109 protein-coding genes and 1 riboswitch (2 of these 110 cut by a window edge) are annotated in these 112,474 nt (G+C 60.3%); of the genes, 55 read left to right on the forward strand and 54 right to left on the reverse strand.

The genetic code is table 11. The features are described 5' to 3' along the window. From fba to tkt, 6 genes are all read right to left on the reverse strand, one after another. Window positions 1-851, reverse strand: the 5' portion of a protein-coding gene (gene fba / locus ACZ0A4_RS21915) for a class II fructose-bisphosphate aldolase (RefSeq protein WP_008081027.1). 214 nt of this gene lie to the left of the window's left edge; the window shows 851 of its 1,065 coding nt (coding positions 1-851); the start codon lies at window positions 849-851; its stop codon lies beyond the left edge, outside the window. A gap of 270 nt (window positions 852-1,121) precedes the next feature. Next, entirely contained in the window at window positions 1,122-1,454 is a 333-nt protein-coding gene (locus ACZ0A4_RS21920) for an MliC family protein (protein ID WP_463576351.1), read from the reverse strand. 57 nt (window positions 1,455-1,511) lie between these two features. After that, window positions 1,512-1,733 carry a hypothetical protein gene (locus ACZ0A4_RS21925; RefSeq protein ID WP_007913756.1) on the reverse strand — a complete coding sequence of 74 codons (222 nt, stop codon included), beginning with the start codon at window positions 1,731-1,733 and terminating at the stop codon, window positions 1,512-1,514. 34 nt (window positions 1,734-1,767) lie between these two features. Next, on the reverse strand, window positions 1,768-2,931 hold the full coding sequence (locus tag ACZ0A4_RS21930; RefSeq protein ID WP_463576352.1) for a phosphoglycerate kinase: 1,164 nt from the start codon (window positions 2,929-2,931) through the stop codon (window positions 1,768-1,770). A 12-nt stretch (window positions 2,932-2,943) separates the two neighbouring features. Then, window positions 2,944-3,996 carry an erythrose-4-phosphate dehydrogenase gene (gene epd / locus ACZ0A4_RS21935; RefSeq protein WP_463576353.1) on the reverse strand — a complete coding sequence of 351 codons (1,053 nt, stop codon included), beginning with the start codon at window positions 3,994-3,996 and terminating at the stop codon, window positions 2,944-2,946. A 178-nt stretch (window positions 3,997-4,174) separates the two neighbouring features. Further along, window positions 4,175-6,172, reverse strand: a complete 1,998-nt coding sequence (tkt, locus tag ACZ0A4_RS21940) for a transketolase (RefSeq protein WP_463576354.1) — start codon at window positions 6,170-6,172, stop codon at window positions 4,175-4,177. Between the two features lie 259 nt (window positions 6,173-6,431). On the opposite strand from tkt, the gene ACZ0A4_RS21945 reads away from it, so the two are divergent. From ACZ0A4_RS21945 to ACZ0A4_RS21960, 4 genes are all read left to right on the forward strand, one after another. Then, entirely contained in the window at window positions 6,432-7,427 is a 996-nt protein-coding gene (locus tag ACZ0A4_RS21945; protein WP_463576355.1) for an ArsR/SmtB family transcription factor, read from the forward strand. An 18-nt stretch (window positions 7,428-7,445) separates the two neighbouring features. Beyond that, window positions 7,446-8,636, forward strand: coding sequence for a methionine adenosyltransferase (metK, locus tag ACZ0A4_RS21950; RefSeq protein ID WP_016987231.1), 1,191 nt, complete (start codon window positions 7,446-7,448; stop codon window positions 8,634-8,636). Between the two features lie 259 nt (window positions 8,637-8,895). Further along, the gene (gene ligB, locus ACZ0A4_RS21955) at window positions 8,896-10,572 is read left to right on the forward strand and encodes an NAD-dependent DNA ligase LigB (RefSeq protein ID WP_463576356.1); all 1,677 of its coding nucleotides are present in this window, start codon (window positions 8,896-8,898) and stop codon (window positions 10,570-10,572) included. A 97-nt stretch (window positions 10,573-10,669) separates the two neighbouring features. Next, window positions 10,670-11,065, forward strand: coding sequence for a DUF1090 domain-containing protein (locus ACZ0A4_RS21960; RefSeq protein WP_397483951.1), 396 nt, complete (start codon window positions 10,670-10,672; stop codon window positions 11,063-11,065). 78 nt (window positions 11,066-11,143) lie between these two features. Here ACZ0A4_RS21960 and ACZ0A4_RS21965 read toward each other — a convergent pair whose 3' ends face one another. Continuing rightward, window positions 11,144-11,593, reverse strand: a complete 450-nt coding sequence (locus tag ACZ0A4_RS21965; protein ID WP_463576357.1) for a c-type cytochrome — start codon at window positions 11,591-11,593, stop codon at window positions 11,144-11,146. 128 nt (window positions 11,594-11,721) lie between these two features. Between ACZ0A4_RS21965 and mltA the strand changes: the two genes are divergently transcribed. Further along, window positions 11,722-12,900 (forward strand): murein transglycosylase A, encoded by a 1,179-nt coding sequence (gene mltA / locus ACZ0A4_RS21970; protein WP_463576358.1) that lies wholly within the window; start codon window positions 11,722-11,724, stop codon window positions 12,898-12,900. Window positions 12,901-13,021: 121 nt separating this feature from the next. Here mltA and ACZ0A4_RS21975 read toward each other — a convergent pair whose 3' ends face one another. After that, window positions 13,022-13,405: an MAPEG family protein gene (locus ACZ0A4_RS21975; RefSeq protein ID WP_141126215.1), complete on the reverse strand. Its 384-nt coding sequence runs from the start codon at window positions 13,403-13,405 to the stop codon at window positions 13,022-13,024. 39 nt (window positions 13,406-13,444) lie between these two features. After that, window positions 13,445-14,278, reverse strand: a complete 834-nt coding sequence (locus tag ACZ0A4_RS21980) for an EamA family transporter (protein WP_463576359.1) — start codon at window positions 14,276-14,278, stop codon at window positions 13,445-13,447. Window positions 14,279-14,529: 251 nt separating this feature from the next. Here ACZ0A4_RS21980 and ACZ0A4_RS21985 point away from each other — a divergent pair, with 251 nt between their 5' ends. Together ACZ0A4_RS21985 and ACZ0A4_RS21990 are read left to right on the forward strand one after the other, a co-directional pair. After that, a complete protein-coding gene (locus ACZ0A4_RS21985; RefSeq protein ID WP_463576360.1) occupies window positions 14,530-15,699 on the forward strand; it encodes an MFS transporter in 1,170 nt (389 codons plus the stop codon). A 288-nt stretch (window positions 15,700-15,987) separates the two neighbouring features. After that, window positions 15,988-17,250, forward strand: a complete 1,263-nt coding sequence (locus ACZ0A4_RS21990) for a cation:proton antiporter (protein WP_463576361.1) — start codon at window positions 15,988-15,990, stop codon at window positions 17,248-17,250. A gap of 31 nt (window positions 17,251-17,281) precedes the next feature. Here the strand turns inward: ACZ0A4_RS21990 and ACZ0A4_RS21995 are convergent, their stop codons facing one another. Next, window positions 17,282-18,145 (reverse strand): LysR family transcriptional regulator, encoded by an 864-nt coding sequence (locus ACZ0A4_RS21995; RefSeq protein ID WP_463576362.1) that lies wholly within the window; start codon window positions 18,143-18,145, stop codon window positions 17,282-17,284. 91 nt (window positions 18,146-18,236) lie between these two features. Here ACZ0A4_RS21995 and ACZ0A4_RS22000 point away from each other — a divergent pair, with 91 nt between their 5' ends. Continuing rightward, window positions 18,237-18,650: a VOC family protein gene (locus tag ACZ0A4_RS22000; RefSeq protein ID WP_463576363.1), complete on the forward strand. Its 414-nt coding sequence runs from the start codon at window positions 18,237-18,239 to the stop codon at window positions 18,648-18,650. A 77-nt stretch (window positions 18,651-18,727) separates the two neighbouring features. After that, window positions 18,728-19,978 carry a cation:dicarboxylate symporter family transporter gene (locus ACZ0A4_RS22005; RefSeq protein WP_463577613.1) on the forward strand — a complete coding sequence of 417 codons (1,251 nt, stop codon included), beginning with the start codon at window positions 18,728-18,730 and terminating at the stop codon, window positions 19,976-19,978. 2 nt (window positions 19,979-19,980) lie between these two features. Here ACZ0A4_RS22005 and ACZ0A4_RS22010 read toward each other — a convergent pair whose 3' ends face one another. Together ACZ0A4_RS22010 and ACZ0A4_RS22015 are read right to left on the reverse strand one after the other, a co-directional pair. Beyond that, window positions 19,981-20,877, reverse strand: a complete 897-nt coding sequence (locus ACZ0A4_RS22010; protein ID WP_463576364.1) for a formate/nitrite transporter family protein — start codon at window positions 20,875-20,877, stop codon at window positions 19,981-19,983. Window positions 20,878-21,051: 174 nt separating this feature from the next. Continuing rightward, the gene (locus ACZ0A4_RS22015) at window positions 21,052-21,459 is read right to left on the reverse strand and encodes an acyl-CoA thioesterase (protein WP_016984776.1); all 408 of its coding nucleotides are present in this window, start codon (window positions 21,457-21,459) and stop codon (window positions 21,052-21,054) included. 198 nt (window positions 21,460-21,657) lie between these two features. Beyond that, window positions 21,658-21,757, forward strand: a riboswitch (S-adenosyl-L-homocysteine riboswitch). A gap of 23 nt (window positions 21,758-21,780) precedes the next feature. Between ACZ0A4_RS22015 and ahcY the strand changes: the two genes are divergently transcribed. From ahcY to ACZ0A4_RS22035, 4 genes are all read left to right on the forward strand, one after another. Then, the gene (gene ahcY, locus ACZ0A4_RS22020) at window positions 21,781-23,190 is read left to right on the forward strand and encodes an adenosylhomocysteinase (RefSeq protein WP_463576365.1); all 1,410 of its coding nucleotides are present in this window, start codon (window positions 21,781-21,783) and stop codon (window positions 23,188-23,190) included. Window positions 23,191-23,381: 191 nt separating this feature from the next. Next, the gene (gene metF / locus ACZ0A4_RS22025) at window positions 23,382-24,227 is read left to right on the forward strand and encodes a methylenetetrahydrofolate reductase [NAD(P)H] (RefSeq protein WP_463576366.1); all 846 of its coding nucleotides are present in this window, start codon (window positions 23,382-23,384) and stop codon (window positions 24,225-24,227) included. 193 nt (window positions 24,228-24,420) lie between these two features. Continuing rightward, on the forward strand, window positions 24,421-25,233 hold the full coding sequence (locus tag ACZ0A4_RS22030) for a substrate-binding periplasmic protein (protein ID WP_463576367.1): 813 nt from the start codon (window positions 24,421-24,423) through the stop codon (window positions 25,231-25,233). A 222-nt stretch (window positions 25,234-25,455) separates the two neighbouring features. Continuing rightward, window positions 25,456-27,342, forward strand: a complete 1,887-nt coding sequence (locus ACZ0A4_RS22035) for a DEAD/DEAH box helicase (RefSeq protein ID WP_034153634.1) — start codon at window positions 25,456-25,458, stop codon at window positions 27,340-27,342. Between the two features lie 254 nt (window positions 27,343-27,596). On the opposite strand, the gene ACZ0A4_RS22040 is transcribed toward ACZ0A4_RS22035, so the two are convergent. Both ACZ0A4_RS22040 and ACZ0A4_RS22045 read right to left on the reverse strand, forming a co-directional pair. Next, window positions 27,597-28,172: a YceI family protein gene (locus tag ACZ0A4_RS22040; protein WP_007913714.1), complete on the reverse strand. Its 576-nt coding sequence runs from the start codon at window positions 28,170-28,172 to the stop codon at window positions 27,597-27,599. A gap of 31 nt (window positions 28,173-28,203) precedes the next feature. Beyond that, window positions 28,204-28,755: a cytochrome b gene (locus ACZ0A4_RS22045; protein ID WP_007913713.1), complete on the reverse strand. Its 552-nt coding sequence runs from the start codon at window positions 28,753-28,755 to the stop codon at window positions 28,204-28,206. A gap of 323 nt (window positions 28,756-29,078) precedes the next feature. On the opposite strand from ACZ0A4_RS22045, the gene ACZ0A4_RS22050 reads away from it, so the two are divergent. Continuing rightward, window positions 29,079-29,576 (forward strand): hypothetical protein, encoded by a 498-nt coding sequence (locus ACZ0A4_RS22050; RefSeq protein WP_463576368.1) that lies wholly within the window; start codon window positions 29,079-29,081, stop codon window positions 29,574-29,576. A gap of 371 nt (window positions 29,577-29,947) precedes the next feature. On the opposite strand, the gene ACZ0A4_RS22055 is transcribed toward ACZ0A4_RS22050, so the two are convergent. Beyond that, on the reverse strand, window positions 29,948-31,717 hold the full coding sequence (locus tag ACZ0A4_RS22055) for a flavin monoamine oxidase family protein (protein ID WP_463576369.1): 1,770 nt from the start codon (window positions 31,715-31,717) through the stop codon (window positions 29,948-29,950). Between the two features lie 223 nt (window positions 31,718-31,940). Here ACZ0A4_RS22055 and ACZ0A4_RS22060 point away from each other — a divergent pair, with 223 nt between their 5' ends. Continuing rightward, complete coding sequence (locus ACZ0A4_RS22060; protein WP_463576370.1) at window positions 31,941-33,347, forward strand: adenosylmethionine--8-amino-7-oxononanoate transaminase; 1,407 nt, start codon at window positions 31,941-31,943, stop codon at window positions 33,345-33,347. Between the two features lie 143 nt (window positions 33,348-33,490). Beyond that, on the forward strand, window positions 33,491-34,210 hold the full coding sequence (locus tag ACZ0A4_RS22065) for a 16S rRNA (uracil(1498)-N(3))-methyltransferase (protein ID WP_077574885.1): 720 nt from the start codon (window positions 33,491-33,493) through the stop codon (window positions 34,208-34,210). A gap of 50 nt (window positions 34,211-34,260) precedes the next feature. Here the strand turns inward: ACZ0A4_RS22065 and trhA are convergent, their stop codons facing one another. Continuing rightward, window positions 34,261-34,878: a PAQR family membrane homeostasis protein TrhA gene (gene trhA, locus ACZ0A4_RS22070; protein WP_047596560.1), complete on the reverse strand. Its 618-nt coding sequence runs from the start codon at window positions 34,876-34,878 to the stop codon at window positions 34,261-34,263. A gap of 142 nt (window positions 34,879-35,020) precedes the next feature. Here trhA and ACZ0A4_RS22075 point away from each other — a divergent pair, with 142 nt between their 5' ends. Next, window positions 35,021-35,941, forward strand: a complete 921-nt coding sequence (locus tag ACZ0A4_RS22075; RefSeq protein ID WP_034153639.1) for a LysR family transcriptional regulator — start codon at window positions 35,021-35,023, stop codon at window positions 35,939-35,941. A 213-nt stretch (window positions 35,942-36,154) separates the two neighbouring features. On the opposite strand, the gene madM is transcribed toward ACZ0A4_RS22075, so the two are convergent. The 16 genes from madM to pilG form a co-directional block, all read right to left on the reverse strand. Continuing rightward, window positions 36,155-36,919 carry a malonate transporter subunit MadM gene (gene madM, locus ACZ0A4_RS22080; RefSeq protein ID WP_016984761.1) on the reverse strand — a complete coding sequence of 255 codons (765 nt, stop codon included), beginning with the start codon at window positions 36,917-36,919 and terminating at the stop codon, window positions 36,155-36,157. 5 nt (window positions 36,920-36,924) lie between these two features. Next, on the reverse strand, window positions 36,925-37,317 hold the full coding sequence (gene madL, locus ACZ0A4_RS22085) for a malonate transporter subunit MadL (RefSeq protein ID WP_016984760.1): 393 nt from the start codon (window positions 37,315-37,317) through the stop codon (window positions 36,925-36,927). A gap of 65 nt (window positions 37,318-37,382) precedes the next feature. Continuing rightward, complete coding sequence (gene mdcH, locus ACZ0A4_RS22090) at window positions 37,383-38,303, reverse strand: malonate decarboxylase subunit epsilon (protein ID WP_463576371.1); 921 nt, start codon at window positions 38,301-38,303, stop codon at window positions 37,383-37,385. Further along, entirely contained in the window at window positions 38,300-38,920 is a 621-nt protein-coding gene (locus tag ACZ0A4_RS22095) for a malonate decarboxylase holo-ACP synthase (RefSeq protein ID WP_463576372.1), read from the reverse strand. Before ACZ0A4_RS22095 ends, mdcH begins: the two co-directional genes overlap by 4 nt. Continuing rightward, a complete protein-coding gene (gene mdcE / locus ACZ0A4_RS22100; RefSeq protein WP_463576373.1) occupies window positions 38,914-39,699 on the reverse strand; it encodes a biotin-independent malonate decarboxylase subunit gamma in 786 nt (261 codons plus the stop codon). Before mdcE ends, ACZ0A4_RS22095 begins: the two co-directional genes overlap by 7 nt. After that, on the reverse strand, window positions 39,696-40,547 hold the full coding sequence (locus ACZ0A4_RS22105; RefSeq protein WP_463576374.1) for a biotin-independent malonate decarboxylase subunit beta: 852 nt from the start codon (window positions 40,545-40,547) through the stop codon (window positions 39,696-39,698). Before ACZ0A4_RS22105 ends, mdcE begins: the two co-directional genes overlap by 4 nt. Beyond that, window positions 40,540-40,839, reverse strand: coding sequence for a malonate decarboxylase subunit delta (locus ACZ0A4_RS22110; RefSeq protein WP_007913697.1), 300 nt, complete (start codon window positions 40,837-40,839; stop codon window positions 40,540-40,542). Before ACZ0A4_RS22110 ends, ACZ0A4_RS22105 begins: the two co-directional genes overlap by 8 nt. Then, a complete protein-coding gene (locus ACZ0A4_RS22115) occupies window positions 40,839-41,711 on the reverse strand; it encodes a triphosphoribosyl-dephospho-CoA synthase (RefSeq protein WP_463576375.1) in 873 nt (290 codons plus the stop codon). The genes ACZ0A4_RS22110 and ACZ0A4_RS22115 overlap by 1 nt, the downstream gene beginning before the upstream one ends. Beyond that, window positions 41,711-43,381, reverse strand: a complete 1,671-nt coding sequence (gene mdcA, locus ACZ0A4_RS22120; protein ID WP_007913685.1) for a malonate decarboxylase subunit alpha — start codon at window positions 43,379-43,381, stop codon at window positions 41,711-41,713. The genes ACZ0A4_RS22115 and mdcA overlap by 1 nt, the downstream gene beginning before the upstream one ends. 297 nt (window positions 43,382-43,678) lie before the next feature. Beyond that, window positions 43,679-44,044: a DUF6124 family protein gene (locus tag ACZ0A4_RS22125; protein ID WP_463576376.1), complete on the reverse strand. Its 366-nt coding sequence runs from the start codon at window positions 44,042-44,044 to the stop codon at window positions 43,679-43,681. Between the two features lie 532 nt (window positions 44,045-44,576). Next, window positions 44,577-45,047, reverse strand: a complete 471-nt coding sequence (locus ACZ0A4_RS22130; RefSeq protein ID WP_463576377.1) for a chemotaxis protein CheW — start codon at window positions 45,045-45,047, stop codon at window positions 44,577-44,579. Further along, window positions 45,040-50,937 carry a hybrid sensor histidine kinase/response regulator gene (locus ACZ0A4_RS22135; RefSeq protein WP_463576378.1) on the reverse strand — a complete coding sequence of 1,966 codons (5,898 nt, stop codon included), beginning with the start codon at window positions 50,935-50,937 and terminating at the stop codon, window positions 45,040-45,042. The genes ACZ0A4_RS22130 and ACZ0A4_RS22135 overlap by 8 nt, the downstream gene beginning before the upstream one ends. An 11-nt stretch (window positions 50,938-50,948) precedes the next feature. Then, window positions 50,949-52,997, reverse strand: a complete 2,049-nt coding sequence (locus ACZ0A4_RS22140; protein WP_463576379.1) for a methyl-accepting chemotaxis protein — start codon at window positions 52,995-52,997, stop codon at window positions 50,949-50,951. A 154-nt stretch (window positions 52,998-53,151) separates the two neighbouring features. Further along, window positions 53,152-53,691 carry a chemotaxis protein CheW gene (locus ACZ0A4_RS22145; protein WP_064116258.1) on the reverse strand — a complete coding sequence of 180 codons (540 nt, stop codon included), beginning with the start codon at window positions 53,689-53,691 and terminating at the stop codon, window positions 53,152-53,154. Between the two features lie 10 nt (window positions 53,692-53,701). After that, window positions 53,702-54,067 (reverse strand): twitching motility response regulator PilH, encoded by a 366-nt coding sequence (gene pilH / locus ACZ0A4_RS22150; RefSeq protein WP_007913674.1) that lies wholly within the window; start codon window positions 54,065-54,067, stop codon window positions 53,702-53,704. Between the two features lie 60 nt (window positions 54,068-54,127). Next, window positions 54,128-54,532, reverse strand: coding sequence for a twitching motility response regulator PilG (gene pilG / locus ACZ0A4_RS22155; protein ID WP_007913673.1), 405 nt, complete (start codon window positions 54,530-54,532; stop codon window positions 54,128-54,130). Window positions 54,533-54,757: 225 nt separating this feature from the next. Between pilG and gshB the strand changes: the two genes are divergently transcribed. From gshB to ACZ0A4_RS22190, 7 genes are all read left to right on the forward strand, one after another. Further along, a complete protein-coding gene (gene gshB, locus ACZ0A4_RS22160) occupies window positions 54,758-55,729 on the forward strand; it encodes a glutathione synthase (RefSeq protein WP_158953390.1) in 972 nt (323 codons plus the stop codon). A gap of 107 nt (window positions 55,730-55,836) precedes the next feature. After that, on the forward strand, window positions 55,837-56,736 hold the full coding sequence (locus tag ACZ0A4_RS22165) for an energy transducer TonB (protein ID WP_038358807.1): 900 nt from the start codon (window positions 55,837-55,839) through the stop codon (window positions 56,734-56,736). A 172-nt stretch (window positions 56,737-56,908) separates the two neighbouring features. Then, a complete protein-coding gene (locus ACZ0A4_RS22170) occupies window positions 56,909-57,481 on the forward strand; it encodes a YqgE/AlgH family protein (RefSeq protein WP_463576380.1) in 573 nt (190 codons plus the stop codon). Then, complete coding sequence (ruvX, locus tag ACZ0A4_RS22175) at window positions 57,481-57,918, forward strand: Holliday junction resolvase RuvX (protein WP_064589634.1); 438 nt, start codon at window positions 57,481-57,483, stop codon at window positions 57,916-57,918. The genes ACZ0A4_RS22170 and ruvX overlap by 1 nt, the downstream gene beginning before the upstream one ends. 81 nt (window positions 57,919-57,999) lie before the next feature. Beyond that, window positions 58,000-58,506: a bifunctional pyr operon transcriptional regulator/uracil phosphoribosyltransferase PyrR gene (pyrR, locus tag ACZ0A4_RS22180; RefSeq protein WP_463576381.1), complete on the forward strand. Its 507-nt coding sequence runs from the start codon at window positions 58,000-58,002 to the stop codon at window positions 58,504-58,506. 27 nt (window positions 58,507-58,533) lie between these two features. Further along, window positions 58,534-59,538, forward strand: coding sequence for an aspartate carbamoyltransferase catalytic subunit (locus tag ACZ0A4_RS22185; protein ID WP_007913665.1), 1,005 nt, complete (start codon window positions 58,534-58,536; stop codon window positions 59,536-59,538). Then, window positions 59,535-60,806 (forward strand): dihydroorotase, encoded by a 1,272-nt coding sequence (locus tag ACZ0A4_RS22190; RefSeq protein ID WP_463576382.1) that lies wholly within the window; start codon window positions 59,535-59,537, stop codon window positions 60,804-60,806. Before ACZ0A4_RS22185 ends, ACZ0A4_RS22190 begins: the two co-directional genes overlap by 4 nt. A gap of 94 nt (window positions 60,807-60,900) precedes the next feature. Here the strand turns inward: ACZ0A4_RS22190 and ACZ0A4_RS22195 are convergent, their stop codons facing one another. Further along, complete coding sequence (locus ACZ0A4_RS22195) at window positions 60,901-61,332, reverse strand: NINE protein (RefSeq protein WP_463576383.1); 432 nt, start codon at window positions 61,330-61,332, stop codon at window positions 60,901-60,903. Between the two features lie 248 nt (window positions 61,333-61,580). On the opposite strand from ACZ0A4_RS22195, the gene ACZ0A4_RS22200 reads away from it, so the two are divergent. Then, a complete protein-coding gene (locus ACZ0A4_RS22200; protein WP_016985978.1) occupies window positions 61,581-62,198 on the forward strand; it encodes a C40 family peptidase in 618 nt (205 codons plus the stop codon). A gap of 131 nt (window positions 62,199-62,329) precedes the next feature. Here the strand turns inward: ACZ0A4_RS22200 and ACZ0A4_RS22205 are convergent, their stop codons facing one another. Continuing rightward, window positions 62,330-63,364: a type IV pilus twitching motility protein PilT gene (locus ACZ0A4_RS22205; RefSeq protein WP_007953348.1), complete on the reverse strand. Its 1,035-nt coding sequence runs from the start codon at window positions 63,362-63,364 to the stop codon at window positions 62,330-62,332. A 56-nt stretch (window positions 63,365-63,420) separates the two neighbouring features. Here ACZ0A4_RS22205 and ACZ0A4_RS22210 point away from each other — a divergent pair, with 56 nt between their 5' ends. The 10 genes from ACZ0A4_RS22210 (at window position 63,421) to ACZ0A4_RS22255 (ending at window position 70,441) form a co-directional block, all read left to right on the forward strand. Beyond that, window positions 63,421-64,107 (forward strand): YggS family pyridoxal phosphate-dependent enzyme, encoded by a 687-nt coding sequence (locus ACZ0A4_RS22210; protein WP_463576384.1) that lies wholly within the window; start codon window positions 63,421-63,423, stop codon window positions 64,105-64,107. Between the two features lie 23 nt (window positions 64,108-64,130). After that, window positions 64,131-64,949, forward strand: a complete 819-nt coding sequence (gene proC / locus ACZ0A4_RS22215; RefSeq protein ID WP_463576385.1) for a pyrroline-5-carboxylate reductase — start codon at window positions 64,131-64,133, stop codon at window positions 64,947-64,949. Window positions 64,950-64,959: 10 nt separating this feature from the next. Next, window positions 64,960-65,550 carry a YggT family protein gene (locus ACZ0A4_RS22220; RefSeq protein ID WP_129395902.1) on the forward strand — a complete coding sequence of 197 codons (591 nt, stop codon included), beginning with the start codon at window positions 64,960-64,962 and terminating at the stop codon, window positions 65,548-65,550. Beyond that, window positions 65,547-65,843 (forward strand): DUF167 domain-containing protein, encoded by a 297-nt coding sequence (locus ACZ0A4_RS22225; RefSeq protein WP_405122716.1) that lies wholly within the window; start codon window positions 65,547-65,549, stop codon window positions 65,841-65,843. The genes ACZ0A4_RS22220 and ACZ0A4_RS22225 overlap by 4 nt, the downstream gene beginning before the upstream one ends. Window positions 65,844-66,071: 228 nt before the next feature. Next, window positions 66,072-67,211 carry a homoserine O-succinyltransferase MetX gene (gene metX, locus ACZ0A4_RS22230; RefSeq protein WP_038358832.1) on the forward strand — a complete coding sequence of 380 codons (1,140 nt, stop codon included), beginning with the start codon at window positions 66,072-66,074 and terminating at the stop codon, window positions 67,209-67,211. A gap of 7 nt (window positions 67,212-67,218) precedes the next feature. Continuing rightward, window positions 67,219-67,839 carry a methionine biosynthesis protein MetW gene (gene metW / locus ACZ0A4_RS22235; RefSeq protein ID WP_102901332.1) on the forward strand — a complete coding sequence of 207 codons (621 nt, stop codon included), beginning with the start codon at window positions 67,219-67,221 and terminating at the stop codon, window positions 67,837-67,839. Between the two features lie 26 nt (window positions 67,840-67,865). Then, entirely contained in the window at window positions 67,866-68,300 is a 435-nt protein-coding gene (locus tag ACZ0A4_RS22240; RefSeq protein WP_463576386.1) for a DUF4426 domain-containing protein, read from the forward strand. After that, window positions 68,297-68,893 (forward strand): RdgB/HAM1 family non-canonical purine NTP pyrophosphatase, encoded by a 597-nt coding sequence (gene rdgB / locus ACZ0A4_RS22245; RefSeq protein WP_008083802.1) that lies wholly within the window; start codon window positions 68,297-68,299, stop codon window positions 68,891-68,893. Before ACZ0A4_RS22240 ends, rdgB begins: the two co-directional genes overlap by 4 nt. Continuing rightward, window positions 68,890-70,095: a radical SAM family heme chaperone HemW gene (gene hemW / locus ACZ0A4_RS22250; protein ID WP_463576387.1), complete on the forward strand. Its 1,206-nt coding sequence runs from the start codon at window positions 68,890-68,892 to the stop codon at window positions 70,093-70,095. Before rdgB ends, hemW begins: the two co-directional genes overlap by 4 nt. Window positions 70,096-70,117: 22 nt before the next feature. After that, a complete protein-coding gene (locus ACZ0A4_RS22255) occupies window positions 70,118-70,441 on the forward strand; it encodes a DUF3392 domain-containing protein (RefSeq protein ID WP_127930116.1) in 324 nt (107 codons plus the stop codon). A 130-nt stretch (window positions 70,442-70,571) separates the two neighbouring features. Here the strand turns inward: ACZ0A4_RS22255 and trmB are convergent, their stop codons facing one another. From trmB to ACZ0A4_RS22275, 4 genes are all read right to left on the reverse strand, one after another. Continuing rightward, a complete protein-coding gene (gene trmB / locus ACZ0A4_RS22260; protein WP_201231625.1) occupies window positions 70,572-71,297 on the reverse strand; it encodes a tRNA (guanosine(46)-N7)-methyltransferase TrmB in 726 nt (241 codons plus the stop codon). 9 nt (window positions 71,298-71,306) lie between these two features. Beyond that, window positions 71,307-72,101, reverse strand: a complete 795-nt coding sequence (locus tag ACZ0A4_RS22265) for a thiazole synthase (protein ID WP_007913621.1) — start codon at window positions 72,099-72,101, stop codon at window positions 71,307-71,309. Window positions 72,102-72,161: 60 nt separating this feature from the next. Then, entirely contained in the window at window positions 72,162-72,362 is a 201-nt protein-coding gene (gene thiS, locus ACZ0A4_RS22270; protein ID WP_122604433.1) for a sulfur carrier protein ThiS, read from the reverse strand. 71 nt (window positions 72,363-72,433) lie between these two features. After that, complete coding sequence (locus ACZ0A4_RS22275) at window positions 72,434-72,814, reverse strand: DUF423 domain-containing protein (RefSeq protein WP_463576388.1); 381 nt, start codon at window positions 72,812-72,814, stop codon at window positions 72,434-72,436. Between the two features lie 74 nt (window positions 72,815-72,888). On the opposite strand from ACZ0A4_RS22275, the gene mtgA reads away from it, so the two are divergent. Continuing rightward, window positions 72,889-73,611, forward strand: coding sequence for a monofunctional biosynthetic peptidoglycan transglycosylase (gene mtgA / locus ACZ0A4_RS22280; protein WP_016983236.1), 723 nt, complete (start codon window positions 72,889-72,891; stop codon window positions 73,609-73,611). Between the two features lie 202 nt (window positions 73,612-73,813). Here mtgA and rpoH read toward each other — a convergent pair whose 3' ends face one another. From rpoH to ftsY, 4 genes are all read right to left on the reverse strand, one after another. Beyond that, complete coding sequence (rpoH, locus tag ACZ0A4_RS22285) at window positions 73,814-74,668, reverse strand: RNA polymerase sigma factor RpoH (protein WP_007913617.1); 855 nt, start codon at window positions 74,666-74,668, stop codon at window positions 73,814-73,816. Between the two features lie 115 nt (window positions 74,669-74,783). Further along, window positions 74,784-75,809 carry a permease-like cell division protein FtsX gene (gene ftsX, locus ACZ0A4_RS22290; protein WP_077574909.1) on the reverse strand — a complete coding sequence of 342 codons (1,026 nt, stop codon included), beginning with the start codon at window positions 75,807-75,809 and terminating at the stop codon, window positions 74,784-74,786. Beyond that, complete coding sequence (gene ftsE / locus ACZ0A4_RS22295; RefSeq protein WP_008065082.1) at window positions 75,806-76,477, reverse strand: cell division ATP-binding protein FtsE; 672 nt, start codon at window positions 76,475-76,477, stop codon at window positions 75,806-75,808. Before ftsE ends, ftsX begins: the two co-directional genes overlap by 4 nt. Next, window positions 76,474-78,018: a signal recognition particle-docking protein FtsY gene (ftsY, locus tag ACZ0A4_RS22300; protein ID WP_463576389.1), complete on the reverse strand. Its 1,545-nt coding sequence runs from the start codon at window positions 78,016-78,018 to the stop codon at window positions 76,474-76,476. The genes ftsE and ftsY overlap by 4 nt, the downstream gene beginning before the upstream one ends. A 345-nt stretch (window positions 78,019-78,363) precedes the next feature. Between ftsY and ACZ0A4_RS22305 the strand changes: the two genes are divergently transcribed. From ACZ0A4_RS22305 to ACZ0A4_RS22325, 5 genes are all read left to right on the forward strand, one after another. Then, window positions 78,364-79,719, forward strand: a complete 1,356-nt coding sequence (locus ACZ0A4_RS22305) for a M16 family metallopeptidase (RefSeq protein WP_463576390.1) — start codon at window positions 78,364-78,366, stop codon at window positions 79,717-79,719. Then, window positions 79,712-81,199 (forward strand): M16 family metallopeptidase, encoded by a 1,488-nt coding sequence (locus tag ACZ0A4_RS22310; RefSeq protein WP_463576391.1) that lies wholly within the window; start codon window positions 79,712-79,714, stop codon window positions 81,197-81,199. Before ACZ0A4_RS22305 ends, ACZ0A4_RS22310 begins: the two co-directional genes overlap by 8 nt. Beyond that, entirely contained in the window at window positions 81,199-81,813 is a 615-nt protein-coding gene (gene rsmD, locus ACZ0A4_RS22315) for a 16S rRNA (guanine(966)-N(2))-methyltransferase RsmD (protein WP_077574913.1), read from the forward strand. Before ACZ0A4_RS22310 ends, rsmD begins: the two co-directional genes overlap by 1 nt. A gap of 63 nt (window positions 81,814-81,876) precedes the next feature. Then, window positions 81,877-82,872, forward strand: a complete 996-nt coding sequence (locus ACZ0A4_RS22320) for a hydrolase (RefSeq protein ID WP_463576392.1) — start codon at window positions 81,877-81,879, stop codon at window positions 82,870-82,872. Next, complete coding sequence (locus tag ACZ0A4_RS22325) at window positions 82,869-83,711, forward strand: AraC family transcriptional regulator (protein WP_463576393.1); 843 nt, start codon at window positions 82,869-82,871, stop codon at window positions 83,709-83,711. Before ACZ0A4_RS22320 ends, ACZ0A4_RS22325 begins: the two co-directional genes overlap by 4 nt. A gap of 101 nt (window positions 83,712-83,812) precedes the next feature. On the opposite strand, the gene ACZ0A4_RS22330 is transcribed toward ACZ0A4_RS22325, so the two are convergent. Then, on the reverse strand, window positions 83,813-84,667 hold the full coding sequence (locus tag ACZ0A4_RS22330; protein ID WP_463576394.1) for a sulfurtransferase: 855 nt from the start codon (window positions 84,665-84,667) through the stop codon (window positions 83,813-83,815). A gap of 32 nt (window positions 84,668-84,699) precedes the next feature. After that, a complete protein-coding gene (locus ACZ0A4_RS22335) occupies window positions 84,700-85,371 on the reverse strand; it encodes a TetR/AcrR family transcriptional regulator (protein WP_007913599.1) in 672 nt (223 codons plus the stop codon). Window positions 85,372-85,499: 128 nt separating this feature from the next. Here ACZ0A4_RS22335 and ACZ0A4_RS22340 point away from each other — a divergent pair, with 128 nt between their 5' ends. The 5 genes from ACZ0A4_RS22340 to ACZ0A4_RS22360 all read left to right on the forward strand — a co-directional run bounded on the left by ACZ0A4_RS22340 (window position 85,500) and on the right by ACZ0A4_RS22360 (window position 90,238). Then, a complete protein-coding gene (locus tag ACZ0A4_RS22340) occupies window positions 85,500-86,948 on the forward strand; it encodes a coniferyl aldehyde dehydrogenase (protein ID WP_463577614.1) in 1,449 nt (482 codons plus the stop codon). Between the two features lie 29 nt (window positions 86,949-86,977). Beyond that, window positions 86,978-87,523, forward strand: a complete 546-nt coding sequence (locus tag ACZ0A4_RS22345; protein ID WP_463576395.1) for a twin-arginine translocation pathway signal protein — start codon at window positions 86,978-86,980, stop codon at window positions 87,521-87,523. A 131-nt stretch (window positions 87,524-87,654) separates the two neighbouring features. Next, window positions 87,655-89,250: a GMC family oxidoreductase gene (locus ACZ0A4_RS22350; protein WP_463576396.1), complete on the forward strand. Its 1,596-nt coding sequence runs from the start codon at window positions 87,655-87,657 to the stop codon at window positions 89,248-89,250. A 115-nt stretch (window positions 89,251-89,365) separates the two neighbouring features. Then, complete coding sequence (gene coaD, locus ACZ0A4_RS22355; protein WP_003229157.1) at window positions 89,366-89,845, forward strand: pantetheine-phosphate adenylyltransferase; 480 nt, start codon at window positions 89,366-89,368, stop codon at window positions 89,843-89,845. 141 nt (window positions 89,846-89,986) lie between these two features. Next, on the forward strand, window positions 89,987-90,238 hold the full coding sequence (locus tag ACZ0A4_RS22360) for a YfhL family 4Fe-4S dicluster ferredoxin (protein WP_038358877.1): 252 nt from the start codon (window positions 89,987-89,989) through the stop codon (window positions 90,236-90,238). A gap of 125 nt (window positions 90,239-90,363) precedes the next feature. Here ACZ0A4_RS22360 and ACZ0A4_RS22365 read toward each other — a convergent pair whose 3' ends face one another. The 3 genes from ACZ0A4_RS22365 to ACZ0A4_RS22375 form a co-directional block, all read right to left on the reverse strand. Beyond that, complete coding sequence (locus ACZ0A4_RS22365; protein ID WP_463576397.1) at window positions 90,364-90,687, reverse strand: multidrug transporter; 324 nt, start codon at window positions 90,685-90,687, stop codon at window positions 90,364-90,366. Between the two features lie 69 nt (window positions 90,688-90,756). Continuing rightward, window positions 90,757-91,569: a bifunctional DNA-formamidopyrimidine glycosylase/DNA-(apurinic or apyrimidinic site) lyase gene (gene mutM / locus ACZ0A4_RS22370; RefSeq protein ID WP_463576398.1), complete on the reverse strand. Its 813-nt coding sequence runs from the start codon at window positions 91,567-91,569 to the stop codon at window positions 90,757-90,759. Window positions 91,570-91,581: 12 nt separating this feature from the next. Then, window positions 91,582-92,394, reverse strand: coding sequence for an HDOD domain-containing protein (locus ACZ0A4_RS22375; protein WP_171057243.1), 813 nt, complete (start codon window positions 92,392-92,394; stop codon window positions 91,582-91,584). 229 nt (window positions 92,395-92,623) lie between these two features. Between ACZ0A4_RS22375 and ACZ0A4_RS22380 the strand changes: the two genes are divergently transcribed. The 6 genes from ACZ0A4_RS22380 to ilvD all read left to right on the forward strand — a co-directional run bounded on the left by ACZ0A4_RS22380 (window position 92,624) and on the right by ilvD (window position 100,341). Then, a complete protein-coding gene (locus ACZ0A4_RS22380) occupies window positions 92,624-93,163 on the forward strand; it encodes a type 1 glutamine amidotransferase domain-containing protein (RefSeq protein ID WP_463576399.1) in 540 nt (179 codons plus the stop codon). A gap of 162 nt (window positions 93,164-93,325) precedes the next feature. After that, window positions 93,326-94,522 carry a class I SAM-dependent rRNA methyltransferase gene (locus ACZ0A4_RS22385; RefSeq protein ID WP_141126271.1) on the forward strand — a complete coding sequence of 399 codons (1,197 nt, stop codon included), beginning with the start codon at window positions 93,326-93,328 and terminating at the stop codon, window positions 94,520-94,522. 436 nt (window positions 94,523-94,958) lie between these two features. Next, the gene (locus ACZ0A4_RS22390; RefSeq protein ID WP_463576400.1) at window positions 94,959-96,032 is read left to right on the forward strand and encodes a SagB family peptide dehydrogenase; all 1,074 of its coding nucleotides are present in this window, start codon (window positions 94,959-94,961) and stop codon (window positions 96,030-96,032) included. After that, a complete protein-coding gene (locus ACZ0A4_RS22395; RefSeq protein WP_463576401.1) occupies window positions 96,029-97,006 on the forward strand; it encodes a diiron oxygenase in 978 nt (325 codons plus the stop codon). The genes ACZ0A4_RS22390 and ACZ0A4_RS22395 overlap by 4 nt, the downstream gene beginning before the upstream one ends. Next, window positions 96,999-98,231, forward strand: coding sequence for a multidrug effflux MFS transporter (locus ACZ0A4_RS22400; RefSeq protein WP_463576402.1), 1,233 nt, complete (start codon window positions 96,999-97,001; stop codon window positions 98,229-98,231). Before ACZ0A4_RS22395 ends, ACZ0A4_RS22400 begins: the two co-directional genes overlap by 8 nt. A gap of 268 nt (window positions 98,232-98,499) precedes the next feature. Beyond that, on the forward strand, window positions 98,500-100,341 hold the full coding sequence (gene ilvD / locus ACZ0A4_RS22405; RefSeq protein WP_463399664.1) for a dihydroxy-acid dehydratase: 1,842 nt from the start codon (window positions 98,500-98,502) through the stop codon (window positions 100,339-100,341). 193 nt (window positions 100,342-100,534) lie between these two features. Here the strand turns inward: ilvD and ACZ0A4_RS22410 are convergent, their stop codons facing one another. Continuing rightward, window positions 100,535-101,596: an HAD family hydrolase gene (locus ACZ0A4_RS22410; protein WP_463399663.1), complete on the reverse strand. Its 1,062-nt coding sequence runs from the start codon at window positions 101,594-101,596 to the stop codon at window positions 100,535-100,537. Between the two features lie 241 nt (window positions 101,597-101,837). On the opposite strand from ACZ0A4_RS22410, the gene ACZ0A4_RS22415 reads away from it, so the two are divergent. Further along, window positions 101,838-103,229, forward strand: coding sequence for an L-cystine transporter (locus ACZ0A4_RS22415; protein ID WP_116028425.1), 1,392 nt, complete (start codon window positions 101,838-101,840; stop codon window positions 103,227-103,229). A gap of 120 nt (window positions 103,230-103,349) precedes the next feature. On the opposite strand, the gene ACZ0A4_RS22420 is transcribed toward ACZ0A4_RS22415, so the two are convergent. After that, complete coding sequence (locus tag ACZ0A4_RS22420; RefSeq protein WP_463576403.1) at window positions 103,350-103,862, reverse strand: dihydrofolate reductase; 513 nt, start codon at window positions 103,860-103,862, stop codon at window positions 103,350-103,352. Between the two features lie 85 nt (window positions 103,863-103,947). Between ACZ0A4_RS22420 and ACZ0A4_RS22425 the strand changes: the two genes are divergently transcribed. Both ACZ0A4_RS22425 and ACZ0A4_RS22430 read left to right on the forward strand, forming a co-directional pair. Next, entirely contained in the window at window positions 103,948-105,321 is a 1,374-nt protein-coding gene (locus ACZ0A4_RS22425; protein WP_463576404.1) for a DUF2868 domain-containing protein, read from the forward strand. After that, window positions 105,314-106,699 (forward strand): GTPase/DUF3482 domain-containing protein, encoded by a 1,386-nt coding sequence (locus ACZ0A4_RS22430; protein WP_463576405.1) that lies wholly within the window; start codon window positions 105,314-105,316, stop codon window positions 106,697-106,699. Before ACZ0A4_RS22425 ends, ACZ0A4_RS22430 begins: the two co-directional genes overlap by 8 nt. 161 nt (window positions 106,700-106,860) lie before the next feature. Here ACZ0A4_RS22430 and ACZ0A4_RS22435 read toward each other — a convergent pair whose 3' ends face one another. The 5 genes from ACZ0A4_RS22435 to ACZ0A4_RS22455 all read right to left on the reverse strand — a co-directional run. Beyond that, window positions 106,861-107,421 (reverse strand): phosphonate degradation HD-domain oxygenase, encoded by a 561-nt coding sequence (locus ACZ0A4_RS22435; protein ID WP_463576406.1) that lies wholly within the window; start codon window positions 107,419-107,421, stop codon window positions 106,861-106,863. After that, a complete protein-coding gene (locus ACZ0A4_RS22440; protein WP_463576407.1) occupies window positions 107,421-108,554 on the reverse strand; it encodes a TIGR03364 family FAD-dependent oxidoreductase in 1,134 nt (377 codons plus the stop codon). Before ACZ0A4_RS22440 ends, ACZ0A4_RS22435 begins: the two co-directional genes overlap by 1 nt. Window positions 108,555-108,697: 143 nt before the next feature. Continuing rightward, complete coding sequence (locus ACZ0A4_RS22445) at window positions 108,698-109,723, reverse strand: putative 2-aminoethylphosphonate ABC transporter substrate-binding protein (RefSeq protein ID WP_463576408.1); 1,026 nt, start codon at window positions 109,721-109,723, stop codon at window positions 108,698-108,700. Window positions 109,724-109,759: 36 nt separating this feature from the next. Continuing rightward, complete coding sequence (locus ACZ0A4_RS22450; RefSeq protein ID WP_463576409.1) at window positions 109,760-111,484, reverse strand: putative 2-aminoethylphosphonate ABC transporter permease subunit; 1,725 nt, start codon at window positions 111,482-111,484, stop codon at window positions 109,760-109,762. Next, window positions 111,484-112,474, reverse strand: the 3' portion of a protein-coding gene (locus ACZ0A4_RS22455) for a putative 2-aminoethylphosphonate ABC transporter ATP-binding protein (RefSeq protein WP_463576410.1). It continues 86 nt past the right edge of the window; the window shows 991 of its 1,077 coding nt (coding positions 87-1,077); its start codon lies beyond the right edge, outside the window; it ends in the stop codon at window positions 111,484-111,486. The genes ACZ0A4_RS22450 and ACZ0A4_RS22455 overlap by 1 nt, the downstream gene beginning before the upstream one ends.

Below are 112,474 nucleotides of genomic sequence, written 5' to 3' on the forward strand. Positions count from 1 at the left end.
GACGCCAGACGCAGGTCAGTGTCGATGTTGACCTTGCGCACGCCGTGCTTGATGCCTTCGACGATTTCTTCAACCGGTACGCCGTAGGTTTCTTTGATGTCGCCACCGTACTGGTTGATGATCGCCAGCCACTCTTGTGGCACCGAGGACGAACCGTGCATCACCAGGTGGGTGTTAGGGATGCGCTTGTGGATTTCCTTGATTCGGTCGATCGCCAGCACGTCGCCGGTCGGTGGCTTGGTGAACTTGTAGGCGCCGTGGCTGGTGCCAATGGCGATGGCCAAGGCATCGACCTGAGTGCGTTTGACGAAGTCAGCGGCTTCTTCCGGGTCGGTCAGCATTTGGCTGTGATCCAGAACGCCTTCGGCGCCGATGCCGTCTTCTTCACCGGCCATGCCGGTTTCCAGCGAACCCAGGCAGCCCAGCTCGCCTTCTACCGATACGCCGCAGGCGTGAGCCATGGCCACGGTTTGTTGGGTGACGCGGACGTTGTAGTCGTAGTCGGTCGGGGTCTTGCCGTCTTCGCCCAGCGAGCCGTCCATCATTACCGAGCTGAAGCCCAGTTGAATCGAGCGCTGGCAGACGTCAGGGCTGGTGCCGTGGTCCTGGTGCATGCACACCGGGATGTGCGGGAACTCTTCGATCGCGGCGAGGATCAGGTGACGCAGGAAAGGCGCGCCGGCGTATTTGCGAGCGCCGGCCGAAGCCTGGACGATCACCGGGGAGTCAGTCTTGTCAGCGGCTTCCATGATGGCGCGCATCTGCTCAAGGTTGTTGACGTTGAAAGCTGGAACGCCGTAGCCGAATTCGGCTGCGTGGTCCAACATCTGGCGCATGCTGATAAGTGCCATTGTGTGTGTCTCTCCCGGTTGAGGGTCGTTAATCGTGCCAGCCTGCCGGAGCGGCGGCGGCTATTCAAGTGATTGCAGATCGGGGGTTGAGGCCCGGTCTGGTGATTCGATAAAGCAAATTCTTCGGAACTGAGCAGAACCCTGTGGGAGCGAGCTTGCTCGCGAATGCATTTCAACAGTCAACATTGATGCAAGCTGATCCGCCGCTTTCGCGAGCAAGCTCGCTCCCACAGTTGGATCTGTTTCCACATTGGGCCTGCGGTGTTGCAATTATTCAGCCTTGCAGCCGCGGCCGATCAGGTCATTGGTGGCGACCCAGTACACCAGGCCTTCGTCACCCTTGACGTGAAACGCCAGCATGCCGTCGCTGTACAGCGTGCCCGAGGCGCCCGGCTCTTCTTTCAGGCGATAGACCTGATCACCGCCACCCAGTCGAACGTCGACTTCCTTCTGGCTGGCATCGGCGTAACGCCACAGCACTTTGGCCTGGCTGTCGCAGGTCCAGGTGGTCCAGTTGTCCGCCGGGGCAGACGACTGAAACAGGTTCAACTGCGCGCAACCGCCCAACAATGCCAACGCCGCAATGGCGATCAAGCCTTTCATCCGTGTTCCTCGACTGACGGCGCACGCCGCCAGCCCTGAGTTAAAGAGTCAGACCCGTCAAGGACAACCATGTTCCTTGGCCGGGGTTTGCGTCTCGTATTTGTCCAGACCGTCCGGCCCCGAACGCTTGTTCAGCACCGGGTTGGTTTCGGCCTGCCAGTCGGCCTGATAGCAGCCCTTCTGCGACTCGCTCGGCGCCGGCGTGGCTTCGGCCTTCGGGTTACTCCCGCAGGCCGCCAGCGTACCGGTCAGCAACAACAGCGCTAACGACTTGACCATGTAAACACTCCTTTGCCTGGCCAAACGGGCGGCCTCAGGCCTTGGCCCGGCTTTCCAGGACTTCAACGGCTGGCAGCGCTTTGCCCTCGACGAATTCAAGGAACGCGCCACCACCGGTGGAAATGTAGGAGATTTGCTCAGCCACGCCATATTTATCGATCGCGGCCAAGGTGTCGCCACCGCCAGCGATGGAGAACGCCGAGCTTTCCGCGATGGCCTGAGCCAGCACTTTGGTGCCGTTGCCGAACTGGTCGAATTCGAACACGCCGACCGGACCGTTCCAAAGAATGGTTTTCGACGATTTCAGCAGTTCAGCGAAGTTGGCTGCAGTTTGCGGACCGATGTCCAGAATCATGTCGTCAGCCGCGACGTCAGCGATCAGCTTGACGGTGGCTTCTGCGGTCTCGGCGAATTCCTTGGCAACCACCACGTCAACCGGCAGCGGCACGCTGACTTTGGCGGCGATAGCGCGGGCGGTGTCGAGCAGATCCGGTTCGTACAGCGACTTGCCAACCGGGTGACCGGCCGCCGCGAGGAAGGTGTTGGCGATGCCGCCGCCGACGATCAGTTGATTGCAGATCTGGCTCAGGCTGTTCAGCACGTCGAGTTTGGTCGAGACCTTGGAGCCAGCAACAATGGCAGCCATTGGCTGAGCCGGTGCGCCAAGGGCTTTGCCCAATGCATCCAGTTCAGCGGCCAACAGCGGACCTGCAGCAGCGACTTTGGCGAACTTGGCCACGCCGTGGGTCGAACCCTCGGCACGGTGAGCGGTGCCGAAAGCGTCCATCACGAACACGTCGCACAGCGCCGCGTATTGCTGGGCCAGTTCGTCAGCGTTCTTTTTCTCGCCTTTGTTGAAGCGCACGTTTTCGAACAGCACGATGTCGCCGGCCTTGACGTCAACGCCGCCCAGGTAATCAGCCACCAGCGGCACTTCACGACCCAGCGCCTTGCTCAGGTAGTCAGCGACTGGCTTGAGGCTGTTCTCGGCGGAGAACTCGCCTTCGGTCGGACGGCCAAGGTGCGAGCAGACCATCACGGCCGCGCCTTTTTCCAGGGCCAGCTTGATGGTCGGCAGCGAAGCCAGGATACGCGCATCGCTGGTGACAACACCGTCCTTGACTGGGACGTTGAGGTCTTCGCGGATCAATACGCGCTTACCTTGCAGATCGAGGTCGGACATCTTCAACACGGTCATGGGTCGCACTTCCTACGGTTTTTTTGAAGTTGCTGTTTGCAGATAGTGTTCTGCAACGTCCAGCATTCGGTTGGCAAAACCCCACTCGTTGTCGAACCAGGCCAGGATGTTCACCAGTTTGGGGCCGGAAACACGGGTCTGACTGGCATCGACGATGGCCGAATGTGGGTCATGGTTGAAATCACAGCTGGCGTGCGGCAACTCGGTATAGGCCAACAGGCCTTTGAGCGGGCCACTGGAGGCGGCCTCGCGCAGGATCCGGTTGACCTCATTGGCGTCAGTCGCGGTGGCGGTCTGCATCGTGATGTCGAGGCAGGACACGTTGACCGTCGGCACGCGTACGGCTTTGGCCTGAATTCGCCCGGCAAGTTCCGGCAGCAGGCGCTCGATACCGCGCGCCAGACCAGTGGACACCGGAATCACCGACTGGAACGCCGAACGGGTGCGCCGCAAGTCTTCGTGGTGATAGGCGTCAATCACCGGCTGATCGTTCATCGCCGAGTGAATGGTGGTGATCGACACGTAATCGAGGCCGATCGCCTTGTCGAGCAGACGCAACAACGGCACACCGCAATTGGTCGTGCAGGAGGCGTTGGACACCAGCAGTTCGTCGCCGGTCAGGCAATCCTGATTGACGCCGTAAACGATGGTGGCGTCGACATCCGCCTCGCTGGCCATCGGCTGCGAGAACAACACCCGTGGCGCGCCGGCGTCGAGAAAGCGCTGGCCGTCTTCGCGGGTGTTGTAGGCACCGGAGCATTCCAGCACCAGATCGACGCCCAGCGACGCCCAATCGATGCCTTCGGGGGTGGCACTGCGCAGGACCTTCACGCAGTTGCCATTAATATGCAGACAATCGCCGTCTACTCGCACTTCGCCCGGAAAACGGCCGTGGGTGGAGTCGAAGCGTGTCAGGTATTCGATGCTGGCCATGTCCGCCAGATCGTTGATCGCGACAATTTCAAACCCGGCTTTTTCGCCTCGCTCAAACAACGCACGCAAGACGCAACGACCAATCCGGCCGTAGCCGTTGAGTGCAACTTTGTAGGGACGCGGTTGAGGCATGGGGTTCTCGATAGTACGCAGGCAGACGCAATGTTTGTTGCAACACAACCCTTGTGGGAGCTGGCTTGCCAGCGATAGCGTCCGTTCAGACAACTTTTATGTTGAAGCTGATGACCCTATCGCTGGCAAGCCAGCTCCCACAGGGATTGCGGTGACCCTGAGGCCACCGCGCTGTGCCTTAGTCTTCCAGCAGTTCTTCAGCCTGACCCAGGATGTTTTCCAGGGTGAAGCCGAACTCTTCGAACAGTGCCGAAGCCGGAGCCGATTCGCCGTAAGTGGTCATGCCGATTACGCGACCTTCCAGACCCACGTACTTGAACCAGAAGTCGGCGTGCGCCGCTTCGATCGCGATACGCGCGCTGACCTGCAACGGCAGCACGGCTTGCTTGTAGCCAGCGTCCTGAGCGTCGAACACGCTGGTGCACGGCATGGAAACCACGCGAACCTTGCGGCCCTGCTCGGTCAGTTTGTCGTACGCCTGAACCGCCAGACCCACTTCCGAACCGGTCGAAATCAGGATCAGCTCAGGCTCGCCTGCGCAGTCCTTCAGCACGTAACCGCCACGGCTGATGTCGGCAATCTGGCCGGCATCGCGTTCCTGGTGTTGCAGGTTCTGACGCGAGAAGATCAGCGCCGATGGGCCGTCCTTGCGCTCCAGCGCGTTTTTCCAGGCCACGGCCGATTCAACGGCATCGGCTGGACGCCAGGTGTCGAGGTTCGGTGTGGTACGCAGGCTGGTCAGTTGTTCGATCGGCTGGTGCGTCGGGCCGTCTTCGCCCAGACCGATGGAGTCGTGGGTGTAGACGTGGATCACTTGCTTCTTCATCAGCGCCGACATGCGCACGGCGTTGCGGGCGTACTCCATGAACATCAGGAAGGTCGCGCCGTAAGGCACCAGGCCGCCGTGCAGGGTCACGCCGTTCATGATTGCGGTCATGCCGAATTCACGCACGCCGTAGTACATGTAGTTGCCGCTGGCGTCTTCAGCGCTGACGCCCTTGCAACCTTTCCACAGGGTCAGGTTGGAACCGGCCAGGTCAGCGGAGCCGCCAAGCAGTTCCGGCAGCAGCGGGCCGAACGCGTTCAGGGTGTTCTGGCTGGCTTTACGGCTGGCGATGGTTTCGCCTTTGGCCGCGACTTCGGCGATATAAGCCGAGGCTTTTTCCGAGAAGTCAGCTGGCAGCTCACCGCTCAAACGACGAACGAGTTCGTTGGCTTCGGTCGGGAACGCAGCGGAGTAGGCAGCGAAACGCTGATCCCACTCGGCTTCGGCCGCGCGACCTTTTTCCTTGGCATCCCACTCGGCATAGATGTCGGCCGGGATTTCGAACGGGCCGTGGTTCCAGTTCAGCGCCTGACGGGTCAGCGCGATTTCCGCCTCACCCAATGGGGCACCGTGGCAGTCTTCTTTGCCCTGCTTGTTTGGCGAGCCGAAACCGATGGTGGTCTTGCAGCAGATCAGGGTCGGCAGCGGGCTCTTGCGAGCGGTCTCAATGGCAGTCTTGATCTCTTCCGGATCATGACCGTCAACGTTGCGGATCACTTGCCAGTTGTAGGCTTCGAAACGCTTCGGGGTGTCATCGGTGAACCAGCCTTCGACTTCGCCGTCGATGGAGATGCCGTTGTCATCGTAGAAAGCAATCAGCTTGCCCAGACCCAGCGTACCGGCCAGGGACGCGACTTCGTGGGAAATGCCTTCCATCATGCAGCCATCACCCAGGAATACGTAGGTGTGGTGGTCGACGATGTTGTGGTTCGGGCGGTTGAACTGCGCTGCCAGAACTTTTTCTGCCAGAGCGAAACCGACGGCGTTAGCCAGACCCTGACCCAGCGGGCCGGTGGTGGTTTCAACGCCCGGGGTGTAACCGAATTCCGGGTGGCCAGGGGTGCGGCTGTGCAGTTGACGGAACTGCTTGAGGTCGTCGATCGACAGGTCGTAACCGGTCAGGTGCAGCAGCGAGTAGATCAACATCGAGCCGTGGCCGTTGGACAGCACGAAGCGGTCACGGTCAGCGAACGATGGATTGCTCGGGTTGTGCTTGAGGTAGTCGCGCCAAAGCACTTCGGCGATATCTGCCATACCCATAGGGGCACCGGGATGGCCGCTGTTGGCTTTTTGCACGGCATCCATGCTGAGGGCACGAATGGCGTTGGCACGCTCACGACGGCTAGGCATCGCTGATCTCCTGGGTTCTGGTAAGTCGAAACGGAAAAAAGGAGGGCATTTTCCCTCACCGGGGCGCCTCGGGGCAATGACAGATAGTCATCGGGGGGCGTTTTTCCAATGGATAGCGGCGCTTTCTGTTGGTGAAACCTTTCCGCTACTCGTTTGTAGAGTTAACCGTCTCGTGAGAAGTGCCATTTATCGAGCAATATCAAAACATTTTGATATTGACCTTGCGATGAATTGCCCCCCTCTCTAGACTGCCAGCCCTATGAACTTACGCGTGCCTTCCATTCGCCATGACGATTGCGACGAGCTGGCGGCCCTGTGCAAGGCCGGCGGTGATCCGTTGCGGCTGAATGTCTTGCGCGCGCTGGCCAACGATTCGTTTGGTGTATTGGAGCTGGCGCAAATTTTTGGCATGGGCCAGTCCGGCATGAGTCATCACCTCAAGGTACTGGCACAAGCCGACCTGGTGGCGACACGCCGCGAAGGCAACGCGATTTTCTATCGCCGCGCCCTGCCCCACACCGAACTGCTCGGCGGCAAGCTGCACGCGGCGTTGTTAGAAGAAGTCGACAACCTGGCACTGCCTGGCGACGTGCAAGCGCGCATCGAGCAGGTTCACGGCCAACGTGCCGCCGCCAGCCAGGACTTTTTCGCCCGGGTGGCAGAGAAATTCCGTGCCCAGCAAGACTTGATCGCAGGCCTGCCGCAGTACCGTGACAGCGTGCTGGCCCTGCTCGACAAACTGAACTTCAATGGTGCAGCCACGGCCATTGAAGTCGGCCCCGGCGATGGTGCTTTTCTGCCGGAACTGGCGCGGCGCTTCGGCACCGTAACCGCGCTGGACAACAGCCCGGCGATGCTCGAACTGGCGCGTCAGGTATGTGAACGTGAACAGCTGGCTAACGTCAGCCTGCAATTGGCCGATGCATTGAATGGCACAAGCCTCAAGGCCGATTGCGTGGTACTGAACATGGTGTTGCACCATTTCGCCGCGCCGGCCGATGCGCTCAAGCACATGGCCGACCTGCTGCAACCGGGCGGTAGCCTGCTCGTGACAGAGTTATGTAGCCACAACCAGAGTTGGGCCAGGGAGGCCTGCGGTGATCTCTGGTTGGGGTTTGAACAGGACGATTTGGCCCGTTGGGCCACCGCTGCGGGACTCGTTCCCGGGGAAAGCCTCTATGTAGGCTTACGTAATGGTTTCCAGATCCAGGTCCGCCATTTTCAGCGACCGGCTGGCGACACTCACCATCGGTAAATTCAGGAAAACATCGAGATGAGCGAATACTCCCTCTTCACCTCCGAGTCCGTGTCCGAAGGGCATCCGGACAAAATCGCCGACCAGATTTCCGATGCGGTGCTGGACGCCATCATTACCCAGGACAAACACGCACGCGTTGCCGTGGAAACTCTGGTCAAGACTGGCGTGGCCATCGTTGCCGGTGAAGTCACCACCAGCGCTTGGGTCGATCTGGAAGAGATCGTGCGTAACGTGATTCTCGACATCGGCTACAACAGCTCCGACGTCGGCTTCGACGGCGCGACCTGCGGCGTGATGAACATCATCGGCAAGCAATCCCCGGACATCAACCAGGGTGTTGACCGTGCCAAGCCTGAAGATCAGGGCGCCGGCGACCAAGGCCTGATGTTCGGCTACGCCAGCAACGAAACCGACGTTTTGATGCCAGCACCGATCACCTTCTCGCACCAACTGGTGCAGCGCCAGGCCGAAGCCCGTAAATCGGGTCTGCTGCCTTGGCTGCGTCCGGACGCCAAGTCGCAAGTGACTTGCCGCTACGAAGGCGGCAAGGTTGTCGGTATCGACGCCGTTGTTCTGTCGACCCAGCACAACCCTGAAGTGTCGTACAAAGACCTGCGCGAAGGCGTGATGGAGCTGATCGTCAAGCACGTGCTGCCTGCCGAACTGCTGAGCAAAGACACCCAGTTCCACATCAACCCGACCGGCCAGTTCATCATTGGCGGCCCGGTAGGTGACTGCGGTCTGACCGGTCGCAAGATCATCGTCGACAGCTACGGCGGCATGGCCCGTCACGGCGGCGGCGCGTTCTCCGGCAAGGATCCATCGAAGGTTGACCGTTCGGCTGCCTACGCTGGCCGTTACGTTGCCAAGAACATCGTCGCGGCCGGCCTGGCCGAGCGTTGCGAGATTCAGGTTTCCTACGCGATCGGTGTGGCTCAGCCTACGTCGATCTCGCTGAACACCTTCGGCACCGGCAAGATCAGCGATGACAAGATCGTCAAACTGGTGCGTGAAGTGTTCGACCTGCGTCCATACGCAATCACCACCATGCTCGACTTGCTGCACCCGATGTACCAGGAAACTGCAGCGTACGGCCACTTCGGTCGCACGCCAGAGACCAAGACCGTTGGCGAAGACACCTTCACCACGTTCACCTGGGAAAAAACCGACCGCGCCGACGCTCTGCGTTCCGCTGCTGGCCTGTAAGACTTCCCCGCGGTACAAAAAAGCCCCGCACGGTTCGCGCCGTGCGGGGCTTTTTCATGCCGGCATCAAAGAGTTCAACTCAGAACGTTCAGGTCGATGCACATTCAACAAACCACTCGGTCAGTCCCCTCTCCCTCAGGGAGAGGTTTAGGGTGAGGGGCTTCTTTACTGCACAGAAACAAGCCGCAAAACACCCATCCGACAGTATAAATATCTTCGCCTAACCTTCTATCATTCCCCCTGAGCAAGGACGCTCACGATGCTTGCCACGCTGCGCCTGCTGTCTGTTTTTCTCCTGGCCTGTACGACCCTCAACGCCCACGCCGATTGCCCGAAATGGCCGGCCACTCAAGCAAAAAGCGAAATCGCCGCCCTGCAAAAACAGATCGACCAATGGGACGACGCCTATCACCGCGAAGGTCGTTCACTGATTGCCGATGAGCTCTACGATCAATCGCGCACACGCCTGAACGAATGGCGAGAGTGTTTCAAATTGCCCTCGCCAGCCGATCCCTTGCGCACAGCCTCGGGCTCGATCGCCCACCCCATCGCCCATACCGGCCTGGATAAACTGCATAAGGCCGAGGCGGTGGAAACGTGGCTGCGCGATCGCAAGGATGTCTGGGTACAGCCCAAAGTCGACGGCGTCGCGGTGACGCTGATTTATCGCGCAGGCGTTCTGCATCAGGCCATCAGTCGTGGTAACGGCGTTCGTGGCCAAGACTGGACGGCATCGTCACAGAAGATTGGCGCGATCCCTAAACGCCTTTCACAACCAGTGGATCTGCTGGTGCAAGGTGAACTCTACTGGCGCTTGAACGAACACGTGCAAGCTCGAACCGGCAGCGTCAACGCCCGCGCGACCGTGGCAGGTGTGATGGGAAGAAAATCCTTGGAGGCCGAACGCGCCGCCGGCATCGGACTGTTCGTCTGGGACTGGCCGCAAGAATCCTTGGACTTGCCCGAGCGTATCGCCAGATTGGCAGCACTGGGTTTCGCCACAATCGAGCCGTTCAGCCATCCCGTCAGCGACTTCGCCGAGGCGCAGAAATGGCGCGAGCACTGGTATCGCTCACCCCTGCCGTTTGCCACGGACGGCGTGGTTTTGCGCCAGAACCAGCGTCCACCTGCCGAACGCTGGCAGGCGCGCGCGCCGTACTGGGCGGTCGCCTGGAAATACCCGTTTGCGCAAGCGTTAGCGCAAGTGCGCAAGGTCAACTTCAAGATCGGTCGCACCGGGCGCATCACCCCGGTGATCGAGCTTGTCCCGGTCATGCTCGACGACCGGGAGATCAAACGGGTCAGCGCCAGTTCGTTGAAGCACTGGCGGGCGCTGGATATTCGTCCCGGTGATCAGATCGCAATCAGCCTGGCCGGCCTGACCATTCCGCGGCTCGACAATGTTGTACTGCGCACCGTCGAACGGGCAGACATCAAGATCCCCAACGCTGATGACTTCCACAACTTGAGCTGCTGGCAACCCACGCCAGGTTGCGAAAGCCAGTTTCTCGCGCGCTTGACCTGGCTCAGTGGCAAACGGGGACTGGCGATGCAACATGTCGGTCGCGGCACCTGGGAGAAACTTTTCGAAACAGGCCGCCTGAACAACCTGCTGGATTGGTTGACCCTCGACGCGCCAGAGCTTGCTAACATTGCCGGCTTCGGCGAGCGCAGCAGCGAACGCCTGATGCACAGTTTTCACAGCGCCCGCCAACGGCCCTTCGCTCTGTGGCTGAAAGCCCTGGGCTTACCGCCAACCGGTGAGGCACGACTCCCCGATTCATGGCAGGCGCTGGCACAACGTGACACCGAACAATGGCAGGCAGAACCCGGTATCGGCCCCGGTCGAGCAGCGCAATTGAGCGCATTCTTCCGCGATCCGCAGGTGCTAGCCTTGAGCGATACTCTGCGTAACGCCGGTATCGACGGTTTCTGAGCACGCAATCCCGTTACCCCGGGAACCCAACCACCACCGAGGCGCTCCAACAGCGCAGTGCCGCCCCGACCCGATTGCCTTTGCACATGGAGCTTTTATGAAATTTCTCGCACCGCTCGCCATGCTGACCCTTTGCGGCGTAATGGCCACCCCCGTCATGGCCGATGAAGACGCCCCGGGCCTGACCGGTTGTGCCGCCAAGAAGCAGGGCATCATGAACCAGATCGAACAGGCCAAGACGCGCGGCAATACCGATCAGCAGGCAGGCCTGGAAACGGCTCTGAATGAAGTAACGAAAAACTGCACCGACGCAGGCCTGAAGAAAGAGCGCGAAAACAAGGTGCTCGAAGCCAAGCACGAAGTCAGTCAGCGTCAGGCTGATCTCGATAAAGCCATGAAGAAAGGCGACCCGGAAAAGATCAACAAGCGCAAAGACAAACTCGCCGAGTCGCGCAAAGAACTGCAGGATGCGCTGGACGAAATCGATAAGTAAAAATCAAAAGATCGCAGCCTGCGGCAGCTCCTACCCTGATCAATGTAGGAGCTGCCGCAAGCTGCGATCTTTTAGGTATCAATGATCGCGAAACTGTTTATGGCAAGCGCTGCAGGCATCTTCAACTTTCTGCACCGCAGGCCCGAGGTTGCTGGCCTTGTACGGCTGAACCTGACTGGCGATCACCAATTCACCGGTGGCCGCTTCAAGGGTGCGGGCCATTTCCTGAAAACGCGCCTGCTGCTTCCAGACATCGTCCTTGGCGCTGGTGTGATCTTCTTCGCGAACCTGCGGGAAATGCTTCCACGGCTCATGGGACAACGCATCGAGTTTGACCGCGCCTTCGGCGAACTTCGGCCCGTCGAACGGAATCCGTCCACGCAACATACCGCCGAGGTCTTCACCGGTCTTGAGCATCTGCTTGAAGATCGCCTTGCGTTGGCCCAGCGGGGAATTCGGGTCGACTCCGCCACAGGCAGCAAGGGTCAGACAGGCCAGCAATACAACAGAAATTCTTTTAAGAGTCATGGTGGCTTCAGGTCACGGAATTCGGCGGCCAGTATCCTCGCGTCACCGTCAAACACCAATAGCCCTATTAAAAATACGGGTTGTCCGAGCGCATGGAGCACGCGGGCAACCGGCACAGGAATCACTCCATGAACAGCCGTTTCAAGGCCTGGCGTCACCCGTTGATCGCAACCCTGCCACTGCTGGCAATTCTCGCTGGCTGCACTGGCGGTGACAGCGCCAAGCCGAAAACCCACGCACTGGCCACCTATTCCAGCGCCACTTGGGAAGCATTGCCGGCAGTGTCCGATAGCGATCTGATCGCCGGCTTCGGTTCGTGGCGCAGCGCCTGCACCCGGCTCAAGGCTGACGCCGTCTGGGGCAGCACCTGCGCCGCCGCGGCCAACGTCCCGCAAAGTGCTGGCGAGATTCGCGCCTTCCTCAAACAAAACCTCGACGTCTACGGCCTGCGCGCTGAGAACGACAACCCCAACGGCTTGATCACCGGTTACTACGAACCGGTCTACCCCGGCAGTTTGACGCCTACCGACACGGCCAATGTGCCTGTGTACGGTGTGCCGGAAGACATGATCATCGTCTCGCTGGACAGCATTTACCCGGAACTGAAAGGCAAGCGTCTGCGCGGTCGCCTCGAAGGCCGAGTGCTCAAGCCTTACGACGACGCAGCCACCATCGAATCCAAAGGCGTCAAAGCCCCCGTGGTTGCCTACCTGACCGATCCGATGAACCTGCAATTTCTACAGATCCAGGGTTCCGGGCGCATTCAGACCCAGGACGGCAAACAACTGCGCATTGCCTACGCCGATCAGAACGGCCATCCGTATCGCCCGATTGGTCGCTGGCTGGTGGAGCAAGGCGAGCTGAAGAAAGAAGACGTGACCATGAACGCGATCAGCAATTGGGCCAAGGCCAATCCGTCGCGCATCCCCGAACTGTTGGGCAGCAACCCGAGTTATGTGTTCTTCACCCGCAATCCGGACAGTAACGAAGGCCCGCGAGGTTCACTGAACGTGCCGCTGACGGCTGGTTACAGCGCAGCGGTGGATCGCAAGGTGATTCCGTTGGGCAGTCTGTTGTGGCTATCAACCACAAAACCGGATGGCACGGCACTGGTGCGTCCAGTGGCGGCGCAGGATACCGGCGGCGCGATTGCCGGTGAGGTCCGTGCAGATCTGTTCTGGGGCACCGGTGATGCGGCCGGGCAATTGGCCGGAGACATGAAACAGCAAGGGCAGATCTGGATGCTCTGGCCAAAAGGCGCGGCGTTGCCGCAAGTGCCGCAGGTGGCTGATACAGAGAAGAAGTAACCCTTGGGATCCTTGTCGTCTGAACAATGGCTTTCGCGAGCAGGCTCGCTCCCACAGTTGGAATGCATATCCATGTGGGAGCGAGCCTGCTCGCGAAGAGGCCATCAGCAACACCCGAGCATCAGACCGACACGAAGAAGAACGAAGCGATCAATCCCATCCCCACAAACCACACCAGCGAACGCAGGATCGCCCAGTCGGCCAGATAGCAAATGATGTACAGCAGGCGACTGGTAATAAACATCACCGCCAGCACATTGACCGTCACCAACTGCGCGGTTCCCACCAGATGCGCAATGATCACCGCCGCTGCAAACGCCGGCATCACTTCAAAGCTGTTCAGTTGCGCCGCGTGCGCCCGACGGGCCACACCGTTGAGACTTTCGAGAAAGTCGCGCGGATCGTGGTTGTCACTCAACCGGTAGCCACCCACTGCTTTCGCCACGCCAGTGCAGATGTACGGTAGAAAAATCGCAATCAACACACACCACAGAGCCACCGTCATAACGCCGTCCTTTTTTCGAGTTATAGAATTCGCGAGCGGTCAGAACTTCATCACCAGCATTCCGATCAGCACCAGCCCACAGGCTAAGAGCCGTGGACGGCCGAAAGGTTCTTTCAAGTAGCGCATGCCGAACAGCACCACCAGAATCACGCTGATTTCGCGCAATGCCGCGGCCTCCGCAATCGAGCCCAATTGCATCGCCCACAGCACCAGAGCGTAGCTGGCCAATACGCAGAAGCCCACCGCCAACCCTAACTTCCATTGCTCACGCCAGAACAACATGAACGCCGGACGCTTGGCGACCCACGCCAACAGCGGAAACGGCCAGGCGCTGAGCAGCGTGACCCAGACCAGGTAATCGAGTGGATGCGACCAGCGCCGCAGCGCCTGGCCATCGATGTAGGTGTAGCAACCGATGCATAGGCCGATCAGCGCCACCACCGGCAGCATCGACCACGGCAAGTGCTTGCCACCGCCGCCCTGCCGAAGCAGGCAGGCCATGCCGAACGGAATCAGCATGATGCCGAAAATTTGCTGCGTGGTGAGCACTTCACCCGCGAAGATGAGAGTCAACGCGAGCACCACCAAAGGCGATAATCCACGCATCAGTGGATAGACCAGCCCGAGATCGCCGACCCGGTAGGCTTGAATCAGCAGATAGCGATAAAGCAGTTCAAAAGCTGCCGAAGCAAGAATCCATGGCCAGATTTCCACGGGCGGCAAGCTCACGAATGGAAACGCGATTGCAACGACCAGCAGCGCCACGGTGTCCATGCACGCCACCACCAGCAACCGCTCGGCGCTGAACTTGATTAATGTATTCCACGTCGCATGCAACAGCGCCGCCATCAATACCAAAGCTGTCGCCAGCACGTCTTACCCCTTGTTTTTATGAGTCCCCGTGTAGGAGCTGCCGCAGGCTGCTCCTACAGTGAATCGTCGAATAGTCAGATTATTGATTCGCGATGTGTCAGCAGCTGTTTATACTGCAAGCGACCACGCCGCACTCAGTTGCGCACAGAAAAATACCAATAATTCCTGCCTGCACTGGCCTCTATCGAGATCGGTCGTCGGCCTGCGTATGCCTGATCAAAGCGTCAAGACTACCGACAGAGACCTTGCGCATGCCACTCGCCTTGCTTGCCCTCGCTGTTGCCGCGTTCGGCATCGGCACCACCGAATTCGTTATCATGGGCTTGTTGCCCGATGTTGCCCGCGACCTTGCCGTGAGCATTCCCCACGCGGGCCTGCTGATCACCGGTTACGCCTTAGGCGTGGTGTTCGGCGCGCCGATCCTGGCGATCGGCACCGCGAACATGCCGCGCAAAGCGACGTTGCTGGGCATGACGCTGATGTTCATCCTCGGCAACGTGCTCTGCGCACTGGCGCCGAACTACGCCACGCTGATGGCCGCTCGTGTGGTCACGGCGCTGTGTCACGGCGCGTTCTTCGGGATTGGCTCGGTGGTCGCCGCCGGACTGGTCGCACCGAACAAGCGCGCGCAGGCGATTGCGATGATGTTCACCGGCCTGACCTTGGCCAACGTTCTCGGCGTGCCGCTGGGAACAGCGTTGGGTCAGTACGCCGGTTGGCGCTCGACCTTCTGGGCGGTCTCGGTGATTGGTGTGATCGCCGCTCTGGCACAGTGGTTGTGGCTGCCGAAACACATCCCGATGGACAAGGCCAACCTCGCCAGCGAGTTCAAAGTGCTGGGTAAGGTCAACGTGCTGCTGGCACTGGGCATGAGCGTGCTGGCATCGACCAGCCTGTTCAGCGTGTTCACCTACATCGCGCCGATCCTGCAAGACATCACCGGCGTCAGCCCACACGGTGTGACGGTGATGCTGTTGTTATTCGGTGTAGGCCTGACCGGCGGCAGCATGCTCGGCGGGCGTCTGGCTGATAGCCGTTTGCTGCCGTCGCTGGTCGGTGTGGCCCTGGCGGTGGTGGTGATTCTGGCGGCGTTCAGTCAGACCAGTCGCTCGGTGGTACCAGCGGCAATCACGCTGGTGCTGTGGGGGATTTTCGCTTTTGCGCTGTGCCCGATTCTGCAATTGCTGATCATCGATCAGGCCCATGAAGCGCCGAACCTCGGCTCAACGTTGAACCAGAGCGCTTTCAATCTCGGCAACGCGGCGGGGGCGTGGATTGGCGGGCTGGTGGTGGCCAGTGGCGCGGATCTGGCGGACTTGCCGTGGACGGGTGCGCTGGTCGGTGTATTGACGGTGCTGACGGCGCTGTTTTTCATCTATCTGCAACGTCGTGAGGCGGCTACGGTCAATGTGTCCGGCTGATCGGGTTTAGCCTGCAAAAGCCCTCACCCTAGCCCTCTCCCAGAGGGAGAGGGGACTGACCGTGTTGAATGTTCGAGTTACATCGACCTGAAATTTCGAGCCGAACTCAGGCCCTGAAAGACTCGAAGATCTGCTCCCTTTCCCCTCTCCCTAAGGGAGAGGGCTGGGGTGAGGGGGCTCTTGATCTCATCACACCATCAACTGTGTCCCGATCCTGACTCAGCCCATCCAATCCCTGCACCAAAGATTCGGTGCGCTATCTTTCACCCCCCATCCAAAGGACCCCGGATGCTTGAACTTGTCGCCGCTTTCATCTGCCTCACCACCCTCCTGACCTTCGTCAACTTCCGCTTCATCGGCCTCCCGCCGACCATTGGCGTGATGGTTACCGCGCTGCTGTTCTCGCTGATCCTGCAAGGCCTGAGCGTGCTCGGCTACCCTGGTCTCGAAGAACGCGTGCAGCAACTGATCGGTCAGATCGACTTCGGCGATCTGCTGATGAACTGGATGCTCTCATTCCTGCTGTTCGCCGGCGCCCTGCACGTCAACCTGAATGACCTGCGCAGCTACCGCTGGCCCATCGGCCTGTTGGCGACCTTCGGCGTGTTGATTGCCACTGCGGTGATCGGCAGCCTCGCCTATTACATTTTTGCCCTGTTCGGCTGGCACGTGAGTTTCCTCTACTGCCTGTTGTTCGGCGCATTGATTTCGCCGACCGACCCGATTGCCGTGCTCGGTGTGCTGCGTACCGCCAACGCCTCGAAGCCGCTGAAGACCACCATTGTCGGTGAGTCGCTGTTCAACGACGGCACAGCTGTTGTGGTGTTCACCGTATTGCTGGGCATCGCCCAACTTGGCGAAACCCCGACCGTCAGCGCCACCGCGATGCTGTTCGTTCACGAAGCGATTGGCGGCGTGCTGTTCGGCGGGCTGATCGGGTATCTGGTCTATCGGATGATCAAGAGCATTGAGCAGCATCAGATCACCGTGATGCTGACTTTGGCGCTGGTCATCGGCGGTTCGGCGATGGCGACCGAGATTCACGTTTCAGCGCCGATTGCGATGGTCGTCGCCGGTCTGATCATCGGCAACGTCGGGCGTAATCTGGCGATGAACGACATGACCCGCCGCTACCTCGACGGTTTCTGGGAATTGCTCGATGACATGCTCAACGCGCTGCTGTTCGCGTTGATCGGCATGGAGCTGTTGCTGCTGCCATTCAACTGGCTGCACATGGCCGCGGCAGGTTTGCTGGCGGTGGCGATTCTGCTCTCGCGCCTGCTCACCGTGGCCCCGGCGATTGTCCTGCTGCGCCGCTGGCGCACGGTGCCCGCCGGCACGATTCGCATCCTGACCTGGGGCGGTTTGCGCGGTGGCGTCTCGGTGGCACTGGCGCTGGCCTTGCCGCTGGGCCCGGAGCGCGATCTGCTGCTGAGCATCACGTACATTGTGGTGCTGTCGTCGATCCTGTTGCAGGGGCTGACTATTGGCAAACTGGTCAAGCACGCCACCCGCGACGAGCCGAATGCTGCGTCTGAAACCACACATTGACGCAGCACTGCGGCGCCGTCGAGGCATACCTTCATGACGGACCGCAGAGCAATTCGAGCAGATGCCGCATCGCCAACGGGCGGTGCGGCGTCGAGCCGTGCATCACCACCAGCTCTCGCGAATAACGCTGCTCCTCCTCCACCGGCAGGACATACATTCCGTCCAGCGCCATCCCGGCCCATTGTGGCACCAGTGACACTCCCATCCCCTGAGTCACGAGCATGACGATGGTTTCCAGCGCATCCAGTTCACACAGCACATTCGGCTCGATCGCCTGCTCGTCGAGGTATCGCTGAGCGATCTGCCCGCCCCATGAGCGTGCGTCATAACGAATGAATGGACCTTCGCGCAGCAGTGTTTCCAGCGACTGTCCGACGCGCGCGGCCGGCGCAATCAAAACCAGCGGCTCGACCTTGAGCACAGCCAGCGCCAATGCCTTCGGCGGCTGGAACGGCGGCCTGACCAGAATTGCCGCGTCCAACTCCCCCGTCAGCACCTTTTCGTAAAGGCTTTTTGAGTCCCCGGGCGTGATCTTCAGCTTCAACGCCGGCGCCGAAAACGCCAATCGCTCGATCAACCCCGGCAACACCCCCGTCAAGGCCGTCGAGATCGCGCCAATCTTCACCTCTCCCGTCAGAGCATCGTGGTCCCGATCGTTTTGCAACGCCTGCGTCTGTTCGATGATCGCCCTGATTTGCGGCAGCACCTGCAGACAGAGATCCGATGGCCGAGCGGCATGCGCGGTGCGCACCAACAGGGCATAACCCAGTGACCGTTCGAGAGCCTGAACTCGCTGACTGATCGCCGCCGCCGTGCGGTTTTCGCGGCGCGCGGCGGCCGCAATCGAACCGGTTTCAACTACCGCGATCAGGCTTTGAAGAAAGCGCACGTCCATAAGTTTTCCTTTCGCTCAGAACAAGGCGAAGCCGTTTTGCCCCGCCGCATGGCCTGTTTAACCTGAGTGCTCCTTCACTCAGGGTGATCACATGAACAGACCTTTTCACGCTGCATACCATGTTTGCGACCTGGATCAGACGCGGACTTTTTATCGAGATGTGTTGGGCTGCACTGAAGGCCGCAGTACAGAGACGTGGGTCGACTTCGACTTTTTCGGCAATCAACTCTCGCTGCACCTGGGCAAACCCTTCGCGACAACCCGCACCGGGCAGGTCGGCGAGCACAAGGTGCTGATGCCACACCTCGGCGTGGTGCTGCCACTGGAGGAGTGGCTGGAACTGGCCGAGCGCCTGAACCGCCTGGGCACTCACTTTGAAATCCCACCGGTGATTCGTTTCGCCGGCGAAGCGGGCGAGCAACGCACGATGTTCTTCCTTGACCCCAGCGGCAACCCTATCGAAATCAAAGGCTTCAAAGACTTCAACGGTCTGTTTGCGCATTGATTCCAACCCCCAACAAACACAATAAAAAGGGGCACAGCATGAGTAGCAAAACATCCACCAGCCTGGTCACTCGCATCATGATCGGGCTCGCCGCCGGGGTCATCGTCGGCATCCTCCTCAACCAGTTTCCCGAACACAAAGCCTGGTTTATCGACAACCTGCTGCAACCGGCGGGCGACCTGTTTATCAGGCTGATGAAAATGATCGTCGTACCGCTGGTGTTTGCCTGCATGGTCGTCGGCATAGCCGGCGCGGGCAGTACCAAAGCGCTTGGCCGGGTCGGGATCAAAACACTGGTGTATTTTTTCACGATCACCAGCATCGCCATCGTCTTCGGGCTGATCGTCGGCAACGTATTCCAGCCCGGCGCTGGCGCGGACTTCAGCAGTACCTTACAGGCACCGGTCAGCGGGCTGGCCACTTCAGGTGAGACACAGAATCTTGGCCGAACCCTGGTCAACATCGTTCCGGATAACATCGTACTGGCAATGTCGCAGGGCAAACTGCTGTCGGTGTTGTTCTTTGCCATCCTGTTCGGCTGCGCCCTGTCGATGCTGCCCGAGCAACAGAAAGCGCCGCTGATCGCTGTAATGCAGGCGGTTTCCGACACCATGTTCAAAGTCACGCATCTGGTCATGCACTATTCGCCGATCGGTATTTTCGGCCTGATCGGCGTGACTGTAGCCAGCTTTGGCCTGAGCGCCTTACTGCCACTGGCCAAGTTGATCGGCATCACTTATGTGGCGGTGTTGCTGTTCGCATTGTGCGTGCTGGGTGTGGTGGCGCGAATGGCCGGGATCCGTTTTTTCCACCTTATCCGCGAAATACGCAGTGAATTGCTGCTGGCTTACAGCAGCGCTGCTTCGGCCACGGTGATGCCGCAGTTGATCGAAAAAATGGAACGCTACGGGGCACCGCGTCCGATCACCAGCATGGTCATTCCATTGGGCTACTCGTTCAACCTGGACGGCGCATCACTGTTTGCAGGACTGGGCACGTTGTTCATCGCTCAAGCTTATGGCATCGACCTGGGTCTGGCAGATCAGGCGATGCTGGTGCTGATCATGGTACTGACCTCCAAAGGCGCGGCGGGCGTGCCGGGCTTCATGTTCATCATTCTGACGGCGACGCTGACCGCCGCCGGATTGCCAGTGGAAGGCGTGGCGATCATCGCTGGCGTTTACCGGTTGATGGACATGCCAGTGACTGCGCTGAACGTATTGGGCAACGCGCTGGCGCCGCTGGTCATCGCACGTTGGGAGGGCCAGCTAAAGGCGCCTGAAAGCGAGCCGGCCGAGTCACCGGTCAGCCCGCCGTTCAACGCCTGAAACTATCGGCTTTTGCTGTCTGAAACATCCTCGGGGGATTCGCCAGAGGCGGGTTTATCCGTCTTTGGCGCCCCGCTCTCACTGCGAATCTGCGCATGGCTGATCAGCGCAAAGATAAAGCTGCCGCCAATGATATTCCCCGCCAGAGTCGGCCCTGCGAAGACCATCCAGAAATCACTCCACGGCAATTCACCGGCAAACACCAGGTACGACACTTCTGCCGAACCCACCACGATGTGGGTGAAGTCGCCGAGGGCCATGAAATAGGTGATGAGGATGATTATCCACATCTTCGCGCTCTCCATGGACGGGATCATCCAGACCATGGTGGCGATCATCCAGCCGGAAACGATGCCTTTGGCGAACATCTGGCTGGCGTGGTTTTCCATGACCTTGCGGCCGATTTCGAGGAAGGCATGATCGGTCTTGGTGTCGAAGATCGGCAGTTCGAGCATCACGTACGCCACCAGAATCGTGCCGCAGAGGTTGCCGACCAACACCACCGTCCACAGGCGGATCAGACGGCCGAAATTACGGATCGTCGGTTTGGTCATGACCGGCAGCACGGCGGTCAGGGTGTTTTCGGTGAACAGTTGTTGGCGGGCGAGAATCACCGCCAGAAAGCCTGCGCAGTAACCGAAACTGGCGATTACCTTGAATTCATCGCCTTCGGGCAGGCGCGAGTTGAGCAGGCCCATGCCCATCAGCGACAGCCCCATGGTCAGCCCGGCCGCCAGTGCCGACCACCAGAGTGCAGCGATGCTGCGCTCCAGCTCCTGATCGCCTTGGCTGCGGATGATTTCATGCAGGACGGCCGCGCGGGGTGGCTGGCTCTTCTCGACTTCGTGCTGTTCTTTGGCCGAGAGATCGGGGGTCTTGCCGTCGGTGGGGGTGGTCATGGCGTGGGAACCGTGGGGGTGGTGTTTACCTACGACCCCGGCGGTTCATGGCTGTTCAGTGGCCAGATCAATCTTCGGCGACAGGACAACCGCTTTCGCGAGCAGGCTCGCTCCCACAGTTACAGCGTGATCCTTGTGGGAGCGAGCTTGCTCGCGAAGAAAGCACCGCCGATGTTATTTGGTGACTAACTCATCTTCCTGGAACTGGTCTTTCACATATTTGATTTCAGTGCGGCCGTGCGGCGCTGGCAAGCCGTCTTCACCCAGGTTCACAAATACCATCTTCTCGACGGTCAGAATGCTCTTGCGGGTGATCTTGTTGCGCACTTCGCAGGTGAGGGTGATCGAGGTGCGGCCGAACTCGGTGGCGGTGATGCCCAGTTCGATAATGTCACCCTGGCGCGAGGCGCTGACGAAGTTGATTTCGGAAATGTACTTGGTCACCACGCGCTGATTGCCCAGCTGCACGATGGCGTATATCGCCGCTTCTTCGTCGATCCAGCGCAACAGGCTGCCACCGAACAGGGTGCCATTGGGGTTGAGGTCTTCGGGTTTTACCCATTTGCGGGTGTGGAAATTCATCTTCACTCCTGAGTGTCTTGCCGAACGATGGACGGTATCTTGGCAGACTGAGCGGTCATGCTCCATGCGGCTTCGACTATGGTCGTCATTAACGATCTTCATTTGGCCGACAGAAACCCTTTGGAAGATCAGTCTAGACGGCTATAATCGCCCCCGTTTCAAAACGGTAACGATCACTTGCTACCGTTTTCCCGCCACCTGTCCGAGGGGCGCTGCAGCAGGTTCAACCTGTCAGGCTCGGATGGGGCGTTGACCGGCCTTACGCTGGACACTAAACGCACAACGGCGCCCATTCGCATACATTACGAATGGAGGCTCTTCATGAGCGCTGTTATCACGCCTGCAGATTTTAACGATTACAAAGTTGCCGACATGTCCCTGGCTGCCTGGGGCCGTCGCGAAACCATCATCGCCGAATCGGAAATGCCGGCTCTGATGGGTCTGCGTCGCAAGTACTCCGGCGAACAGCCGTTGAAAGGCGCCAAGATCCTTGGCTGCATCCACATGACCATTCAGACTGCCGTGCTGATCGAAACCCTGGTTGCCCTGGGTGCCGAAGTACGCTGGTCGTCCTGCAACATTTTCTCCACTCAGGATCAGGCTGCTGCCGCTATCGCTGCTGCCGGTATCCCGGTTTTCGCCTGGAAAGGCGAAACTGAAGAAGAGTACGAGTGGTGCCTGGAACAAACCATCCTGAAGGATGGCGCGCCATGGGACGCCAACATGATCCTCGACGACGGCGGCGACCTGACTCAGCTGCTGCACGACAAGTACCCAGAAGTACTGGATCGCGTTCACGGCGTGACCGAAGAAACCACCACCGGCGTACACCGTCTACTGGACATGCTGGCCAAGGGCGAGCTGAAAATCCCGGCCATCAACGTCAACGACTCGGTGACCAAGTCCAAGAACGACAACAAGTACGGCTGCCGTCACAGCCTGAACGACGCGATCAAGCGCGGTACCGACCACCTGCTGTCCGGCAAGCAAGCGCTGGTCATCGGTTACGGTGACGTGGGCAAGGGTTCGGCTCAGTCCCTGCGTCAGGAAGGCATGATCGTTAAAGTCTCCGAAGTTGACCCGATCTGCGCCATGCAAGCGTGCATGGACGGTTTCGAACTGGTTTCGCCGTTCATCGACGGTATCAACGACGGTTCCGAAGCAAGCATCGACAAAGCGCTGCTGGGCAAGATCGACCTGATCGTGACCACCACCGGTAACGTCAATGTTTGCGACGCGAACATGCTCAAAGCCCTGAAGAAGCGCGCCGTGGTCTGCAACATCGGTCACTTCGACAACGAAATCGACACCGCTTTCATGCGCAAGAACTGGGCATGGGAAGAAGTGAAGCCACAGGTACACAAGATCCACCGTACCGGCCCGGGCGCTTTCGACGCGCAGAACGATGACTACCTGATTCTGCTGGCCGAAGGCCGTTTGGTTAACCTGGGCAACGCCACTGGTCACCCAAGCCGCATCATGGACGGTTCGTTCGCCAACCAGGTGCTGGCGCAGATCTTCCTGTTCGGCCAGAAGTACGCCGACCTGTCGCCAGCCCAGAAAGCCGAGCGTCTGACCGTTGAAGTACTGCCGAAGAAACTCGACGAAGAAGTGGCCCTGGAAATGGTTCGCGGCTTCGGCGGCGTGGTCACGCAACTGACCAAGCAACAGGCTGACTACATCGGCGTCACCGTCGAAGGCCCGTTCAAGCCGCACGCTTACCGCTACTAAGACAAGAGCAGCTGCGAGTTTCCAGCTTCAAGCGGCAAGCGAGGTCAAAAGCCGGACTTGCCGTGTGAAGCCTGAGGCTCTGCCCCTATTTCAAAACAGTGTCAGGCCGCAAGCTTCAGGCACAAGAGACCAGCGCACCTCCGCTGCTCTTGCAGCTCGTAGCTTGCAGCTTGTAGCTGGAGGTTTCCTCCATGTCCCAAGACCGTCGCTACAGCTTCGAGTTCTTCCCGACCAAGACCGATGCTGGGCATGAAAAACTGCTCGCCACTGCCCGTCAGCTGGCCACTTACAATCCCGACTTCTTTTCCTGCACCTATGGCGCGGGTGGTTCGACCCGTGATCGAACCCTCAACACCGTTCTGCAACTGGAAAGCGAAGTCAAAATCCCGGCCGCACCGCACCTGTCGTGCGTCGGCGACAGCAAGGACGACCTGCGCGGCCTGCTGAACGAGTACAAGACTGCCGGCATCAAGCGCATCGTTGCCCTGCGTGGTGACCTGCCGTCCGGCATGGGCATGACCAGCGGTGAGCTGCGTCACGCCAATGAACTGGTGGAATTCATTCGAGAAGAAACCGGTGACCATTTCCACATCGAAGTTGCCGCTTACCCGGAGATGCATCCGCAAGCACGCAACTACGAAGACGATCTGGCCAACTTCGTGCGCAAGGCTCGCGCCGGCGCCGACAGCGCGATCACCCAGTACTTCTTCAACGCCGACAGCTATTTCTACTTTGTCGACCGTTTGCAGGCGCAAGGTGTCGATCTGCCGATCGTGCCGGGGATCATGCCGATCACCAACTACAGCAAACTCGCGCGCTTCTCCGATGCCTGCGGTGCGGAAATTCCGCGCTGGATCCGCAAGCAACTGGAAGCCTACGGCGATGACACCCAGAGCATTCAGCGTTTTGGTGAGCAAGTCGTCAGCGAGATGTGCGAGCGTCTGTTGCAGGGCGGCGCACCGGGGCTGCACTTTTATTCCATGAACCAGGCTGAGCCTAGTCTGGCGATCTGGAATAACCTGAAGTTGCCTCGTTGAAGCAACGGCAAGCTTCAAGCTGAAAGTGACAAGCAAGATCAAAAGATCGCAGCCTTCGGCAGCTCCTACATTGAGATTTCGTATCCCGTGTAGGAGCTGCCGAAGGTTGCGATTTTTTGCGTTTAAAGGCCCGAAACAGAGCTTGTGCAGGCACTTTCTGGCTCTTTCGCGTTTCTCGTCGTAATCTCAAGCCATGCCTTTGATCACGCAGTTATTCGCCGTGCTGGTTTTTGCTTGCCTGAGCTTCGCCGCTCGAGGCGAGAAACTGCGTATTGTCACCGAACCGTGGGCGCCTTATGTTTATGAAGACGGCGGCAAAAACCTCGGGCTCGACTACGAAACCACTGCCATTGTCTTCAAACGGCTGGGCATTGAAGTCGATTGGCAATTCCTGCCATGGAAGCGCTGCCTGTCGATGCTAGAGACCGGTCAGGCTGATGGCGCGCTGGACATTTTTCATAGCGAAGAGCGCGACGCCACCCTGCTTTACCCGAGCGAACCGCTGTCGGACGTCGAGTTCGTGATGTTCTACGCCAACGACCGGCCGCACCCGTTCAGCAAACTCGAAGAGCTCAAAGGCCTGACCATCGGCACCTCGCCGGGTTATCTGTACAGCCCCGATTTCAGTGAATCAACGTTGTTTAGCCGTGAGCCGGCACCGACCCACGAAGCCAACTTCGGCAAACTGGTGCGCGGTCGCATCGACTTGCTGATCACCGATCGCCGCGTCGGTCAGCATTTGCTCGATGAATTGAATATTCGTGATCAGATCACTGAGAACCCTACCGTTATTAGCCGCCAGAGCCAGTTTCTCGCGGTTCGGCGCAATGCCGGCATGGATTTGCTGGTGCAGCGTTTCGGTGCCGAACTCAAACGTTTCAAGCGCGAACCAGCCTACGCCGAGCTGAGCGCACGCTACGGCGCCGCCCCTTCCAGCAGCCCTTCAATGAATTCAGCCACGGCCAACAGCAAAACCGTTGAGCAGCAGGAAAGCAGCGCGCAGTGATTGCTCTGTTATACTCCGGCGTTCCCGCCAGGCTCACGCCCGGACGCCCGGAACCGTAACAGGCCTCTCGACCCGCTACAGCGCAGCTTTGCAGCCCGCGCGAGCGCTCCAGACGTGCCTTCGGAACCGCAGCAGGACCGGACGGGATTGCGTCCTCTTAAACGCCATTCGCGCCAGGCAAGACTCCCATTGGGCCAAGCCCTAACTAAAACAGGATTACTCATGTCCTTTGCTTCCCTCGGTCTCTCCGAGGCTTTAGTCCGCGCCATCGAAGATGCGGGCTATACCGAGCCTACTCCGGTGCAACAGCGGGCCATTCCCGCCGTGTTGCAAGGTCGCGACCTGATGGTTGCGGCACAGACAGGTACCGGTAAAACCGGCGGTTTCGCCCTTCCGATCCTGGAGCGGTTGTTCCCCAACGGTCACCCGGACAAATCCCAGCGTCATGGCCCGCGCCAACCGCGCGTATTGGTCCTGACCCCGACCCGCGAACTCGCGGCCCAGGTACACGAGAGCTTCAAGATCTACGCCCGTGACCTGAAATTCGTCAGCGCCTGCATCTTCGGCGGTGTCGGCATGAACCCACAGGTTCAGGCCATGTCCCGTGGTGTCGACGTGCTCGTCGCCTGCCCGGGTCGCTTGCTCGACCTCTGCGGCCAGGGCAGCGTTGACCTGTCCCACGTGGAAATCCTCGTCCTCGACGAAGCCGACCGCATGCTCGACATGGGTTTCGTGCACGACGTGAAGAAAGTTCTCGCGCGCCTGCCGTCCAAGCGTCAGAACCTGCTGTTTTCGGCGACGTTCTCCAAGGACATCACCGACCTTGCCGGCAAGCTGCTGCACAACCCGGAACGCATCGAAGTCACGCCGCCGAACACCACGGTCGAGCGCATCGAACAACGCGTATTCCGTCTGCCGGCCAGTCACAAGCGTGCGCTGTTGGCGCACCTGATCACCGCCGGCGCGTGGGAACAGGTGCTGGTTTTTACCCGCACCAAGCACGGCGCCAACCGCTTGGCCGAGTACCTGGACAAGCACGGCCTGCCGGCTGTGGCGATCCACGGCAACAAGAGCCAGAACGCGCGCACCAAAGCGCTGGCCGACTTCAAGGCCAACCAGGTGCGCATTCTGGTTGCCACCGACATCGCCGCACGCGGTCTGGACATCGATCAGTTGCCACACGTGGTCAACTTCGAACTGCCGAACGTCGATGAAGATTACGTTCACCGTATCGGCCGTACGGGCCGTGCCGGTCGTTCGGGCGAGGCGATCTCGCTGGTCGCGCCGGACGAAGAAAAACTGCTGAAAAGCATCGAACGCATGACCAAGCAGAAAATCGCCGACGGCGACCTGATGGGCTTTGATTCGAGCACCATTGAAGCCGAGAAGCCGGAAGTGCGTGAGCGTCCGGACGTGCGTAACCCGCGCAATCCACGTGGCCCACGCGGCGACGGCCCGAATGGCGGCGGCGGTGGCGGCGGTCGTAAAGACAAAGGCAAAGACAAGGGCAAGGAAAAACCGGCCGGTGAACGTGGCGAGCGTCCTGCCCGTCAGCAGAAACCGCGCGAAGGCACTCCGGCTCGCGAACAGCGCCCGAGCCAACCGCCACGTGCGGCGGCTGATCGTGCACCGGACGAGTTCCTCGACGACGATGTGGATAACTTCGGTAACCGCGTTGACTACGTGCCCAAGCCTGCCCCGGCTGGCGGTCGCGGCCGTCGTCCAGGCGCACCGGCTCAGGGCGCAGGCGCAGGTTCGGGCGCACCACGCGGCGGTCAGTCGCAGGGTCGTCAGAATGGTCCGCGCAACAGCAACGGCTCGAGCACCGGCACCCCGCCAGCCAAACGCAGCGGCGGCCCGCGCAACGGCGCGCCGCGTGATGGTCAGTCGGGTCGTCGCGACGATTCCGCCTCGTCCTCGCGCAACCGTCGTCCAGCCCGTGACGATCAGCCTCGCAGCGAGCCAGCCGTGCAGAACCCGCGCAGCAACGGCCCGAAGATCATGCACAAGGAGTCGAAAGCCGACCGCTTCCCGACGCCTGAGCAACTTGATCAACTGCCAAGCCGCCCGCGTGGCGAAAAACCAGCGCTGCTGACCCGCAATCGCTGAGTTAACGCCGACATAAAAGATGCCCCGCCTCGAAAGAGCCGGGGCATTTTTTTTGCCGCCACAAATCCCCCTGAATCACCGCATATCCCGTGTGGGAGCGAGCCTGCTCGCGAAAGCGGTCATTCAGCCAATATCATTGCTGACTGAACCGCCGCCTTCGCGAGCAGGCTCGCTCCCACAGGGGATGTGTGTGACGGGCAATAAAAACGCCCCCGGCCTTTCGACCGGGGGCGTTTTTATGTGGCGGGGGAAAGTTATTTAACTTTCACGCCTTCCAGCGAGATGTCCAGATCCGCAGTTTGCGAGGTAGGACCTGGGCCCTTGATCCCGAAATCGTTCAGGTTCAGGGTGGTCTTGGCGTTGAAGCCAGCACGCTCGCCGCCCCATGGATCCTTGCCTTCGCCGTTGAACGTGGCCTTGAAGGTCACAGGCTTGGTCACGCCGTGCAGGGTCAGGTCGCCGGTCACGTCAGCAGTCTTTTCACCGGTCGATTTAACGGCGGTGGAAACGAACTTGGCATCAGCAAACTTGCCCACGTCGAGGAAGTCTTTGCTGGCGATGTGCTTGTCACGTTCAGCGTGGTTCGACCACAGGCTGGCGGTTTTCACATCAACCGAGATCTTGCTGGCTTCAGGCTTGGCCGAATCCCACGAGAACGTACCGTCGAAATCCTTGAAGGTACCGTGGATGAAGCTGTAACCCAGGTGGCTGATTTTCCAGTCAACGAAGGCGTGCTGACCTTCCTTGTCGATTTTGTAATCCGCTGCCATGGCCTGAGCCGAGAGCAGTGCAGAACCGATTGCCAGAGCGGCCAGAGTCTTTTTCAACATGCTTTCTTTTCCTTTGAGTCGAGGTTGAATTTCAGGCTTTGCGACCGAGCATTCGTGTCAGGGTCGCATCACGATCGATAAAGTGGTGCTTCAATGCTGCCAACGCATGGAGACCGGAAAAAATTACCAGCGCCCACGCCAGCCAGAGATGAATCACCCCGGCGGTATCTGCCTGATCCGGTAGCCCGGAAACCAGTGCAGGAACTTCAAACAGGCCAAACACCGGGATCCCGACACCGTCTGCGGTGGAAATCAGGTAACCGGCAAGCATCACAGCGAACAGCGCCAGATACAGAAACCCGTGGCCGAATTTGGCGCCGATACGGGTCATGCGGCTGTAGCTTTGCAGCGTCGGTGGCGGTGGGCTGATAAAGCGCCACAGCACCCGCAATACCATCACAGCCAGCAACACCAGGCCGATACTCTTGTGCAGATCCGGCGCTTCTTTGCGCCAGCTGCTGTAGTAATCCAGCCCGACCATCCACAGGCCCAGCGCGAACAACCCGAAGACCACCAGCGCCACGCCCCAGTGCATGAAGATGCTGACCCAACCATAGCGCGAAGAAGAGTTACGTAGCTGCATTGCCCAAATCCTGTGAGAACTGCGAACCAAGACTAGCGAGTTATCTATCGAATTAAAGCGGAAAATTTTGCTTTGAAATATCGAGAAATACGATCAAGAGTCTGTAATTGGCGTGTTAAGGAAAGATTAAAGGCGGTTTTTCCGTACAACGCTCGGGCCATGCTACTCGATTCTCGCTGGCTGGACCGGCGCTCCCCCAAGCAGGCATCGATCGCAGGAAGGTCGTCGACAGAGAAATGTTCAGTCGATAACTATGTATCGTTAGTTGTACGTCTGCACCTGTTCAAATGATGACTCAATCATTCTTTGAAAAGGTGAACAACATGGCTCTTCGTTACACCCCCTTTCAAGCAAGTGGTACTTCCGAGTTACCGCCAAACCAAACCCTGACCCCAGGTCAATATCTGCAATCCGAGAACGGTCGATTCCGACTGACATTGCAGAGCGATGGAAATCTGGTGATAAAAGAAGGTGAAGCGGTGGTGTGGATCGCCGATAACCACCAGCCTTACAGTTTGACTTTGCATCCGAAAAAGATGCGTGAGCCATTGCAGTTCGTCATCAGCAACAATGGCTTTCTCTACGACCCTTCCCGACGGCGCCTATGGATTGCTGAAAGCACGCACAGCCTCGACAAATCCCTGTGGCACAACACTTACATGACGATGCAGGACGATGGGAACCTGGTCATCTACGATCAGCGCAACGGGAATCTGCGCTGGGCCCGATTCGGTTTTGTCCCCGGACGCATTCGAAAACCCAAGCAACGATGGCTCCGAAAATTACCCAACGGCACGGAGTTCTTCAAATGGGACTTTTAACAAACCTTCTTACTTTTATTGATTAGTTGGTAAAAACCGCCGGTGGCTGCAAGCAATCCGCACTATACGGATCTATCTTGCATTGATGAGCAAGTTCAGCGCCATAACCACCAGGAAAGAAACGCCCATTGGCACAACCCGAAAGTGTCATCAACAAAAGTATTACCGTAAGTCTTTTCATCGAGCGCCTCGAATTTTTCCAAGCATAAAGTTGGAGATCAGGCACCCGCTATCATTTCGTTCTGATTGTTTTGTGGGAAGTGTCCTGCGCAGAGGTAAGCCTTGAGACTGCACCGAAAAGGATTGAAGCGCGCGCTTGCGGCAAAAAAAAACGCGGCCCGTTTGGCCGCGTTTTTTATTGAAGCAAAGGCTTACTGCGCCTTGGTCTCAGTGGTTGCTGCCGGCTTGGCTGCAGGCTTCTTCGCCGGCTCAGCCTTTTTCGCCGCCGGTTTGGCCGCAGGCTTTTTCGCTTCGGTTTTTGCCGCTGGCTTCTTCGCCGCAGGCTTGGCCGCTGCTTTCTTCGCCGGTTCAGCTTTCACCGGGGCCGCTGGCTTCGGTGCTTCCACCGGAGCTGGCGCAGGTGCCGGAGTCGGCGCAGGCGCTGGAGCAACCGGCGCTGGAGCCGGCTCTGGCGCCTTCACAGGCTCAGGCTTCTTCTCGTCATCCGAACCGCCAAACAGGTTGCTGAAGAAGTTGCCCTTCTTCGCCGCCACGGCACCCGCCGCGCCTGCCGCTGCTGCGGCCGGTACCACCTTCGCCGGCTCAAACGACTTGCCCGCCGCCAGGTCTTCAACCTGACTGGCCGCACGCTGACCGGTGCGCAGTGCGCCTTCCAGCGTGCCCGGGTACAAGGTGTCGGTGTGCTCGCCAGCGAACGTCACGCGTTGCAGCGGACGTTCCCACAGGCGCCAGAACTTGCTGATCTGGCCCGGGCCATAAGCCAGGTACGCGCCGCCCATCGACGGGTCGGTGCTGTAGCGACGGATTTCATAACCGGTGAACGAGCCACGGGCCTGTGGATAAAACGCGTGCAGACGAATCAGCACCTGATCGACCATCTGCTTGTCGCCGAACGCCTGCATCACGCGGGCATTGTCGCCGGACAGGTTGATCACCACGTTGGCACCGCCCTTTAGAGCAGGCTCGATCCACAACATGCCCAGACCAGTGTTGCTGTAGATCTCGCCGGACATCCGCGCCTTGCTTTCCCACACCGGCGTCTTGAACTTCAGCATGATCTGGTCGCGCCAGCCGTAGTTGGTGCCCTTGATCGCGGCCATGTGCTGGGCATCCAGCGCCGGCGTCAGGGCAATCTTGTTCAGCGCGCGCAACGGCACGGCCAGTACGACGTAATCAGCCTGGTAGCCAACACTGCCGACCTTGACGGTCACGCCGTCCTTGTCCTGATTGATCGCCGACACTGGCGAATTGGTCTTGATGGTCTTGATCTGTTTGACGAACGCCTGCGCCAGCACCTGGCTGCCGCCGACCAGACGCGAAGCGCGCAGGTCACGGTCGGAAACGCCGCGATAGACACGGTTCTGCTGAGCGAAATACAGCAGCGACAGACGCGAAGGCTCGTCGTAATGAGTGCGGATGTCCTGGTTGATCAACTGGCGCGCAGTGGCTGGCAGGTTCTGCTTGTCGAGCCAGCTCGATACGGTGATCTGGTCCAGCGCATGCAGGGTGCTGGTCGCCGCCGGGTTCTGCGGGTCGTCGATCGAACGCGCCAGATCGTCGAGGGTTTTCTGGTAGCGCTTCAAGGCATCAGCGGTGGCCGGTTGCTTGGTCGCCAGATCCGCAGCGGAGAAATACTCGCCGTCGATCAGGTAACCCGGCGTACGCACGAATTCCGGAGCCGGCGTGGTACCGAGCTTGAAGGTCGACACGTACTTGTTCAGCACCGGCTGCGTCTTGTCGTTGCCGATCCACTCGCTGGTGGCCATGCCGGAGCGACCGCCCATGCTCGGCTTGGCTTCCAGCAGGGTGACCTGCCAGCCTTTGTTTTGCAGCTCGTAAGCAGCGGTCAGACCCGAGAGGCCGCCGCCGATCACGATTGCAGTTTTATCCTTGGCCAGCGCTGTAACGCTGAACAGCCCCAACATCACCAGCGCACAGGCGCGCAGCCAACCGACAGACATTCAGCGAACTCCGGAAATACACGTAGGAAAAAGCAGTTTTGCGGGTCAGACGACCCAAAGAACCGCGAAGAATACGTTAGCCATCAAAACGCCGCCAGCGACGTCTATCGGCTCATACAAAGTAGCTCAATCGACACAATGGGTTGTCCCCGCGCGACGCATTGCATAGGCTTGCGCGATTGTTTGCCCGCGCCTGACGCGAGCCGCCTCGAGGAGACTGTAAATGGGCCTGAATAACCAGTGGATGCAACGCGACCTCGCGGTGTTGTGGCATCCCTGCACCCAGATGAAAGACCACGAACAGCTGCCGCTGATCCCGATCAAGCGCGGTGAAGGCGTCTGGCTTGAAGACTTCGAAGGCAAGCGTTACCTCGACGCCGTCAGCTCGTGGTGGGTCAACGTGTTCGGCCATGCCAACCCGCGCATCAACCAGCGCATCAAGGATCAGGTCGATCAACTGGAGCACGTGATTCTGGCCGGCTTTAGCCACCAACCGGTGATCGAGCTGTCCGAGCGTCTGGTGAAGATGACGCCGGAAGGCCTGAATCGGGTGTTCTACGCCGATAACGGTTCGTCCTGCATCGAAGTCGCGCTGAAAATGAGCTTTCACTACTGGCTCAATCGCGGCCAGCCAAACAAAAAGCGCTTCGTCACCCTGACCAACAGCTACCACGGCGAAACCATGGCCGCGATGGCGGTAGGCGACGTGCCGCTGTTCACCGAAACCTACAAAGCGCTGCTGATGGACACCATCAAAGTGCCGAGCCCGGATTGCTATGGGCGCCCCGAAGGCATGAGCTGGGAAGAACATTCGCGCAACATGTTCGCCGCCATGGAACATACCCTGGCAGAGAACCATGACAGCGTCGCGGCAGTGATCGTCGAGCCGCTGATTCAGGGTGCCGGCGGCATGCGCATGTATCACCCGGTATATCTCAAGCTGCTGCGCGAGGCCTGTGACCGTTATGGCGTGCACCTGATTCTCGACGAGATCGCCGTTGGTTTCGGTCGCACCGGGACGATGTTTGCCTGCGAACAGGCCGGTATTCGTCCGGACTTCCTCTGCCTGTCGAAAGCCCTGACCGGCGGCTACCTGCCGCTGGCCGCGTGCCTGACCACCGATGAAGTCTACAGCGCGTTTTACGATGACTACCCGACCTTGCGCGCCTTCCTGCATTCGCACAGTTATACCGGCAACCCGCTGGCGTGCGCGGCAGCACTGGCGACGCTGGATATCTTCGAGCAGGACAACGTCATCGAGAACAACAAGGCCCTGGCCCAGCGCATGGCCTCGGCGACGGCGCATCTGGTCGATCACCCGAATGTGTCGGAAGTGCGCCAGACCGGCATGGTCCTGGCCATCGAGATGGTCAAGGATAAAGCCACCAAAGAGGCCTACCCTTGGCAGGAACGTCGTGGCTTGAAGGTGTTTCAGCATGCGCTGGAGCGTGGCGCGTTGCTGCGTCCGCTGGGCAGCGTGGTCTACTTCCTGCCGCCGTACGTGATCACCCCGGAGCAGATCGACTTCCTCGCCGAAGTCGCCAGCGAAGGCATCGACATTGCTACCCGTGACAGCGTCAGCGTCGCCGTGCCAAAAGACTTCCACCCCGGCTTCCGCGACCCGGGCTGATTCAAAATTTGTGGCGCCTGAACTGCCGCTTTCGCGAGCAAGCTCGCTCCCACAGGGGAATGCATTCCAAATGTGGGAGCGAGCCTGCTCGCGAATGAAGTCGACTCCGATCCACCTGATTCACATCTTTCCAGAGACCCGAAATGAGACTGTCCCGCTTCTTTATCGACGCCCCCCTGAGCACCGGCGAACACGAATTGCCGGAGGCCCAGGCGCATTACATCAGCCGCGTGCTGCGCATGGCCGAGGGCGATGCGGTGCAGTTGTTCGACGGCTCCGGCCATGAGTTTCGCGGTGCCCTGCTAGAAGTCGGCAAGAAACGCGTGACCGTGCAGATCGACGAACAATTCGCCGGTCAGGTCGAATCGCCGCTGCACATCCACCTCGGCCAAGGCCTGTCCCGTGGCGAGCGCATGGACTGGGCGATCCAGAAAGCCACCGAGCTGGGCGTGAATGAAATCACCCCGATCTTCAGCGACCGCTGCGAAGTCCGCCTCAAAGACGAACGCGCCGACAAACGCCTGCTGCACTGGCGTCAGGTGGCGATCAGCGCGTGCGAACAGTGTGGGCGCTCGCGGGTGCCGGTGATTCATCCGCCAATGTTGTTGGCGGACTGGATCAAGCAGACTGAAGCGGAGTTGAAACTGGTGTTGCATCCGGTGGCGGAGCCGTTGGTGAGCCATGCCAAACCGGCGACTCTGGCATTTCTGATCGGGCCTGAAGGCGGTTTGACTGATGCGGAAGTCGAGCAGGCCAAGGGTAACGGCTTCCACGCCGCCCGCCTCGGCCCGCGCGTGTTGCGTACCGAGACCGCGCCAGTGGTTGCACTGGCGGTGGCCCAACAGCTTTGGGGTGATTTCTAAGGCCTCTTCGCGAGCAAGCTCGCTCCCACAGGGATTGGGTATGATTCGGTTTAGAGGACGTAAAACAGAATCGCGACAAAGTGCAACAAACTCCCGGCAATCACAAACAAATGCCAGATCCCATGCGCATGCCGCAACCGGTGATCCAGGGCAAAAAAGATGATCCCCACCGTGTACAAAACCCCGCCCGACGCCAGCCAGGCAAACCCGGTCGTACCCAGCGCCGCAATCAGCGGTTTGACCGCCACCAACACAATCCAGCCCATCACCGCATAAATCACGATCGACAGAATCCGCGCCTCAGAACGCGGTTTGATCTCCTGAAGAATGCCGATCAGCGCAAGCCCCCAGACAATCCCGAACAGCGTCCAGCCCCACGGCCCGCGCAGCGTTACAAGACAGAACGGCGTGTAGCTGCCGGCAATCAACAGGTAGATCGAAAAGTGATCAACCTTCTTCATGATCGCTTTCTTGCGCCCGCGCACGCTGTGGTACACGGTCGAAGCGCTGTAAAGCACCAGCAAGGTAAACGCGTAAATCGCCACACTGACGATCTTCCACGGGCTGCCGTCGAGGCTGGCGATCACCAGCATCCAGACGCCGCCGATAAACGCTGCCACTGCCCCGACCAGATGCGTCCAGGCGTTGAGTTTTTCTCCGTGATACATGTGTCGCTCACCTCAATATTCGTTACCGCAGCGCGCAAGGCTCGGGCCTTGAGCGTAAAAGCGCAATGTTTCTGTTCAACACCAGCCTGCGCGCGTCGTGGTAATTGGGCACAATCGGCCGATACCAAAAAGAGTCCGCGCCATGCTGATCGACGAAGAATTGACCCTGAAAAAACTCGAGGTGTTCCTCGCCTTCATGCGCACCGGCAACCTCGCCCGCGCCGCTGCCGAGTTGCAGACCAGCAACGTCAGCGTGCACCGCGCCATTCACTCGCTTGAAAGCGCCCTGCGTTGCCCGCTGTTCAAACACGAAGGCCGCAACCTGACACCGCTGGAAAGCGCCTACGTACTCGAAGAACGCGCACAGAAATTGATCAACGACGTCGTCGAAAGCGTGCGCCTTACACGCGAAGCCGCCGGCTTCTCTGCTGAACGTTTCAAACTCGGATCCCTGTATTCGCTGACCGTGAAAACCGTACCGCAACTGATCATGGGCCTGAAAATCCGTCGCAGCGAACTCAACATCGACCTGATCCTCGGCTCGAACATCGACCTGCTCTACAAGCTGAAAAACATGGAAGTCGACGCGATTCTGGTGTCGCTGGACGACAGCATCAACGACCCGGATTGCGAGCAGATTGCGCTGTTCTCCGATGACATCTTCCTCGCCACCCCGGCGGATTCAAAGTTCGCCCAGCGCAGTGAAGTGGATTTGGCCGAGGTGCGCGATGAAACTTTCATCACACTGACTCAAGGCTTTGCGACGCATCAGGACGGTAACCGGGTGTTCAAGCAGGCGGGGTTCGAGCCGAAGGTGGCGATGCAGGTGAATGACATCTTCACGCTGCTGAGCATGGTCAGTTCGGGGGTGGGTTATGCGTTGCTGCCGGGGCGGATTGCGGCGGTGTATGAGAATCGGGTGAAGCTGATTCCGTTGCAGGAGAAGTACCGGTTGCAGCAGCACATTGGGGTGGTGTTTTTGAAGGCCAAGGAGAGGGATCCGAATTTGTTGGCGTTGCTGGCGGAGTGCCGGATGTATGCCAATCGGCAGGCTGGGGTTTAGATCAAGATCAAGATCAACAGCTACCCCCTCACCCCAGCCCTCTCCCCCAAGGGGGCGAGGGGGAAAGGGAGCAGATCGGGGAGATTTCAAGACCTGAGTTCGACTCAGGACTTTCAGGTCGGCGTACCTCCAACATCCAACTCGGTCAGTCCCCTCTCCCTACGGGCGGTCCGACGTTTCGGGAGGGTTAGGGTGAGGGCCGCTTTTAGCGATTTAACCCACCAACCCGCGCATCGCCAAAAACAACAGCGAAGGCCCAAGCAAACACCCAAGCGCGGTATAAAACGCAGCCGTCAGACACCCATAAGGCACCAGCTTCGGATCCGTCGCCGCCAACCCGCCGGCCACGCCACTAGACGTGCCCATCAAACCGCCGAAAATCACCGCACTGCGCGGGTTGTTCAAGCCAATCATCGGCGCCACGAACGGTGTCATCACCATCACCAGAATCGCCTTGATCAGCCCCGCCGCAATCGACAGCGCCATCACCTCGGAACTGGCGCCAATCGCCGCGCCGGTCACCGGGCCGACGATGTAAGTCACCGCGCCCGCGCCAATGGTGGTCAGGCTCACCGCGTCGGTATAACCGAACGCCATCGCCACACCGACCCCGGCGACAAACGACGTGCCGACACCTACAAACAGCGCCAGCACACCGACGAACCCGGCACGCTTGAGCTCATCGACACTCACGCCAAATGCCGTGGCGACAATGGCAAAGTCACGCAGCATCGCCCCGCCGAGCAAGCCGATGCCGGACAACAACGGAATATCCACCACGCCCTTCTGCCCACCGGTCAGCGCGCCGCCGACATACGACAGCACCAGCCCGAGCAGAATGGCGATGGCCGAACCGTGCAAGCGGCCCTTGGTGAAGGTGTTGGACATCCAGTAGGAGACCCACATGGTCAGGCCGACAATCAGGAAGCCGCTGATCAAACCGTAGCCGGTGATGACTTTCATCATTGATTCGTACATGGCGCTTACCCCGCAGTCTTGGCTGGAGCGATCGGGGTCTGCTCCTTGTTGCCCATGCGCGTCAGCACAGGCACCAGGGCAAAAGCGATCACCACAGCAAGCGTCCCGGCGAGGATCGCCATTGGCCCGCCCTTGAGCGCGCCATACACGTTCTGCTGCGCGGCCATCGCCACGACGATCGGAATGTAGATAGCGCTCCAGAACTCGACGCCCTGCTCGGTCTTGCCCTTGAGCCAGCCGCTTTTGTTCAGATAACTGCCCAGACCGATCAACAGCAGCATCGCAATGCCGACACCGCCGACGTTGGCCGGCACGCCGATCAGCTTGCCGAGCAGCTCACCGACCCAAATACCCACCAGCGTACAAAAGGCGAGAAACGCCACACCGTAAATAATCATTGTTGTAGTCCTCAAAGTGCATCGTCGAATGTTGTTTTTGTTGTTCGAAGCTTGAGTCGGCGGTTTTAGAGTTGGCGGCCACCCTCCTCACGCAACAGCGCCTGCAAGGTGTCGAGACGCGCACTGTCGAAGGCAGTGACCGTGCCCTGCTCGAACACCCGGCGCGCCAGCCCGGTCAGCACCGCACCGGGCGGCAGTTCGATCTGTAAACGTACGCCACGCTCGTAGGCGCTTTGCACGGTGCCGCGCCAGTCCACCACACGGCACATATTGAAGGCGAGGTCGTCGCGCAGCGCTTCTACTTTGGTCACGGGCCGTGCGCGACTGCCGCTCAGGTAGGCGATTTTCGGAGTTTTCAGTTCAACCTTGGCGAAGGCTTCGACGAGGGTTTGCGCCGGTTTCTCCAGCAATGGACAGTGCGACGGCACACTCACTGCCAGGCGCTTCGCCAGACCGGCGCCACGACTGCGCGCCAGTTCAGCCACGGCTTGCATAGCCTCGTCACTGCCGGCAATCACCACCTGGTTATCGGCATTGATGTTGGCCAGATACACCGGCGAACCCTCGCCGTGCACCTGCGCCAGCAGCGTTTCGACGGTGGATAACTGCAGGCCGATAATCGCGGTCATGCCGTAGCCCTGTGGATAAGCTTGCTGCATCAGTTCACCGCGCAGGCTGACCAGATGCAGCGCATCGCTGAACCTCACAGCGCCCGCAACTACAGCTGCCGGGTAAGCGCCGATGGACAGGCCGGCGACGTAATCCGCCGTGAGTCCGTCTTGCAACAGTTGCCGCGAAGCAGCGACTCCGGCGATCAGCAGGCATAGCTGAACCGCCCTTGTCGTGCGCAACGCATCGCTGGAATCCAGCAGCAAAACATCTTCGCCAAGCACATCGCTGGCCTCAACCAAGGTCTCCCGAGGCAAGCTCTGAAGCATGCCCGCTTGCTGTGCGCCCTGGCCGGGAAACACCAGCAGACTGCTCACGCTGCCTGCTCCTGCGGATTCCACGGATCGATCACCAGACAAGCCTGATAAGCATTTTTCAGCAGCACACGCGCCGAACCGCTGGCCCATTCACGCAAAGCCACCGCACCGAACGGCGTCTGCAATTGCATATCGACCCGGCACACGGCTTGATCGAAAAGCTCCACGAGTTTGCGTGCCTGATTACGCGTGATCAGTTGCGGTGTCCGCAGAATCAGATCGAGATCACTGGCCACGTGCATCGCGGTAAAACCACTGGCCAATTCAAACCCGACACTGCCGCTGACACCCCAGACCCAACCGCAATCGTCGAGCATCGGCCGCAGTTGTTTGAGCGCCTGCATCACTGGCAGATCGCGTTCGCAATCGACATGACAAAGCGCTTCTGGACTGACCCGACAGGCAATCGAATCCAGTGCCATAAACGCCGCCAACCGCTGCTCGCGCAACACACCGCGCACGCCGACCGCGACAAAACCTTCAGCACTCAACGCGCGCCGCACCACCACCGGTTGCCCGGCGGCCAGCGACTCGACGGCCCACAGCGGCGCATCCGCCGGCAACTGCGCCGGGGTCATGCCCCAGAGCAGATCGTGGGCCAGAGGCGTGTTCACCACTGCGCCCTCAGCAGTTCGCGAACCTTGCTGGAGGCCGCACGATTTTTCGCGCCGAGGCGATTGCTCAAGTCAGTGCTGGAGACATCGCCGATGGCTTGCTTCAGGCACTCGTTGACCCTCGAAAGATCCTCCGCCGTCGGCTGCTCAATCCGTTGCACCGAAAGTGTTTCCCAGAGCAATCCGAGGCTCGCATAACTGTCGATGTCATAGGCCATCGGCGGCACGCTGGCGGCCAACGCTTCCAGCTCTTCGACGCTGCGCAAGGTCACACGCGCCGCCGACGCCTTGCCCATCGCATGCACCATCACGCCCGGATCACGCAGCGCGATCAACCGATTGGCCTGATAACCATGCGCCAGAAACGCCCCGGACATCGCCTTGCCCACCAACAGCGCAATCACCGGATGCCCGGCCAAACGCGCGCGGGCATAACTGTCTGCAGCGCCGGCCAGCGCCTGATGAATGCCGAGCGCTTCTTCACGGCGACCGTAAGCCTGGCTCGGCACATCGACGATGGCGATGATCGGGCGCTTTTGCGCCTTGTCACAATCAGCAGTGATCGCATCATCCACAGCCTTGGCCAACCCCCAGCCTTCAAGCAAACCGACTTCACCATTGCGAGCGCGAGGGAAACGATTGTCCGGGTCGGCGACCACAGCGATAAAACGCCCCAGCTCACCGTCAGCCACCTTCAACGAGGCCGGCAGTCCTTCGACCAACACAGCGCCCACGCTCAAGGCGTTGAACCAGTTCAAACCGCGCAGTGAATAACCGCTCATGAGCGCTCTCCTTGATACAGATCGCGAACCACCGACGGTTCGATTTGCGGGTCAGTGTTCAGACTGACAAGGCGTTGCAAAAACCACTCGGCGCGTTGGCTGCGTGGCTGCGCCGGCAAACCTTGCTGGAGCAATTCGCCGACCTGCTGCCGAATCTTCGCCACGTCATCAGCGACATAACGATCGACCAGACCACTGGCGAAACGCTGCTCGCCACCGGTCAGGCTCCAGATGAACGGACGGTCGCGCGAGTCGTATTCCTCGATCCCCGCTTCCTGTTCAATTACCTGCGGGCCGTTCAAACCAAGGCGCGCTTCCTGAGTCACCAGCAAATAGCTGCACAGCGCAGCAGCAATCGACATGCCGCCAAAACACCCAACGCTGCCCGCGACCACGCCGACCACCGGTTGGTACTGCTGCAAATCGACAATCGCCGCATGAATATCAGCAATCGCCGCCAGCCCGAGATTGGCCTCCTGCAAGCGCACGCCGCCGGTTTCCAGCAGCAACACCGCGCGGGTCGCAATGCCTTTGCGGTTGTCTTCAGCCGCCAGTTCCAGCGCGCCGGCAATCTTCGCCCCGCCGACTTCGCCAAGGCTGCCGCCCTGAAATGCACCTTCAATCGCAGCAATGACTACCGGCAAACCATCGAGGCTGCCCTTGGCGATCACCACGCCGTCATCGGCCTGCGGCACCACGCCCTGACGTTCGAGCCACGGCGACATCACCCGTTGAAACGGATCGAGCAATTCACGAAAGCTACCGGTATCGAGCAAGGCTTTCGCCCGTTGCCGCGCGCCGAGTTCGACGAAGCTGTGTTTGTTGAGCAACGCGGCGCTGTCAGTCATGGCCGATCTCCTCGAAACCTTGCTCCAGACGCAACCGCACTACCCCCGGCGTCGCGCCGAAATCGTGGATATCAATAGCCATGGCCGGCGGCGTGGTGCCGTCGAACATCCGTGCAAACAGGTGCTGCCAGCGCAGCTGCGCACCGTTGACCGAAGTCTGCACATTGATCGTCAGCTTGCCGGCCAGACCCGGTTCGATCAGCACTTCCAGATCACCCGAGCCGACACAACCGACCAGCGCGCGACCGCGTGGCGGCTGCCCGGCGGGGAATTCAAACGATAGGGTTTCCATCAAAACGCTCCCTGAAGGATGCCGTTGTGCTCGATACGGTCGAGCAGCAGCGTGGCGGCGAGCAAGTCGGCGGCGCCACCGGGCGAGGCATTCAATGCGATGAGTTGTTGATCCAGTTCGTGCAGCCGGCGGCGACCGCTGAGGCTGGCGCTGCCACCGGCGTCGAGCACTGCTTGCGCGCCGTGTTGCATGGCGTGCAGGCCTTCTTCGCCGGCGCGGTAGAGCACGCAGGTGTCAGCGAGGTTGGTCATGATTGCGAGCAAAGCGTCGAGCCGGGCGTTCTGTTCGCCATGGCCGTTGGCGCGGCTGAGTTTGAGTTGCGGCAGACCGCGTTGCAGCACTGAAGGGAAGCCGAGTTGCGCTTCTTCACGAGCGCCGCGAGCGCCGTAACGCAGGGCGACTTGCGCGCCGTGGCTCAAGGGTTTGGGGGCGTGGCGATCATCCAGCAAGGCCAAACGTGCAGCGCGCAGAGAGACTTCGTTGGCACTAGAGGATTGTGGCTCCAGCGCAGCGGCGGTCACCAATAATCCCAAGGCCCAGATCGCCCCGCGATGCGTGTTCACACCGTTGGTGGTCGTAAGCATGGCTTGCTCGCCTTCGCGACCGATGCGGCCAATCGCTTCGCGCAGCGTAGAATCGACTTCGCCGATTTCTACCGCCGCTTCAGCCATTTCCTTGAACGCCGGCCACAACGACAGCGCCGACGCGTGCATCAGGCCCAGGTGCAGATCGGTGTGCGCGCCATTGCCGCGACGGTCGACCAGCGCCGGTTTCGGCGACAGATCGGCTTCGTCAATCAGCGCGTCCACCGCCAGATCAGCCAATCGATCAGCCAGGGACAGCGGTTTCGCTTGCAGGTTGAATGCGTGCATTACCAGCTCCTGAATTTGGCGGGCGGGTTGTACAGGCCGCCGGACCACTCGACCAGATCGGCCACGCTCTTCGCTGCGAGCAATTCGCGGGTGGCGTCGGTGCGGCGGATACCGAGGTCTTCGGGCAAGGCGATCAGGCCTTCGCGGCGCATGCGTTCGGTGTCTTTCGGGTTGTGGCGCAGGCCGATGGCGGTGACGCCGGCGACCGCAGCGATCATCGCCTGGCGCTCTTCCAGCGAGCGTGCCTTGTACAGGTAGGCGATGCCTTCTTCGGTGAGCAGGTGGGTGACGTCGTCGCCGTAGATCATGATCGGCGCCAGCGGCATGCCGCTTTTCTTCGCCACTTCCACCGCGTCGAGGGTTTCGACGAAGGTCGGTTTGCCACCCTCCTGGAACGTCTCGACCATTTGCACCACAAGTTTCTTGCCGCGTTCGAGCATCGGTTGCTGCGAGTCGTCGTGGCGCATGTCCAGCCACGCCGGCGTGCCGTGACGACGACCGCGCGGGTCGTGGCCCATGTTCGGCGCGCCGCCGAAACCGGCGAGACGGCCACGGGTGACGGTCGAGGAATGGCCATCGCCATCGACTTGCAGCGTCGCGCCGATAAACAGATCCACCGCGTACTGCCCGGCGAGTTGGCAGAACATCCGGTTGGAACGCAGCGAGCCGTCGCGACCGGTGAAGAACACGTCGGGCCGCGCGGCGATGTAGTTTTCCATGCCGAGTTCGGTGCCGAAGCAATGCACGCTTTCGACCCAGCCACTTTCAATCGCCGGGATTAATGTCGGGTGCGGATTGAGCGTCCAGTTGCGGCAGATCTTGCCTTTGAGGCCGAGTGATTCGCCGTAGGTCGGCAGGATCAGCTCAATGGCGGCGGTGTTGAAACCGATGCCGTGGTTGAGCGACTGCACGTTGTGTTTTTCGTAGATGCCGCGAATCGCCATCATCGCCATCAGCACGTGCACAGGCTTGATGTGGCGTGGGTCGCGGGTGAACAGCGGTTCGATGTAGAACGGCTTGTCGGCGACCACGACGAAATCGACCCACGACGCCGGGATGTCTACGCGCGGCAGTTCGCTGACGTCGTCGACCAATTGGTTGACCTGGACGATGACGATGCCGTCGCTGAACGCGGCCGGTTCGATCAATGCCGGGGTGTCTTCGGTGCTCGGGCCGGTGTAGATGTTGCCGGCGCGGTCGGCCATGAAACCGGCTGAGAGCACGACGTTGGGGATCAGGTCCACCACCAGCCGCGCGTAGAGTTCGATGTAGGTGTGAATCGCGCCGACTTCGAGCAAGCCGTCTTCGAGCAACTGGCTGATGCGCAGGCTTTGGGTGCCGGCGAAGGAGAAGTCGAGCTTGCGGGCGATGCCGCGTTCGAACAGGTCGAGGTGCTCGGAGCGGCCGACGCTGGGCATGATCATGTGCAGGTCGTGGAGCTTTTCCGGGTCGGCTTTGGCCAGCGAACGGGAGAGGAAATCCGCCTGCTTCTGGTTGTTGCCCTCGAGTACCACGCGGTCGCCGGGATGAATCAGCGCTTCGAGCGCGGCGACGATCTTGTCGGTGGGCAACACCACACCGTCGGCCAGCCCGCGCACCTTGTCGAGGCGGCGCTGCTTCTCATCGCGCCGCCGCGTCCAGCGCGAGTCGGGGGAAATTGTTGTTGTCATGCTCACTCCACGGGGTTCGCTGTCGTGGAGCTAAGGTAGGCGTGTGGGGTGGGGGCATCAATCAAGCGCGGTGGTGAATCATTACGCTCAGGGTAACGATCAAGAGCGCCCTCACCCTAGCCCTCTCCCGGAGGGAGAGGGGACTGATTGAGAGATGCTCAAGGGATACGCCGACCTGATCGTGCTTTACCGAATCCATAATCGACGGGGTATTTCAGGTCGATGTACAACGCCAGACACCTCGGTCGGCCCCCTCTCCCTCCGGGAGAGGGCTGGGGTGAGGGTCGGGCTTTTTTGCTACTCCGTCGGCACCAACTTATCCAAAACACGATTCACCGCCATCTCCGCCACCATCACCACCTGCGCAATACCCTGCACAGTCTTGCGGTGCGTACCTTCCACCATTGCCGCATGGTTGTTGAGCATAACCGTAGCCGAGCCAAGGGTTTCGCTGGCGTCGGCCAGCAGGGATTCGGTGTCGGCATTGGGATTGGCCATGTACAGCGTGTTGGGGGTGTAGGGCGTGGCCATCAGGTCGGCGTTGGTCGGGCCGAGGTAATGGTCGAGGGCGCGCTCGGCGGCTTCGTGGAATTTCTTCGAATCGGGGGATTCGTAGGGGGATGCCGGGTCGGTGACCGGCGGGTTAGGCGTTACTTTGAACATTTACCAGATCCTCATTTGGGCTAGCCACCGCTTCTCTACTAAAAGAAGTGGAGGCAGCTGTGCGCAGGTTAGTAGACCGGGGATCTGGGAAACCGGCGCGCCCGAGGGCGCCCTGCGCACAACCACCATAAAGTGCAGGTATGGAGTACCTGACTGTCTGATGAGCTATACGCCCCAAATATGACGGGCTACTAAACCCGATCACTGGAAATCAGTGACGGAATCAAGTTACGCAGCCAGCCCAAGGCGCACAAGCCGGCGGATTCTGGTACATGCGTAGGCAGCGGCGCAAGGATTCGTAGGCTAGGGAGCCGTAACACCGGGTGTCTTTAAACAGCTGTGCTAAAGGGTGTTTATTGCGCTGCAGAAATTGAGGATTTGCCTGTAAGAATTTGCTGATGCTACTGGCCCCATCGCTGGCAAGCCAGCTCCCACAGTGTCCGAGTTGTATTCGAATTCTGTGAACCACACAAAAACCTGTGGGAGCTGGCTTGCCAGCGATGGGGCCTGTCAGAGCACCACGAAATCTGGATCAATGGACTAGGCCAGCATCCACCAACAACTGCTCCAGCCCCAACAAATCCGGCACCTTCGCCACCTGCTCCCCCACCTGCACCGCCGCCTGCTCCAGCGAGCACAACGGCACGTCGACATAACTCAACTGACTATCAAGCTTGTACGACCGCGGAATCCCCTGCACCAGCAGCGCAATGAACTTCAGCTCCGGCAACCCGCCCAGCGCATTCAAAATCACGATCCGCGCGCGCTCGCCAATGACGATTTTCTGCCCGCACGCCGACTCGAAACTCAGCAGCGGAATCTGCCGCTCACGCCACTTCACCCGCCCCAGATACCACGGCGGCGTGTCCAGATCGAAGGCGCTGGCCTGATAGTCGATCAGCTCGGCCACGGCGACGTTAGGCAGGATCAGATTGCGATCCGCCAGCGGCAGCAGCAACCCGGTCAGTTGGCTGCTGCGTTGATTATGCCGGCGCTCATGCATGTTTCTTGCTCCACTGGGCAATGCTTTCAAGCAGCACCGACTCTTGATACGGCTTGCCGAGGTAGTCGTTGACGCCGATGGCCATGGCGCGGTCGCGGTGTTTCTGCCCGGTGCGTGAGGTGATCATGATGATCGGCAGGTGTTGCAGGCGTTCGTCGTTGCGCACCTGGGTGGCGACTTCGAAGCCGTCCATGCGCGGCATTTCGATGTCGAGCAGCATCAGGTCGGGCATGTGTTCTTCGAGCAGCAGCATTGCATCGACGCCGTCCTTGGCGGTCAGCACGTTCATACCGTGGCGTTCGAGCAAACGGCTGGTAACCTTGCGCACGGTGACCGAGTCGTCGACCACCATCACCAGCAGCGGTTTGTGCGGTTCGCTGTCGATCTCCGGCAGCGTCGGTGTCTGCGCAACCCGTGCCTGCATCGCGCGGATCGGCGCGAGCAAATCGAGAATCAGCACCACCCGGCCATCGCCGAGAATCGTCGCCCCGGACACGCCCTGCACCGCCGCGAATTGCGCGCCGAGGCTCTTGACCACGATCTCGCGGGTACCGGCCATGGTGTCGACCTGCACGGCGATGCGCCGGTCGTTGTAATGCACCAGCAGCACCGGCAACGGCAGGTTCTGCCCCAGCAGTTTCGGTCGTGGCGCGGTTTTCAGCAGTTCGCCGAGATAGCACAGCTCATAGGTCTGGCCGCCGTACTGGTAACGCGGCGGATCAACCCGGAAGTGCCCTTCCAGATCATTCGGCAACACGCGAACGATGCCTTCGATGGTGTTCAGCGGAATCGCGTATTGATCCTCGCCACACTGCACCATCAACGCACGGTTGACCGATACGGTGAACGGCAGCCGAATACGGAAATGCACGCCCTGCCCCGGCACCGAATCGATGCTCATGCTGCCGCCGAGCTGCCGCACCTCTTCGTGCACCACGTCCATGCCGACGCCGCGCCCGGAAATCTGCGTGATCTTTTCCGCCGTGGAAAACCCCGGCTGAAGGATGAACTGCAACACGTCGCGGTCGCTGATTTCGGCGTCCGGCGCGAGCATGCCGCGTTTGATCGCCTTCTTGCGCACCGCTTCCAGAGGCACCCCGGCACCGTCGTCGCGAATGTCGAAAACGATGTCGCCGCCCTCGCGGGACAGATCGAGGCTGATCTGCCCTTGCGCCGGTTTACCCGCTGCCAGCCGCACCTCGGCGGACTCCAGACCATGGTCGACGGCGTTGCGCAGCATGTGTTCCAGCGGCGCGGCCATGCGTTCCAGCACGTTGCGATCCATCTCGCCTTCAGCGTTGCCGACGACGAAGGCGACGTCTTTGTTCAGCTCTTCGGCGACCTGACGGACGATGCGTTTGAGGCGCGGCAACATGCGCTCGAACGGCACCATACGCGTACGCATCAGGCCTTCCTGCAATTCGGTGTTGATGCGGCCCTGTTGCTGCAACAGGTTCTCGGCGTCGTGATTACGACGGTCGAGGGTTTCCTTGAGATCGAGCAAGTCGGAGGCCGATTCGAACAGCGCGCGCGACAGCTGCTGCAACTGCGAATGGCGGTCCATTTCCAGCGGGTCGAACTCTTCGTAGCCGAGGCGTTCGGCATCGACTTGCTGACGACTGAGAATCCGCCCCTGAGTTTCGGTGTCGAGCCGGCGCAACTGATCGCGCATGCGCTCGATGGTGGTTTCCATCTCGTTCAGCGCGATCTGTGCGTCGTTGACTTGCTGTTCGATACGGCCACGGAAGATCGAGGTTTCCCCGGCCAGATTGACCAGCTCGTCGAGCAGTTCGGCGGAGACTTTGACCATGTCCGCGCCAGCGTCGGCAGCCGGCGGTGCCGCTTCATTCTTGACCGGCGCAGGCAGCGCGGGCGGTGTTTCTATCGCCACCGGGTGGCTGAAATTCTGGATCGCATTGATCAGCCGATCGGCCGGTGGACACGGCTGGCCCGCGCGCACGCCATCGAGCATTTGCGCCAAGCGATCATGCCCGCGCTGCACCAGTGCGAACAGCTCCGCCGACGGCTGCAAAACGCCGCTGGAAAGACTTTCGTAAAGGTATTCCAGCTCATGCGCGAGGTCGCCGATCGGGCCGATCTCGACCATCCGCGCGCCGCCCTTGAGGGTGTGGAGGTCACGCAGCAGGGTTTCCACTTCCTGGCGATTGCCCGGCTCGACCTGCCAGCGCAGCAGCGCGGCGCCGGAGTTTTCGATGATGTCGAAACCTTCTTCGAGGAAGATTTCCAGCAGCTCGGGATCGTGGCCAGCGCTGTCGTGATCGGTTTTTGCTGGCGGCGCTTCGGCGACGCTGTGGCCCTGACGTACCTGTCGGATCGCTTCGATCAGATCCTGCGCCGGAGTCAGAGGCTGATGGTTTTGCAACTGATCAAGCAGCAACGCCAAGCGGTCATGGCTCTTGAGCAGCAAGCGCCCCAGGCTTTCGCTGTAGTGGTAGCGACGATCGACCAGACCTTCGTAAAGGCTTTCCAGCTCTTGAGCCAGATCGCCAATCGCCTCGACTTCGGCCATCCGCGCGCCACCCTTGAGCGTATGCAGATCGCGTTGCAACGAGGACAGTGGCGCAACGTTATCGGGGTCGCTCAGCCAGCGCTGCAGGGCTTGTCCTGAGCTGTCGAGAATGTCGACCGCCTCTTCAAGGAATATCTCGACAATCTCGTCATCGGGTTCAAGCGCCGTTGCCTTTTGCTGCAACTCAGCGGTGGCGCTGCCCAGTTCACGGATGCTCAGGGTGCGGCTGCCATCGCTGCGAATCAGGCCCATCGACGACGGGTCGAGGCTTTCATCAAGCAGATCATGCAACGCGCGGATTCGCTCAGGCTGCGGCGTGACTTCCTGGCCGGCAGCCAGTTCGTCGAGCATGTTGATCAGCGCTTCATGGGCATTTTGCGCTTCGTGAAAAAAACGCTCGCTGACCGCCAGACTGCTTTCCTCGACGGCGCCGTAAAGATCGAGCAAGGCCTCGCACAACACATCGACCGGCAGCAGATCGGCCATGTGCGCGCCTTCGCCGAGGGTGGTCAGTTCATCCAGCAAGGCGCTGAGTTCCTGACGCTCGCCGGGGTGTTGCTGCCAACGCTGCAAGAGGTTTTCGGCGTCGAGGAGAATGTCCATGCCTTGAGCAAGGAAGTTGTTGATCAGTTGCGGATCACGTTTGATCCGCAGGCCGGTATTGGGCGCATCGAGGATCGACGCCAGACGCTCGGCAAGCAGGGTTTCCGAGCGTTTGATCAGCGACTGCGCACCGACAATCGGCGCCAGCGGATCATGCTTGAGCTGACGCAGACCGACGCGGAACAGACCCTCGGCTTCAAGCAGCAATTCCACTTCGTCGAGGTCCAGCGGCAACTGGTGCGCCTTGAACTCGCGGGCCAGTTGATCGAGCGGCGCGGCCAGTTCGGCAATCGGCAACACACCGGCCATCGAGGCACTGCCCTTGAGCGTATGCAAGGCGCGCTGCAATTCATCGCTGGCCTGCAACGGCACGTGTTCGGCGGCTTGGTCGAGGAAGCGGTTGAGGCTGGCGAGGTGGGTTTCGGCTTCTTTGCGGAAGATTTCCAGCAACAGCGGATCGAGCGCCGCGACATCGTCGACGTCTTCGGCAGCCAGCAGTTCGTCACCCTTGGCCAAGGCGTGAGCACGGGCCGCGAGTTGGTCGACATCGCTGCGCTGACGTTGGCTGTTCGTGGCGAATTCATTGATCAGTTCCGGCAGCAACAGCACCGTGTCGGTGAGCAGTTGCTGAACCACCGAACCGGGCTCGACGCTTTGTTCGAGCACACGGTTGAGCAGGTTTTCCACCGACCACGCCAGCTCCCCGAGGATCAGCGCGCGGACCATACGACCGCTGCCCTTGAGGGTGTGAAAGGCGCGGCGCAGTTCGGTCAGCGCATCACGATCCTGCGAATTGGCGATCCAGCGCGGCAGGTATTCGTGGAGAACTTCGAGAACCTCGTCGGTCTCTTCGAGGAACACTTCGCGCAGTTCATCGTCGACCGGTTCTTCATCAGCAGGCGGCGGTATCAGGCTGCCGGGTGTAATCAGTGCAGGCGGGTTGACCGCTGACACCGGGCTGGCCAGAACATCGGCCAGCGACTGTACGGTTTCCGGATCGTCGAGCGCCTGCATGTCCTGCATCACCAGCGCTTCGCTGGGGCTGAGCACGTCTTCGAGGACGGGAACGTGCGGCTCATTCGGGAAGAAACCGAGGCTGGCGAGGGACTTCTGCGCGACATCCAGCAATTGTTCGCCCGGTGCCTGCGGGTCGTCGCTCAGGCGCTCGAGGTAATACTCGAGGCTGCTGATGACATCGGCCAGATGATCGAGTTGTTCCCAACCCGGCTCGTGCGGATCAAGCAGCAGATGTTCGCGGATAAAACCGTTGCAGGCTTCGACCAGACTCGCCGCCCGGTTCAACGGAATCATCGCCAGCGCCCCGCGCACCTGGGTCAGCAGCGCCGGCAACGGTTGCAGGTGCTGGCGATCCCAATCGGCGTCGATGTAGTCGACGATCATGTCCTTGGCCTGTTGCAGGCAGATATGTGCTTCCTTGATCACGATCTGATGGATCTGCGTCAGGTCGGTGGTCGGCAAGCGCGCGTCTTCCGGGCTTTCCGGCTCGACGGTGCCGACCATGCCGGCCAGCGTCGCCTCGACGTAGAGCAGCGCACCGGCAACGTCCATGAGGATCGCGTCGTTCGGTTCGCGCTGGCCCTGGGCGAGGCTGAGCACCACGGCCAATTGATCGATGATGACTTTGCGCGGCTGGCCGAAACCGAGCACGGCGAGGGTGTCGGCGATTTGCCGCAGCGGTGCGAGCAGGCTCTCCAGATCCGAGGTGTGCTGGCGGTCGCTGCGCACGAACAGGTCGAGGCGTTCCTTGACCCGCACCAGTTCTTCACACAGTGCCGCCAGCACCGAGCGCATCGCATCGCGGTCGGGGCCGGCCAGGCGCGCGCGTTCTTCATCGACCATCGCGCTGTCGGGCAACGCGTCGTCCAGGGAGTAGCGATCTTTCATGGTCAGCATCTGCCCGGTGGGATGTTCGGCTTTGGCAATATAGAACAACAGGCTTTTCAGCAACTCCGCCGGCGCCAGTTGATTGAGCCCGGTCATGCCCTGATCGAGCAGGCGTTTGAGTTCTTTGTCGGCATCCTTGAACAGGCTGCGCAGTGCCGGGCTGTTGGCGATCACGCCCTCGCGCATGCCTTCGATCAGCGCCGAGGCGACTTGCCACAACGGGCTGAGCGGCGAATCACCGCTCAGCGCTTCGAGGCGGGTGAAGACTTTCGCCAGATAGTCGAGATGCGTCTGGTCATCCTGTTCGCGCAGCAAACCGACCAAAGCCATTTGCAGCATCTGGCGCAACTTACGCAGGACGTTCGGCAGCTCTGCCGGTTCGAGCAGCGCTAGCGTATCAGCGCTCAAGGGCAGTAGCTCGGGCAGTTGCGGGCTGAACAGGCTGGTTTCCGAGAGCAGGCTTTCGCCCCGAGCGCTGCGCAGATCGTTGATCAGCGGCAACACCACCAGCGGCAAATCACGGCGGGCGCTCTGCACGCGGTCGAGGTAGATCGGCAGTTGCCCAAGGGCTTGCAGCAACAAGTGCAGCGCTTCGTCGCGATGGCTGACGCGCTCGTGCTGCAAGGCTTCGACCAGATGTTCCATTTCTTCGGCAAGCAAAGCGGCGCCGTAGAACTCGACCATCTGCAGGCTGCCGTGGACCTGATGGATATAGGCCAGGCACTCGTCCAGCCCCGGGAAGGCCTGCGGATCGTCGAGCACGGCTTCAATCGCCTGATGCGCCTGCCTCAGCGTTTCGGCAATTTCGCCTTTGACCCATTCGAGGGCCACATAGTCGTGCCGATCACCCATAACCACTCCACTCACGCTTTATCTGTCGCCGCCGGCAAGGTGAATCCGGACACCGAACGCCGCAACTGACTGGCCATTTTCGCCAGGTTACCGATGCTTTCCGCAGTGGCCGTGGAGCCGGACGACGTCTGCGAAGTGATCTGCTGGATCACGTTCATCGTAAGGGAAATCTGCCCGGCCGAGGACGTCTGCTGCTGCGCCGCGTTGGAGATGCTTTGGATCAGCGCCGCGAGGGTCTTCGACACGCCTTCGATTTCTTCCAGGGCCACACCGGCATCCTGCGCCAGTCGCGCGCCGCGTACCACTTCGGTGGTGGTCTGTTCCATCGAGATCACGGCTTCGTTGGTGTCGGTCTGAATCGCCCGCACCAGGGTTTCGATCTGGCGGGTGGCGGCGGACGAGCGCTCGGCGAGGCGCTGAACTTCGTCGGCGACCACTGCAAAACCGCGCCCGGCATCACCAGCCATCGACGCCTGAATCGCGGCGTTGAGGGCGAGGATGTTGGTCTGGTCAGCGATGTCGTCGATCAGGCTGACGATGTCACCGATTTCCTGCGACGACTCGCCCAGACGCTTGATGCGTTTGGCGGTGTCCTGAATCTGTTCGCGAATGTTGTCCATGCCGTGGATGGTGTTGTGCACCACCTCGTTACCCTTGTTGGCGATTTCCACGGAACGCTCGGCTACCGCTGAAGACTCGGCGGCGTTGGCCGAGACCTGATCGATGGACTGGGCCATGTCGCTGATGGCGGTCGAGGCTTCGGAAATCTGCTGGGCCTGATGCTCGGAGGCCTGGGCCAAATGCATCGCGGTGGCCTGGGTTTCCTGCACCGCAGCGGCGACCTGGCCGGCAGTGAGGTTGATGGTCGCGACCAGATCGCGCAATTGGTCGACGGAGTAGTTGATCGAGTCGGCGATGGTGCCGGTGAAGTCTTCGGTCACCGAGGCGGTTACGGTGAGGTCGCCGTCGGCGAGGTCTTCGATTTCGTCGAGCAGGCGCATGATCGCGTTCTGGTTACGCTCGTTCTTCTCGGCGGTTTCGCGCAACTGACGATTGGTCTCGCGGACCATGACCAGACCGATGAGGATGATCGAGGCCAGCGCCAGCAAACCCAGAACGTAGCCGCCGATGGTGTCGGTGTTGCGCCCGCCGGCAAGGTTCTCAAAGCGAGTGGCCAGGTGCGAGGCTTCGTCGAGCAGGGTTTGCGAGAGGCTGAAAATGTTGCTCGCCGATTCCCGGACCTTGAACAGCTCTGGCGAGGTTTCGAGGATTTCATCGACGGAGCCGGAGACAAACTGGAACAGCTCGGAAATCTCACTCAAACGGGCACGGGCGTCGCGGTCTTCGACCTGGCTGATTTTCAGGGTCGGGTTGCCTTGGAGCATGCCGTTGAGCACTTGGCCGAAACGGGTGGCGTCGCGGCCAAAAGCATCGGCGGCTTGCTGGGAGTTTTCGTCGCCGGCGAGCACGGTGTTGACCGCGCCGAGGATGCGCTCGGCCAGCAACGACTGACGCTGGGCCATCGCTACTTGCGCGGCCGGGGCGCCACGCTGGAGGAGGATTTCGACGACTTTTTCGTATTCGATCTGCAACTGCGGCACGGTTTCGGCCAGGGTTGCGGCGACCTGATGCAGCGACAGCACGGTCTGTTCGCTGGAGAGAATGGCGTCAGTGTTTTTAAGCAGGCGCTCCCAATCCAGCTGCACAGCGCGCATTTCCGGGCGCACGGTGGCGGGTGCCGGCGGCAGGCCGGTGGCCGGATCGCCCTTCTTCAGATAACCCCAGCGCTGGGCGAAATCGTTGCGCGCATCGCTGAGCAACTTGAACGCGGCAGCCTTGCCGGCGGCGGCTTCGGTGGCGTTCTTGGCGATGCGTTGCGAGAGCACGCGCAGTTCACCGGCGTGGCCGATGTACTGCTTGTCGTAGTTCGCCTGGGTGTTGAGATAAGCGAAGTTGGCGAACAGCAGCATGATGAACACGATCAGTGCGATGAACAGCACGATGATCTGCGAGCGACTGCGCGAGCCTTCCGCCGGCTTGCCTGTTTTTGCTTTTGTCATCGGTCCTCGCCCTAAACCCACACCTTTGAGGCCTGCTGCAATCCCTGTGGGAGCGAGCCTGCTCGCGAAAGCGCTGGGTCAGCCAATATTTATCTTGCCTGACACGCCCTCTTCGCGAGCAGGCTCGCTCCCACAGGGGACGGTGTTGAATCTGTTATATCGCCACGCTCATGAACACCGGGGATTTCGCCAGGGCAAACAGGCTGAACACCCGCCAGTTCTGCTCACGGCGGAAATAGCCTTTGACGAACTCGGCCTTGGAGCCCTGGCGCTTGCTGATCGAAAGCGGTTCAAAGCTGTCCTGCTCAAAGTGCTGCAAGCCAATGACCTCATCGACCATCAACCCGGCAAACACATCCCCGTGTTCCACCACCAACACCCGCCGCTGTTTACGCAACGGCGACAGTTCATGGCCGAAGAAGCCGCACAGATCCATGATCGGCAACAGCCGCCCGCGCAGGTTAGCCACGCCTTTGACCCACGGTTTGACCCCGGGCAATTGAGTGAAGCGCGGTTCGTGCAGCACTTCGCTGACTTCGCCCATCGGCGCCACATACCAATGCTCGCCGAGGCGAAAGCCGATGCCGCTCCAGCGATCCTGGCGCGCCGGTTGCGACGGCAAGTCTGCCGCCAGCAAGCGGCAGCGCTGGTCGATCTGCCAGAGCAGTTCGAACGCGGTCAGCGATTCGCTCATGGTCGCGCGATCAGCCTTTGAGCACGTTGTTCAGGGTCTTGATCAGGGTGTCTTCGTCGACCGGTTTGGTCAGGTAGTCCTTGGCGCCCTGACGAGTGCCCCAGACCTTGTCGGTTTCCTGATCCTTGGTGGTGATGATGATCACCGGGATGTGGCTGGTGTCGGCATCCTTGGTCAACTGGCGGGTCGCCTGAAAACCGTTGAGGCCGGGCATGACGATGTCCATCAGCACCGCGTCAGGTTTTTCCTGACGGGCCAGGGCCACGCCGTCGGCGCCGTTTTCGGCCTTGAGCACTTCATGGCCGTGCTTTTCGAGCATGCCGGTGAGTTTGTACATTTCAGTCGGCGAATCATCGACGATCAGGATACGTGCCATGGTTTTCCCCATTTTTCTTGTCGACCCCCGGCCCGCTGACCGAGTGTCTCTGTACGTGTCTTACTGCGGCAAAACGGCGGCGAAGCCCGGTACATGGGCCTGGATCGCGTTGAGCAGTTCTTCCTTGCTGAAAGGCTTGGTCAAAAATTGATCGGAACCGACAATCCGCCCCTTGGCTTTGTCGAACAGCCCGTCGCGTGATGACAGCATGATCACCGGCGTCGCTTTGAACGCACTGTTGTTCTTGATTAAAGCGCAGGTCTGATAACCATCCAGACGCGGCATCATGATGTCGACAAAAATGATCCCGGGATGGTTGTCGGCGATCTTCGCCAAGGCGTCGAAACCGTCGATCGCCGTGATCACTTCGCAACCGACATTCTTCAACAATGTTTCGGCGGTGCGACGAATCGTTTTCGAGTCGTCGATCACCATGACCTTCAAGGCGCTGGACTGCTGTTCCATAAGAGGGCTCTACCGTCGCCTTTGCGAATCAAATTGTCCGTTTTGCGATGAGTAATGGCTGGAAACCCTTGATGTTCAAGGGCCAGCACCGCTTGGCAGCCTTTTTAGCACAGTCTCCAGATGCAATCTATCGACGGGTTTTTCCTTGACCGAAAACCCGCCCGGCGCCACTCTGGCGGCACTTTTTCAATACCGATCCGGTAGCCAATTTTCGAGGAAAACCCAATGAGCGTTCGCGTCGGGATTGTCATGGACCCTATCGCCAGCATCTCCTATAAAAAGGATAGCTCGCTGGCCATGCTGCTGGCCGCGCAGAAGCGCGGCTGGGAACTGTTCTATATGGAGCAGAGCGACCTGTATCAGGCCGAAGGCCAGGCACGGGGGCGCATGAAGCCGCTGAAAGTCTTCGCCAACCCGGAAAAATGGTTCGAACTGGACGCCGAGCAGGACAACCTGCTGAGCGATCTGGACGTGATCCTGATGCGCAAGGATCCGCCGTTCGACATGGAGTTCGTCTACTCCACCTACCTGCTCGAACAGGCCGAAACCGCTGGCGTGCTGGTGGTGAACAAGCCGCAGAGCCTGCGCGACTGCAATGAAAAGCTGTTCGCCACGCTGTTCCCGCAGTGCACGCCGCCGACCATCGTCAGCCGTCGCCCGGACGTGCTGCGTGAATTCGCCGACCATCACGGCGACGTGATCCTCAAGCCGCTGGACGGCATGGGCGGTTCGTCGATATTCCGCCACACCGCCGGCCACCCGAACCTCTCGGTGATTCTCGAAACCCTGACCTTGCACGGCAAGCAGCAGATCATGATTCAGGGCTACCTGCCGGCCATCGTCGATGGCGACAAGCGCATCCTGATGATCGACGGCGAGCCGGTGGATTACTGCCTGGCGCGGATTCCGGCACTCGGCGAAACCCGTGGCAACCTCGCCGCCGGTGGTCGTGGTGAAGCGCGTCCGCTGACCGACAAGGATCGCTGGATCGCTGCTCAAGTCGGTCCGACCCTGCGTGAGAAAGGTCTGCTGTTCGTTGGTCTCGATGTAATCGGCGAAAGCCTCACCGAAATCAACGTCACCAGCCCGACCTGCATCCGTGAAATCGATAATGCCTTCGGCACTGACATTGGCGGCATGCTCATGGATGCCATCGCCAAGAAGCTGCAAGCCGCCGGCAAATTGCCACAAGCTTGATGCACGTCACATGCAGTCTGTCGCTTGAAGCGTGAAGCCCAAGGCGTGAAACCAACATTGCGTTATCATGCGCAGCCTCTGAAAAACGCGATGTTGGTTTTCTTGTCATGACCCTCCCGTCCGATCTGCCCGCAGAACTCGCCCACCGTGGCGTGCGCCCGGCCGATCGCCTCGGTTTTACCCTGTTTCTCGCAGCGCTGATCCATTTGGCGCTGCTGCTTGGCGTCGGCTTCACGATGGTCGAGCCCAAGCAAATCAGCAAAACCCTGGAAATCACTCTCGCCACCTTCAAGAGCGAAAAGAAGCCGGAGAAGGCTGACTTCCTCGCCCAAGAGCATCAGGAAGGCAGCGGCACGCTGGACAAGAAGGCGATCCCCAAAACCACTGAAGTGGCGCCATTCCAGGACAATCAGGTCAAAAAAGTTACGCCGCCACCGGCCGCCAAACCAGAAGTGCAGGAGGCTGCGCCCAAGGCTGCGGTGACTACCGTCGCGCCGAAGCCGAAAAAAGCGCCGACCAAGAAAGAAGAAAGCAAAACCGAAGTCAAACCGACAGTCGACGCGCCAGAATTCGACAGCTCGCAGCTGTCCAGCGACATCGCCAGCCTCGAAGCCGAACTGGCCAAGGAACAACAGCTGTACGCCAAACGCCCGCGTATTCACCGCTTGAGCGCGGCGTCGACCATGCGCGATAAGGGCGCCTGGTACAAGGATGACTGGCGCAAGAAGGTCGAACGCATCGGCAACCTCAATTACCCGGAAGAAGCACGGCGCAAGCAGATCTACGGCAATTTGCGCCTGATGGTCTCGATCAACCGCGACGGTTCGCTGTATGAAGTGCTGGTGCTGGAGTCTTCCGGCCAGCCGCTGCTGGATCAGGCGGCGCAGCGTATCGTCCGACTGGCGGCACCGTTTGCCCCGTTTACCGGGGACTTGTCGGATATCGACCGACTGGAAATCATCCGTACCTGGAAATTCGCCCGGGGCGACAAGCTCTCGAGCAACTGAATACACCGCATTCCCCCTGTGGGAGCGAGCCTGCTCGCGAATGCGGTGGATCAGCTACATCAATATTGAATGACACACCGCTTTCGCGAGCAGGCTCGCTCCCACATTGGATCGGTGTGTCACCTGCATCTCCAGCTTGTCAGTTTGCCCCCCGAACGCCACACTAGCGCACATGAAAAACGTCATCCCCAGCTACCTCAAGCATCAATTCCTGATCGCCATGCCACACATGGCCGACCCGAACTTTGCCCACACCTTGACCTACATCGTCGAGCACACGGCCAATGGCGCTATGGGGATTGTGGTCAACCGGCCGCAAGAGCTGAATCTGGCCGACATTCTCGAGCAACTGCGACCGGACATCGACCCGCCAGCACTGTGCCAGCATGTACCAATCTTCATCGGCGGCCCGGTGCAGACTGATCGCGGTTTTGTCCTGCATCCGGCGGGCAAGACCTTCCAGGCCACCGCGCAACTGGACGGCGATCTCTCGCTGTCGACTTCGCAGGACGTGCTGTTCGCCATCGCGGACGGCGTCGGCCCGGCGAAAAGCCTGATTGCCCTCGGTTACGCCGGTTGGGAAGCCGGCCAACTGGAAGCAGAACTCGCCGACAACGCCTGGCTGAACTGCCCGTACGACGCCGACATCCTGTTCAACACCAGCAGCGAACTGCGTCTGGAAGCGGCGGCCAGGCATTTGGGGATCAACCTCAGCTTGCTGACCAGCCAGGCAGGTCACGCCTGATGGCCCTGCGCCTGATTCTCGGCTTCGACTACGGCACCAAACAGATCGGCGTCGCGGTCGGCCAGGTGATTACCGGCCAGGCCCGTGAGCTGTGCACCTTGAAGGCACAGAACGGCGTGCCGGACTGGAACCAGGTCGAAGCCCTTATAAAAGAATGGAAACCCGACGCTGTGGTCGTTGGCCTGCCGTTGAACATGGACGGCACACCGAGCGACATGTGCGTACGTGCGGAAAAATTCGCCCGCCGCCTCAATGGCCGCTTCAACCTGCCCTTCTATACCCACGACGAACGCCTGACCACCTTTGAAGCCAAGGGCGAGCGCCTGGCCCGTGGCGGCCAAAAAGGCAGTTACCGCGACAACCCGGTGGACGCCATCGCCGCCGCTCTGCTGTTGCAGGGCTGGCTCGATGAAAACACTGCATTGTTTGAATCCTGACAAGCGCTTCGGCGCTTTTCTTTTGAGTGAAAAACCGAGCCGCGTCCAAGGACGCCGACTCGCCCCCAACAAGGAGCTACCATGAGCCTGCCAAATCCCGCCGATCTGATCAGCCAGATGGCGACCCGCCTCAAGGCGCACCTTGCCCAGCGTGACATCACTGAACCGCGTTACATCGGCATTCGCACTGGCGGCATCTGGGTCGCGCAGGCCTTGCTCAAGGAATTGGGCTGCGACGCGCCACTGGGCACGCTGGATGTGTCCTTCTACCGCGACGACTTCAGCCAGAACGGCCTGCACCCGCAAGTGCGCCCGTCCGCCCTGCCCTTCGATATCGAAGGCCAGCATCTGGTGCTGATCGACGACGTACTGATGAGCGGTCGCACCATCCGCGCCGCCATGAACGAATTGTTCGACTACGGCCGCCCGGCCAGCGTGACCCTGGTCTGCCTGCTGGACCTGGATGCCGGCGAGCTGCCGATCCGCCCCAACGTGGTTGGCGCGACGCTGTCGCTGGCCGCTCACGAACGGGTGAAGCTGTCCGGCCCCGAGCCGCTGACGCTCGAACTGCAAGACTTCAACCTTTAATCCGCCCTATTGAGAGTCCCCCTCGCGATGACGCCTCTAGATACCAAGCGCCCGCTGCAGCTCAATGATCAGGGCCAGCTGCGCCACTTCCTCTCGCTCGACGGCCTGCGCCGCGAGTTGCTGACGGAAATCCTCGACACTGCCGACTCGTTCCTCGAAGTCGGTGCCCGGGCGGTGAAGAAAGTCCCGTTGCTGCGCGGCAAGACCGTGTGCAACGTGTTCTTCGAAAACTCCACGCGCACCCGCACCACTTTCGAACTGGCGGCCCAACGGCTGTCGGCGGACGTGATCACCCTGAACGTGTCGACCTCGTCGGCAAGCAAGGGCGAAACGCTGCTCGACACCCTGCGCAACCTCGAAGCCATGGCCGCCGACATGTTCGTCGTGCGCCACGGTGATTCTGGCGCTGCGCACTTCATCGCCGAGCATGTCTGCCCGCAAGTGGCGATCATCAACGGCGGCGACGGCCGTCACGCGCACCCGACGCAGGGCATGCTCGACATGCTCACCATCCGTCGGCACAAGGGCGGCTTCGAAAACCTCTCGGTGGCCATCGTTGGCGACATCCTGCACTCACGGGTCGCACGCTCGAACATGCTCGCGCTGAAGACCCTCGGTTGCCCGGACATCCGCGTGATCGCGCCGAAAACCCTGCTGCCGATCGGCATCGAGCAATACGGCGTGAAGGTTTACACCGACATGACCGAAGGCCTGAAAGACGTCGACGTGGTGATCATGTTGCGCCTGCAGCGTGAACGCATGACCGGCGGCCTGCTGCCGAGCGAAGGCGAGTTCTACCGCCTGTTCGGCCTGACCACCGCACGTCTGGCCGGGGCCAAACCCGATTGCATCGTCATGCACCCGGGGCCGATCAACCGCGGGGTGGAGATCGAGTCCGCAGTGGCCGACGGCCCGCACTCGGTGATCCTCAATCAGGTCACCTACGGCATCGCAATTCGTATGGCCGTGTTGTCCATGGCCATGAGCGGCCAAACCGCGCAGCGTCAATTCGAGCAGGAGAACGCCCAGTGAAGCTCAGCATTCTCGGCGCACGCGTCATCGATCCAAGCAGCGGCCTGGATCAAGTCACCGACATTCACGTTGAAGCCTGCAAGATCGTCGCCCTTGGCGCCGCTCCAGCGGGTTTTACGGCAGTGGAAACCATTGATGCCCAAGGCCTCGTCGCCGCTCCGGGCCTGGTCGATCTGAACGTGGCCCTGCGCGAGCCGGGTTACAGCCGCAAAGGCTCGATCATCAGCGAAACCCGCGCCGCCGCTGCCGGCGGTGTGACCAGCCTGTGCTGCCCGCCGAAAACCAAACCGGTGCTCGACACCTCCGCCGTGGCCGAGCTGATCCTCGACCGCGCCCGCGAGGCCGGCAACACCAAGGTGTTCCCGATCGGCGCACTGAGCAAAGGTCTGGACGGCGAGCAACTGGCTGAGTTGGTGGCACTGCGTGACGCTGGTTGCGTGGCGTTCGGCAACGGTCTGGAGAGTTTCCGCAACACCCGCACGCTGTGCCGGGCACTGGAATACGCGGCGACGTTTGATCTAACGGTGATTTTCAACTCGCAGGATCATGATCTGGCCGAGGGTGGTCTGGCCCATGAAGGCGCAGTTGCCAGTTTCCTCGGCTTGCCTGGGATTCCGGAAACCGCTGAAACCGTGGCCCTGGCCCGGGATCTGTTGCTGGTCGAGCAGACCGGCGTGCGTGCGCACTTCAGCCAGTTGACCAGCGCCCGCGGCGTTGCCCTGATCGCTCAGGCGCAGGCCCGTGGCTTGCAGGTGACGGCGGATGTCGCGCTGTATCAGCTGATTCTGACCGATGAAGCATTGATCGACTTCAGCAGTCTGTATCACGTGCAACCACCGCTGCGTACGCGTGCTGACCGCGATGGCCTGCGTGCGGCGGTGAAGTCCGGTGTAGTGTCCGCGATCTCCAGCCATCACCAGCCGCACGAGCGCGATGCCAAACTGGCGCCGTTCGGCGCGACAGAGCCGGGCATCAGCAGTGTTGAGCTGTTGCTTCCGCTGGCGATGACGCTGGTTGAGGATGGCTTGCTGGATCTGCCGACCTTGCTGGCGCGCCTGAGCGCTGGCCCGGCTGAAGCACTGCGTCTGCCGGCAGGCAAACTGGCGGTGGGTGGGGCGGCGGATATCGTGCTGTTCGATCCGCAGGCGTCGACGGTGGCCGGTGAAAACTGGTTGTCGAAGGGTGAGAACTGCCCGTTCATTGGGCACACTTTGCCGGGTGTGGTTCGCTACACGCTGGTGGATGGGCGAATCAGTCACCAGGCTTGATACCGCGTCGCCCCCATTCGCGAGCAAGCTCGCTCCCACATTGGATCTGTGAACGACACAAATCCCCTGTGGGAGCGAGCTTGCTCGCGAAGACTTACTGGAAAGCGCCTCTGTTCTGGGCGTTACGCACCGAGACCTGATCATTCAGCGTCCAGAAGTCATACAGCACGCCAAGAAAGAACAAGCCCCCTGTCAGCAGATAGATCAGGCCGCTGATCCATTTCCCTTGGTACATCCGGTGCACACCCAGCGCGCCAAGGAACGTCAGCAGAATCCACGCCACGTTGTACTCGATCGGCCCGGCGGTAAAACGCAGATCCGCTTCGCGATCCATTGCCGGGATCAAGAACAGGTCGATCAGCCAGCCAATGCCAAGCAAACCGAAGGTGAAAAACCAGATCGTCCCGGTCACCGGTTTGCCGTAATAGAAGCGGTGAGCGCCGGTAAAACCGAAAATCCACAGCAGATAACCGATGATTTTGCTGTGCGTATCTTGCGGCTGACCAATTTGTTGATAGGGGTTCATGAAGACCTCGATTCACGCGATAGATAAATATTCTTGAATTCTTTGTGACTTTTTTACAGGTAGCCGACGTACGGCAAATGTTACCGTTGCTACCGTCAAAGCCTTATAGCACCTGACTTCTGTCCGACAATTGCGTCCATTTGCCGCTTATTTGGTTCCGTTGGCTGCCAACTGAATCGACCAACGGACTCGGAATGAAAAAAAACTCTGTTATAAAGTTGCGCGCTATCACTGAAGAGCCACGCCTAATGCGACCATTTTTCAAGACATGGCTAACCATCTGCCTATTAATGCCACTGGCCGCCCACGCCACCAATCGTGAGCAACGTCTTCCCAACGTTAACGGCTTCACCCCTAAATCCCATGCTTCGGCTCCTTCGAGCAAAAGCAGTAAAAGCAAAACCACCACGCTGAGCAGCAAGAGCCACAGCAAGCTGGTGCCACCGATGGCGAGCAAGGAAAGCAGCAATGTGCTGAGCCGTGCTGTGAACGTCCTCGGTACACCTTATCGTTGGGGCGGCAGCAGCCCAAGTAAAGGCTTCGATTGCAGCGGTCTGGTGAAATACGCGTTCAACGACGCCACGTTCGACCTGCCACGTACCTCGAATGCCATGGCCAGCGGTCACGGCGAGAAGGTCGAGCGCAAGGATCTGAAGCCGGGCGACCTGATTTTCTTCAACATCAAGAGCCGTCGGGTCAACCACGTTGCCATCTACCTGGGTAACGACCGCTTCATCCACGCGCCACGTCGTGGCAAAGCGGTGAGCATCGATACGCTGAACAAACCGTACTGGCAGCAGCATTACGTGGTGGCCAAGCGTGTGTTGCCGAAAGAACAGAGCCAGATGCGCGTGGTTCAGCGCTAAGCTGACTGATCCGGAATCTGCTCAAGCAGTACTGGCCCCTTCGCGAGCAGGCTCGCTCCCACATGGAAATGCATTCCAATGTGGGAGCGGCCTGCTCGCGAAGAGGCAGGTAATAGCAACACAACTCCCCCTCAGAAATTGTCCGGCGTTCGCGCCTTCTCCCGCGCATGCTCGCGGCTGATCAAACCCTTGGTCACCAGATCCTTCAGGCACATGTCCAGTGTCTGCATGCCCAACGACCCACCCGTCTGAATCGCCGAATACATCTGCGCCACCTTGTCCTCGCGGATCAGGTTACGGATCGCCGACGTGCCCAGCATGATTTCGTGCGCCGCCACCCGCCCGCCGCCGATCTTTTTGATCAGCGTCTGCGAAACCACCGCCAGCAACGACTCCGACAGCATCGAGCGGACCATCGACTTCTCGTCACCGGGAAACACGTCGACCACACGGTCGATGGTTTTCGCCGCCGAGGTCGTGTGCAACGTGCCGAATACCAAGTGCCCGGTTTCGGCAGCAGTCAGCGCCAAGCGGATGGTTTCCAGATCGCGCATTTCGCCAACCAGAATCACATCCGGGTCTTCGCGCAACGCTGAACGCAAAGCGGTGGCGAAACTGCGCGTATCACGGTGAACTTCACGCTGATTGATCAGGCATTTGCGCGATTCGTGAACAAATTCGATCGGATCTTCAATGGTCAGGATATGGTGATGACGATGGGTATTGAGGTAATCGATCATCGCTGCCAGCGTGGTCGACTTGCCCGAACCGGTCGGCCCGGTGACCAGCACCAGCCCGCGTGGGGCGTCGGTGATCTTGCGAAAGACATCGCCCATGGCCAGGTCTTCCATGCTCAACACTTTCGACGGAATGGTACGAAACACCGCCCCGGCGCCACGGTTCTGGTTGAAGGCGTTGACCCGAAAACGCGCGACACCCGGCACTTCGAATGAAAAGTCGGTTTCCAGATGTTTCTCGAAGTCGACGCGCTGGGTGTCGTTCATGATGTCGTAGATCAGTTCGTGCACTTGCTTGTGATCCAGCGCCGGCAGATTGATCCGCCGCACATCGCCATCGACGCGGATCATCGGCGGCAGACCGGCCGACAGGTGCAGGTCGGAAGCTCCCTGTTTGGCGCTGAAGGCCAGCAGTTCAGTGATATCCATAGCGCTCCTCAATTCCAGTAGAATGCCGCGAACCTTCAGACCGCCGGCGCCTCTTGATGTCCACGATAGCAGACAACATTCTTCAGGTTGGTTCGCGCATCCAGGCAGCAGCCAAAGCTGCGAACCGCGACGAAAACAGCGTTCAGTTGCTCGCCGTGAGCAAAACCAAACCCGCCGAGGCCCTGCGCGAAGCGTATGCCGCCGGCCTGCGTGACTTTGGCGAGAATTACTTGCAGGAAGCTTTGGGCAAACAGCTCGAACTGGCCGACCTGCCCTTGATCTGGCACTTCATCGGCCCCATTCAATCGAACAAGACTCGGGCGATTGCCGAGCACTTCGACTGGGTGCACTCCGTGGATCGCCTGAAAATCGCTCAACGTCTGTCCGAACAGCGCCCGGCCGAACTGCCGCCGCTGAACATCTGCATTCAGGTCAACGTCAGCGGTGAAGCCAGCAAATCCGGTTGCACCCCGGCAGACCTGCCGGCATTGGCCGAGGCCATCAACGCGTTACCGCGCCTGAAACTGCGCGGCTTGATGGCGATTCCCGAACCGACCGACGACCGCGCCGAGCAAGACGCAGCCTTCGCCGCCGTGCAGAAGCTGCAGGCGAGCCTCGATCTGCCGCTCGACACACTGTCCATGGGCATGAGCCACGACCTTGAGTCGGCCATTGCCCAAGGCGCCACTTGGGTGCGGATTGGTACCGCCCTGTTTGGTGCCAGAGATTATTCCCAGTCTTGAACGTTTCCAGATAAGGACCACACATGAGCAACACACGTATTGCGTTTATCGGTGCGGGCAACATGGCGGCCAGTCTGATCGGCGGCCTGCGCGCCAAGGGGCTGGAAGCCGCACAGATCCGCGCCAGCGACCCGGGTGAAGAAACCCGCACCAAGGTCAGCGCCGAGCACGGCATCGAAACTTTCGCCGACAACGCCCAGGCCATCGACGGCGTCGATGTGATCGTCCTGGCGGTCAAACCTCAGGCGATGAAAACCGTGTGCGAAGCGATTCGCCCGAGCCTGAAACCGAATCAACTGGTGGTCTCCATCGCGGCGGGCATCACTTGCGCCAGCATGACCGCGTGGCTTGGCGAGCAGCCGATTGTGCGCTGCATGCCCAACACCCCTGCGCTGCTGCGTCAGGGCGTCAGCGGCCTTTACGCGACCAGCGAAGTGACCGCCGAACAGCGTCAGCAAGCCGAAGAGCTGCTGTCCGCCGTCGGCATCGCCCTGTGGCTGAACGAAGAGCAGCAACTGGATGCGGTGACCGCTGTGTCCGGCTCCGGCCCGGCGTACTTCTTCCTGTTGATCGAAGCCATGACCGCCGCCGGCGTCAAACTTGGCTTGCCCAAGGACATCGCCGAGCAACTGACTCTGCAAACGGCGCTTGGCGCTGCGCATATGGCGGTGTCCAGCGACGTTGACGCCGCCGAACTGCGCCGCCGTGTGACCTCGCCAAATGGCACCACCGAAGCCGCGATCAAATCATTCCAAGCCAATGGCTTCGAAGCCCTGGTCGAAACCGCACTCGGCGCCGCCGCGCACCGCTCGGCCGAAATGGCCGAACAACTGGGCAAATAAGGAGCCTTACATGATTGGATTGAACACTGCAGCGGTTTACGTGCTGCAAACCCTCGGCAGCCTGTACCTGCTGATCGTGCTGCTGCGTTTCGTGCTGCAATTGGTGCGGGCGAACTTCTACAACCCGCTGTGCCAGTTCATCGTCAAAGCGACCCAGCCACTGCTCAAGCCGCTGCGTCGAATCATCCCGAGCCTGTTCGGCCTCGACATGTCGTCGCTGGTTCTGGCGATTCTGGTGCAGCTGGCGCTGATGGCGCTGACCCTGCTGCTGACTTACGGCACCACCGGTAACCCGCTGCAACTGTTCATCTGGTCGATCATTGGCGTGACCGCGCTGTTCCTGAAGATCTTCTTCTTCGCCCTGATCATCAGCGTGATTCTGTCGTGGGTCGCGCCGGGCAGCCACAACCCGGGCGCTGAGCTGGTCAACCAGATCTGCGAGCCGGCGCTGGCGCCGTTCCGCAAAATCCTGCCAAACCTCGGCGGCCTGGATCTGTCGCCGATCTTCGCCTTCCTCGCGCTGAAGCTGATCGACATGCTGGTGATCAACAATCTGGCGGCGATGACGATGATGCCGGAAATTCTGCGCTTGCTGATGTGAGCTGGTTCCGTTGGGACGGTGACGACTTGATCCTCGAGTGTCACCTGCAACCGGCAGCCCGTAGCGATGACTTCGCCGGGCTGCACGGCGATCGTTTGAAGATTCGTCTGACTGCGCCGCCGGTCGAGGGCAAGGCCAATGCTTGTCTGATGGGCTTTCTGGCCAAGGCGTTTGGGGTGTCCAAGAGCCAGGTCAGTTTGCTCAGTGGTGAGTTGAACCGGCAGAAGCGGGTGAAGATTTGCTCGCCGAAGAAGTTGCCGGATTTGCCGGGGTTGGTTGGGCGCTTGTCTTGAGTGTTGTGGTGTCTGTGCCCCTCACCCCAGCCCTCTTCCCCTGGAGAGGGAGCCGATCCAGGGTGTTTTCGGAACCTGAGTTCAGCCTGGAAATATCAGGTCGGTGTAGCTCAAAAGAACACCTCGGTCAGTCCCCTCTACCTCTGGGAGAGGGTTAGGGTGAGGGCTGCTTGCCGCTAACCCCCCCGGTCTTTAGACTTACGCCTCATTTCAACGAGAGCAGGGTCGATGCCAACTGCCTTTCCCCCCGATTCTGTTGGTCTGGTGACGCCGCAAACCGCGCACTTCAGCGAACCGCTGGCGCTGGCCTGTGGCCGTTCGCTGGCCGCCTATGACCTGATCTACGAAACCTACGGCACGCTGAACGCGCAAGCGAGCAACGCTGTGCTGATTTGCCACGCCTTGTCCGGCCACCATCACGCCGCCGGCTACCACAGCGTCGACGACCGCAAACCCGGTTGGTGGGACAGCTGCATCGGCCCCGGCAAACCGATCGACACCAACAAGTTCTTCGTGGTCAGCCTGAATAATCTGGGCGGCTGCAACGGCTCCACCGGCCCGAGCAGCGTCAACCCCGAGACTGGCAAACCGTTTGGCGCCGACTTCCCGGTGCTGACCGTGGAAGACTGGGTGCACAGCCAGGCGCGTCTCGCTGATCTGCTCGGCATCGGCCAGTGGGCGGCGGTGATTGGCGGCAGCCTCGGCGGCATGCAGGCGCTGCAATGGACCATCACCTACCCCGATCGCGTGCGTCATTGTCTGGCCATCGCCTCGGCACCGAAGCTGTCGGCGCAGAACATCGCCTTCAACGAAGTCGCGCGCCAGGCGATCCTCACGGATCCGGAATTCCACGGCGGCTCGTTCCAGGAAGCCGGCGTGATTCCCAAGCGCGGCTTGATGCTGGCGCGCATGGTCGGGCACATCACTTACCTGTCCGACGATTCGATGGGCGAGAAATTCGGCCGTGGCCTGAAGAGCGAAAAGCTTAACTACGACTTCCACAGTGTCGAGTTTCAGGTCGAAAGCTACCTGCGTTATCAGGGCGAAGAGTTCTCCGGACGCTTCGACGCCAACACCTATCTGTTGATGACCAAGGCGCTGGATTACTTCGATCCCGCGGCGAACTTCGACGATAACCTGGCAAAAACCTTTGAAAACGCCACGGCCAAGTTCTGCGTGATGTCGTTCACCACTGACTGGCGCTTCTCCCCGGCGCGTTCGCGCGAACTGGTGGATGCGCTGATGGCGGCGCGCAAGGACGTCAGCTATCTGGAAATCGACGCACCGCAGGGCCACGACGCCTTCCTGATTCCGATCCCGCGTTACTTGCAGGCGTTCGGCAATTACATGAACCGCATCACGTTGTGAGAAAGCCATGAGAGCTGATCTGGAAATCATCCAGGAATGGATCCCCGCCGGCAGCCGCGTCCTCGACCTCGGTTGCGGTGACGGCGAGCTGCTGACCTGGCTGCGCGACAACAAGAATGTCACCGGTTATGGCCTGGAAAACGATGCCGACAACATCGCCCAGTGCGTGGCCAAAGGCGTCAACGTCATTGAGCAGGATCTGGACAAGGGGCTGGGCAACTTTGCCAGCAACAGTTTCGACGTCGTCGTCATGACCCAGGCCCTACAAGCCGTGCATTACCCGGACAAGATCCTCGACGAAATGCTCCGGGTCGGCCGTCAGTGCATCATCACTTTCCCGAACTTCGGCCACTGGCGCTGCCGCTGGTATCTGGCGAGCAAGGGGCGCATGCCGGTTTCCGAGTTCCTGCCGTACACCTGGTACAACACGCCGAACATTCACTTCTGCACCTTCGAAGATTTTGAAGAACTTTGCCGCGAACGTGATGCGAAGGTCATTGATCGGCTTGCCGTGGATCAACAGCACCGTCACGGGTGGGCCAGTAAGCTATGGCCTAATCTGTTAGGTGAGATCGGTATCTACCGCGTCAGCAGCCCGCAGCTTGCAGACCACAAAGTCGCGGTCTGAATCCCGTCATTTCGAGGAGCACGATCATGGGTCGTTTAGCGTTGTTGTTATTGACTGCCTGCCTGAGCGCCGGCGCCCTGGCGGCCGACGCCATCAAAGGTGAACGCAAGGAAACCTTTGGCGACGTGACGGTGCACTACAACACTTTCAACTCGACGTTTCTGACGCCGGACATCGCCAAGGCCGCGGAACTGGTGCGCAGCAAAAATCAGGGCGTGATCAATGTTTCGGTGATCAAGGACGGCAAACCGTTGATCGCCAGCGTCACCGGCACGATCAAAGACCTGACCAGCCAGAGCGTGCCGCTGAATTTCCGCCAGATCACCGAACAGGGTGCGATCTATTACATCGCCCAGTACCCGGTGGAGCAGCAGGAAACCCGCACCTTTGAAATCAAGGTGCAGAACGGCGACAAGATCAACACCATCAATTTCAACCAAGAACTCTTTCCCGGCGAATGATGAACATCAAGCAGCTCGTACTGGCCAGCCATAACGCCGGCAAACTCAAAGAACTTCAAGCCATGCTCGGCGAATCGGTGCAACTGCGCTCGATTGGCGAGTGGAGCAAGGTCGAGCCGGAAGAAACCGGCCTGTCGTTCGTCGAGAACGCCATTCTCAAGGCGCGCAACGCCGCACGTATTTCCGGGTTGCCGGCACTGGCCGACGATTCCGGTCTGGCGGTGGATTTCCTCGGCGGCGCGCCGGGCATCTATTCGGCGCGTTATGCCGACGGCAAGGGCGATGCGGCGAACAACGCCAAACTGCTCGACGCGCTGAAGGATGTGCCGGAAGCCGAGCGCGGCGCGCAGTTTGTTTGCGTGCTGGCGTTGGTGCGTCACGCTGACGATCCGTTGCCGATCCTCTGCGAAGGACTGTGGCACGGGCGGATTCTGACCGCCGCCAGTGGCGAGCATGGCTTCGGCTATGACCCGCTGTTCTGGGTGCCGGAACGTGACGTGTCCAGCGCCGAACTGAGCCCGGCGGACAAGAACCAGATCAGCCACCGCGCCCGTGCAATGGATCTGCTGCGCCAGCGTCTGGGCTTGAAATGACCCGTGACTCTTCCGCGTCGTCGCTGATTGTCGGCGGCGCCGCCTCTTCGCCTCGGGCGCCGCTGCCGACGCTGCCGCCCCTGGCGCTGTACATCCACATCCCGTGGTGTGTGCGCAAATGTCCGTATTGCGACTTCAATTCCCATACCGCCAGCCCGGTGTTGCCGGAGCAGGAATATGTCGACGCCTTGCTGGCCGATCTCGATCAGGATCTGCACGCGGTTTATGGCCGGGAAATCAGTTCGATCTTCTTCGGTGGCGGCACGCCGAGCCTGTTCAGCGCCGAAGCCCTTGGGCGTTTGCTCGAAGGCGTCCAGCAGCGCATTCCGTTTGCCGATGACATCGAAATCACTCTGGAAGCCAACCCCGGGACCTTCGAGCAAGAGAAGTTCGTCGCGTATCGCAAGCTGGGGATCAATCGCCTGTCGATCGGCATCCAGAGCTTCCAGCAGGAAAAACTCAAGGCGCTGGGCCGGATTCACAACGGTGATGAAGCGGTGCGCGCCGCCGGAATGGCGCGCCAGGCTGGGTTCGATAACTTCAACCTCGACTTGATGCACGGTTTGCCCGATCAGTCGCTGGACGACGCTCTGAGCGATCTGCGTCAGGCCATCGCACTGAATCCGACGCACATTTCCTGGTATCAGCTGACACTGGAGCCGAACACAGTGTTCTGGAACCAGCCGCCGGTGCTGCCGGAAGATGACACGCTGTGGGACATTCAAGAGGCCGGGCAAGCGCTGCTGGCTGAACACGGTTACGCGCAGTATGAAGTCTCGGCTTATGCACAGGCCGGTCGTCCAGCGCGGCATAACCTCAATTACTGGAGCTTCGGCGACTTCATCGGCATCGGCGCCGGTGCGCATGGCAAGCTGAGCCATCCGGACGGACGCATCGTGCGTACCTGGAAAACCCGTTTGCCGAAGGACTATCTAAACCCGGCAAAAAGCTTTCAGGCCGGCGAAAAAGCGCTGACCAATGACGAGATGCCGTTCGAGTTTCTGATGAACGCCTTGCGCCTGACTGCAGGCGTCGAATCGCGCCTGTATCCGGAGCGCACTGGCCTGTCGCTGGAAAGCCTCGCCGAAGGCCGGGCAGCGGCAGAACAAAGCGGTCTGTTGCAGGTCGAACCGTCACGTCTGGCGGCCACCGAGCGCGGACAGCTGTTTCTCAACGACTTGCTGCAACAATTTCTGAACTGATTTCAGTGCTAAGGGAAAACGCATGGATTTGATACTCGACCTGCTCGCCACCGTCTCCCGCTGGAGCCGCAGCAACCTCTCGGAAATCGCCCTGGCGCTGGTTGGCTGCCTGCTGGTGCTGTTCGGCGCCGACTTCAAAGGCTGGGTCGAGCAACGCCTGGGCAGCATCGCCGGCGCCCTGCGCGTGCCGCTGATGTCGCTGCTCTGCGTGATCGGCAGCGGCGCAGCGCTGATTTACGCCACACCGTGGGTTATCAAGGGTTTGAGCCAGTTCAACAACTACAGCCTGGCGCCAGTCCTGCTGGTAGTCCTTGTCCTCATCGGCGTAGTCGCCGACCGCCGCTGATCTTTCAGTACACCCAAAACAACTGTAGGAGTGAGCCTGCTCGCGATTGCGGTCTGACATTCAACCTCTTCGGTGACTGTCAGCCCGCAATCGCGAGCAGGCTCACTCCTACTTTTTTATTGCGTGATGCTTAGGACTGCTTTTCGAACTTCAGGTCCCACACGCCATGGCCCAGTCGTTCGCCGCGGCGTTCGAACTTGGTGATCGGGCGTTCGGCCGGGCGTGGCACGCACTTGCCGTCTTCGGCGAGGTTGCGATAACCCGGGGCGACGTTCATCACTTCCAGCATGTATTCGGCGTACGGTTCCCAGTCGGTAGCCATGTGCAGAATGCCGCCGACTTTCAACTTGCTGCGTACCAGTTCAGCGAACGAGGCCTGAACGATACGGCGCTTGTGGTGACGGCTCTTGTGCCACGGATCCGGGAAGAACAGCATCAGGCGATCGAGGCTGTTGTCGGCGATGCAACGGTTGAGCACTTCGATCGCGTCGCAATCGTAGACCCGCAGGTTGGTCAGGCCCTGAGTCAGCACGCCATTGAGCAGCGCGCCGACACCCGGACGGTGAACTTCCACACCGATGAAATCCTGATCCGGTGCGGCCGCTGCCATTTCCAGCAGCGAGTGACCCATGCCGAAACCGATCTCCAGCGAGCGCGGTGCCGAACGGCCGAAAACCTGATCGTAATCCACCGGCGCGTCGGCCAGCGGCAGCACGAACAGCGGCGTACCCTGATCCAGACCTTTTTGCTGGCCTTCGGTCATGCGCCCGGCGCGCATCACGAAACTCTTGATGCGGCGGTGTTGGCGCTCGTCGCCTTCTTCCGTCTGGATAGGCGTGTCGTTCGATTCAGTCATCAATGGCTCTTACTTGATCAGACCATCCAGCGGCGAAGAGGCGCTGGCATAGAGTTTTTTCGGCATACGGCCAGCGAGGTAGGCCAGACGGCCTGCAACGATGGCGTGTTTCATGGCTTCAGCCATCATCACTGGCTGCTGGGCATGGGCGATGGCCGAGTTCATCAGCACTGCATCGCAACCCAGTTCCATGGCGATGGTTGCGTCGGACGCAGTGCCGACACCGGCATCGACCAACACAGGAATTTTCGCTTCTTCGAGGATGATCTGCAGGTTGTACGGGTTGCAGATCCCTAGGCCGGAACCGATCAGACCGGCCAGCGGCATCACCGCGATGCAGCCGATTTCCGCCAGTTGACGGGCGATGATCGGGTCATCGCTGGTGTACACCATCACGTCGAAGCCTTCCTTGACCAGCGTTTCCGCGGCCTTAAGGGTTTCGATGACGTTAGGGAACAGGGTTTTCTGGTCGGCCAGTACTTCCAGCTTCACCAGGTTGTGGCCGTCGAGCAGCTCACGGGCCAGGCGGCAGGTGCGCACGGCTTCGATGGCGTCGTAGCAACCGGCGGTGTTCGGCAGGAAGGTGTAGCGTTCCGGCGACAGCACATCGAGCAGGTTCGGTTCGCCCTCGATCTGGCCCAGGTTGGTGCGGCGCACGGCGAAGGTGACGATCTCGGCACCCGAGGCTTCGATGGCCTGACGGGTTTCTTCCATGTCACGGTACTTGCCGGTACCGACCAGCAAACGCGACTGGTAAGTACGACCGGCCAGAACAAAAGGCTTGTCGCTACGAACGATGCTCATGGGGAATCCTCTTTAAGGGTGAGGGTCTTGCAGAATTCTATGCCCTCGTGGGGCGGTTGATTAACCGCCGCCGATGGCGTGCACGACTTCGACGTTGTCACCGTCGTTGAGCGTGGTGTCGGCATGCTGGCTGCGCGGGACGATATCCAGATTGAGTTCGACTGCCACACGGCGTCCGGTCAGTTCCAGGCGGGTGATCAGGGCCGCAACGGTCTCGCCGTCGGGCAGTTCAAGGGATTCGCCGTTCAATTGAATGCGCATGCACAACGCCGCCATCATTTTTAGGGGCTGGCATTCTAGCCCGATCATGACCTAAAGGTCAGCACCAAGCGTCAAGCGGTTGGCTGCAGGCGCCAGGCGGCGAGCCCAAGGCAAACCCATCCGGCCAGAAATGCCAGGCCACCGAACGGGGTGATGATGCCGAGCTTGCTGATGCCGGTGGTGGTCAACACGTACAGGCTGCCGGAGAACAGCAGGATGCCGACGGCGAAAGAAACGCCGGCCCACGCCACCAGTCGGCCTTGAATCTGCGAGGCCAGCAGCGCGACACCTAACAACGCCAGGGTGTGCACCAGTTGATAGGTGACGCCTGTATGGAAAATCGTCAGGTACTCGGGTGTCAGGCGGTTTTTCAGGCCATGGGCGGCAAACGCGCCCAGTGCAACACCGGTGAAACCGAAAAAAGCAGCCAGCATCAAAAAGCCACGCAGCATTGGGAACTCCAGTCAGACGCGATCGGCAGGGTCTGTATAATGGCCCGCTCCACGGGTTCGGCCAAGCCATCTCTATGCTGCGTACTATTTTCCGTCGTCTCACGAAGGCCCTGCTCTGGTTCGCCGGCGGCAGCATCTTGCTGGTGCTGGTGTTTCGCTTCGTGCCGCCGCCGGGAACGGCGTTGATGGTCGAGCGCAAGGTCGAATCCTGGGTCGACGGCGAACCGATTGACCTGCAACGCACGTGGAAGCCTTGGGATGAAATCTCCGATGACCTCAAAGTGGCGGTCATGGCCGGTGAGGACCAGAAGTTTCCTGAGCACTGGGGTTTTGACTTCAGTGCAATCCAGGCTGCCCTGGCGCACAACGAGCTCGGCGGCTCGATTCGTGGTGCCAGCACCTTGAGTCAACAGGTGTCGAAGAACCTGTTTCTGTGGGCCGGGCGCAGCTATCTGCGTAAAGGTCTCGAAGCGTGGTTTACCGCGTTGATCGAGGTGTTCTGGCCCAAGCAGCGGATTCTTGAGGTGTACCTGAACAGCGTCGAGTGGGATGACGGGGTGTTTGGCGCCGAGGCTGCGGCCCGACATCACTTTGGCGTGAGCGCGAAGTCGTTGTCGCGGCAGCAGGCGAGTTATCTGGCGGCTGTTTTGCCCAATCCGCGGGTATGGAGTGCCAGCCATCCGACCGCTTATGTCTCGCGCCGGGCCGGGTGGATTCGGCAGCAGATGAGTCAGTTGGGTGGGGATAGCTATTTGCTGGGGCTGAACGATTCGCGGCGGGCACCGTGGTCGCGATAACCGATCAAAGATCTCCAAACCCTGAAGATCGCTGTGGGAGCGAGCTTGCTCGCGAAGGCGGTGGGTCATTCAGCAGTGACGGTGACTGACACTCCGCCTTCGCGAGCAAGCTCGCTCCCACATGGGTTTTGTGTGAAGCCGGAAATGAAAAACGCCCCGATCATCGCTGATCGGGGCGTTTTTTTTATTGCCGAAGCGCCGATTATGCGGCGATCGACAATTTGAGCTTGTTCATCGCGCTCTTCTCGAGCTGACGAATACGCTCGGCCGACACGTTGTACTTCTGCGCCAGGTCGTGCAGCGTGGCCTTCTCTTCTGCCAGCCAGCGCTGATAGAGGATGTCACGGCTGCGTTCGTCCAGCACTTCCAGCGCTTCGTGCAGGTTGCTGTTGGAGTTGTCGCTCCAGTCGGCATCTTCCAGTTGACGCGCCGGGTCGTACCGGTGGTCTTCCAGGTAGTTGGCCGGCGACTGGAAAGCACTGTCGTCATCGGCTTCAGCAGCCGGGTCGAAGGCCATGTCATGGCCGGTCAGCCGACTTTCCATCTCGCGCACTTCACGCGGTTCAACGCCGAGGCTTTCCGCCACACGGTGGACTTCCTCGTTGTTCAGCCACGCCAGACGTTTCTTCTGGCTGCGCAGGTTGAAGAACAGCTTGCGCTGGGCCTTGGTGGTCGCGACTTTCACAATGCGCCAGTTGCGCAGGATGAACTCGTGAATTTCCGCCTTGATCCAGTGCACGGCGAACGACACCAGACGCACACCCATTTCCGGGTTGAAGCGCTTCACGGCCTTCATGAGGCCGACGTTACCTTCCTGGATCAGGTCAGCCTGAGCCAGACCGTAGCCGGAATAGCTACGGGCGATATGTACGACAAAACGCAGGTGGGCGAGCACCATCTGCCGAGCCGCCCCCAAATCCTGCTCATAGTAGAGACTCTCGGCCAGTTCACGCTCCTGCTCCGGCGTCAGCAATGGAATGCTGTTGACGGTGTGCACGTAAGCTTCCAGGTTCGCACCCGGAACCAACGCATACGCAGGTTGCAAAGAATTGGTCATACGAAAAAACCTCCCACTTACATACTCGTGCCTCTCGGCACTGCGAAAAATTGACCGGGAATTCAAGTACAAGTTCCCAAAAAAACCGCAAGGTCAATCACGCGCAAAAAAGATTCTACTTCGGCGCCAGCTCCCTGAGATGACGTGCGACTGCAATCCATGCACCGATATAACCCAACAGCACCGCGCCAAGCAAGAGCGACAGACCATCGGCAACTGGCACTCCGGCCAGCGCGAAATCACTGCCGTACAAGCCGGCCAGTCCAACCACCGCATCGTTCAGCCAGTTCAGGCCGAACGCCAATACACCCCAGGACAACAGTCCCGCACCGAAGCCATACAACGCGCCCATATAAAGGAAGGGCCGTCGCACATAGCTGTCAGTGCCGCCGACGAGTTTAATCACTTCTATCTCGGTGCGGCGGTTTTCAATATGAAGACGAATGGTATTGCCTATCACCAAAAGTAATGCAGAAACCAAAAGCACCGTCAGACCGAAAACAAAACGATCGCCAAGCTTGAGGATGGCGGCCAGACGCTCGACCCAGACTAGATCAAGTTGCGCCTGTTGTACCTTGGGCAGCTCGGAAAGTTTTTGTCTTAATGCTTCCAGCGTCGGCTTGTCGACTTCGTTCGGCGTCACCAGTACCACGCCCGGCAACGGGTTCTCCGGCAGCTCGCGCAGGGCTTCGCCCAGTCCGGACTGCTGCTGGAACTCCTCCAGCGCCTGATCACGGCCGACATATTCAGCATCAGCTACGCCGGGCATACCTTTGATCTGCTCGCGCAACGACTCGCCCTGTTCCGGGCTGGCGTCGAGTTGCAGATACAACGAAATCTGCGCCGCGCGCTGCCACGAACCGCCGAGACGTTCGACGTTGTTAAGCAACAGCGAAAGACCCATCGGCAGGCTCAGTGCGACCGCCATCACCATGCAGGTGAAGAAACTGCCGATCGGCTGTTTGCCAAGACGACGCAGGCTGTCGAGCAGGCTGGCGCGATGGCTTTCGACCCAGGCTCGGAACAGCGTGGCGAAGTCCGGGCCATCGTCTTCGTCGTGTTTTTTCTTCTTCGGTGGTTGCGGATCGGCGGCTTTCGGGGCCACGCGTTCGGAAACCTTCGGGCTGCGTGTCGCACTCATTCTCCGGCCTCCCCGTCGCCAATCAATCGGCCACGTTGCAGGGTCAGCATGCGGTGACGCATGCGCGCGATCAGTGCCAGGTCGTGACTGGCGATCAGCACGCTGGTGCCCAGACGGTTGATGTCTTCGAACACGCCCATGATCTCGGCAGCCAGACGCGGATCGAGGTTACCGGTCGGTTCGTCCGCCAGCAGCAAGGCCGGGCGGTGAACAATGGCGCGGGCGATGCCGACGCGCTGTTGCTGACCGGTGGACAGGTCGCCCGGGTACAGATCGGTTTTATCCGACAGCGCCACGCGCTCCAGCGCCGAGTCGACACGCTTGGCGATTTCGGCCTTGGACAGCCCGAGAATCTGCAGCGGCAAAGCGACGTTGTTGAACACCGTGCGATCGAACAGCAACTGGTGATTCTGGAACACCACGCCGATCTGTCGGCGCAAGAACGGAATCTGCGCGTTGCTGATGGTGCTCAGGTCTTGCCCGGCCAGCAGCAGTTTGCCGCTGGTTGGGCGTTCCATCGCCAGCAACAGGCGCAACAACGTGGATTTACCGGCACCGGAGTGGCCGGTGACAAACAAGAACTCGCCACGACGGACTCGAAAGCTCAGCTCATGCAAGCCGACGTGACCGTTCGGGTAGCGTTTACCGACCTGTTCGAAACGAATCATGAACGCTCCCGCTCGGCAAACAGTGCCTGGACAAAGGGTTCGGCTTCAAAGGTACGCAAATCGTCGATGCCTTCACCGACGCCGATGTAGCGGATCGGCAGGCCGAACTGCTTGGCCAGGGCGAAGATCACCCCGCCCTTGGCGGTACCGTCGAGCTTGGTCAGCGCCAGACCGGTCAGTTCGACGGTCTGGTTGAATTGCTTGGCCTGGTTGATGGCGTTCTGGCCGGTGCCGGCGTCGAGTACCAGCAGCACTTCGTGCGGCGCGTCGGCGTCGAGCTTGCCGATGACCCGGCGAACCTTTTTCAGTTCTTCCATCAGGTTGTCTTTGGTGTGCAGACGACCGGCGGTGTCAGCGATCAATACGTCGATGCCACGGGCCTTGGCGGCCTGCACGGCGTCGAAGATCACCGAAGCCGAGTCGGCGCCAGTGTGCTGGGCGATCACCGGAATCTTGTTGCGTTCGCCCCAGACCTGCAATTGCTCCACGGCGGCGGCGCGGAAGGTGTCACCGGCGGCGAGCATGACTTTCTTGCCTTCCAGCTGCAGCTTCTTCGCCAGTTTGCCAATAGTGGTGGTCTTGCCGGCGCCGTTGACGCCCACCACCAGAATCACGAACGGCTTGTTTTGCGAGACGATTTTCAGCGGTTGTTCGACCGGTTTGAGCATCGCGGCCAGCTCGGCCTGCAGGGATTTGTACAGCGCGTCGGCGTCGGCCAGTTCCTTACGAGCAACCTTCTGGGTCAGGCGCTGGATGATCTGCGTGGTGGCTTCGACACCGACGTCGGCGGTGAGCAGACGGGTTTCGAGGTCATCGAGCAAATCGTCATCGATGGTTTTGCGGCCGAGAAACAGGCTGGCCATGCCTTCGCCGATGCTGGCGCTGGTTTTCGACAGGCCTTGCTTGAGGCGGGCGAAGAAGCCGGCTTTGGTTTCTTCGGTGCGCGGGGCTTCGACGGGGGCTTCGGCAATCACTTCGACTGGCGCAGCGGCGACAAGTGCAGGTGCAGGTGCAGGTGCAGGTGCAGGTGCAGGCTCGGGCTGTTGAATGACCGGGGCAACAGGGGCGAGAACTACTGGAGCAACAGGCTCGGGAACAATAGTTTCAGCGACTACAGGTTCTGCAACAACCGGCGCAGGCTCGACCAGCGGCTCAACAACAGCCGGAGCAACTTCGGTCACAAACGCAGCAGGCGCAGGAATCACTGGCGTAACGTGTGGCGCAGCCTCTTCAACCAATGCCACCGGTTCTTCCGCCACCGGCAAGGTCAGCCACGGCTCGGCCGCCGGGGTCAGCGGCAGTTCGGCCGCGACAGGCGCTTCAGGCTCTGGCTCAACCGGTTGCAACACCGGCTCGGCAATCGGCAGCACAATCGGTGCCGGCTCTTCTTCTATTACCGGAGCCGGCGCGGGAGCGGGCTCAGGAATCGCGGGCGTCTGTTCGACGACGGGTTCCTGCGGTTTCTTACGCAGCCATCCGAACAGGCTTTTCTTCTCGCCAGCCGCAGCTGGGGTCTTCTTGTCGTCGTTGGAACCAAACATGGAGGACGGCTATCTCACGGTAGCGACGCGCCATAAGGGCGCCCCGGCAAATAAATATTCGATGCAGAACAGACTGTGTTTCATCCAGCTTGTTCACGCGCAACATTTTGTCGAGGCGCCAGAGGCACCTCAAAGGTAGATTAATACGAAGGACTGGAACGGCATCGTCGGCGAAAACGCAGAGTTTAGCTGACAAACTCAAAGCTTCTGCCGGGAACCCATACAACCTATCGACCGATCAGTGGCTTGATAGGCGTGGCCGCCAGTAAAACGGATCAGTATCCTAGCACCCTCTCGCCCGCCGACGCTAAGACCAAGCGGGCAGCCCAACAGGTTAAAAAACGAATGAATGCTCTAGCCCGCCGCGCTGCAGGCCTGCTGCTCAGCACAGTCTGCCTGCCCCTTTCGGCCCTGGCGGCCGACCCGCAACCGACTCACGAATTCACCCTCGACAACGGCCTCAAGGTCGTCGTGCGCGAAGACCATCGCGCGCCGGTGGTGGTGTCGCAGGTCTGGTACAAGGTCGGTTCCAGCTACGAAACCCCGGGCCAGACCGGTCTGTCTCACGCCCTTGAACACATGATGTTCAAGGGCAGCGAGAAAGTCGGCCCCGGCGAAGCGTCGCTGATCCTGCGCGATCTGGGTGCCGAAGAAAACGCTTTCACCAGCGACGACTTCACGGCTTATTACCAGGTGCTGGCCCGCGACCGTCTGGGCGTAGCCTTCGAGCTGGAAGCCGACCGCATGGCCAATCTGCGCCTGCCGGCCGACGAGTTCGCCAAGGAAATCGAGGTCATCAAGGAAGAGCGCCGCTTGCGCACCGATGACAAGCCGATGTCCAAAGCCTACGAGCGCTACAAGGCCATGGCCTACCCGGCCAGCGGCTACCACACGCCGACCATCGGCTGGATGGCTGACCTCGACCGCATGAAGGTCGAAGAGCTGCGCCACTGGTACCAATCCTGGTACGTGCCGAACAACGCCACGCTGGTGGTGGTCGGCGACGTCACCCCGGACGAAGTGAAAACCCTCGCCCAGCGCTACTTCGGCCCGATCGCCAAACGCAACGTGCCACCGGCGAAAAAGCCGCTGGAACTGGCCGAACCCGGTGAACGCCAGATCACCCTGCACGTGCAAACACAACTGCCTAGCCTGATGCTCGGCTTCAACGTGCCAAGCATTGCCACGGCTGAAGACAAACGCTCGGTCAACGCCTTGCGCCTGATCTCGGCCCTGCTCGACGGCGGCTACAGCGGGCGCATTCCGACGCAACTGGAGCGCGGTGAAGAGCTGGTCTCCGGCGGTTCGTCGAGCTACGACGCCTACACCCGTGGCGACAGCCTGTTCACCCTGTCGGCAACCCCGAACACGCAGAAGAAAAAGACTATGGCGCAAGCCGAGGCTGGCCTGTGGAAGCTGCTCGAACAGCTGAAAACCACCGCGCCGTCCGCCGCAGAACTGGAGCGCGTGCGTGCGCAGGTAATCGCCGGCCTGGTCTTCGAACGTGATTCGATCACCAGCCAGGCCACGGCGATTGGCCAACTGGAAACCGTCGGCCTGTCGTGGAAACTGATGGACACCGAACTCGCCGATCTGGAAAGCGTGACCCCGCAAGACATCCAGAACGCCGCCAAACTGTATTTCACCCGCGAACGTCTCAGCGTCGCCCACGTCCTGCCACTGGAGACGACTCATGAGTAAGCGCAAATCCCCACGCCTGCTGCTCGGCCTGATCGCCGTGGCGGTGATCGGCTCTGCCGCGCTGTACCTGTCGCCAGGCGCTGACAGCAATGCCAGCGAAGCCTTGGACAACGCCAAGTCCAGCCAGAAGCTGCGATCACTGGCCGAACTTGACGGCAAGGCACCGGCCAGCCGCAAGCTCGACGTACAAACCTGGAACACCGCCGAAGGCGCCAAAGTGCTGTTCGTCGAAGCCCATGAGTTGCCGATGTTCGACATGCGCCTGATCTTCGCTGCCGGCAGCAGCCAGGACGGTAGCGCTTCGGGTCTGGCGGTACTGACCAACGCGATGCTCAACGAAGGTGTCGCCGGCAAAGACGTCGGCGCCATCGCGCAAGGCTTTGAAGGCCTGGGAGCGGATTTCGGCAACGGTGCTTTCAAGGACATGGCGCTGGCCTCGTTGCGCAGCCTGAGTGCTGCTGACAAGCGTGAGCCTGCTTTGAAGCTGTTCTCGGAAGTCATCGGCAAACCGACCTTCCCGGCCGACTCCTTCGCGCGCATCAAGAACCAGATGCTTGCCGGTTTCGAGTACCAGAAACAGAATCCCGGCAAACTCGCCAGTATTGAGCTGATGAAGCGTCTGTATGGCGATCACCCGTATGCGCATTCCAGCGACGGCAATCCGCAAAGCGTGCCGAAGATCACCCTCGCGCAATTGCGTGAGTTCCACGCCAAAGCCTACGCGGCTGGCAACGTGGTAATCGCGCTGGTCGGCGACCTGTCGCGTGCGGAGGCCGAGGCAATTGCCAATCAGGTCTCCAGCGCACTGCCGAAAGGCCCGGCGCTGGCGAAGATCGCTCAGCCGCAGGAACCGAAGGCCAGCACTGGCCATATCGAATTCCCGTCGAAGCAGACCAACCTGATGCTCGCGCAACTGGGCATCGACCGTGACGATCCGGATTACGCCGCGCTGTCGATGGGCAACCAGATCCTCGGTGGCGGCGGTTTCGGCACGCGCCTGATGAGCGAAGTGCGCGAGAAACGCGGCCTGACCTACGGCGTGTACTCGGCCTTCAGCCCGATGCAGGCGCGCGGCCCGTTCATGATCAACTTGCAGACCCGCGCGGAAATGAGCGAAGGCACCCTGAAACTGGTGCAGGACGTGCTCGCCGACTACCTGAAAACCGGGCCGACGCAGAAAGAACTCGACGACGCCAAACGTGAACTGGCCGGCAGCTTCCCGCTGTCCACCGCGAGCAATGCCGACATCGTCGGCCAACTCGGCGCCATGGGCTTTTATAATCTGCCGTTGAGCTATCTGGACGACTTCATGCGTCAGTCGCAGAGCCTGACCGTGGAACAAGTCCGCGACGCCCTGAACAAACACCTGAGCACGGACAAAATGGTCATCGTCACCGCGGGTCCAACCGTGCCGCAAAAGCCGTTACCGGCCCCATCTGATAAACCTGCCGAGCAACCGCTCGGGGTTCCGGAGCATTAATGGCAACTCGTTCCCCTAAAAAGCCAGCGCACAACGTCCACAACGGTGTGAACCAGTTGCGCATCATTGGCGGTCAATGGCGTAGCCGCAAGCTGAGCTTCCCCGACGCACCGGGCCTGCGCCCGACGCCGGATCGCGTGCGTGAAACCCTGTTCAACTGGCTCGCGCCGTACGTTGAAGGGGCCAAGGTCCTTGATCCGTTCGCCGGCAGCGGCGCGCTGTTTCTCGAAGCGCTGTCGCGTGGCGCGGCCATGGGTCAGGCGCTGGATGCCAGCAACATCGCCGTTTCCAGTCTGAAAGAACACCTCGGCACCCTGCGCTGCACCAACGGCCAGGTACAAACGGCTGATGCCCTGCGTTATCTGGAAACCCAGACCGCCAGCGCGTTCGACCTGGTATTCCTCGACCCGCCGTTCAATCAGAACTTGCTGCCGGCCGTTTGCACCTTGCTCGAAGAGCGTCAGTGGCTGGCGCCCGACTCGTGGATCTACACTGAAAGCGAAACGGCGCCATCGACGCTGGGCCTGCCGGGCAACTGGCGCCTGCATCGCGAACAGAAATCCGGCCGGGTTTACTACGCGCTGTGGCAACGTACGGCAGAGATCGCCGGTTAACCGACCGGTCTGAATCAGCGGCGCCCCTTCCAATGGGGTCGCCGCTCTGCATCGAGAACCATCGTGTCCGCCTCTTCAGAACGCTTCATCCCCGCCCTCGGCCTCGGCAATCCGCACCTGCAAACCCTGTGGGGGCCGCTGTGGCGCAAAACCGTGCATATCGAGCGGGAACGCGAACGTCTGTGGCTTGAGGATGGCGACTTCCTCGATCTCGACTGGCACGGCCCGCACACCGCCGATGCGCCACTGGTGCTGGTGCTGCATGGGCTGACCGGCTCTTCCAATTCGCCTTATGTAGCAGGTATCCAAAAGGCCTTGGCCGATCAAGGCTGGGCCAGTGTCGCGCTGAACTGGCGCGGCTGCTCCGGCGAACCGAATCTGCTCCCACGCAGCTATCACTCCGGCGCCAGCGAAGACCTCGCCGAAACCATCAGACACCTGCGCGCGAAACGACCGCTGGCACCGTTGTATGCCGTTGGCTATTCGTTGGGCGGCAATGTGCTGCTCAAACATCTGGGCGAAACCGGTAGCGCCAGTGGCATACTCGGCGCGGTGGCGGTGTCCGTGCCGTTTCGCCTCGACCAATGCGCCGACCGCATCGGCCAAGGCTTTTCCAAGGTCTATCAGGCGCACTTCATGCGCGAGATGGTCGCCTATATCAAGAACAAGCAACGGCAGTTTCAGCATGACGGTCGCGAAGACGGACTCGCCGCGCTGGCAGCCCTTGGCTCGCTGGAAAACATGCGCACGTTCTGGGATTTCGATGGCCGGGTGACCGCGCCGTTGCACGGTTTCAATGATGCCGAGGATTACTACCGCCGCGCTTCGAGCCGCTATTTCCTCGGTGAGATCCGCACGCCGACGCTGATCATTCAGGCGGCGGACGATCCGTTCGTGTTCCCGCACAGTTTGCCGCTGGCCAGTGAGCTGTCGCCGTTAACGGCGTTCGAATTGCAGGCCCGCGGCGGGCATGTCGGCTTTGTCGACGGCTCGCTGCGTCATCCCGGTTATTACCTGGAACGACGCATCCCACAGTGGTTGGCCAGCGTGTCCGCATGAGCGATCAGGGCGAGTCGATCCGCTTCTGGCAAACCGCGCCGCTGGCCGGGGTCGAGTTGTTGTCGGCGCGCTACATTGACCATCGCTTCGCTCCGCATGTGCACGACGGTTTCGTGATCGGCATGATCATGGCCGGCGCCCAGCGCTACCGTTATCGCGGCGCCGAGCATCTGGCCGGCAGCGGCACGCTGGTGTTGATCAATCCCGACGAACTGCACACCGGGCACAAGGGCACTGAGGACGGCTGGCTGTATCGGGCGTTTTATCCCGATACCGCGCAAATCGTTTCGCTGCTGGATGAACTGGAACTGTCCACCACCAACCTGCCGGCATTCGGCGCCACGCTGTATCGCGACCCGGATCTGGTCAACGGCTTTGCCCAGTTGCACCGTTTGCTCGAAAGCCCGGCCACCGCACTGCAACAGCAGACGGTGTGGCGCGAGATGATGTTGCTGCTGTTGCAGCGCCATGCGGCAGTGCCGGTGCCCGGCCGAGCCGGCAAGGAACACCGCGCGGTGCTGTTGGGCAAAGAATTGCTGCACGCACAACTGGCGGCGCCACCGTCACTGGAAGAACTGGCGGCGGCGGTCAATCTGTCGCCCTTCCATTTCGCCCGGGTGTTCCGCCGCGCTACTGGTATGCCGCCGCACACCTGGCTGATGCAGCAACGTATCGCCCAGGCGCGCGCACTGTTGCAGCACGGTTGCCTGCCGGTAGAAGTCGCCATGCAACTGGGGTTTGCCGACCAGAGCCATTTGAGCCGGCAGTTCAAGCAGGCTTATGGCGTCGGGCCGGCCGCCTACCGTAGCGCCCGACAGCTTCCCCCAGACAGCGCATAACCAATGTGGGAGCGAGTCTGCTCGCAAAAGCGGTGTGTCAGTCCAAGAAATAGTGGCTGACAGGACGCCTTCGCGAGCAGACTCGCTCCCACAGGTATTAATTATTGGCCGGTGGCAATACCGCGCGAAGGCTCATTGATCCACTCACTCCACGACCCGGCATACAACGAACCCAGCGGATATCCCGCCAGACACAACGCGAACAGGTTGTGACACGCCGTCACGCCAGAACCGCAATAAGCCACCAGATCCGCTGGCGAACGTTCGCCGAGCTTCGCGGCAAAACGCTGCTTGAGCTGATCGGCTGGGAGGAATCGCCCATCACTGCCGAGGTTGTCGGTGAACGCCGCGCATTGCGCACCGGGAATGTGCCCGGCCACCGAATCGATCGGTTCCACTTCCCCCTTGAATCGCGGCAACGCCCGAGCATCGATCAAGGTCAACGCAGGTTGGCCAAGACGCTTTTGCAATTTTTCGGCGCTGATCAGCAAGCTCATGTCCGGCTGACCACTGAAACTACCGCGACTGACCGTCGGCGCATCGAGGCTCAGCGGCAACCCCGCCGCGTGCCAGGCCTTGAGTCCGCCATCGAGAATGAACACGCCATCGCGCTTGCCCAGCCACGCCAGCAACCACCACGCCCGCGCGGCGTAGGCACCAGGACCGTCGTCGTACAAAACCACATCGCTGTCGTTGTTGATGCCCCACGCCTGTAGACGCTCGATCAGCGCCGCCGGCTCGGGCAATGGATGACGACCCGTCATGCCTTTGACTACGGTGCCGCTAAGGTCACGCTCAAGGTCGGCGAAGCTCGCCCCGGCAATGTGCCCTTCGGCATAGCTGCGCTGACCGTAGTCCGGGTCTTCGAGGGCAAAACGACAATCGAGAATCACCAGCCCCGGCTGCGCGTTGCGGGCATCCAGTGCTTCGGGGCTGATCAGTTGCGCAATCGGCATAACGGGCTCCTGAGGGATTTCAACAGAACGGTTTATTTCACGTCTTCAAGGGCCTGGGCCAGCGGCACGTAGAACTCCTCGAACAACGCATTGACCTCGTCACGCGCCTGCTCAGTGACAAACCCGGCTTCCAGCACCAGCACCTGATACACGCCACGTTTAATGGCTTGCTCACTGAGGTGGTTGGAGTTTTCGCGGGTGGTGCACAGGAAGCGCACCCACGACGTCAGGATGATCCAGGCATTGAGGGTCAGGGATTCGATCTGCACGCGATCCATGTCGAGAATCCCGGCGGCGACAAAACCTTCGTAGATCGCCGCGCCCTGAATCACGCAGCGTTGGGAAAAGCGTCGATAGCGGGCGGCCAGTTCCGGATCGCTGTCGAGCAGATGCTCGAGATCGCGGTGCAGAAAGCGATAGCGCCACATCGCCGAGAGCAGTTCCTTGAGATAGAAACGCTTGTCTTCGACGGTCGCCGCACGCCCCTGCGGCGGGCGCAGAAAGCTGTCCACGAGGCTTTCGTACTCACTGAACAACACGGCGATGATCGCCTGTTTGTTGGGGAAGTGGTAGTACAGGTTGCCCGGAGAAATCTCCATATGGGCGGCAATGTGATTGGTGCTGATGCTGCGCTCGCCCTGCTGATTGAACAGCTCAAGGCTGTTCAGCACGATACGCTCGCTGGTTTTTATTCGTGGGGCCATGGCTTGAGCTTTAATTCAGAGTGCGTTGGGGGGCATCTTACGACCTAACCGGAAATGGATAAAACACTGCTGTGCAAGGAAGTCATTTGACTTTCTAGAGCATAGACTCTAAAAAGTTCATCACTACAATAAATCCGGAGCAGACCATGACGGCCGACATTGCTTACCTGCAAATGCTGCAACAACCGCTGGCCGAGCTGGACAGGTTGTTCGAGGCGCAGCGGGCCGCGTATGCCGCCAATCCAATGCCGCCCGCCGCCCAGCGCCAGCAATGGCTCAAAGCGTTGAGCGATTTGCTCAGCAACGAGCGGCAAGCATTGATCGCGGCGATCAGCTCCGATTTCAGCCATCGCAGCGCCGATGAAACCCTGCTCGCCGAGCTGATGCCAAGCCTGCACGGTATTCATTACGCCAGCCGTCATCTCAAAGGCTGGATGAAAGCCTCGCGGCGCAAGGTCGGCATGGCGTTTCAGCCAGCGTCGGCGAAAGTGGTCTATCAGCCCCTCGGCGTGGTTGGCGTCATCGTGCCGTGGAATTACCCGTTGTATCTGGCCGTCGGCCCACTGGTCGGCGCCTTGACGGCGGGCAACCGGGTGATGCTCAAACTGAGTGAATCGACCCCGGCCACGGGCTTGTTGATGAAAGAGTTGCTGGCGCGAATTTTCCCCGAAGACCTGGTCTGCGTGGTGCTCGGTGAAGCCGACATCGGCGTGGCGTTCTCCCGGCTGCGCTTCGATCATTTGCTGTTTACCGGCGCCACCAGCATCGGCAAACACGTGATGCGCGCCGCCGCCGAAAACCTCACCCCTGTGACACTGGAGCTGGGCGGCAAGTCGCCGGCCATCGTCTCCCGCGATGTACCGCTCAAGGATGCCGCCGAGCGCATTGCCTTCGGTAAAACCCTCAACGCCGGTCAGACCTGCGTTGCCCCGGATTACGTGCTGGTGCCGGAAGATCGGGTCGGCGGCTTCGTCGAAGCCTATCGCCAGGCCGTGCAGGGTTTTTATCCGACACTCACCGACAATCCGGACTACACCGCGATCATCAACGAACGCCAATTGGCGCGTCTCAACGGCTACGTCAGCGACGCGACCAGCAAGGGCGCGCTGTTGATTCCGCTGTTCGAGCAAGGCCAGGGCCGACGCATGCCGCACAGTGTGCTGTTGAATGTCAGCGACGAGATGACGGTGATGCAAGACGAAATCTTCGGTCCGCTGCTGCCGATCGTGCCGTATCAGGATCTGGAGCAGGCATTTGCTTACATCAATCAGCGGCCACGTCCTCTGGCTCTTTACTACTTTGGCTACGACAAACGCGAACAGAACCGCGTGCTGCACGAAACCCATTCCGGCGGTGTATGCCTGAACGACACCCTGCTGCATGTGGCTCAGGACGACATGCCGTTTGGCGGCATCGGCGCTTCCGGCATGGGCCACTACCATGGCCACGAAGGCTTCCTGACCTTCAGCAAAGCCAAGGGCGTACTGATTAAACAGCGCTTCAACGCTGCCCGACTGATTTACCCGCCCTACGGCAAATCGATTCAGAAACTGATCCAGAAGCTGTTCATTCGCTAAAACTTCGTCACCGCCGGGTAATAAAAATAATGCACCCAAGCCTGACCGAAACACCTGCACTGTCCCGCCGTGGCCTGCTGAAATTCAGTCTCGGCGCCACGGCATTCCTCGCCACCGCCGGACTCGGCGCCAGCCTCAGCGGCTGCTCGTCGAGCGTCGCGGCCAACGGTTTCGTCTCGTTGCGCGACGGCGATCTGCTGTTTCTGCGCGCACTGGTTCCGGTGATGCTCGATGGCGCCGTGGCGGCCGAGAAGATGCCGGGCGCCGTTGAAGGCACGCTCAAGTCGCTGGACTACAGCCTCGATCACCTGTCGCCGGAAATGCTCAAGCTCACCCGGCAACTGTTCGACGCCCTCGGCATGGCGGTGACGCGCGGGCCACTCACCGGGATCTGGGGCAGTTGGGAAAATGCCAGTGCCGAAGCGATGCGGCACTTCCTTGATCGCTGGGAAAACAGTTCATTGAGTTTGTTGCGCATGGGGCATAGCTCGCTGCAGCAGATGGTGATGATGGCCTGGTACACCCGCGCAGAATCGTGGGCGCATTGCGGCTATCCCGGCCCGCCTACGGTCTGAAATCGTGTCGCTCCCTTCGCGAGCAGGCTCGCTCCCACAGGGGAATGCATTTCAAATGTGGGAGCGAGCCTGCTCGCGAAGAGGTCGGCCGCCACACCGCCGCATCCAAAATAATAAAGAGAACCTGACCGATGCCCGTACCCGACCCGTTCCGCGAAGGCCTCGCCCGAGGCTGGAAAACCTACAACGGCGCACAACTGACCGACGACCTGACCCTGGAAGCCGACGTGGCGATCATCGGCAGCGGCGCCGGTGGCGGCACCACGGCGGAAATCCTCAGCGCCGCCGGCTATAAAGTCCTGCTGATCGAAGAAGGCCCGCTGAAAACCAGTTCAGATTTCAAAATGCTCGAAGACAAGGCCTACAGCAGCCTCTATCAGGAAGGCATCGGCCGCATGAGCAAGGACGGCGCAATCACCATCCTGCAGGGGCGCGCGGTCGGTGGTACCACGCTGATCAACTGGACATCGAGTTTCCGTACCCCGGAGCCGACCCTCGAACACTGGGCCAAAGAGCACAACGTCAAAGGCCATAGCCCCGCCGAGATGGCGCCGTGGTTCGAGAAAATGGAACAGCGCCTCGGCGTCGCACCATGGATGGTCCCGCCCAACGCCAACAACGATGTGATCCGCAAAGGCTGCGAACAACTCGGCTATAGCTGGCACGTGATCCCACGCAATGTGCGCGGCTGCTGGAATCTCGGTTACTGCGGCATGGGCTGCCCGACTAACGCCAAACAATCGATGATGGTCACGACCATTCCGGCGACGCTGGAAAAGGGCGGAGAGTTGCTCTATCTCGCTCGCGCGGAGAAGCTGCTGATCAGCGGCGAAAAGGTCACCGGCCTGCAATGCGTGGCGATGGATGAGCGCTGCGTTGCACCGACCGGGCGCACAATCACCGTCAAAGCGCGGCATTACGTATTGGCTGGCGGAGGCATCAACAGCCCGGCGTTATTGCTGCGCTCGGAAGCCCCGGATCCTCATGAAAACCTCGGAAAACGCACCTTCCTGCACCCGGTGAACATGTCAGCCGCGCGCTTCGACGAAGTCATCAACCCGTTCTACGGGGCGCCGCAGTCGATCTATTCCGACCATTTCCAGTGGAAGGACGGCACCACCGGGCCGATGGCCTTCAAACTTGAAGTTCCACCGCTGCATCCGGCACTGGCGGCCACCCTGCTCGGCGGCTTCGGTGAGGAAAGTGCACAACACATGGCTGACCTGCCGCACACCCACGCCATGCTGGCCTTGCTGCGCGACGGTTTTCACCCGGACAGCACGGGCGGAGCAGTCGAATTGCGGAGCGATGGTTCGCCGGTGCTCGACTATCAGGTTTCAGCCTACGCTTGGGAAGGCTTGCGCCGGGCGTTCCACGTCATGGCCGAAATCCAGTTCGCCGGCGGCGCCAAAGCCGTGATGCCGATGCACGCCGACGCCCGTTACGTGAAAACTCTGGCCGAGGCGCGCACGTTGATCGATGGTTTGAGCCTTGAGCTGTACCGCACCCGGCTCGGCAGCGCGCATGTCATGGGCGGCTGCGCGATGGGTGAAGACCCGAAAAGCGCCGTCACCGACAGTCTCGGACGACACCATCAACTGGCCAATCTGTCGATCCATGACGGCTCACTTTTTCCCACCAGCATCGGCGCCAACCCGCAGCTGTCTGTGTATGGTCTGACCGCGCAACTGGCGACGTCCCTCGCCGATCGGCTGAGAATTCCGTGAAAAAACCGAATATTGCCATCGTCTATAGTGCTTTCTTACCCAACAGGCGACTTGGCCGACCGGGACGGCTGCGATACCATCCGACTCCCCAACGGACTCCCGCCAGGACGACGCGATGAACCGAGTGTTGTACCCAGGTACCTTCGACCCTATTACCAAGGGCCATGGCGATCTGGTCGAACGCGCCTCGCGCCTGTTCGATCACGTGATCATTGCGGTCGCTGCCAGCCCGAAGAAAAACCCGCTGTTCCCGCTGGAACAACGGGTCGAACTGGCTCGCGAGGTCACCAAACACCTGCCGAACGTGGAAGTGGTCGGCTTCTCGACGCTACTCGCGCATTTCGCCAAAGAGCAGAACGCCAATGTGTTCCTGCGTGGTTTACGCGCGGTGTCGGACTTCGAATACGAATTCCAGCTGGCCAACATGAACCGCCAGTTAGCCCCGGATGTGGAGAGTCTGTTTCTCACCCCGTCCGAGCGTTATTCGTTCATTTCCTCGACGCTGGTGCGGGAAATTGCCGCTCTGGGCGGCGATATCAGCAAATTCGTCCACCCGGCCGTGGCCGACGCGCTGACCCTACGCTTCAAAAAGTAGGAGCTGCCGAAGGCTTGGGCTGCGATCTTGGCTTTTGATTGCAGCCCTTGATCGCAGCAACGTGCACTGCGCTCGCCAATGCGGCACAATTGCGCGCATTGATTTATAGCGCCCGGGCCTGCCGCCCCGGCTGGAGTTAGCATGTCCCTGATCATCACCGACGATTGCATCAACTGCGACGTCTGCGAACCCGAGTGCCCGAACGCCGCCATCTCCCAAGGCGAAGAGATCTACGTGATCGACCCGAACCTGTGCACCCAGTGCGTCGGCCACTACGACGAACCGCAGTGCCAACAGGTTTGCCCGGTGGATTGCATTCCGCTGGACGAGGCGCATCCGGAGACTGAAGAACAGTTGATGGAGAAGTACCGCATCATCACCGGCAAAGCCTAAGCCTTCAGCGTCCGTTCGGGCCCCTTCGCGAGCAGGCTCGCTCCCACATTGGAATGCATTTCAAATTGTGGAAGCGAGCTTGCTCGCGAAAGGGTCATCAGCCACACAGCTGAATCCTGCTCAGCTCACTCGCGCTGCTCAAACCCCTCCCCCATACACCCCAGACACCGCACAAACGCCGCTTTTGCCGGGTCGACCACCAGCGCCTGCCCCGCATCGCCAATCCCGCCACCCAGTGCGGTAAACGGCAACGACACGACAAACGCCCCCGCACCGATCACCGTCGCCACCACCAATAAAGGTCGGGCAATCAGCAAGTCGCCGATCATCGCGTAGGCCGGTGGATTCTGGATGGTGTAGCGCGGATCACCGCTGCCGTTTTCCGTGGCCTGAACAGCCAGACTGGAACACAACAGCAGCGCAACGACGAGGACTTGCAAGGATTTCATGGCACGATCCTTCGGGCTGAACAGTGAGACAACTCACTATAGACCGTAGGACTTTTTCAGCTTTTTGCCTCAGCTCTGACAACGCGGGCAGAACACACTGGCACGCTGACCCAGCTTCATTTCGCGCAGCCCTGTGCCACAAACCTTGCAGTGTTCACCGCCACGGCCATAGACAAACAGCTCCTGCTGGAAATACCCCGGTTGCCCGTCACCGCCAATGAAATCACGCAACGTCGTACCGCCACGCTCGATAGCGGCGGCCAGAATGCGTTTGATCTCGATCGCCAGTTTCAGATAGCGCCCCCGGGAAATCCCACCGGCCTCGCGGCGCGGGTCGATCCCGGCGGCAAACAGCGCTTCGGTCGCATAGATATTGCCGACGCCCACGACCACCGCGTTGTCCATGATGAACGGTTTTACCGCCATCGAACGCCCGCGCGACAGCTGGAACAAGCGCTCGCCATCGAACAGATCAGTCAGCGGCTCCGGGCCGAGGCGAATCAGCAGTTCATGATTGAGTGGATCATTGCTCCACAACATCGCGCCGAACCGTCGCGGATCGGTGTAGCGCAGGGCCAGCCCTGACTCCAGCTCGATATCGACATGTTCATGTTTGAGCGCCGGCAGCCCGATCTCGACCAGACGCAAATTGCCCGACATGCCCAAATGACTGATCAGCGTGCCAACCTCGGCGTTGATCAACAGATACTTGGCACGACGCTCGACCAGCACGATGCGCTGCCCAGACAGGCGCACATCGAGATCCTCGGGAATCGGCCAGCGCAATCGCCGATCACGCACGATCACCCGGCTGACGCGCTGGCCTTCCAGGTGCGGGGCAATCCCGCGACGGGTGGTTTCGACTTCCGGCAGTTCAGGCATGGCGTCCTCGAATCAATGCGCGCCGAGGTCGCGGATCGTTTGTTTGAGGGTTTCAAAGTCGTAATCCGACAGTCCTACATAGTCGAGTACCAGCGGGCCGACGGCGTTCCATTCGAAATCTTCGGTCTGATTGCCCAGCACTCGGTACGAAGCGCAAATATGTTCGGCCATTTTCAGGATCGCCAGCAGGTTTTTCAGCTGGCTGTTGCGCGACGATTCATCGCTGAAAATCGCCAAGGCATTATGGTGATTGGCGATGGCCGCACTGACGTGTTCCGGCAGGCGCCAGGACTTGGCGGTGTAGTACCCGACCACGGCGTGATTGGTGTTGAACTCGCTGTTCTCGGTGTCGACCACCCGACATTCGGCGCTGGCGTTGGCGTAAGCCTTTTCCAGCACCGTCATGTAATTGGGGAACCGCTGCAACATCAAAGGCACGCCGCAATCGTGGAACAGGCCCAAGGCGTAAGCCTCGTCACCCGCCTGAGTGCCAACACGCTTGGCCAGCGTCAGGCAGGTCATCGCCACGTCCTGGGCGGTGTCCCAGAAACGGTTGAGGGTGACGATGGTGTCGTCGTTCATCTCGCCCTTGATCGACTGCGCGTTGATCAGGTTGATGATCGAGCGGCTACCCAGCAGGTTCACCGCGCGCTGAATCGAGGTGATCTTGTTGCTCAAGCCGTAATACGGCGAATTGACGATTTTCAGCAGCGAGCCGGACAACCCTGGATCCTGGGCGATCAGTTTGGCGATCACCTCCAGGTCGGGGTCGGGCATGTACTGCTCCATTTGCAGATCCACCATGATCTGCGGTTGCGCAGGCACACTGATGCCTTGCAGCGATTGTTGAATCTGTTCGGTGGTCAGCTCTTGGGACATAAGTACACACTCTGGGACAGGCGGCGATTCTAACCTCTAAAAACCGCGAGACGACACACCAGTGGGCAATTGTCAGGAACTTTCATTCAGGCCACGGCTTCGGAATCTGTAATGCCCAACGGATCACTCCGACCCCTTGCGGCGGCAAATTCCCACAGACTCAGGAGTCTTACCGATGGCCACTTCCCTCAACGGCAAACGCGTCGCCTTTTTGGTAACAGACGGTTTCGAGCAGGTCGAACTGACCGGTCCCAAGCAGGCGCTGGAGCAAGCCGGCGCCCAGGTCGACATCCTTTCCACCGAGGCTGGCAAGGTCAAAGGCTGGAATCACGACAAACCGGCGGACGATTTCAAGGTCGACCAGACGTTCCAGGGCGCCAGCAGCGAGCAGTACGACGCAATCGTCCTGCCGGGCGGCGTGCAGAACTCCGACACCATCCGCATCGATCAGGACGCCCAGCATCTGGTCAAGACCGGCGCTTCTGCCGGCAAACCGATTGCGGTGATCTGCCATGGCGGCTGGTTGCTGATTTCCGCCGGGCTGGTCAACGGCAAGACAATGACCAGTTACAAGACACTCAAGGATGACCTGGTGAATGCCGGGGCCAATTGGGTGGATAAAGAAGTGGTCAAGGACGGTCACCTGATCAGCAGCCGTCAGCCGGATGATATTCCGGCGTTCAACAAGGAGCTGATCGAGGCACTGTCGGCGTAGCATTCGAGACCGCCCTCGCGAGCAAGCTCGCTCCAACAGGGGAATGCATTCCAATGTGGGAGCGAGCTTGCTTGCGAAGAGGCCATCAGCGTTTCATCGCTCATCAAACCCGACGCAAGTCGCAACACGCTATACTCCCGCTCTTTTTTCCGGAGCGACGTCATGTCCCTGCCTAGCCTGCGCCTCAAAGCCAACGCCGACCGTCGCCTGCGCAACGGCCACTTGTGGGTCTACAGCAACGAAATCGATGTTGCCGCCACCCCGCTGCACGGCTTCCAGGCCGGCGATCAAGCCATCCTCGAAGCCGCCGGCGGCAAGCCGCTGGGCATCGTGGCGATGAGCCCGAACAACCTGATCTGCGCCCGCCTGCTGTCGCGCGACATTAAAGTTGCGCTGGACAAATCGCTACTGGTGCACCGCCTGAACGTGGCCCTGTCGCTGCGCGAGCGCCTGTTCGACAAGCCGTTCTATCGTCTGGTCTACGGTGATTCCGACCTGCTGCCTGGCCTGGTCGTTGACCGTTTCGGCGACATCCTCGTGGTACAGATCGCTTCAGCAACCATGGAAGCGCACAAAGATGACGTGATCGCGGCATTGACCCAAGTGCTCAAGCCAAGCGGCATCCTGTTCAAGAACGACTCTGCTGCGCGTGATGCTGAAGGCCTCAACCGCTATGTCGAAACCGTGTTCGGCCTGGTGCCGGAGTGGGTGGCGCTGGAAGAGAACGGGGTGAAATTCGAAGCCCCGGTCATTCAGGGTCAGAAAACCGGCTGGTTCTACGACCACCGCATGAACCGCGCCCGCCTGGCACCTTACGCCAAAGGCAAACGCGTCCTCGACCTCTATAGCTACATCGGTGGCTGGGGCGTGCAGGCTGCCGCGTTCGGCGCCAGCGAAGTGTTCTGCGTCGATGCTTCAGCCTTCGCCCTCGACGGTGTCGAGCGTAACGCCGCGCTGAACGGTTTCGCCGACAAGATGACCTGCATCGAAGGCGACGTTTTCGAAGCCCTGAAAGAGCTGAAAGCCAGCGAAGAGCGCTTCGATGTGATCGTTGCCGACCCGCCAGCGTTCATCAAGCGCAAGAAAGACATGAAAAACGGTGAAGGCGCCTACCGTCGCCTGAACGAGCAAGCCATGCGCCTGCTCAACAAGGATGGCATCCTCGTCAGCGCATCGTGCTCGATGCACTTGCCGGAAGATGATCTGCAAAACATCTTGCTGACCAGCGCGCGTCACCTGGATCGCAATATCCAGTTGCTCGAGCGTGGCGGTCAGGGCCCGGATCACCCGGTACACCCGGCTATCGCCGAGACGCGCTACATCAAAAGCATCACCTGCCGCCTGCTGCCCAACAGCTGATCCATGCGGATGACGGGGAGCCAACAGGCTCCCCGTTGGCTTTGCGCAACACCTTCCCTTCGTTATTCCTCAATACTTCCTACAATTATTTTCCCGCTAACGTGCAGGATATTTCCTTACATCTTTTAATTACTGAAACTTTCCCTACAAGTTCACTTCCAGCTAAAGACTACTCCGACAAAATTACTGGAAATTTCCTACTTAATATCCCCTTGCCAATAATCCATTACAAACTATTATGAAGTTGTCACCACGAGGTGACTTCAACTATCAATGAACAAGGAGTTCACATCATGAAAAACATTTCTCTGGAAAGTAAAAAAATCGCAAACCTGGCTTTTCTGGTTGCCCCTAAAGCCCGTTAAGTAAGTCAGGACGCTGGGGAGTGCCGGCAACCCGGCGTCCTTTTGACTGCTGCCAGAGTGAATCGACCGACATGCACATCAATCCTTACTTGTTTATATTGCCGCACCCGTCCGGACAAGTTGTGTGGAACTATAAAAACCACACACAACACGAACTTGACCTTAACCATGCAATTCGCCTTGCACAACTCATCAACAACCCAGAACTGTTCGACACTCAAAACATAATAGACACACAACTATTGAGCGCGGACATTCTAACCGTTTCAAGAATAGACAACCCGCAATGGGGCTGGGATGAACTGTCGAAGATTTATCACATCGGCACACAAAATATTCCCTGTGAACATACCCCGCAAAATATTTACGAGTGGTCCAGACACTATCTGGCGCACTGCAATGAAGTATTGGCCACGCCGACGCCCGCAACAGATCGCCCAACGTTTGAAACAGAGCAGCGGATAACCCTGCCCGCGCCGTGCGCACTGAATGACGACAGCCTGGGAAATGTTCTGCTCCAGCGCAAAACCTGCCGCAGCTACACAGGCGCAGCAATAACGCTGAATGATGTCGGCACCCTGCTTTACCTTTCCCTCGGTTATCTCCACGAACGTGACAATGATCGCGACGACAGTATCGCCGTCGGACTCAGCGCACGTCGCAGCAGTCCTTCCGCGGGTGGCCTGAACGCTTGCGAAGGCTTCCTGCTGGTGCAGAACGTCGATGGACTGGACCCGGGCATCTATGTCTATCATCCGGCCGAACATACCTTGAGCCGGGTCAATCCATTACCTGAACCAGCGCTGGGCCACTTGCTCGGCGGTCAGCATTTCATCAACAACCTGCCGCTGGGGTTGTTCATCACCGCCCGGTTTGACCGGCTCTGGTGGAAATACGAACACTCGCGGGCCTATCGCATGGCCTTCGTCGAGGCCGGTCATCTGTCGCAAACCTTCCAACTGGTCGCCACGGCACTGGGCCTCAATACCTGGCTGACCGGCGCGTTTGCCGACCAGCAGGTCGAAGCACTCCTCAATATCGAGGGCAGCGCTGAACAACCGCTGTTTTTTGTTGGCTGTGGAGAAAGCGACGGGCAAGTGATGTGCCACGAAATGCGCGAGCTGTTGCGTGAGGGGCAAGCATGACCCTCTCAATTGCAGAACCGGATGAAGCCCCGGTGTCCTGGGCGCTCAAATTCACCTTGGGAGACTGGGAGAGCCGCGCCTCCGTGCGCAGCAGTACCCATGACTATCTGTTGCCCGACGATGTACCGCTGCAACTGCAAACCCGACACTGGTTCCCACCGGCGTTTCTTCCTTATCTGGCACACCCGGCTATCCAGACGGCGGGGCGTGATGTGTTGCACCGACTGTCAGCCAACCACCTGGTGCACTTTCTCGATTACACCACTCTGCTTGAACACCGTATCGTCAATCGTGCCGTGGAAGTCATCGTGCACCGGGAACTGCCCATTTACGTGCCTCTGCCGATGAAACATGCGGCCCTGCAGCTCTACACCGACGAGGGTTATCACGCGCTGTTCTCCAATCGCCTCGCAGAACAGATCGCCGCGTTCTACGGGTTCACCGGGCGCCCGGTGATTCCAAAGCGCATCTCCCGCATGAACGCTCTGATTAATCGCACCCCGGAAACGAACCGGGCACTGGCATGGTTTCTGCTGGGTTTCGTCTCGGAAACCATCATTGCCCGGGAACTGCTGGACGTCTGCCGCGACAGTCTGGTGTCCAGCGTCAACGACATGCTACGTGACCATCTGGCGGACGAAGCCCGCCACAGTCGCTACTTCGCCGAAGCGTTCCACTACTTCTGGCTGTCGATGAACAGCCGCCAGCGCACGTTTGCGAGCAGAACATTGCTGGAAATCATCGGGATGTTTTTCGAGGCGGACGAACGCTGGCTGCAACAGAGCTTGCGTGGAGCCGGCATTGCTGACAGCGACGTGATGGAAATTGTCGGCAGCATGGCAACGGTGCACGCCAATCGTGCGCGTGCACGATCAGGTTCCATCGCTACGCTGGATGCATTGCGCAAGGCCGGCTTTTTTGCCCTACCCCATAACCAGAAACTTTTTGCCAAGGCAGGACTGATCGATGGATGAAGGACAATCCGTGGCAACCGCAAGGCAGCGTCGCGCCGCTGTCAGTCTGTTGCTGACCATGGTGCTGCTGGGTGTGTTTCCACTGGATGTGCTGCTGCCTTCCTTTCCGGCACTGGCGGCGCACTTTCACCGTTCTCCGGCAGACATCGCACTGTCCATCAGTCTATTCGCCGTGGGGATCGCGTTTGCCCAGCTCTTGATCGGCCCCCTCTCGGACGTGATCGGGCGCAAGGGCCTGTTGCTCGCCGGCATGAGCGTATCGATGCTCGGCGCGCTCGGTTGCGTGATGACCTCCGATTACTCGCTGTTCCTTATATTTCGGGTGATGCAGGCCCTGGGATGTGGATGTTTCGTACTGTCCCAGGCGCTGGTGCAGGATCTGTTCGAAGGTGAGGAGCGCGACCGTTTGCGGATCCTGATGGTCACGGCCACCGGGATATTCATCTCGGTATCGCCGCTGGCTGGCACCTTTCTGCAGGCCACACTCGGCTGGCGCGGCAGCTTCTGGGTTTTTACCGCGCTGTCCGCCACGGTGCTGGTCAAGGCCTGGTTGTTTTTACCAAACAGCCGTCCGGCCTACAGCGGCACACGGCTCGGTTTCATTCAGTCCTACCGACGCGTGCTGGGGGATTTCGAGTTTGTCGGTTACTGGCTGATCTCTGCATTTGCGTTCGCCTGCCACTTCTCGTTCATCGTGATCTCGCCGCTGATCTTCATGGATCAACTGCAACTCGCACCTTATGAGTTTTCATTGATTCTGCTGGTCTACGGTGCCGCTTATGTGGTTGGTGGCATTCTGGCCGCCGTACTGAATCGACGGATCACGCCGGTTCAGCAAATCTTTACCGGGCTGAGCCTGATACTGCTGTCGGGACTGGCGATGCTGTACCTGGCGGCGAATCATGCGCTGTCACCGGCCACGGTGTTGATTCCGATGCTGATCTGCACCGCGGGCACCACCATTGCACGCCCCGCTGCCACCTCTCGGGCCATGGGTCTGTTTCCTGAAAACGCAGGCACCTCGGCCTCTGCGGGCAGCACGATCATCTTTATTTGTGGCGGGCTTATCAGCGCGCTTGTCAGCCTCAGCCCGGCCAATCTGCAGTCGACGCTGGGTTACAGCTTTGTGCTGCTGAGCGCGATAGCACTGCTGCTCAACAACCGACTCGGTCGGCGTGCGAAAAAACTTGAAGCCAATGTCGTTGCACAGACCGGCGGTGATTAAACCCGCCGGTCGTCATCCCACACACGCCGTCTGCACTGGAACAATGCTTTGCGCCATTCCCTCCAGACGCCAGCGGTGTAGAATCGGCTGATTCATCGCCATTCATCCCCCGGCGGGTTTATGAGCTCAGGCTGAGACCAGCGGCGATCCCGCAACGTCATCGGCAACTTCACGGACACACGGCCATTTCTGAGTGTTCCAGACGTCAATAGAAGCTCACTCCCCTTTTGCACCTGATTAGTAAGTGATTAGCCGCCCGGAGTGCTCCATGCCAGATTACCGCTCGAAAACATCCACCCACGGCCGCAACATGGCCGGTGCCCGCGCATTGTGGCGCGCCACGGGGATGAAAGATGACGACTTCAAAAAGCCGATCATCGCCATTGCCAACTCGTTCACCCAGTTCGTACCGGGCCACGTTCACCTGAAGGATCTGGGCCAACTGGTCGCCCGTGAAATCGAACGCGCCGGCGGTGTAGCGAAAGAATTCAACACCATCGCCGTGGATGACGGCATCGCCATGGGCCACGACGGCATGCTGTATTCGCTGCCGAGCCGCGAAATCATCGCCGACTCCGTCGAGTACATGGTCAACGCTCACTGCGCCGACGCCATCGTCTGCATCTCCAATTGCGACAAGATCACCCCGGGCATGTTGATGGCTGCCTTGCGCCTTAACATTCCGGTGATCTTCGTTTCCGGCGGCCCGATGGAAGCCGGCAAGACCAAACTCGCGTCCCACGGCCTCGACCTCGTCGATGCCATGGTGATCGCCGCCGACGAAAGCGCTTCTGACGAGAAAGTCGCTGAGTACGAGCGCAGCGCCTGCCCGACGTGCGGTTCGTGCTCCGGCATGTTCACCGCCAACTCGATGAACTGCCTGACCGAAGCACTGGGCCTGGCGTTGCCGGGCAACGGTTCGACCCTCGCCACCCACAGCGACCGCGAACAGCTGTTCCTGCAGGCCGGCCGTACCATCGTCGAACTGTGCAAACGCTACTACGGCGAGAACGACGACTCGGTATTGCCGCGCAATATCGCCAACTTCAAGGCGTTCGAGAACGCGATGATGCTCGACATCGCCATGGGCGGTTCGACCAACACCATTCTGCACTTGCTCGCTGCTGCCCAAGAGGCGGAAATCGATTTCGACCTGCGCGACATCGATCGTCTTTCACGCACCGTTCCACAACTGTGCAAAGTCGCGCCGAACATCCAGAAATACCACATGGAAGACGTACACCGCGCCGGCGGCATCTTCAGCATCCTCGGCTCGCTGGCCCGTGGCGGTCTGCTGCACACCGACCTGCCGACCGTGCACAGCCGCAGCATGGAAGAAGCCATCGCCAAGTGGGACATCACCCAGACCACCGATGAAGCCGTGCATCACTTCTTCAAGGCCGGTCCTGCCGGTATCCCGACCCAGACAGCGTTCAGCCAGTCGACCCGTTGGGAAACACTGGATGATGACCGTGAAAACGGCTGCATCCGCAGCTTCGAACACGCCTATTCGCAAGAAGGTGGTCTGGCCGTGCTGTACGGCAACATCGCCCTCGACGGTTGCGTGGTGAAAACCGCCGGTGTCGACGAGTCGATCCACGTCTTCGAAGGCAACGCGAAGATCTTCGAAAGCCAGGACAGCGCCGTACGCGGCATCCTCGCGGACGAAGTGAAGGCTGGCGACATCGTCATCATTCGCTACGAAGGCCCGAAAGGCGGTCCGGGCATGCAGGAAATGCTCTACCCGACGTCGTACCTGAAATCCAAAGGCCTGGGCAAAGCCTGCGCCCTGCTCACCGACGGTCGTTTCTCCGGCGGTACTTCCGGCCTGTCCATCGGTCACGCTTCGCCAGAAGCCGCTGCCGGCGGCGCGATCGGTCTGGTGCAGGACGGTGACAAAGTGCTGATCGACATTCCGAACCGCTCGATCAACCTGTTGGTCAGCGATGAAGAACTGGCGGCACGCCGCGCCGAGCAGGACAAGAAAGGCTGGAAACCGGTCGAGATTCGTCCACGCAAGGTGACGACCGCCCTCAAGGCGTACGCCCTGCTGGCGACCAGTGCCGACAAAGGTGCTGTGCGTAACAAAGCGATGCTCGACGGGCTGTAAGAGTCAAATCGCCGATACAAAAATGCCCCGCCAAAGTGCGGGGCATTTTTTTGTCTGGCCAAAATTCCAAAGCCACTGAGAATCAAACTGTGGAAGCGAGCCTGCTCGCGAATGCTGTATGTCAGAAACGAAGAAGGTGACTGAAACTACGCTTTCGCGAGCAGGCTCGCTCCCACACTGGATCTGTGTGGGATTACTGGATTTCTTCTGGCTTTACGATCACCCAATTCTTGTCCGCCGTCACCGGCAACCCTTCTTTCGCCTGCGCCGCTGCATGCTTGGCCATCATGCCGTTCAACTGCGTCATGTACTTGTCCTTGCGGTTGATCCACAGGTGAATACCGCCCTTGGCCACGTCGACATCGTGGAACAGCATGTAACCGTCGCTGGTCGGGGTATCGCCACCGACCAATACCGGTTTTTTCCATTCGTCGATGTAGGTAAGAATCGCCGCGTGTTTGCCGGCCATCCAGGTTGCCGGTGTCCACAGATAGGGCGTCAGTTCCAGACCCAGATTGGCCTTCTCGTCATATTTGCCGGCAGTGATCTGCTTGCGCGCGGTGGTCAGCTCGTTGGTCTCGCGGTTCTTCAGCAGCGTGGTCACGCCAATGACGTTCTGCGGTTTGACGTTGTAGCCGTACTTCGGATCCGCGGCGACCATGCGCACCAGTTCTTCAGAGGCGGCGGTCATCACGTAAACCTCGATGCCGTTCTCCATCAGCTTGTTGTACAGCTCTTGCTGGCCGGTGAAGATCTTCGGCGGATTGACGTCGAGTTTCTTCACCACATCGCCTTCGTAGTAAGTCGCCGGCACCGGCTTGCCCGAAGCCATCAGCTCATCGACGTAGCCTTTGAGTTCCTTGAGCGTAAAACCGGAGAACACCTGCGCCACCCACGGGTAGCAGACCATGTCGTCGACTTCGCAGAGGCGGTAGTAATAACTGAACAGGCTTTCCTTATGGTCGGCGGTGTCCTTGAACGGCATCAGTTTCAGGGAAGGATCGAGTTTGTCGCGGGTGATCAGGCCCTTGTTTTCCATGAACGGCAGCAACGACTCTTCGAGGTCGTAGCGGTAACTGGTGTTGTCCATGTCGAACACCGCGTAGTTACCTTTGTTGGCGTTGGCGGCGATCATCGCATCCAGCGCTTTGGCCTGATCGACGGGCCAGTGTTTCAGGTCGGTGGCGAACGCCTGAGTGGCCAGGCCCATGCCCACCGTCAGTGCGACAGCCAGAAATTTCGGTGCGAACTTCATAAGCCTCTTCTCCCTGATTCAAAGAGATCGACGCTAACAAATAAGTGTGACAGTCCCCGTCTGTCAGCGACCGCCCACGTCCCTATTGCGCCAGATGCATTGCCGAGAGCGACAGGTGCTTATTCCAAAAACGACGGACAACCTTCGATTTTGGTATTAATTCATTGCAAATCAAACTGTTAGGCTTGCCGGTTCGCAGTTGCCCAAGAATGCGACTGGCACAAGTCTTATCGGAGTTTTCATGAATCTGCCGCTGATCCTCAATCTGCTGGTGTTCCTCGCCCTGCTCTTCGGTCTGGCGCAAACCCGTCACACTACGTGGAGCCTGGCGAAAAAAGTCCTGCTCGCGCTGGCGATGGGCGTCGCGTTCGGCGTGGCTCTGCACACTGTTTACGGTGCCGGCAACCCGGTGCTGAAAGCCTCGATCGGCTGGTTCGATCTGGTCGGCAACGGCTACGTGCAGTTGCTGCAAATGATCGTCATCCCGCTGGTGTTCGCCTCGATCCTCAGCGCCGTGGCGCGTCTGCACAACGCTTCGTCGTTGGGCAAGATCAGTTTCCTGACCATCGGCACCCTGCTGTTCACCACCGCGATTGCGGCGCTGATCGGTATCGGCCTGACCAACCTGTTCGGCCTTACCGCTGAAGGTCTGGTCGCCGGCACTCAGGAAATGGCCCGTCTGCAAACCATTCAGACTGACTACGCCGGCAAGGTTGCCGACCTGAATGTGCCGCAACTGCTGCTGTCGTTCATCCCGCAAAACCCGTTCGCCGACCTGGCCCGGGCCAAGCCGACCTCGATCATCAGCGTGGTGATTTTCGCTGCATTCCTCGGGGTTGCCGCGCTGCAATTGCTCAAGGATGACGTCGAAAAAGGTCAGAAAGTGATCAACGCCATCGACACCCTGCAAGCCTGGGTGATGCGTCTGGTGCGTCTGGTGATGAAGCTGACCCCGTACGGCGTGCTGGCGCTGATGACTAAAGTCGTCGCCGGTTCCAACCTGCAGGACATCATCAAGCTCGGCAGTTTTGTCGTGGTGTCGTACCTCGGTCTGGGCCTGATGTTTGTCGTGCACGGTTTGCTGGTGTCGGCGGCCGGGATCAATCCGCTGCGATTCTTCCGCAAGATCTGGCCGGTGCTGACGTTCGCGTTCACCAGCCGTTCCAGTGCAGCGAGCATTCCGCTGAGCATTGAAGCGCAGACCCGTCGTCTGGGCATTCCACAGTCGGTGGCGAGTTTTGCTGCATCGTTCGGTGCGACCATCGGCCAGAACGGTTGCGCGGGTCTGTACCCGGCGATGTTGGCGGTGATGGTTGCGCCGACAGTTGGCATCAATCCGCTGGATCCGCTGTGGATCGCGACGCTGGTGGCGATTGTGACGTTGAGTTCGGCCGGCGTGGCTGGTGTCGGTGGCGGCGCGACGTTCGCGGCGCTGATCGTGCTGCCGGCGATGGGTTTGCCGGTGTCATTGGTGGCGTTGCTGATTTCGGTTGAGCCGCTGATTGATATGGGGCGCACGGCGTTGAACGTGAGCGGTTCGATCACGGCGGGTGCGATTACCAGCCAGGTGATGCAGCAGACAGATAAAGAGTTGCTGGATGCGGATGAGCATGCGGAGTTGGCGCAGGCTTAAGCCCTGCATTGCCTAGTCTGGCCTCATCGCTGGCAAGCCAGCTCCCACAGTGTCCAAGGTGAAACACATAGTGTGTGAACACCATCGATCCCTGTGGGAGCTGGCTTGCCAGCGATGCTTTTAAGCTTTTTCCCAAACCTCGAAGTTGTACGCGGGCTTATCGTCAACCGCCGGGTTTTCAACGTTCGACACCAGTTTCCACTGGTTCAAATCAAACTCCGGAAACCACGCATCCCCTTCCGGGCTCAACGCCACGCGAGTCAGATACAGACGATCCGCCTGCGCCAGCCCTTGCGCATATAACTGCGCGCCACCAATCAGCATCAACTCATCAACGCCCTGCTCTTTCGCCCATTCCTCGGCGCGAACCACTGCGGCTTCCAGCGACGGATAAACTTCCGCACCTTCCAGCACAAGATCCGCCTGACGACTGACCACGATATTCAAGCGCCCCGGCAATGGCCGACCGAGCGAATCCCAGGTCTTGCGACCCATGATGATCGGCTTGCCCAAGGTCGTCGCCTTGAAGTATTTGAAGTCCCCCGGCAGGTGCCAGGGCATGCTGTTGTCGACGCCGATCACGCGGTTTTCACCGAGGGCTGCGATCAGGCTGAGGGGGAGTGATTTAGTCATGCCGGCGAGGATACCAGAGCCGCGCTTACCCCGATAAGCGCCACAGCGGTTATGCTCAGCGCTCATTTAAGCGACGGGACGCCGCGTGACTGAACTGACTCCACTGCAAAACCTCTGGCTGACCGAGACCGTGCGCCTGCGCGAAGAACACGCCGGCCCCCTGGATGATCTGGAAGCCAATCGCCTGGCGCGCACGACCGGCGGCGATCTGCCGAGCCGCATTCAACGCCGCGCGTTATGGCTGGCCGAGCGTGACGGGCTGACCAATGCCCTCAAACACTGGCTGCAAGGCGCGCGTCTGGCGCTGGTGTTGCTGATGTTCTTTGCGGTCCTGAGCGGCGCCGGTCTGGCCTTCGCTGCGCTGGGGCAGACGCCGGTCAACGTGTTTTGGGCCTTGGGCAGTCTGCTCGGGCTGAACCTGATTCTGTTGCTGAGCTGGTTGCTGGGCTTGATCTTTGCCGGTGAACACGGCGCCACGCTCGGACGATTAGGGTTATGGCTCAGCGAAAAACTTGCTCGCGACGCTAAAGCCGCGCAACTGGCGCCGGCACTGCTGTTGATGCTGCAACGCAAGAAACTCAATCGCTGGGCGCTCGGTATGCTGGTCAACGGTTTGTGGTTGCTTGCGATGCTCAGCGGGTTGATTCTGCTGCTGACGCTGATGGCAACCCGGCGCTACGGCTTCGTCTGGGAAACCACGATTCTCAGCGCCGACACTTTTATCCATGTTACCCACGCGCTCGGTTATCTACCGTCGCTGCTCGGCTTCAATGTGCCGACGGTGGAGATGATCCGCGCCAGTGGCAACGGTGCGCTCGATATTGAAAGCGCCCGTCAGGCCTGGGCGACCTGGCTGGTCGGCGTGTTGGTGGTGTACGGCGTGCTGCCGCGTCTGCTGCTGACGCTGTTGTGTTTCTGGCGCTGGAACAGCGGCAAAGCCGCGCTGCGTCTGGACTTGAACCTGCCAGGCTACGCGCAATTGCGCGAACGGCTAATGCCGACCAGCGAACGCCTTGGCGTCAACGACCCTGAGCCTGCGCATTTGCACCGCGTCGAAAGCGGCGTTGGCGAACTGGTTAGCGAAGGCGCGTTGTTGGTCGCGATTGAACTCGATGAGCAGCGCCCATGGCCACCCGCACTGCCGAAAAACGTCAGCAACGCCGGCGTCCTCGACAGCCGCGAATCACGCCATAAACTCCTCGAACAACTCAGTCGCTTCCCGCCGGCACGCCTGGCGATTGCCTGCGACCCACGGCGCTCGCCGGATCGCGGCAGCCTCGCCTTGATCGCTGAACTGGCGCGCAGTGCGAGCGAAACCCGCGTCTGGCTGCTGCAAGCGCCACCCGGTGATGCACTGGATGCCGAACGCCTCGGCGACTGGCACGTGGCGCTGCAACAGCTTGATCTGAAGTTTGCCGATTGCGCACCGTTGAACTGGCTGGAGACTGGCCATGACTGATGCCTGGAAAGCGCCGCTGAAACTCGCGGTGGTCGGCCACACCAACGTCGGCAAAACCTCGCTGCTGCGCACGCTGACACGCGATGTCGGTTTCGGCGAAGTCTCCCATCGCCCGAGCACTACGCGGCATGTCGAAGGCGCACGTTTATCGGTGGACGGCGAGCCGTTGCTCGACCTCTACGATACGCCGGGGCTGGAAGACGCCATCGCCCTGCTGGATTTTCTCGAACGCCTGGAACGCCCCGGCGAGCGCCTCGACGGCCCGGCGCGACTGGCGCGGTTTCTCGACGGCAGCGAGGCGCGCCAGCGTTTCGAACAGGAAGCCAAAGTGCTGCGGCAACTGCTCGCCTCCGACGCCGGTTTGTATGTGATCGATGCGCGCGAACCAGTGCTGGCCAAGTACCGCGATGAACTGGAAGTGCTCGCCAGTTGCGGCAAACCGCTGCTGCCGGTGCTGAATTTCGTCAGCAGCGCCAACCATCGCGAGCCGGATTGGCGTGAAGCATTGGCGCGGCTTGGATTGCATGCACTGGTGCGTTTCGACAGCGTGGCGCCGCCCGAGGATGGTGAGCGACGGCTCTATGAAAGCCTTGCGCTGCTGCTGGAAAATGCCCGGCCGCAACTGGAACGATTGATTGCCGACCAACAGGCTCAGCGCCTCGCGCGTCAGCAAAGTGCGGCGCGATTAATTGCTGAATTGTTGATCGACTGCGCCGCGTGTCGGCGCAGTGTGGTCAGCGAGGCGACGCAGGAACAGCAAGCCATCAGCGAATTGCGCAAGGCTGTGCGCCAGCGCGAGCAGAAGTGTGTTGAGGCGTTGCTCAAGCTGTATGCGTTCCGACCACAGGATGCCGCGGCGAGTGATTTGCCATTGCTCGATGGACGCTGGGGCGACGATCTGTTCAACCCGGAAACCTTGAAGCAGCTCGGCGTACGGGTGGGCGGCGGGATTGCTGCAGGTGCGGCGGCAGGGGCTGGTGTGGATTTGCTGGTTGGCGGGATTACCCTTGGTGCGGCGGCGCTGGCGGGGGCGATTGCCGGTGGCGCGCTGCAAACGGCGCGCAGTTATGGCAGTCGGTTGCTAGGCAAGATCAAGGGACAGCGCGAGCTGACGGTGGATGACGGGGTATTGCGGCTGTTGGCGTTGCGGCAGCGGCAGTTGGTGTTGGCGCTGGATCAGCGTGGGCATGCGGCGATGGATGCGGTTCAGGTGGCGACGCCCCAAGACAAGACCTGGCGTGAAGGCAAGTTGCCTGAAGCGCTGAACAAGGCGCGGGCGCATCCGCAGTGGTCGTCGTTGAATCCGCAGGCGAAGTTGAATCAGGGGGAAAGGCAAGAGCAGATTGAGGCGTTGGTGGGGAAGGTGCTTGAGCTGTAGACGCCGACCCTCACCCCAGCCCTCTCCCAGAGGGAGAGGGAGCCGATCTTCATGCTTTTCAAAACCTGAGTTCGACTGGATATTTCAGGTCGATGTAGGGCCCAAGAACAACACGGTCAGCTCCCTCTCCCTCTGGGAGAGGGCTGGGGTGAGGGTTGCAATCACCCGGCCGACAACAAAACCTCAGCCTTGCGCTTGAGAACCGCCAAATCAATCACCGGCACCGCCATCTCCTTCGCCAACTCATCCCACTGGCGCATCCGCAAGCTGACCGCACACAACGGATCCCGCTCAAACCCATCCGCCTCCGCCTCCGTCATCACCCCGCCCTGATATTCCAGCGTCCGCCGGCTCGCCTCACTCAGCCGATCAAAATACCCTGGCTCACGCAACGTCAGATACCGCTTGGCCTGCACGTGATACTCCACCAGCCGCGCCATGCGCTCGCTGAAACCGGCCTCACGCAAATAATCCGCGCCCAGCCGTTCATGACTGACCACTCCATAGCCGCCCATGTTCTCCGCGCCCTCGGCACACAGATGGCCGATGTCATGAAAGAACGCCGCCAGCACCACTTCATCATCAAAGCCCTCGGCGATCGCCAGTTCAGCGGCTTGGGACATATGCTCGATCTGCGACACCGGTTCGCCGATGTAATCGCTGGTGCCAAAACGCTCATACAGCGCGAATACCTTGGCGACGGTTTGCTCGTGACCTGTCATCAAATTTCCTCCAGCAGCTGCGCAATGTTGCGCTCGGCCATCGCCGGGCCGACGCTCATGCCGACGCCGGTGTGCATCAGCGCCACACTCAACCCCGCTGCCGGGCGCAGCAACGAAAACGGCCCCGGCCCTCGAGAACCATAGACGCCCTGCCAACGCTCGACCACTCGCACTTTGCAGCCCAGGGTCTGCTCGGCCAGTTCGAGCATCCAGTTATCCACTTGCTCGGCGTTGAACGGTGAAGGGTCGCTGCCGTAATGGTGCGAGTCGCCGATGATCAGTTCGCCGTACGGCGTCGGGCTGATCAGCAGGTGGATACCGTTGTCGTGCAGGTGCGGTTGTTCGCGCAGGATCTGCGCCTGCACCGCCGCTGCTTCCGGCAGATCGGCGAAGGCGCCGTAGTGCACGCAACTCAAACCGGTGAGCAAGGCGTGTTGCAGATTCAGATCGACCTGCGGTTTGGCGCGGAGCATTTGCAGACGGCAGATTTGCGGATTGAGCGCGGCAATCGGTTCGGCAAGGAGAGTCTGATAATCGTGGCCGGAGCAAACAATGATCTGCTTCGCCGTAAAGCTGCCCGCGGTGCTGAGCAAGCGTCCGGGTTCGACGTCGCGCACCAGCGTCGAGAAGTGAAACTCGACGCCGAGGTCGCGGCGCAGGTAGTCGATCAGCGCCGGGATTGCTTCACGCGAGTACAGCTGTTGATCGTCGATGCCGTGGAGGGCCGCGCGGTGGTGGCGGAACTGGCCGTCGTAGAGATCGCGCAGGGCGGCACCGCGCAGCAGGTCGACGTTGTAGCCGTGCTCAATGGCGCGGCCGGTGCAGAAGGTGTCGAGCAGGTGTTCTTCGGCTTCGGTTCTTGCGAAGAGATAAGAGCCGTTACGCTTGATCTGCAAACCGGCGAGTTGCGCCCAGTCGCCCCATATCTCGCGGCTGGCCTTGGCCAGTTCGAGCATGGGGCCGGGTGGCTGGCCGGTGACCAAGGCCTGGCCGAAGTTGCGCACCGAAGCGCCTAGGGGCGTGGCAGTGCGTTCGAAGACGGCGACCTTGAGGCCGCGTTTGGCGGCAGCGTAGGCGTGGGAAAGGCCGAGGATGCCGGCGCCTACGATGAGCAGGTCTTGGTGTTGTGTCATTTAGAGGTGCTCTGAATGAGAGGCCGTCATCGCTGGCAAGCCAGCTCCCACAGGTATCGAGGTGTTCACAAAATTCGTGTTCACCGCAAAACCCTGTGGGAGCTGGCTTGCCAGCGATGAGGCCCTGTCAGTCGATTAAGATCTTACTTGGCAGCCACTTTCTCGGACTTGCCGTCATAGCGCTTGCGCCACTCGGTCAGAATCTCGTCACGATTCTTCGAGGCCCAGGCAAAGTCGTTCTTGATCAGACGCTGCTCATAATCCGCCGGCAATTCGGTCTGCGGCTTGGCAATCCCCGGCTGCGCAAGAACAGCGAAGTTCTCCTTGTACAGATCCATCGCCTCAGCACTCGCCGAGAAGTCCGCCAGTTTCTTCGCCGCGTCTTCATGCGGCGTACCTTTGATCACGGCAGTCGCTTCGATCTCCCAGCCCAGACCTTCTTTCGGCAGGATGATGTCCAGCGGCGCGCCCTGACGCTTCAGCTGTACCGCCGGGTATTCAAAGGAAATACCGATCGGGAACTCGCCCGCCGCTGCCAGTTTGCAAGGCTTGGAACCGGAGTGAACGTACTGGCCGATGTTTTGGTGCAGGCCATCCATGTACGCCCAACCCTGCTTCTCGCCAAAGGTTTGCAGCCACGCGCTGACGTCGAGGAAACCAGTGCCGGACGACGCCGGGTTGGGCATGACGATCTTGCCCTTGTACTCAGGCTTGGTCAGATCCTGCCAGCTCACCGGTTTGCTCAGGCCCTGTTTCTCGGCTTCGACGGTATTGAAGCAAATCGTTGCGGCCCAGACGTCCATGCCGACCCACGCTGGCGGGTTGGCGGCGTCGCGGTAGTTCGCGCCGATCTTGCCGAGGTCCTTCGGCGCGTAGCTTTGCAGCATGCCTTGCTGGTCGAGGATCGCCAGGCTCGAAGCCGCCAGGCCCCACACCGCGTCAGCCTGCGGGCGAGCCTTTTCGGCGAGCAGTTTGGCGGTGATGATCCCGGTGGAATCGCGCACCCATTTGATCTCGACGTCTGGATTAGCCTTTTCGAAGGCTTCTTTGTAAGACTTCAATTGTTCGGCTTCGAGGGCGGTGTACACCGTCAACTCGGTTTTTGCCGCGAAGGCATTCAGGCTGAAAGTAGCGAGCACAGCAGCGGCCAGGGCCATAGGCTTGAACATGATCGTTTTCCTGTAATGAGTTGAACGGGGTTGGAATCAGTGACCGGGCGCGGTTTGCCGCCAGGCTTGAGAACGGCGCAGCAAGCCGCGCGAAGCCCACGCCAGCAGCAAGGACACGCCCGCCGAGGTGAACAGAATCAGGGTCGACATCGCCGCCGCGCCGCCGACGTTGCCGGCGTCATCCATGTTCAGCACCGCGACTGCCGCGAGGATGGTGTCGGGGCTGTAGAGGAAGATCGCCGCCGACACCGTGGTCATCGCCGAGACGAACAGGTAGCGCACGATGTCCAGCAGCGCCGGCAGGCAGATCGGCACGGTGACGCGCAGGTAGTGGCGGTACAGCGGCGCCTTCAGCGACAGCGCAGCCGCTTCGAACTCGGCGTCGAGTTGGCGCAACGCGGTGGTCGCGGTCATTTGTGCGGTGGTCAGGTAGTGCGCGATGGTGCAGACGATCAGCAGCGTCATCGTCCCGTAGAGCACGTGCAGCGGGTTACCCGTGAGGTTGAAGAAGAAGACGTAACCCAGACCGAGCACCAGCCCCGGCACCGCCATCGGCACAAAACTGAGCATGCGCAGGGCCAGGTTGAGGCCGCGCTGATCGCGGGTTTTCTCCATCAGATAAGCGCCGGTGAAAATCAGCACGCTGCCGATCAACGCCGTGCCCAGCGCCATCTTCAAACTGTTGCTGTAGGCCAGCCAGCCACCGCCGGCGGTTTCGTTGAACTGATAATGGTTGAGTGACAGCGACAGGTTGTACGGCCAGAACTTCACCAGCGACGAAAACACCGCCATGCCGAACACCAGAATCAAGGCGGCGCTGATCAACACAACAATCGCCAGGTAACAGCCATCACGGAGTTTCGACGGCGCCGGCTTGAACACCTGCGCCCGACCGCTCATGGAGTCACCGTGACGGCGACGCAGCCAGGCATCGACGCCGAAGCTGAACAGCGCCGGCAGCAACAGCACCATGCCGATCAACGCGCCGCGTCCGAATTGCTGCTGCCCGACCACGGCTTTGTAGGCCTCCAGCGCCAGCACTTGGTAGTCGCCACCGACCACCACCGGCACACCGAAATCGGTGATGGTCAGGGTGAACACCAGACAGAACGCGGCGAACACAGCCTGTCGCGTTGCCGGCCAAGTGATGCTGCGAAACGCCTTGGCCGGACTGGCGCCCATGCTCGACGCGGCATCGAAAAGACGGGCATCGGCCAGCGACAATGCCGAGAGCAAAATCATCAGGGCATGCGGGAAGGTGTAAATCACCTCACCCAGCACAATTCCCCAGAACCCGTAGATGTTGTCCGAGAGCAGCCCGCGCAACATGCCTTGGTTGCCGAACAGGTAGACCAGCGCAATCCCCGGCAGCATCGACGGCGCCATCAGCGGCAGCAGGGAAATCCCGCGCCAGATGCCCTTGGCCGGAATCATTGTGCGTTGCAGCGCGTAGGCAAACAGGTAAGCCAGCGGTACGACGATGGCCGCGACGCTGAGGGACACTTTCAGGCTGTTGCCGAGCAGCCAGTGGAAATTCTCGCTGGTGACCATCTCCTTCGCCGCGATCCAGCCACCGCCCTGTCCGGCTTCACTGCTGAAGCCGCGCCAGAAAATCGCGAGCAGCGGCAGCAACACCGCGACGCCGAGCAACATCAGCAAAAGGACTTTGCCGCCGACGACAAAAATGCGGTCGCCGATCTCGGCTTTTGAAGTCTGGCGCACCTGCTTGTGCGGTAGCGGCAGCGCGAGATTGCTGTTCATCAGGCAAACACCTGCAGGCTGCACGGCGGCAAGGCGACCATGATCTGCTGGGCGCCCAGGCGCGGCATGGCTTCCGGCGCGAGTTCGGCGAGCAGCGCGTGGCCGGGCAACTGATCGAGTTCGAAGCTCATGCGGCAGCGGTTACCGAGGAAAGTGATCTCGCGCACCTTGGCCGGGAACAGGTTTTCCTCATGCACCAGCGGATTGACGTTGATCGCTTCGGGGCGGCAGAACAAACGGCCCGAGGCGCGCTGAATGCTGCCGTCGCTGAGGCGCAGGTTCATCCCGCCGACCTGCGCGTGAGTGTCGCTGCTGCGCTGGAACGGCAGCCAGTTGCCCTGGCCAACGAACTCGGCCACGAACGGCGTGGCCGGGCGGTTGTAGATCTCCTGCGGGGTGGCGTACTGCTCGACGCGACCGTTGTTCATCACCGCGATGCGATCGGCCATCAGCATGGCTTCGTCCTGATTGTGCGTGACCATCAGTGTGGTGATGCCGAGGTTGCGCTGCAGTTGCCGCAGCTCGGTGCACAGATGCTCGCGGACGCGGGCGTCGAGGGCGGACATCGGCTCATCAAGCAACAACAGCGACGGTGCTGGTGCCAAGGCCCGAGCCAGAGCAACGCGCTGTTGTTGGCCGCCGGACAATTGGCCGGGGTATTTTTTCTCGCTGCCGATGAGGCCGACCAGCTCCAGCATCTGGCCGACGCGACGGCGCACTTCGTCGCGACCGCTGCCGGCGAGGCCGTAGGCAATATTCGCCTCGACGGTCAGGTTGGGGAACAACGCATAGGACTGGAACAAAATCCCGTAGTCGCGGGCTTGCGGGGCAAGGTGCGAGACGTCGCGATCGCCGAGGTACAGCTCGCCGCTGTCCTGCTTCTCCAGACCGGCGATGCAACGCAGCAAGGTGGTTTTGCCGCAGCCCGAGGGGCCGAGCAGGCACACCAGTTCACCGGCGGCGACGTCGAGGGAGACGTTATCCAGCGCA

It is taken from the genome of Pseudomonas sp. AC172 (genome assembly GCF_979258595.1).

Bases quoted from the DNA above. Each gene is read 5' to 3' on its own strand.
- ACZ0A4_RS21920 (WP_463576351.1), bottom strand. From the start codon at position 1,454: ATGAAAGGCTTGATCGCCATTGCGGCGTTGGCATTGTTGGGCGGTTGC.
- ACZ0A4_RS21925 (WP_007913756.1), bottom strand. From the start codon at position 1,733: ATGGTCAAGTCGTTAGCGCTGTTGTTGCTGACCGGTACGCTGGCGGCC.
- ACZ0A4_RS21930 (WP_463576352.1), bottom strand. From the start codon at position 2,931: ATGACCGTGTTGAAGATGTCCGACCTCGATCTGCAAGGTAAGCGCGTA.
- epd (WP_463576353.1), bottom strand. From the start codon at position 3,996: ATGCCTCAACCGCGTCCCTACAAAGTTGCACTCAACGGCTACGGCCGG.
- tkt (WP_463576354.1), bottom strand. From the start codon at position 6,172: ATGCCTAGCCGTCGTGAGCGTGCCAACGCCATTCGTGCCCTCAGCATG.
- ACZ0A4_RS21945 (WP_463576355.1), top strand. From the start codon at position 6,432: ATGAACTTACGCGTGCCTTCCATTCGCCATGACGATTGCGACGAGCTG.
- metK (WP_016987231.1), top strand. From the start codon at position 7,446: ATGAGCGAATACTCCCTCTTCACCTCCGAGTCCGTGTCCGAAGGGCAT.
- ligB (WP_463576356.1), top strand. From the start codon at position 8,896: ATGCTTGCCACGCTGCGCCTGCTGTCTGTTTTTCTCCTGGCCTGTACG.
- ACZ0A4_RS21960 (WP_397483951.1), top strand. From the start codon at position 10,670: ATGAAATTTCTCGCACCGCTCGCCATGCTGACCCTTTGCGGCGTAATG.
- ACZ0A4_RS21965 (WP_463576357.1), bottom strand. From the start codon at position 11,593: ATGACTCTTAAAAGAATTTCTGTTGTATTGCTGGCCTGTCTGACCCTT.
- mltA (WP_463576358.1), top strand. From the start codon at position 11,722: ATGAACAGCCGTTTCAAGGCCTGGCGTCACCCGTTGATCGCAACCCTG.
- ACZ0A4_RS21975 (WP_141126215.1), bottom strand. From the start codon at position 13,405: ATGACGGTGGCTCTGTGGTGTGTGTTGATTGCGATTTTTCTACCGTAC.
- ACZ0A4_RS21985 (WP_463576360.1), top strand. From the start codon at position 14,530: ATGCCACTCGCCTTGCTTGCCCTCGCTGTTGCCGCGTTCGGCATCGGC.
- ACZ0A4_RS21990 (WP_463576361.1), top strand. From the start codon at position 15,988: ATGCTTGAACTTGTCGCCGCTTTCATCTGCCTCACCACCCTCCTGACC.
- ACZ0A4_RS21995 (WP_463576362.1), bottom strand. From the start codon at position 18,145: ATGGACGTGCGCTTTCTTCAAAGCCTGATCGCGGTAGTTGAAACCGGT.
- ACZ0A4_RS22000 (WP_463576363.1), top strand. From the start codon at position 18,237: ATGAACAGACCTTTTCACGCTGCATACCATGTTTGCGACCTGGATCAG.
- ACZ0A4_RS22005 (WP_463577613.1), top strand. From the start codon at position 18,728: ATGATCGGGCTCGCCGCCGGGGTCATCGTCGGCATCCTCCTCAACCAG.
- ACZ0A4_RS22010 (WP_463576364.1), bottom strand. From the start codon at position 20,877: ATGACCACCCCCACCGACGGCAAGACCCCCGATCTCTCGGCCAAAGAA.
- ACZ0A4_RS22015 (WP_016984776.1), bottom strand. From the start codon at position 21,459: ATGAATTTCCACACCCGCAAATGGGTAAAACCCGAAGACCTCAACCCC.
- ahcY (WP_463576365.1), top strand. From the start codon at position 21,781: ATGAGCGCTGTTATCACGCCTGCAGATTTTAACGATTACAAAGTTGCC.
- metF (WP_463576366.1), top strand. From the start codon at position 23,382: ATGTCCCAAGACCGTCGCTACAGCTTCGAGTTCTTCCCGACCAAGACC.
- ACZ0A4_RS22030 (WP_463576367.1), top strand. From the start codon at position 24,421: ATGCCTTTGATCACGCAGTTATTCGCCGTGCTGGTTTTTGCTTGCCTG.
- ACZ0A4_RS22035 (WP_034153634.1), top strand. From the start codon at position 25,456: ATGTCCTTTGCTTCCCTCGGTCTCTCCGAGGCTTTAGTCCGCGCCATC.
- ACZ0A4_RS22040 (WP_007913714.1), bottom strand. From the start codon at position 28,172: ATGTTGAAAAAGACTCTGGCCGCTCTGGCAATCGGTTCTGCACTGCTC.
- ACZ0A4_RS22045 (WP_007913713.1), bottom strand. From the start codon at position 28,755: ATGCAGCTACGTAACTCTTCTTCGCGCTATGGTTGGGTCAGCATCTTC.
- ACZ0A4_RS22050 (WP_463576368.1), top strand. From the start codon at position 29,079: ATGGCTCTTCGTTACACCCCCTTTCAAGCAAGTGGTACTTCCGAGTTA.
- ACZ0A4_RS22055 (WP_463576369.1), bottom strand. From the start codon at position 31,717: ATGTCTGTCGGTTGGCTGCGCGCCTGTGCGCTGGTGATGTTGGGGCTG.
- ACZ0A4_RS22060 (WP_463576370.1), top strand. From the start codon at position 31,941: ATGGGCCTGAATAACCAGTGGATGCAACGCGACCTCGCGGTGTTGTGG.
- ACZ0A4_RS22065 (WP_077574885.1), top strand. From the start codon at position 33,491: ATGAGACTGTCCCGCTTCTTTATCGACGCCCCCCTGAGCACCGGCGAA.
- trhA (WP_047596560.1), bottom strand. From the start codon at position 34,878: ATGTATCACGGAGAAAAACTCAACGCCTGGACGCATCTGGTCGGGGCA.
- ACZ0A4_RS22075 (WP_034153639.1), top strand. From the start codon at position 35,021: ATGCTGATCGACGAAGAATTGACCCTGAAAAAACTCGAGGTGTTCCTC.
- madM (WP_016984761.1), bottom strand. From the start codon at position 36,919: ATGTACGAATCAATGATGAAAGTCATCACCGGCTACGGTTTGATCAGC.
- madL (WP_016984760.1), bottom strand. From the start codon at position 37,317: ATGATTATTTACGGTGTGGCGTTTCTCGCCTTTTGTACGCTGGTGGGT.
- mdcE (WP_463576373.1), bottom strand. From the start codon at position 39,699: ATGAGCGGTTATTCACTGCGCGGTTTGAACTGGTTCAACGCCTTGAGC.
- ACZ0A4_RS22105 (WP_463576374.1), bottom strand. From the start codon at position 40,547: ATGACTGACAGCGCCGCGTTGCTCAACAAACACAGCTTCGTCGAACTC.
- ACZ0A4_RS22110 (WP_007913697.1), bottom strand. From the start codon at position 40,839: ATGGAAACCCTATCGTTTGAATTCCCCGCCGGGCAGCCGCCACGCGGT.
- ACZ0A4_RS22115 (WP_463576375.1), bottom strand. From the start codon at position 41,711: ATGCACGCATTCAACCTGCAAGCGAAACCGCTGTCCCTGGCTGATCGA.
- mdcA (WP_007913685.1), bottom strand. From the start codon at position 43,381: ATGACAACAACAATTTCCCCCGACTCGCGCTGGACGCGGCGGCGCGAT.
- ACZ0A4_RS22125 (WP_463576376.1), bottom strand. From the start codon at position 44,044: ATGTTCAAAGTAACGCCTAACCCGCCGGTCACCGACCCGGCATCCCCC.
- ACZ0A4_RS22130 (WP_463576377.1), bottom strand. From the start codon at position 45,047: ATGCATGAGCGCCGGCATAATCAACGCAGCAGCCAACTGACCGGGTTG.
- ACZ0A4_RS22135 (WP_463576378.1), bottom strand. From the start codon at position 50,937: ATGGGTGATCGGCACGACTATGTGGCCCTCGAATGGGTCAAAGGCGAA.
- ACZ0A4_RS22140 (WP_463576379.1), bottom strand. From the start codon at position 52,997: ATGACAAAAGCAAAAACAGGCAAGCCGGCGGAAGGCTCGCGCAGTCGC.
- ACZ0A4_RS22145 (WP_064116258.1), bottom strand. From the start codon at position 53,691: ATGAGCGAATCGCTGACCGCGTTCGAACTGCTCTGGCAGATCGACCAG.
- pilH (WP_007913674.1), bottom strand. From the start codon at position 54,067: ATGGCACGTATCCTGATCGTCGATGATTCGCCGACTGAAATGTACAAA.
- pilG (WP_007913673.1), bottom strand. From the start codon at position 54,532: ATGGAACAGCAGTCCAGCGCCTTGAAGGTCATGGTGATCGACGACTCG.
- gshB (WP_158953390.1), top strand. From the start codon at position 54,758: ATGAGCGTTCGCGTCGGGATTGTCATGGACCCTATCGCCAGCATCTCC.
- ACZ0A4_RS22165 (WP_038358807.1), top strand. From the start codon at position 55,837: ATGACCCTCCCGTCCGATCTGCCCGCAGAACTCGCCCACCGTGGCGTG.
- ACZ0A4_RS22170 (WP_463576380.1), top strand. From the start codon at position 56,909: ATGAAAAACGTCATCCCCAGCTACCTCAAGCATCAATTCCTGATCGCC.
- ruvX (WP_064589634.1), top strand. From the start codon at position 57,481: ATGGCCCTGCGCCTGATTCTCGGCTTCGACTACGGCACCAAACAGATC.
- pyrR (WP_463576381.1), top strand. From the start codon at position 58,000: ATGAGCCTGCCAAATCCCGCCGATCTGATCAGCCAGATGGCGACCCGC.
- ACZ0A4_RS22185 (WP_007913665.1), top strand. From the start codon at position 58,534: ATGACGCCTCTAGATACCAAGCGCCCGCTGCAGCTCAATGATCAGGGC.
- ACZ0A4_RS22195 (WP_463576383.1), bottom strand. From the start codon at position 61,332: ATGAACCCCTATCAACAAATTGGTCAGCCGCAAGATACGCACAGCAAA.
- ACZ0A4_RS22200 (WP_016985978.1), top strand. From the start codon at position 61,581: ATGCGACCATTTTTCAAGACATGGCTAACCATCTGCCTATTAATGCCA.
- ACZ0A4_RS22205 (WP_007953348.1), bottom strand. From the start codon at position 63,364: ATGGATATCACTGAACTGCTGGCCTTCAGCGCCAAACAGGGAGCTTCC.
- ACZ0A4_RS22210 (WP_463576384.1), top strand. From the start codon at position 63,421: ATGTCCACGATAGCAGACAACATTCTTCAGGTTGGTTCGCGCATCCAG.
- proC (WP_463576385.1), top strand. From the start codon at position 64,131: ATGAGCAACACACGTATTGCGTTTATCGGTGCGGGCAACATGGCGGCC.
- ACZ0A4_RS22220 (WP_129395902.1), top strand. From the start codon at position 64,960: ATGATTGGATTGAACACTGCAGCGGTTTACGTGCTGCAAACCCTCGGC.
- metX (WP_038358832.1), top strand. From the start codon at position 66,072: ATGCCAACTGCCTTTCCCCCCGATTCTGTTGGTCTGGTGACGCCGCAA.
- metW (WP_102901332.1), top strand. From the start codon at position 67,219: ATGAGAGCTGATCTGGAAATCATCCAGGAATGGATCCCCGCCGGCAGC.
- ACZ0A4_RS22240 (WP_463576386.1), top strand. From the start codon at position 67,866: ATGGGTCGTTTAGCGTTGTTGTTATTGACTGCCTGCCTGAGCGCCGGC.
- rdgB (WP_008083802.1), top strand. From the start codon at position 68,297: ATGATGAACATCAAGCAGCTCGTACTGGCCAGCCATAACGCCGGCAAA.
- hemW (WP_463576387.1), top strand. From the start codon at position 68,890: ATGACCCGTGACTCTTCCGCGTCGTCGCTGATTGTCGGCGGCGCCGCC.
- ACZ0A4_RS22255 (WP_127930116.1), top strand. From the start codon at position 70,118: ATGGATTTGATACTCGACCTGCTCGCCACCGTCTCCCGCTGGAGCCGC.
- trmB (WP_201231625.1), bottom strand. From the start codon at position 71,297: ATGACTGAATCGAACGACACGCCTATCCAGACGGAAGAAGGCGACGAG.
- ACZ0A4_RS22265 (WP_007913621.1), bottom strand. From the start codon at position 72,101: ATGAGCATCGTTCGTAGCGACAAGCCTTTTGTTCTGGCCGGTCGTACT.
- thiS (WP_122604433.1), bottom strand. From the start codon at position 72,362: ATGCGCATTCAATTGAACGGCGAATCCCTTGAACTGCCCGACGGCGAG.
- ACZ0A4_RS22275 (WP_463576388.1), bottom strand. From the start codon at position 72,814: ATGCTGCGTGGCTTTTTGATGCTGGCTGCTTTTTTCGGTTTCACCGGT.
- mtgA (WP_016983236.1), top strand. From the start codon at position 72,889: ATGCTGCGTACTATTTTCCGTCGTCTCACGAAGGCCCTGCTCTGGTTC.
- rpoH (WP_007913617.1), bottom strand. From the start codon at position 74,668: ATGACCAATTCTTTGCAACCTGCGTATGCGTTGGTTCCGGGTGCGAAC.
- ftsX (WP_077574909.1), bottom strand. From the start codon at position 75,809: ATGAGTGCGACACGCAGCCCGAAGGTTTCCGAACGCGTGGCCCCGAAA.
- ftsE (WP_008065082.1), bottom strand. From the start codon at position 76,477: ATGATTCGTTTCGAACAGGTCGGTAAACGCTACCCGAACGGTCACGTC.
- ftsY (WP_463576389.1), bottom strand. From the start codon at position 78,018: ATGTTTGGTTCCAACGACGACAAGAAGACCCCAGCTGCGGCTGGCGAG.
- ACZ0A4_RS22305 (WP_463576390.1), top strand. From the start codon at position 78,364: ATGAATGCTCTAGCCCGCCGCGCTGCAGGCCTGCTGCTCAGCACAGTC.
- ACZ0A4_RS22310 (WP_463576391.1), top strand. From the start codon at position 79,712: ATGAGTAAGCGCAAATCCCCACGCCTGCTGCTCGGCCTGATCGCCGTG.
- rsmD (WP_077574913.1), top strand. From the start codon at position 81,199: ATGGCAACTCGTTCCCCTAAAAAGCCAGCGCACAACGTCCACAACGGT.
- ACZ0A4_RS22325 (WP_463576393.1), top strand. From the start codon at position 82,869: ATGAGCGATCAGGGCGAGTCGATCCGCTTCTGGCAAACCGCGCCGCTG.
- ACZ0A4_RS22330 (WP_463576394.1), bottom strand. From the start codon at position 84,667: ATGCCGATTGCGCAACTGATCAGCCCCGAAGCACTGGATGCCCGCAAC.
- ACZ0A4_RS22335 (WP_007913599.1), bottom strand. From the start codon at position 85,371: ATGGCCCCACGAATAAAAACCAGCGAGCGTATCGTGCTGAACAGCCTT.
- ACZ0A4_RS22345 (WP_463576395.1), top strand. From the start codon at position 86,978: ATGCACCCAAGCCTGACCGAAACACCTGCACTGTCCCGCCGTGGCCTG.
- ACZ0A4_RS22350 (WP_463576396.1), top strand. From the start codon at position 87,655: ATGCCCGTACCCGACCCGTTCCGCGAAGGCCTCGCCCGAGGCTGGAAA.
- coaD (WP_003229157.1), top strand. From the start codon at position 89,366: ATGAACCGAGTGTTGTACCCAGGTACCTTCGACCCTATTACCAAGGGC.
- ACZ0A4_RS22360 (WP_038358877.1), top strand. From the start codon at position 89,987: ATGTCCCTGATCATCACCGACGATTGCATCAACTGCGACGTCTGCGAA.
- ACZ0A4_RS22365 (WP_463576397.1), bottom strand. From the start codon at position 90,687: ATGAAATCCTTGCAAGTCCTCGTCGTTGCGCTGCTGTTGTGTTCCAGT.
- mutM (WP_463576398.1), bottom strand. From the start codon at position 91,569: ATGCCTGAACTGCCGGAAGTCGAAACCACCCGTCGCGGGATTGCCCCG.
- ACZ0A4_RS22380 (WP_463576399.1), top strand. From the start codon at position 92,624: ATGGCCACTTCCCTCAACGGCAAACGCGTCGCCTTTTTGGTAACAGAC.
- ACZ0A4_RS22385 (WP_141126271.1), top strand. From the start codon at position 93,326: ATGTCCCTGCCTAGCCTGCGCCTCAAAGCCAACGCCGACCGTCGCCTG.
- ACZ0A4_RS22390 (WP_463576400.1), top strand. From the start codon at position 94,959: ATGCACATCAATCCTTACTTGTTTATATTGCCGCACCCGTCCGGACAA.
- ACZ0A4_RS22395 (WP_463576401.1), top strand. From the start codon at position 96,029: ATGACCCTCTCAATTGCAGAACCGGATGAAGCCCCGGTGTCCTGGGCG.
- ACZ0A4_RS22400 (WP_463576402.1), top strand. From the start codon at position 96,999: ATGGATGAAGGACAATCCGTGGCAACCGCAAGGCAGCGTCGCGCCGCT.
- ilvD (WP_463399664.1), top strand. From the start codon at position 98,500: ATGCCAGATTACCGCTCGAAAACATCCACCCACGGCCGCAACATGGCC.
- ACZ0A4_RS22410 (WP_463399663.1), bottom strand. From the start codon at position 101,596: ATGAAGTTCGCACCGAAATTTCTGGCTGTCGCACTGACGGTGGGCATG.
- ACZ0A4_RS22415 (WP_116028425.1), top strand. From the start codon at position 101,838: ATGAATCTGCCGCTGATCCTCAATCTGCTGGTGTTCCTCGCCCTGCTC.
- ACZ0A4_RS22420 (WP_463576403.1), bottom strand. From the start codon at position 103,862: ATGACTAAATCACTCCCCCTCAGCCTGATCGCAGCCCTCGGTGAAAAC.
- ACZ0A4_RS22430 (WP_463576405.1), top strand. From the start codon at position 105,314: ATGACTGATGCCTGGAAAGCGCCGCTGAAACTCGCGGTGGTCGGCCAC.
- ACZ0A4_RS22435 (WP_463576406.1), bottom strand. From the start codon at position 107,421: ATGACAGGTCACGAGCAAACCGTCGCCAAGGTATTCGCGCTGTATGAG.
- ACZ0A4_RS22440 (WP_463576407.1), bottom strand. From the start codon at position 108,554: ATGACACAACACCAAGACCTGCTCATCGTAGGCGCCGGCATCCTCGGC.
- ACZ0A4_RS22445 (WP_463576408.1), bottom strand. From the start codon at position 109,723: ATGTTCAAGCCTATGGCCCTGGCCGCTGCTGTGCTCGCTACTTTCAGC.
- ACZ0A4_RS22450 (WP_463576409.1), bottom strand. From the start codon at position 111,484: ATGAACAGCAATCTCGCGCTGCCGCTACCGCACAAGCAGGTGCGCCAG.